Here is a 115343-nt window from a genome sequence, read left to right as displayed (position 1 = left end):
TTCGGCGACGACGCTGGTCGTGCTCGACTCGAGCGCGACGGTGCTCGTCATGCTGCCGTGCAGCAGCTGCGAGAGATCGCCGAAATTCTGCGTCCCAGAAGAGGTCCCGGCGGCGCCCAACCCGTCGCTGCCCGATTTGTTTCCCATCGCGATCGCTCCCCCGGCCGACGCGACGATCACGACCGCAGCGACCGCGGCGTACGGAAGGTGTCTACGCGCATCACCCGTGGTCACGTACTCGGTGACACGACGCCACGTCCGCACAAACGGCGACGCGACCTCCTGATCGGAAGTCGCGTCGTCGTCGCAGGCCTGCTCGTCCAACAGCGCCGACGTGTCCGTGGAATCCACACCAGTGCCGACCTTTTCGCCAGCATCGGGAATGCTGATGACTTCGGTTGCCTCGGGATCCTGGTCGTCGGGTTCTTTGTTGGCGAGCACGAGATGATGCCTTCTTCTCTGAGTATCAGGAGCCGGTCAGCATGCCGCGCAGGAGCCGACCGAGGATGCCCCCGGCGCCTTCCGCGGAACCAGAGCTGCTTCCCGACGACCCGAACGAACCCGACGACCCAGTGGTCGACGACCCCGTTAGTCCTGGGCCGGAGAACGACGATCCGGTACCCAATTGACTGGACTCATCCGTGTTTTGCACGACCGGCTCGACCGACACAGTGCCGGTGACCGGAACAGGCTGTGCGGTCGCGGTAACCGCAGGCAACACGAGAGCCCCCAACATGGCGCCGGCCACAATTCCGGCAGAAATTGCATTGAACTTACGCATAGAACCGAAAACCTTTCATAGCTACACAAACCAGCACTGGGCGACCGGTATCAGGCAGAAGAGTAGCGGTGGGACAAATCAGGTCCAGGTCAAACCATCCGTGGGTGAAGCGGGTCGGGAGATTGCGCGTATCACGTTAGCGGGCAAGAGCTTCCGCACTCAGTTCCCACTCAAGTGGTGACCGTCGCGACGCGCTGTCCGCGAGGTAGAAGCGCACGACAGGCGACTCCTCCTTCCCCGGCAGCCTTCGGCCGATCGTCGGAAACCTGCCCCACCGTACGGCCGGGCTGATCCGGCTACCCACCGTTGATCCCGGTCACCGGAACCGACCGGCGGAAATCGTTGTCGAGTACCGCGGATTCATCGAGGGTGGCTCGCCGCATGAATCATGGTGTGACTATTGGGAACTGGTTCCCACTGTGTTCAAGTGGGATTTTACGAAGGCGTCGAATCCGCTTAATCTCCGACCATCGGGATTCAACCGTCCCTTTGGAGGAGCCGTCATGCCCCGCATTTTCTGCCGCGCCAGAGCCGGCCACGTAATTGCCGCCGCCACTGCGCTACCCGTTGTTTTGTCGCTCGTGTTCGCGGGTTCGGCACACTCGGAACCAAGCGCCGCACCCGAGCGACAATTGGTCGACTCGGTCCAGGTGCCGAACATCAAACGCCACCTCGACAAATTTCAGTCGATCGCCAACGCACACAACGGAACCCGTGCCGCAGGCACGCCGGGCTACGACGCCTCCCGCGACTATGTGGCCGAAAAGCTGCGTGGCGCAGGCTATCAGGTGACGGTGCAGAAGTTCGATTTCCCGTTCTTCAAGGAAAAGTCGACGGGGGTCATGGACCAAATCTCCCCCAACGCCAAGACATACAAGCCGACCCCGCCCGGCAGCAGTACCCTCGGCGACTTTGCGACACTGACCTATTCGGGCTCGGGCGACACCAAGGCCACGGTGCAGGCTGTCGACCTCACGCTGCCGCCGACTCCGGAGCCGAGCTCGACCTCCGGCTGTGAGGCCACCGACTTCGCCGGTTTCAAAGCGGGCAACATCGCGCTGCTGCAGCGCGGCACCTGCCCCTTCGCCGACAAGGCCAAGAATGCCCAGTCCGCAGGGGCATCCGGCGTGATCATCTTCAACGAGGGTCAGCCGGGCCGCACCGACACCTTCGGCGGAACCCTCGGCGGACCTGGCTTCACGCTGCCGGTGGTCGGCGCGAGCTTCGCCGTCGGCCAGGAACTCGCCGCAACGGCCAACGTTGTCGTTCGACTCAAGACCGACACCGAAAGCACCACTCGCGCAACCAGTAACGTCATCGCGGAGACCAAGCGCGGCAACGCGGACAAGGTCGTGATGGCGGGGGCGCACCTGGACTCGGTGCTCGCCGGACCCGGCATCAACGACAACGGCTCCGGTAGCGCGGGCCTGCTCGAGGTCGCGCTGCAGACGGCCATGTTCACGCCGAAGAACAAGGTCCGCTTCGCCTGGTGGGGCGCCGAGGAACTCGGCCTGCTCGGCTCCGAGCACTACGTGGCGAGCCTGTCCGAGGCAGACCGCAAGAAGCTCGGGCTCTACCTCAACTTCGACATGATCGGTTCGCCGAACTACGCGTACAAGATCTATGACGGCAGTGAAGGCGGACCGGCAGGCTCCGCGGAGATCGAGAAGAACTTCGACCGCTACTTCGACGCCCTGCGCCTCCCGCACGTCACCACCCCGTTCGACGGCCGCTCTGACTACGGCCCATTCATCGCGGTCGGGATCCCGGCCGGCGGTCTGTTCACCGGCGCGGAGGGCATCAAGACGCCCGAAGAGGCGAAGATGTTCGGCGGCGAAGCGGGCAAGCCCTACGACGCCTGCTACCACGGAGCCTGCGACAGCACCAAGAACATCAACGAGAAGGCGCTGCGGGTGAACACCGGCGCGATCGCCTTCTCGGTCGCGACCTACGCCTTCAGCGACAACCCGCCCGGCAAGGCGGGCGAGACGAAGACCGCTGCACCGCAGCGCGCAAAGGACGCCCCCTACAAAGGTGGCCTGATCCGGTAACCCGAACCACGAACACCCCATGACAGAACGCCCCCCGGCGCGATCCGCAGCGCACCGGGGGGCGTTCTGCTGTTCCGCGCCGGCCACAAGCCGCACCCACCCTGGGTGCCGGATGCGTCCAGCGGATAGGTTGTGGCCCAGTGTCACAACGAGGCGACCCGAATGCGCCCGTCGTTGGCACCGCACAGTTCCGGTTCACCGGGGGCCGAGACCAGGAAGGCAGCTCAATGGAAGCGACGTTGGACGCGGTCGGGCACATGGAGTCGTTGGTGGGACATCACTACCGAGTCGACGACTACTACGAGGTCGGACGGGAGAAGATCCGCGAGTACGCGCGCGCCGTGCAGGATTTCCATCCGGCGCACTGGAGCGAGGACGCCGCGGACACGCTCGGTTACACCGGACTGGTCACGCCGACCACCTTCGTCTCGATCCCCGCGATGCTGGCCAACCGCAGGCTCTTCGAGACCGTGATCACCGGCTACGACGTGTTCGTGCAGACCGATCAGGTCTTCGAGATGCACAAGCCGGTGGTCACCGGCGACCGGCTGGTCAGCGATGTCGAGCTGGAATCGGTCCGGCGGATCGCGGGCCGGGATCTGCTCACCGTCAAGAACACCTTCACCGACCAGACCGGCGAGGTGGTGCAGGTCATGCACACGACCGTCGTCGGCGTCACCGGCGAGGAAGTCGACGCCGGCATCAGCGACGCCGTCAAACGAGTGGTCATGCACGGCATCGAAGTTCCCTCCCGGACCAAGGTCGCCGAGCCTGCCGCGACGAATGGCGGTAGGGCACCGGACGCCGGGCTGCACCTGTCCCAGGCGACCCGAACGCGGGTGCCCCGCACCGCGATCCGATTCGACGACGCCACCGTCGGTCTCGAGCTTCCGCCTCGGATCGCGACCCTGACGCGCGGTGATCTGGTCAACTACGCGGGCGTGGCCGGTGACGCGAACCCGATCCACTGGGCGGACAGCGTTGCACCGCTCGCCGGGCTCCCGGATGTCATCGCGCACGGGATGCTCACGATGGGGCTCGGCGCGGGCTTCCTCACCGAATGGCTCGGCGACCCGGGCGCCATGACCCGGTACGCGGTTCGTCTGTCGAATTACACTGTCGTCGAATCGAACACCGTCGGCAGCGTCGAATTCACCGGGCGCATCAAATCTCTCGACCCCGAAACGAGGACCGCGGTCATCGTCCTCGTCGCGAAGTCGGCCGGGCGCAAGATCTTCGGCCTCGCCACCGCCGAGGTTCGGCTCCGGTGAGCTGAACCGGTCCGCGATCGATCACGGCCGGTCGAGGTTCTAGGACGGCCAGAGTTCACTCCCGACACGGACCAGGACATCGATCTGGGCCGGGTTGTACAGGTCGAACAAGGCTTCGGTGAGCGTGTTCACGGCGAACTGCTGACCGCGTGGCGAATCGGCGACGGTCAACCCTGCGCCGGAGTCAGGAGGTCAGCGACTTCGTCGGCGAACAGCAGGGCGGGGTCGAACCCCATTCCGGCGAAATGGCCTGCGAGTTCGAGGGAGAGCACGCCGTGCACCCTGGTCCAAAAGGACAGTGCCCGATGGAGAGTCGTGGTCGACGCCGGATGGCCGCCTGCCCATTCTCGGTGGTGGTCCAGGTGCGCGTCGAAAGGCGTTGCCTGCTTGTCGATCGCCTGCGCGGCGTGCGCGTTGATCAGCACCGTCATGATCTCGTTCGAGATCTTCGTTGTGTCGGCGGGTGCGTGGTAGCCGGGTACGGGGGTGCCGTAGACGAGGAAGTACCGGTGCGGGTCTTCGAGCGCCCAGTCTCGGAGGGCGAGGGCCAAACCAGTGATGTCCGAACCGGATTCGGCGACCGCCTGGACGGTGTCGGCCAGGCTGCGGTAGGCGTCGCGGATGAGCTCGGTGAGTAGTTCGTCGCGGCTGGCGAAATACCGGTAGAGCGCGGGGCCGCTCATGCCCATGTGTTTGGCGATCGCGTTGAGCGACAGCGCGGAAACACCCGTGGTCGCCAGCTGCTCCCACGCGTGCTGCTTGATCTCCGCCTGCACCTGGTCCCGGTAGCGCTCGCGCGGCGTCTTCCCACCGGTGTCTGCCATCAGCACTCCCTATCCACGCAACGCCATCGAAGTTTAGTTAGAGCCTATCACTTTCCCTATTGACGCTCACCAACATCGAGTTATAACCTCTAACCAGAGCGAGTGATGCTAACTAAATGCCGAGAACGGCCGTTGAACAGGAGAGAACCATGCTTGATACCCAGCAGGAGCAGACAGTGCCCACCACGATGTCGCACCGCACCCGCCGCCCGGCCACACGGTCGGTCATCATTTCCGCCTGGGTCGTACCGGTCCTGATCATCGGCCAATTCGCCATGGTCGCCATCATCCCGGTCGCACTGGTGCTGATCGGCACGCTGCGCAACGCCCACCTCCACGCCCTGCGCTGGTGGGCCGCCGCCCTCGCGACGGCCTACGGCACCGCCCTCGCCCTCTGGGCCATCGGCCCCGACCGCGCCCCGAGCCTCTCCAAAGACCTCAGCCATGCCCTCGCAGGCATCATCGTCGCCGCAGGCATCGCAGTCGCCCTCCGCTACCACCTCATGCGACGGAAGCAGAGCTGAATCCAGCTGGAGCGCAACACAATCTGCCAACCGGCCGCTAGAGATCAGGCGACCTGAGCAGCGAGACCGACTCGAACCATTCAGCGAAGTCGTTATAAGTTATCGATCATTAAGATCTGCACTTATCAACTGGAGCCTGCAGGCACAGCGTGTACGTCCAACACACCGGCAATGCCGAGCCCATGGATAGCGAGCAAATGTCGAGTTAGACAGAGACAATCGCATCACGTTCAGCCGGGCTAGCGCGAATCAATGCAGTTCTTCCAAAGCCGAGACGCCAGGCCGACAAACCTGTTAAGTTAATCACTATTCTTCTACCACCAAGGCGCGGATCGGCACCTATCGGCCGGGCAGTGCGTCGACATGGTGGTGTCCAGGCTCGGCGAGGAGTAGCGACATGGACAAACTCAGTAGGCGGACCGCGTTGAAGGCAGGCGGGGTGCTTGGGGCGCTCGGCTCAGTGGCGATGGTGGCACCCGGTCGGGCGGAACCGTGGAGCTGGTCGCCGGGCGGGTCGGTGGCAGGGACCGGGTCCGGGGTCGATCCGATGGGAGTGTGGGATGCGGAGGCAGATCCCTTGGTGGCCGGGCTGATCGAGCGCGGCGAGGTACCGAGGGTGAACGAGTTGTTGCGGACGTGGACCCGGAACGGACAACCGTTGCCTGCTGGATTGCCAACGGAGTTAAGGGATTTCATGGAGTACGCGCGGCAGCTGCCGCAGTGGGCCGATCCGGGCAAGCTGGGGACCTCGGTCGAATTCACCAAGAAGCGTGGTCTGTATCTCGGCGTGCTGTACGGATTGGCCAGCGGCATGATGAGCACGGTCATTCCGAAGGAAGCGCGGGCGGTCTACTACTCCAAGGGCGGTCATGATCTGAAGGACCGGATCTCCAAGACCGCGAAGCTCGGCTACGACATCGGCACCGCGAATGCCTATGCGCCCGATGGCGAGATGGTCGTGACGTGCGTGAAGACCCGGCTGGTGCACGCGGCGGTTCGCCATCTCCTTCCACAGTCCCCGCACTGGGTGTACGCAGCCGACGAGGACATTCCGATCAGCCAGAACGACATGATGGTGACCTGGCACAGCTTGCCGACAACTGTCATGAAGCACCTGACAGCGTGGCGGGTGCCCATTCCGGCGCACGAGTCCGACGCATTCCTGCACTCGTGGCAGGTGTGTGCGCACCTGCTCGGCATCCGCGACGAGTACATCCCCAACTCGTGGGGCGCGGCCGATTCCCAAGCGGCCCAGGTCCTCGACCCGATTCTGGCCCCGACTCCCGAGGGTGCCGCGCTGGCCGACCGGCTGTTGCGGCTCGGCGTGAACATCGACCTCACCGTGCTCAGCAAGCCGGTGCTCGGCGCCTTCACCCGCTTCCTGCTCGGCGATCCGATCGCCGACGGGCTGGCCATCCCGCGGGAACCGGTCTGGGATCCGCTGCTCAGAGCGAGCTGGGGTCCTTTCATCGCGGTCCGCGAGGGCCTGCTCCCCCTCGTCCCGCTGGCGCCGGACGCCTACTGGCTCTTCGACGAGTTCCTCCGCCAGGCAGCCCTGCTCTACCTGGCCGAACTCCGCATGCCGATCAGCATCGAACTCCCCCGACACAACCGCGACATGAGCCAACCACCCCGCTGACCTGCCGAGGGCGGTGCGCTCGCTCGCCGGTTTCTATATTCGGCCTTGACTTATATAAGCGCGGCCTTAATTATTGAGTCATGCACGCGTTCGATGTTCTCGGGGATCCGGTGCGACGGCGGCTGCTCGAGCTGCTCGCCGAGGGTGAACGGACCGCAGGTGAGTTGGCCGCGGTCGCACACGAGGAGTTCGGGATCAGCCAGCCCGCAGCATCCCAGCACCTGAAAGTGTTGCGCGAGAACGGCTTCGCCACCGTGCGACCAGAAGGTGCGCGACGGCTCTACGTTGTCGACACCACACCACTGCGTGAGGTGGACCGTTGGCTCGAGCACTTCCGGCACTTCTGGACGTCGCGGATGGCGGCACTGGACACCGAAATCGCCCGCGGCAAGCGCATTCGCGCGCAACACCACGATGAAGGGAATCCGGAATGACCGAGCCGACCATGGACACCGATCAACAGCTCGACGCCCTCGATCGCACGTTGAAGACCGACGAGCACGGCGAAACAGTCAGTGCCACACTCGGATTGAGTCAGGTCTACGCGACAGACATCGACGATCTCTGGGACGCGTGCACCTCCACCGAGCGGCTGGCTCGCTGGTTCGCACCGGTCAGCGGTGAGCTGCGCGTCGGCGGACGGTTCCTGGTGCAGGACAATGCCGGCGGCACCGTCGAAAGCTGCGATCCGCCCCATGGATTCACCACTACCTGGGAGTTCGGCGGCGAAACGTCGCGCATCGAGGTACGGCTCACTGCGGAGTCCCCCGAACGGACCAGGATGACCCTGACGCACAGCGGCGAAATCGACAGTGCGCGTTGGTCGGAGTTCGGCCCCGGCGCGATGGGTGTCGGCTGGGAACTCGGCTTCGCCGGCCTCGGCCACTACCAGAGCACCGGCGCGAGCACGCCGCTGGAGGCCTCCGAGTGGCTCCACACGGCCGACGCCAAACGCTTCATCACCGAAAGCAGCCGCCGATGGGCCGAGCAGGCGCGCGCGGCGGGGATGCCGGACGACGCCGCGCAGGCCGCACACGAACGCACCGCGGCGTTCTACACCGGCACCGAAATGAACTGAGCGGTCGCGTATTCGACTGCCGGTGCGCGTCGGCAATGACCGCTTGATGTGATCATCCGACCACATTCTGTCGGCGGGCCGCACTGTCCGCTCCCCCGGCGGCAGTGCGGAACCGCAAGTTCGACAGCCGGTTTCGATCGGGGGATCGAACCGCGAGAGTGACAGGTTGGCCGCCGGTCGGGCACGGGAAGATTGCCCCATTCGAGCGAAATGCCCGATCGGGGCTTTATCTGGAGGCCGCTAGTGCTCCCTGAAATCTTGGACATCGACCATCGCGAGCTGGCGGCGGGCCATCCGGACGACTATATCCGCGCCCTCATGCAATGGCATTTCAGTGCGGATACCGGGAGCCCATTCTGGCTCAGGCGGGCGAAGACACTGGATTTCGACCCGCGCAAGGACGTGCGAACATTCGACGATCTCCGCCTTTTTCCGAATGTAGTCAATGAATTTCGCGATGTGGCCATCGAAGAGATGATCCCGCGCGGTCTCACCGGTGCCGACCGGACGATTGCCGGGATCTACGAGAGCGGCGGAACCACCGGGGCGCCGAAGCGGTTCGTGATGTTCGACCGGTGGATGGAGTTCGCGCTGAGCTGGGACGAGCACCACTACGCCGACCTGGGCGACGCGAACGTCCTCGCGGTGACGCCGAGCGGTCCGCACATGTTCGGCGAATTCGCCGAGCGTCGGGCCCGCCGACACCGGGGCGTGCGATTCACCGTCGATCTCGACCCGCGCTGGATCAAGCAGATGATCAGCCGGGGCGACGTCGCCGATACCGACCGGTACGCCGCGCACATCGTCGATCAGGCCGCCCATATTCTGACGACCCAAACCGTCGGTATCCTCATCACCACACCGCCGATCCTCGAACGCCTCGCCCAGCGCGACGAATTGGTCGAGCTGGTGCGCAAGAACATCCGGCTCATCTGCTGGAGCGGCGCACACATGGACGCGGATTCGCGCACCGTTTTCCGCGAGGAGATATTCCCCGGCATTCCGCTGAAAGGCCTCTACGGCAGCACCACCATCCTCGGCATGTCGCGGGAACGCGATGAGGAGCGCCCCGACGGGTTGCCGGTATTCGACACACCGAGCCCCTATATCGCGTTCCGCGTGGTGGATCCGGACACCGGAGCGGACGTCGGCTACGGCGAACGCGGGCAGGTCGTCATGAACCATCTCACCAAATACGCACTGCTGCCGAACAATCGGGAACGCGATCTCGCCATGAAGGTCGAACCACCGGACCACATCCTCGGCTGTTCGGTCGCCGACGTCGGACCGGTGCGCTCGTTCGACAACGTCGAGATCATCGAGGGCGTCTACTGATGGGCGAGTTGATGATCGACGCGCTCGGCCCGAACGGCGCGTTCCGTGCGCACGACCGCGCACCGTTGATCTCGGTGTCCGGCAAGCACATCGGCGACATCAGCCAGGTGCCACCACTGTATGTGCGGCGCACGATGACGGCGATGCGGCGCGCCAAGACGCTGCCGCTCGCCGAACGTCTGACGGCGCTCGAGCGCGCGGCCGACCTCTTCCTCTTCGGCGTCGTCGACGGGCTCGACCCCGGCGAGTACGCCCGCCTGGTGTCGACCACCTCCGGGGTGCCGATGACCGTGGTGCTCGAGGCGGTGCACTGGGTCGCGGAGGTGCTGCGCCAGCAGCGTGTCACCGTCGGGCTCGCGATGCCCAAGGGCGCCGTCGAGGACTGGTCCGACCCGCTGACGAGCGAAGGCTCGGCCGTCTGGACCCGCAAGGGTGACGTGTTCGCGGTGCACGCCGCAGGCAATACGCCTGCGGTGCACGGACTTTGGCCGGAAGCGCTGGCGCTCGGCTATCGCGTTGCGGTGCGCCCGTCCACCCGTGAGCCGTTCACCGCTGCCCGGCTGGTCACCGCATTGCGGATGGCAGGCTTCCCGCCTGCGACTGTCACGTTGCTTCCCACCGACCATGCGACCGCGGACGTGATCATCGCCGAAGCGGACTTCGCCATCGTCTACGGCGGCGACGACGTCGTCCAGAAGTACGGCGCGAATCCGCGGGTGCTCACCCAGGGCCCTGGGCGGTCCAAGATCCTGGTCACCTCGGACGTGGACTGGCGCGACCATCTCGCGCTGATCGCCGAGTCGGTGAGCCATCTCGGCGGCACCGCATGCACCTGCGCGACCGCGGTACTCGTCGAGGGTGATCCCGAACCGCTGGCGCGCGCGTTAGCCGAAGTGCTGCAAGACATTCCGAGTCTGCCCGCAGATGACCCGCACGCGATCCTCACCGTGCAGTCGACCGACTCGGTGCGCGCCGTCGACGCCTACCTGCACCGGGTCGCCGACGGCGCCGTCCCCGTGCTCGGCGGTGACACGATCGTCGACGAGCTGGCCACCGGCGGCGCTGTCCTACGCCCCGCAGTGCATCTGGTGTCGAGCAGCACGGCACCGCAACTCAACATCGAGCTGCCCTTCCCCTGCGTCTGGGTCGGGCCATGGTCACCCTCCGACGGCGTTGTCCCGCTGCGAGATTCGCTGGTGCTGACCGCCATGACGCACCGGCACGAGCTGATCGACGCACTCCTCGACGAACCGACGATCACCAACCTCTACCTCGGCGACAACCCGACCACCTGGCTGCGCCCCGGCGTCCCGCACGACAGCTATCTCGCCGAATTCCTCATGCGGACCAAGGGAATGATCCGCTCCGGAGTGTGAGCCCGGTCGCCGCGCGGCAGGCCTGCCGCGCGGCGTATGGCGGGCACCGCGTCCGTTGACTACGCGGTGGTTTGCCGCTTCGGCAACTTCCAGCCGGGGCGCGGGAAGTGGCAGGTGTAGCCGTCGGGGTAGCGGAGCAGGTAGTCCTGGTGTTCCGGCTCTGCCTCCCAGAAGGTGGGGGCCGGAGTCACCGGGGTGACCACCTTGCCTGGCCACAGGCCGGAGGCGTCGACATCGGCGATGGTGTCGATGGCGACGCGCTGCTGATCTTCGTCGGTGTAGAAGATCTCCGAGCGGTAGCTGGTGCCGATGTCGTTGCCCTGCCGGTCCTTCGTCGTCGGATCGTGGATCTGGAAGAAGAACTCGAGCAGCGCCCGGTAGTCGGTCTGCGCGGGGTCGTAGACGATCTCGACGGCCTCCGCGTGGCCGGGATGGTTGCGGTAGGTGGGGTTGTCGTTGCTGCCGCCGGTGTAGCCGACTCGCGTCGAGAGCACACCGGGCTGCTTACGGATCAGATCTTCCATGCCCCAAAAGCATCCGCCGGCCAAAATCGCCTTTCGCGTGTCCGTCACACGTCCTCCTTCGTGAAAAGAGCCTTGTACTGCCCATAGCCTTCCGCCTCCAGCGCGTCGAGGTGGATGAACCGCAGCGCCGCCGAGTTGATGCAGTACCGCAGGCCACCCTCCGCGCGGGGACCGTCGGTGAAGACGTGCCCCAGGTGACTGCCGCCGTGCGCGGAACGCACCTCGGTGCGGATCATCAGATGACTGAAGTCCCGCTTCTGCACCACGTTCTCCGCGTCCACCGGCTTGGTGAAACTCGGCCAGCCCGAACCACTGTCGAACTTGTCGACCGAGGCGAACAACGGCTCACCGGACACCACGTCCACGTAGAGACCAGGCTCGTGATTGTCCCAGTATTCACCGGTGAACGCCCGCTCGGTCCCGTTCTCCTGGGTGACGTGGTACTGCTCGGGCGAGAGTGCGGCGACCGCCGCGGGATTCCTGTTGTACTCGTTGGCCACATGACCTCCTCATATCGGCTCCCCGTACAACGGGTGCGCCGACCCGGAAAATCCCGTCCGGCCTGCGCGTCACACTTCGGTCATTATTCGCTCGGGACGGTCGCCGCGGTAGGTCCGCCTACGCCGGGAGGAGACTGAGTGGGTGGCGAATGACGGGGTTGCGCTGGTGGTGGTCGATGCCGCGAATGTGGTCGGGTCGCGGCCCGATGGGTGGTGGCGGGATCGGGCGGGCGCGGCACGGCGGTTGCTGGTCCAGCTGACCACCGTTGGTCAGCAGCTCGAGCAACCGAGTGAGGTGGTCGTGGTGCTCGAGGGGGCGGCGAGGGCTGCCGTCACGGACGCGGCCGACGCGGATTTCGGCGGGCTGCGGGTGGTGGCGGCGGACGGTTCCGGGGACGACGCGATCGTCGATGTGGTCGCGGCGGCGGTCGGTGCGGATCCGCATCGAGCGATCACCGTGGTGACCGCGGATCGCGGCCTCCGCGATCGCGTCGAAGCGCTCGGCGCAACGACCGTCGGCCCGCGCTGGCTACTCGACCGCATCGAGCCATGAAACGGGCGCCCGAATTCCGCAAGCAACACTGATCAGCGGCACTACCGACTTCGAACGGTCTCCGACCCTTAACAATCGGCTCGGTGGGTAGTCCTGCGATATGAGCGATGCAGTCGAGGACCGTGGCCAGGCACCCCTCGGACGCGCTTCTCCTGAGCTAATGGCAACGCGGGCCGTGATCGAGCAGGCCAAAGGCGCGTTGATGCTGGTCTACGGGATCGACGCCGAGCAGGCGTTCGGCATGCTGCGCAAACGCTCGCAAGCGACGAACGTCAAGCTTCGCGCGCTGGCCGCGCAGTTGATCGCCGAGATCCCGACGCTGAACCTCACGTCCCCCGAACTCCGCACCCAGGTCGACCATCTGCTGCTCATCGCACACACCCTCGCCCAGAATTCCGCGCCGAACCGTCAGCCACCGAACGGGACATGACCGCGGCGGCATGCTGGCCCGCGCCGACGCCTACTGAGCAGCGTCGACCCGTTCGTGCACGGTCAGCAAGAGGTGATCGAATCGAGTGCGGAAACCTGCGGTGTCATTGCTCAGCAACCTGAGCTCGTGCACGAACTGCGCGGCGAGATCGCGCAGTTTCGTGTTGGTCTCCTGCGAACGCCAGCGCAGCACTCGGAACGCCTGCTCCGCGTTCACCCCGTACGCCAGGATCAGCGCGCCCTTGGCCTGCTCGATCACCGCCCTCGACTCGATCACCTCGGGCATGATCTCCTCGAGCACTTCCTGGCGCTGTTCCTCCAGCCGTTCGGTCACGTCCACGTAGTACCCGGACGTGCCGACCACGACCCCGTCCTCATCGGTCATGAGGTCGCCGACGACGACCACCTCACGCACCTCCCCCGCCGTGTCGATGATCCGATGCCTGCCGCAGAACGGCTGCCCGGTTTCGGCCGCCGCGGCGATACAGCCAGCGACATGCTCCCGGTCGTCGGGGTGTTTGTGCGAGAGCAGCAGCTCGGTGGTCGGCGCCACCGCGTCCGACTGGTAGCCGTACATCGCAGCCAGCTCGTCGGACCACTCCCACCGCTGGTCGGCAAACCAGAATCGAAACCAGCCCGGCTCGGCGCAGGCGTCGACGCCGATGGTCTCTTCCATCGCGCTCACCGCCTCGGCGGCGAGCTCTTCGCCCGTACTCACTCGTTCAGTATCCGCCGAAACACTCCCGCTTCATATGGAGACCCCGAACCGGGCGGCGAATCACCATGCGGCGTGTGGGTCCGGCATGCGATCGTTGTGCCGAACTCGTCTCCGCCGCGACCCGGCGAGTGGGCGAAAGTAGTTGAGCCAGAACCTGAATCGCGAGGAGAAACATGACGTTCCGACGATCGTTACGGCGCATCGGCGCACCCGCACTCGCCTGTGTGGTCGCGATGATGGTGACGGCGTGCGGTGACACCGGCGCCGACGCACCGCCGACTGCCACGACGCAGGCGCCACCCGCGGCCGACGAGTCGTCGTTCGTGTCGATCACCGATGTCGATCCGACGATCCTGGTCGAAGCGCGCTATTTCGGGCAGCACAACTTCCTCGGCACCGTGGTGAACGGCTACGAAGCACCGAAATGCCTGTTGAGCAAGCAGGCGGCGGCCAAGCTCGCCGAGGTGCAGCGGGAGCTGCGGCTGATGAACCTCACGCTCAAGACCTACGACTGCTATCGCCCGCAGCGCGCGGTCGACCACTTCGTCGCATGGGCGAAGGACCTCGGCGATGTGAAGATGAAGAAGGAGTTCTACCCGAACGTCGACAAGGCGAATCTGTTCCGCGACGGCTATATCGCCGAGAAGTCCGGGCACAGTCGCGGCAGCACCCTCGACCTCGGCATCGTCGCGCTGCCCGCAGCCGATCCCGAGCCGTATCGGGACGGTGACCCGCTGCGCGAATGCTTCCTGCCCGCTGAGCAGCGCTACCGCGACAACATCCTCGATTTCGGCACCGGCTACGACTGCTTCGACCCGGCATCGCACACCGCGAACCCGGCCGTCGGCGGCACCCAACGCGCGCTGCGCACACTGCTCACCCAGTTGATGGACGAGCACGGTTTCAAGAACCTCACCGAAGAGTGGTGGCACTTCACGCTGCGCGACGAACCGTTCCCCGACACCTATTTCAACTTCCCCGTGCGCTGAATCGAGCAGGCGGCGCCGGTGTACAGGCGCCGCCCAGCTCCATACACTGAGAAAACTGCGGCACGGTCGATCGTCGGAACGCCACGGCGGCTCAGCGGTCGGCAACTCCCGAAGTCCCGATCCCAGGGCGGCGCCAGTCGTCCGTTCATGGAGGAGGCAGGATGCCCGATCCATCGCATCGCAAGGTGTGTCTGCTCGGCCGGGGCTGTGTCTGCCCCACCGTCACGCTGTTTCTCGCGCCGGAACCGTTGATACCCGGCGGCAGCATCCTGCACCTGCTCGAACAGGCCCCGCTCGGCGGCGATACCGCGGGCCCGAGTCGCGATCCCGACTTGATCGCGCTGGTGCAAACCGAATCCGCGATCACCGATCCGCGCCTGCTGCACACCGAGTTCCGCGCGTTCCACACCGGAAGGCCCGACCCCGGCCAGGTCCACACCATCCTGCACGACCACCACATCACCGACACCGCACCCATCGGCCTCGATCTCGACGACCCCGCCGAACTCACTCGCCTGGCGCTGCTCCCCGAACACCCCATCGGCTTCCGCCGCACCGAAGACTTCCAACAGTCGGCCATGCGCGTCGCCATGCTCGCCGTCTACCGCCACTTCGGCGTAGACCACCGAATCCGCCTGATGTACCACGGCTTCGCCGACCCTGCCACCGGCTGGTTCGCCCTCCGCACCGCCACCGCGTGAGTGGTCGGTCTGCGGGTCAGGCCTTGTGGGCGAGGGCGCCGTAGGCGCCGGAGGATTCGGGGTGGTCGCCTACGTCGGCGGGGTTGTCGGGGCGCCAGAGGGGGAGGTGGACGAGGCCGGGGTCGAGGAGGGTCCAGCCGTCGAAGAAGGTGGCGATCTCGGGCTTGGTGCGCAGGACGATTTCGGTGGAAGTGCGGCCGGAAAGCTTTTGCGCCTCCAGGACTTCGGTGGGCTGGCCGTCGAGGGTGGCGTGGGTGATGGCGAGATAGCTGCCCGGGGCGACGGTGTCGCGCAGGCGGGCAACGGCGGCCGCGGGGTCGGCGTCGTCGGGGACGAAATGCAGGACGCCGAGCAGCAGGACGGCGACCGGCTTGTCGAAGTCGAGGAGCTTGGCGACCTGCGGGTCGGCGAGGATGGTGTCGGGGGCGGCGATGTCCGCGTTGACCACCGCGGCGGCCGGATTGCCGTCGAGGATGGCGCGGCTGTGCGCGACCGCGACCGGATCGATGTCGACGTAAACCACACGGGCCGAAGGGTTTCGGGCCTGAGCAACCTCGTGGACATTGCCGACGGTGGGAATGCCGGAGCCGATGTCGAGGAACTGGGTGATGCCCGCGTCGACGAGGAAGCGCACGCAGCGGCGCAGCAGATCCCGGTTGGCACGCATGGTTTCGGCGACATTCGGCGTGAACGCCTCGATCTGGCGCGCCAGCGTCCGGTCGATCTCGAAGTTGTGCATGCCGCCGACGAAATAGTCGTACACGCGGGACGCACTGGGTCGATCCAGATCGATTCCCTCAGGTGCCCAACTCGGTCTGGTCATCGATCCCGAACCCTTCTCGATATCCCACGAAAGCACCGCCATCGTAGCGGGGTTCACAGGTGTCTGCAGTCATGCGAATAGCCGACTGGGACGTGTAGTTTGCGGAACGCAGCGGGTACTTCCGTCCGGATGGACTCTGTCCGGTTGCTCCTATTAAGCAGGGTCCGGAAAACCGGACTACGATCTGAGCTTATGGCGTCGGATGCCGGGAGGGGATCAGATCCTGGCGGACCGCACGCCGAACTGGCCGAACGGTGGGCGGCCGCACTCGGTGGCGGGCCGCGCAACCATGTCGTGCCCATGAGTTCGGCCGAGTCCCGCCTGCTGCTTGCCGCGCTTGCCGAAGAATTCATCGCCGCCGCCGCGTCCACCGAACCGGCCGACCGGGTCGGGGAACTCGGCAGTGAGCTGGCCAGATCGCATTTCGTCGGCGACGAGGTGCTCGGCCGCACCCTCGCCGTGCTGAACGCCTACCTCGTCGACACGGTCCCCGCCGACCGCGCGGCAGAGCTGTTGTCCGCCTTTGCCACCGGTTATCTGCGCGCCTTCCGCAGCTGGTTGCTGGCCGAACAGGAAAGCGTCCGCGCGGCCGAGATCGCGGCCCGCCGCATGGTGGAACAGCAACTGCGCGCCAGCGAAGCGCGGTTGCGCGCGGTGTTCTCGCAAGCAGGCATCGGCACCGGGCTCTCGGATATGACCGGGCGGATCATCGAGGTCAACAACGCGTTCGCGGGCATGCTCGGCTATCAGCCGGAGGAGATGCTCCGGCTGTCGGTCACCGACCTGACGCATCCCGAAGACGGCCCGGACATGTGGCAGAAGTACGCGGGGGTCCTCGCGGGCAAGTACGACAATGTGCAGTTGGAGAAGGCCTACCGGCATCGCGACGGCGGCACCGTGTGGACCAACATCAACGTCTCGCTCATCCGGGACGAGCACGGCAAGCCGCAGTACACGCTGGTGCTGGTGGAAGACGTCTCGGAACGACGGGCATTGCGAGAACGCTTGCAGTACCGCGCACACCACGATCAGCTGACCGGGCTGCCGAACCGATCCCGGTTCTTCGACGCGCTCACCGCCGCGTTCGCGGACAGCACCAGGGTCGGGCTCTGCTACGTCGATCTCGATCATTTCAAGACCGTCAACGACACCTTCGGGCACGCGGTCGGCGACGAACTACTCGCGCAGGTGGCCGCGCGCCTCAGTGCGTGCCCGACCCGGGCCGATCAGCTCGTCGCGCGCATGGGTGGCGACGAATTCGTCTTGCTGGTGCCACATTCCAGCGGTGTCAACGAAATGGCGGGCCTGGCCAGGACGGTCCTGCACGCCTTGGCCAAACCGTTCTATGTTCGCGAACATCAACTGACCGTGTCGGCGTCGATCGGCGTGATGGAGGAACGGGCCGATCGCTGCTCCGCGGGCGAGTTCCTGCAAGCCGCCGATACGTCGATGTACTGGGCCAAAGCGGCGGGCCGCGGGCGCTACGCGATCTTCGATGCCGATCGTGGCCGCCGCGAACACACCAGCGCCGAGCTGTCGGCGGCGATGCCGTCGGCGCTGCGGCAGGGCGAGTTCTTCCTCGACTATCAGCCGATCGTGTCGCTCGCGACCGCGCAAACCGTCGCCGTCGAAGCCTTGGTGCGTTGGCGGCATCCTGATCTCGGCGTGCTCAGCCCCGCCCGGTTCGTCGACCTCGCCGAGGACAACGGCCATATCGGCGCGCTCGGCGCGGTGGTGCTGGAGCGGGCCTGCCACGACAGCAGACAGTGGCACAACCTGTATCCACATACGCCGACCGTCAGCGTCAATGTGTCCGCCGCCGAGGTCGCCGACCCGGCCTGGCTCGACCACGTCCAGCACATCATCGCGGACACCGGCATCAACGCGAACATGCTGCAGCTCGAACTGACCGAGCGTGCGTTCATGCAGACGACCGGCCGCCCGCTGCGGGCGCTGCACACCCTCGCCGACTCCGGAGTCCGCATCGCCATCGACGATTTCGGCACCGGCTACTCGAATCTTGCCTATCTCGGCCAACTTCCGTTGCACGTGGTCAAGCTGGCCGGCCCGTTCATCCAACGCATCCGCACGCCGGACACCGCGAGCCCCACCGATCTGCTGCTGCTCGAAACGATCATCAATCTCACCCATGCCCTCGGCTTCACGGTCACCGCCGAATGCGTCGAGACCCGCCATCAGGCCGATCTGCTCCGGGATCTCGGCTGTGACACCGCCCAGGGCTGGCACTTCCACTACCCCATGCCCGCCGACCAGGTGACCGCCCTGCTCGGCCTCTCGGACCTCCACCTCAGCTGAGCGCCGAACGTGGTTGCGCACCACGCATTCTGATGCCGCTCCACCCCAACGAGCTGGACCGCACGGCATCCCAGAAGTCCGCCAGGTTCGGCAGTATCCGCAGCTGGATGCCCGCGCGCTCATGCAGGCCGAGCAGATCACCGACGGGCTGCGCCGGTCCGAGCGGCTCGACCGGCACGGTCGCCACCATGGCGTGCGGCACCGGCGCACCGAACGGCCGAAACGGAGCCGCAGGCAGTCGATAGGCGTACAGGTCGACCGTCTGCAGTGCGGCCAGCCAGCGGAACTCGATGGCGTGCACCCGATCTCCGCCGCCGGGTCCGATGATCCGCGCGCGATCGTCGGCAGTCGTGGTCGGCGCCACCCACGCCAGCACCCGCGGGCAGTCACGCGGAAACCAGTAGTCGGGTGAGCGCACCCTATCCACCGCCCACACATACGCTTCGGGCTGTTGCGCGGTCCGCGCGACGTGCGGAACGAACCGATCGATGGTCGGATCTTCGGAGAAGTGCAGCACCTCCCCCACACCGGGATACACACCACTTACCTTGGCAGAGTGTCTGGTCCGGCGGGATCACAGACCTCGCCTACTGTTCACAGGGCGGGCAACCTCTGTGAACAGCAGGCAGGGTTTGTGGGGCATCTAGGGCCATCGTGTAGCCGTGAGCGTGGCGGGTTGTCAGTCGCAGACGGCCCCGTACGAGGCGGAGCCGACGAGTCTCGCGTACTTGGCGAGGACGCCGCGGGTATAGCGGGGCGGCAACGGTTTCCAGCCTTCGGCGCGGCGTGTGAGTTCCTCGGGCTCGACGAGCAGGTCGAGGGTGCCCGCGCCGACATCGAGGCGGATCTGGTCGCCGTCGTTGACGAAGGCGATGGGGCCGCCGTCCACCGCTTCCGGCGCGACATGTCCGACACAGAGTCCGGTGGTGCCGCCGGAGAAACGGCCGTCGGTCAGCAGCAGCACGTCTTTGCCGAGGCCTGCGCCCTTGATCGCGGCGGTGATGGCGAGCATCTCGCGCATACCGGGGCCACCCTTGGGGCCCTCGTAGCGGATGACGACGACGTCGCCCGCGGCGATGGTGCCGTCCTCCAGTGCGTCCATTGCGGCGCGCTCGCGGTCGAAAACCCGTGCGGTGCCGGTGAACACGTCGGAGTCGAACCCGGCCGACTTCACCACGGCCCCGCCGGGCGCCAGCGAACCCTCGAGGATGGTGATGCCGCCGGTGGGATGGATCGGCGACGCCATCGCACGGACAACCTTGCCGTCCGGATCCGGCGGTGCGATATCGGCGAGGTTCTCCGCGACGGTCCGGCCGGTCACGGTGAGGCAATCACCGTGCAGCAGACCGGCATCCAGCAACGCCTTCATCATCACCGGCACGCCGCCGATCCGGTCGACGTCGGTCATCACGTGCTTGCCGAACGGTTTGACGTCGGCGAGGTGCGGCACCCGGCGGCCGACGCGCGCGAAATCGGCAAGCGTCAGTTCGACATTCGCCTCGTGCGCGATCGCAAGCAGGTGCAGCACGGCATTGGTGGAACCGCCGAACGCCATCACGACCGCGATCGCGTTCTCGAAGGCCTCGCGGGTCAGGATGTCCGACGTGGTGATGCCGCGCCGGATCAGCTCGACCACCGCTTGCCCGCTACGCCTGGCGTACCCGTCGCGGCGGCGGTCGGTCGCCGGCGGCGCCGCACTGCCCGGCAGCGACATGCCGAGCGCCTCGGCCGCACTGGCCATCGTGTTGGCCGTGTACATCCCGCCGCACGCGCCTTCACCAGGACAGATCGCACGCTCGATGGCATCGACATCCGCGCGGCTCATCAGCCCGCGCGAACAGGCGCCGACCGCCTCGAAGGCGTCGATGATGGTCACCTCGCGCTCGCTGCCGTCGGACATTTTCGCGATGCCGGGCAGAATCGACCCGGCGTAGAGGAACACGCTGGCCAGGTTCAGCCGCGCGGCCGCCATCAGCATCCCTGGCAGCGACTTGTCGCAGCCTGCCAACAGCACCGAGCCGTCGAGCCGCTCGGCCTGCATCACCGTCTCGACGCTGTCGGCGATCACCTCTCGCGACACCAGGGAGAAATGCATCCCCTCGTGCCCCATCGAGATGCCGTCGGACACCGAGATGGTGCCGAACTGCATCGGGAACCCACCGCCCGCGAACACCCCGTCCTTGCAGGCACGGGCGAGCCGCTCGAGCGAGAGGTTGCACGGGGTGATCTCGTTCCAGGACGAGGCGACCCCGATCTGCGGCTTCCCCCAGTCGTCGTCACCCATGCCGACGGCACGCAGCATGCCGCGCGCCGCGGTCTTCTCCAGGCCGTCGGTGACGTCGCGGCTGCGTGGCTTCAGGTCAGGGGCGTTCGAATCGTGGGGCACGGTTGCCCATCATCCTCCGTCCGCATCGGGTCGAGCCGCCGACCACGCCGACGACCTCATGCAACACCAGGCTGACCAGTGCCATGGCTGGTCACCGCGGTCATTCGATGGTCGGGACGACCCAACCACTGCGGTTGATCTGCACTGTCGGATCGAACGCCTGCGTCCCGTTGAACTCTTGCGGCACCGCTGGGAACACCTCCGTCGGTGGCTCCGATGGCGGCTCCGGCTTGTCCTTGCGGCGGCGTCCGGGGAAGAACCGGTTGGTGGTGCGCTGATATTCGGCATAGTCAGGCCGCGATTGCGCGCTGTAGTACTCGGTGGGAGCAGCGCCGGTGTAATAGACCAGCGTGTAGTAGAGGGCCGCGGAGATGCTCAGCAGGCCGATCAGGGTGATCACCCACAGCGCGCCTGCCGTGTCGTCGCGGCGGCTGATCAAGGTCGGCAGCACGAGCAGGATCACCGCGTTCCATTGCATCCAGTGCCCGAAGTAGTTGGGGTGGCGGCAGTATCGCCAGAGCCCGATCTCGCAGGTGCGCCGCTTCGCCTGCCGTTCGACCCGTTCGAGGAACTGCGCCTTCTGCCAGTCCGCCACCGACTCGAAGCCGAAGAACAACGCCCACAGCACCAATGCCACGATCTCGATGACGCCGAGGGACCGCGGATGCGCGGCGGCCAGCAGCGCGGGGATGGCAAGGATGCTCATGTTCGTCATCCCCCGCAGCATGATCTCGACCTGGATCGACAGCCGTTCACTGCGCAAACCGGCAGTCTCCCAATGCAACCGCTGGTATCGATAGCGTGCCGCGTCTCCGGTCAGCGCACCGGTGGTCCCGGCAAGCGTCGCCCAGATCCCCAATCGGAGGCCGATGACCACGTAGATGACGCCGACCGAGACGGTCAGCGACGAGTCGATGCCGCCGAGCGCGAGCGTCAGCACGCCGATCTCGACCAGACCCCAGGACCAGGCCAGGTCGACATAGCTCATGTGCCCGGTGCGATACGCGGGCACACTCGCCAAGACACCGAAGAGCACACCTTGGATCACCAGGTTCGTCACCGCGAACTTCGTCAGATCCGACTGCCACGCCAAAGCGACGAAAATGCCTGCGGCGGCGAGATATTGCGCGATACGAGCCTGGGTCACCGACATGTGTTCTCCTTCGTGCTCACCCGAAAGCGAGCAGCGGTTGGCTGCCGTCGGGAGCAGCATGCTCGGGCATGGCCTTTGTGTCGCGCGCCGCACGGATCCGTGCGTACTGCGCGACGGGGGTTTCGACGCCGTAGTGGGCGCGGGCTTGTTCCGGCGACCAGACCACGGCGTTCTCCGGGGGCACCTCGCACAGGATCGGATCCACCACCGGAACGCTCAGCGGGCTGGCCATGCGGACGACGAATCGTTGGGCCGCAACACTTTGCGCGAGCAGCCGGAACATGGCTCGCATCGCGACGGTGACCACCGCGTCGGTCGCAGGCGATTGCTGCACCCCGCCCATCTTGCGCATCCAGCCGGGCAGGGTGGCGATGGTCGCCTTACGGAAGACGGCCTGGGTCACCTTCGCGACCGGCCACAACATCGGCGAGTCCGGCAACAGCGTCGACGCGCTGTCGAGCAGTTGATCGACATGCTGTTGCGTCGCTTCGGTTGCCGCGAGAATTGGCCGCATCCGCGCGTAGTAGGCGCGCATCTGCTCGCGCGAACGCGGCACGGTGTCGGGGTCGATGGTCTGGAACTGCGCGGCCCGCGCGCACTCCGCCCAGTACTGATCCTCTTCTGCCGGAGTCAGTTTGCCCGGCCCGAACTTCTCGTAGGTGTAGAGCACCGAATGCCAGGCCGTCAGGTGAATCCACAGCTGCGCCTCGGGATCGTTGGCGTCGTAGCGCAATCCGCTGATCGGCTCGGTGCCGGTGATCTTCGAGTGGATCTTCACCAGGATGTCGGAAGCCTTCAACACCGAACGGCTGTCGTGGAATACGACGGTGGCCATGTACTGCAGGGTTCGGTCGTAACGCAGGGAGGGGCGTTTGCTCACCGCGCCGGTATCGTTCACCGACGCCAGCAGGAACGGCTCGTACATCTCGGTGACGACCGTGCGCTGGAACCCGACCGACAGGGTCGTCGGATACCGGAACACCTTCCAGGCCACCGAATCCGGGCCGAAGAAACCGTAGTCCTCGTGCGGGACCACTGCATCGTGGTTGCTCATCGCCTGTCCACCTCTCACTGCTCGGGCAGCATCGAGCTACGTGCTCGGCCCGAAAACCATGGGCACCAACGTGCGTCGCGCGTAAGCACGGATCGACTCGTCGGTGCGCAGATCGATACCCTGCGCGGTCGGCATCAGCACGCAGGCCGCGAACAGCATCGCGATGCTCTGCCCGGCCTCGTCCGGATCCAAATGCGTTGCGTGGCCATCGGATTGCCCCTGCCGGATCAACTCGGCGACGACGCCGCTGCCCAGCTTGAGCAGTGCAGCGTCGTCGGCGAGGCCTGCGGCGACGAGCCGGTCCGGCTCCAGCGCGGCGGTACGCGCGATCACCGGGTGCTCGCGAGCCATCCGCATGCAGGCCACGAAGCCCTCGACCAGCCTGCCTTGGTGATCGTGCACGCTCTCGACCGCACTGAACACGGTGTCGGCCATGCGCCTGCCCTCGCGCATCGTCGTCGCCTCGATCAGACCGTCGAGATCGCCGAAGCGGCGGTAGACCGTCGCCCGGTTCACGCCGGCGCGCCGGGCGATCGCGTCGATCTTCAAGCGCGCTACGCCGGTCGCCGCCGCCTCCGCGACGGTGGCATCGAGGATCCGCTCCACCGTCCGATCGGCGGCCTCCTCCCTACCGCCGAAGAATCCGGCGGCCAGGAGAGCGGCGATGCTCTGCTTCATGAGCTCGACCCTAAGCCCGAAATCCGGCCGATGCAACACTTTGTGTTCATTCTGCTGCATTTGTCGCAAACAGTCGTCGGCGGCGATCTCGGGCGCACTGGCAGCCCGAACGGCACCCGACACGACGACCACCCACCGAGCAGGCACCGCCCGAACCCGCACGTCCGCGGGGTAGATCGCCACCATGCATGCTCCCGAATTGTATGGTACAAATGAGACACTGAGCGTCCGATCGTCTCGAAGGTACTGTTGAGGCCCGGGAGACGACAAGGAGAGCCGTGACGAAAGTGACGAGGGACACGTTGCTGGACAAGCTGGCGGCACCCGATCCCGAGGTGCTTCGCCTGCTCGATGACGCCGACGAAGTCACCGAGCGGATCCTGGCTGCGGCTTTCGAGCAGATGGCCGTCGTCGGCTGGCGGCGTTCGACCGTGGAAGACGTCGCCAAGCGGGCCGGACTCGGCCGCGCGACGGTCTACCGCAAGTTTCCCAGTAAGAACGCGCTCACCGAAGCAGTCCTGCTCGCCGAGCTACGCAAATACCTCGCAGGCAGCACCGCCGCCACCAGCGATCAGCCGACCGTGGCCGATCGAATGGCCGAAAGCTGCGCCTACACCGTCGAATTCCTGCGCGATCATCCGCTGCTGCGTCGACTCCTGGAAACCGAGCCGGATGCCATCCTGCCCTCGCTGACGGTCGGCGCGGGTCCGATCGTCGACATGTTCCGCGAGTTCTGCGTGACCCTGTGGCAACACGAGTTCTACCGCGACACCACGATTTCGGACGAGGAACTGCGGCACCTGCGCACCGTGGCCGAGCTGCACATCCGAATCACCTTGTCGCTCATCCTGACCAAACCCTCGGCCATCGAGCTGGACACCGCCGAACAGGCCAGGATCTTCGCCCGCCACTACCTCGTGCCGATGCTGGACGCCAAATAGCCTGCCGCGCAATCACACTGACGTCTTGTCCGGCACCGTTGCCGCAGGATAGATCATCCGGTCCGGCGGGTTGCTGGTCCGACGAGCCCATGGGTAGTAGATCGCCGCGGTGAACACGATGCCGACGATCCAGGAAATGTCTGCGCCACCGAGCTTTTCGGTGAGCGGGCCGGTATAGAGCTGCTGCGCCAGAAACGGAATCTGCGCCGCGATGCCGAGCGCATAGCAGATCAGCGCGGTGCTGTTCCAGCGCCCGTACCGCCCCTGCGGGTCGTACAGCGCCGGAATGTCGATGCGTTCGCGCGAGATCAGGTAGTAGTCGATCAGGTTGATCGCGCTCCACGGCGTGAACACCATGAGCAGGGTGAGCACGAAATTCTTGAAGTTGCCGAGGAAGTCGGCGCTTGCCCCGATCGCGATGACCATCGACACCGCGGTGAAGCCGACGATGTAGGCGGCACGCGCAATGGGCGTGGCCCGCGACTGCCCGGTGAACGCGCTCACCGACGTCAGCATCGACATGAATCCGCCATAGGCGTTGAGGCAGTTCACCGTCAGCTTGCCGACCACGATCACGAGGTAGATCAGGAAGGCGAGCACCGCAGGGCCCGCGAGCCCGCCGATGAACCCGACTTGGTTGCCGAGGAACGCTTTTCCCGCCACCGCCGCGACCAGCGCACCGAACGTCATCGACCACTGCGAGCCGAGCACGCTGCCCGCGAAGGTCGCCAGGAACGTGGTGCGATCGCTGGTCGAGCGCGGCAGGTAGCGCGAGTAGTCCGCGACGTACGGCCCGAACGTGAGCTGCCAGCCCGCGCTGAGCGAGACCGCGAGCACGAAGGTCACCATGTCGAACGGCTTTACGCCGACAAATGCGCTCACGTCGTACTCGGTGCACAGCCGGATGCCGAGGTAGGTGAAGCCGACAATGCCGACCACGGTGGCGATCCGGCCGATGACGTGGATCAGCCGATAGCCGGTGACCGCGACCACCGCGGTGAGCGCCCCGAAGATCAGGATGCCGACCGTCGTGTTGTCGATGTGCAGAATCTTGTTCACCGCCTGGCCCGCCAACACGGTGCCCGTCGCGGCGAAACCGAGGTACATCACCACAACGAGCAGCAGCGGAACCACCGCGCCGAAGACGCCGAATTGTGCTCGGCTGGAGATCATTTGGGGCAATCCGAGGCGCGGCCCCTGCGCCGAGTGCAGTGCCATCACGATGCCGCCGAGGATGTTCCCGACGAGCAGGCCGATGATCGCCCACAGCGCGTCGGCGCCGAACACCACCGCGAGCGCGCCGTCGATGATCGCGGTGATCTGCATGTTCGCCCCGAACCAGAGGGTGAACTGGCTGCGCGGGGTCCCGTGGCGTTCCGCGTCGGGAATGACCTCGATGGTGCGGCGCTCGATCGGCCCGGCCGCGTCGAACTGCTCATCCTGCGCCATTGGCCCGCCTTCAGTCGTACGAACAGCAGCTACGGACGTCCGGGACCAGACCGTGGAGCCGTCACTGCGTCCGATCAGCAGTATGGCCCACACTGGTCGGTCTTGTAGGGCGATGGCGCAACCAGCTTTGCGGCCGATCGCACCGCTATGTCTGTTGCCCAGCCGCGCGCAATCGGGTGCGACTCGCGGCGAGCTCGGGCCGGATCCGCAGGATGAAGCGAATGACCGGATCGGCGAAGATGCCTGCCAGCCGGGTATAGGGCCAGATCGCGAGGAACGACAGCACCGCGAGCCCGCGAGCCTGATAGATCAACGGGGCGTTGGCCATCGCTTCGGGATTCGGATGCAGCGTGAACAGCGACCGGAACCAGGTGAACAGCGTTTCGGTGGTCAGATTCGCGTCGGCGGAGGAGTTCGGGTCGAACTTGACCGCCACCCAGGACAGCAGGGCGGCCACCATCAGCGGAAAGGTCAAGCGGTCCAACGGCGTCACCGCCTGCCTGGCCGGGGTGCCGATCATGTCCGGCACGAACAGCAGCACGGCACCGACCGACCCGGCCACGAGTGCGCACACCTCGATCACCGCGAGAGCGATGTCGAGCGGCCCGTCGGGATGGTTGTGCGGCCCGGTGAAGAACAGGTCGGTCAGCCGGACGACAACCAGCATCCCGATGCCGATCCGCAGCGCGGGCGCCCCGATCCGTTGCGCCCGGTCGACGTCGGGGCCGGTGATGTACCAACTGAAACGGTCGTGCCGATATCGCCAGACGTGGCCTGCCGCGAAAGATAGAAAGGCACTGTACGGCAGGATGATCCACAGTAGCGACATCATCGCCTCGACTCGCCTTCTCCGTCTCACGATCGGGTGCGAACAACCATGTCAGACATGGCATTGGCAAACAAGGGTCGTTACCGAGGGAAACCCTCGGTAACAAACGCACTTACCCCGGTGATCGTCGTGGCCCCCTCCGGTGTTAACGGGATCACACCTGGCGCCTGCTGATCCACCGCACTCGTCGCACTCGTGACCTCGGCACCGTCCACTGCGGGAACGGGATTCGGCGCTAGGCGGATGCGATGGCCGTGATGAGGGTGCGGGAGGCGAGGGTCCTGGTCGTGATGAGCTGAGTGAAGGTCCGCGGCTGCTCGCCTGGATACTGCTGCGTCAGTTGCACTTCCCAGTGCGCGAGACCGTCGTCGCCGTCGCGGGAGCGACTGATCTGCACGCAGTAGCGGGTGCCGACGGGGATCAGGTTGATGCCGCGCTGGATCTGGTCGGCGGGTGACACGATCGCGTTGTCGGCGACCACTGCGCGGGCGCGATAGCCGGAGCGTTCCACGTAGTAGGCGTATTCGAAGGCGAGGATCGCGTCGGGTCCGTTGGCGGTGCCGCCCGGATCGGTGCCAGAGACGACGTCGGCGGTGCGCTTCTGTTCGCACCCCTGGGTCGCCAGGGCGGAGGCCTGCGCGGGCGGCGGGGCCGACGTCGCCGTGCTTGCGCCGGTCGGGCCAGGCACCGCCGGCGCCGAGGAGGTGGCCGCGGTCGACGGCGTGCTGGAGCCGAATCCGTTGATGGCGGTGGCCAGGATCGAGGCCACCGCGATCCCGACGCCGAGCACGATCAGGATGGCGAGCACCTTGTTGCCGCGCGGCTGCTGATCGCGGCGGCGCGTGGGATGCCGCAGCGGGACGCCGGGATGGATGCCGGACCGGTTGATGATCGCCGGTGGTGGCGCGGCATTGTCGTCGTAGCTCTCGGGCGGTAGCTCCGCGGCGCGCGTCGCGTGCCGATCCGGCTCGTCCAGTGGCTCCGGCGGCTCGCCCGCGACGGGCGGGTCGAGCCATTCCTCCCAGTCCCCGGTGCGCCGCAGCCGATTCGGCGGGTGCTCCGGGATGTGCGGTTCTGGCACGTAGACCTCCGGATCTCGACGCCGCATCGGGTTGCGGCGGGTCGCCGAGCGCCGCCGCTTCCGTGCCTTGCCGGTGGGTACGCGCAGCATGGGCAGCCCGGTGTCGAACGGATTGCCCTGCCCCTCTTGCCGACCCGGATTGTTCGGGTCAGAGGGTGTCATCGTCGTAGTCGCCGAGCACCGGGGTCACGGCAACCACAGCGGTCGGCACGGTCACGCCGAGCTGACCCTCACGCGACTTGTGTTCCTTGTCGTCCGGGGGCGGCCCCGGCGGCAATGCCACACCGCCGGTGGTCCCCGGATGATGCTGCTGGCCGGGATCGGCCGCCCGCGGCGCCGGATCCGAGGGGGCAGGCGCGGGAGCGGGCGCAGGCGCAGGACGTGATTCGGGCTGCGGCGCTTCGGCTCTGGTGGTCGACGGGGATCCGTTGGGCGGGATCACCGTGCCGGGCCCGGTCGGCTGGGCAGGGCTCGACGGCTGTGCGGGCGGCCGCCCGCCGGTTCCCGCACCGAAGTCGAACAGCTTCGGCGAGCCCGCGGAGTTCGGGTTCGCCGAGTTGTCGCCGGTGGTGCTGCCCGGCCGGATCGCCTCGGTGACCGCCTTGTCCGCCCCGGCCGCCACCGTGTCGATGGCGTGGGTGCCGACCTCGGCGACCTTGTCGATGATGTGGGTGCCGATGCCCGCGATCTTGTCGATGATGTTGGTGCCGATATCGACGCCTGCGTTGATCGCGGTGGTCCCGATCTGCACGCCGGCGTTGATCAACTGTTGCTGCAGTTGGAGTTGCGCGGCGAGCGCCGGATCCATCGGTTGTCCGGTGCCAGGCACCGTGGTTCCGGTGCCCTGCCCGAAGGGAACGGTGCCGCCGGTGCCGTTTCCGTACGGGCCGACGGCGTTGTACGGCGAGGTGGTGACGCCGGAGGGTTGGGTGACGGTAAGCGGCCCCATCTGGTCGAGTCGCCTGCTGTGGTCGTCCATCTCGGTTTTCGCGACGTTGACCGTGGTGAGCGCGTCGCGCAGGGCCTGGCTCGCCCGCGCGATCACGGCGTCGGTGTCCGGCGCCGCGGTGGCGTTGCCGAGGATCTCGCGCGCGTCGCGACGGAAGTCCGCGATGATCTGGTCGACCGTCCGCGCCGCGCGGGAGCTGGTGGCGTGCGCGTCGGAGAGCACCCCGAGATAAGCCGGTCCGCGGTCGGAGATTTCGCCGATCTCGGTCTGGGTGGTGCGCAGCGCGGGCACCGCGGCGTCGGCGCCGCGGGAGGTCCATGTCGACTCCAGCGCGTGCAGGCCGTCGCGGTGCGGACCCTCGACGTCGGCAGCTTGGGTGGATGCGGCGGACAGCGCACTGGTGGTGGTCTGGTTCGGCGTCGCGACGCCGGTGCCGAGGCTGGCGCGCAGTTGCAGCAGCGGCTTCACCAGCGCGGCGACGATCGGCGGATCGACGTTCGGATCCAGGTACATCGGCGCAGGTGCGACCGTGTCGGTCGTCGGCGCCTGCGGCCTGCGGCGTAGTCCGGAAAGGCTTCTCATGTCAGCGTCTCCCCTGTTCGGGTGATGACGCCTGCGGTGTCGGTGTCGACACCCTGCATGTCGGCGTTGTAGCCGCGCAGTACCTGGCCGTACGTGCCGACGAGTTGCCCCGCGGTCGACAGCGCCTGCGCGTGCTCGGACACCGCGGTGGCGAACCTGGCCGCGAAATCCGCGCCGACCAGCCCGAGATCGGTGGCCAGCTGGTCCGGATTCACCGCACCGGAAGCGACGGCCGCCGCATCCGCGAGCTGTTGGGATACCGCGTCGGCGATCGCGGTGTAGGCGGCTACCGCCGCCGGGTCGAGCTTCAGCGTGTCCACCGTTCCCCTCCCGGGTTCCCAGTCTTTCGCTACCGCGACATGATTCGATGACCAGCCTACTGCGCTAACCGGACACCTGTGCCCGATCGTCGCCAGTCGTTGCGCCTGAGTATGGCAATCAACCCCGGCCATGTCATGTGCTGGTCACGCCCCGACTATTTTTCCAGCAATTTCGTGGCAGGGACGACGAATCCGTCGGTCAGTGACAGACGGCGCGGACCGCGGCGGTGAGCAGTTCGAGCCCGTGGTCGATTTCGGCGTCGGTGATCGTCAGCGGCGGCATCAGTTTCACCACCTGGCCGGTCGCGCCCGAGGTTTCCACCAGCAGGCCGCGATCGAAGGCGGCCTGGCAGACCTTGCCGGTCAGCGAGGGATCGTCGAACGCGAGCGCCTGCACCAGCCCGCGGCCACGGACCTGGGCGCCGGGCACCGTCGCGGCGAGCTCGGTCAGCTCGCGCGCGATCCGCGCCCCCTTGACCAGCGTCGCCTGCTCGAGCGCCGCATCGGACCAATAGTGCTCCAACGCGATCCGCGCGGTGACGAAGGCCGCGTTGTTGCCGCGGAAGGTGCCGTTGTGCTCGCCGGGCGCCCACTGATCGAGTTCGGGTGCGAAAAGCACCAGCGCCATGGGCAACCCGTAGCCGCCGATCGACTTGGACAGGGTGACGATGTCGGGCCGGATCCCCGCCGTCTCGAAGGAGAAGAACGGGCCGGTCCGGCCGCAGCCCATCTGCACGTCGTCGACGATGAGCAGAATGCCGCGGGCCGAGCACAGTTCGGCGAGCTGACGCAGCCAGTCGACCCGCGCCACGTTGACCCCGCCCTCGCCCTGCACCGTCTCGACGATCACCGCGGCCGGCTTGTCCAGGCCGGAGGACGGGTCGTCGAGCGCGCGCCGCATCCAGCGCAGCTCGTCGGGCTCGCCGAGGTATCCGTCGTAAGGCATCGGGGTCACATGCGCCAGCGGCACCCCGGCGCCCGCGCGCTTGGCCGCGCTTCCGGTGACCGAAAGCGCACCGAGTGACATGCCGTGAAACGCGTTGGTGAAGTTCAGGATCTGCTGACGTCCGGTGACCTTGCGGGCGAGTTTGAGCGCGGCCTCCACCGCGTTGGCCCCGGTCGGGCCGGGAAACTGCACCTTGTAGTCCAGGCAGCGCGGGCCGAACACCCTGTCGCGCAGCGTCTCGAGCAACCTGCGCTTGGCGACGGTCGACATGTCGAGGCCGTGCGTGATGCCGTCCCCGGTGATGTAGTCGAGCAGCGCCTGTTTCAGAATCGGGTTGTTGTGGCCGTAGTTCAGCGCGCCCGCGCCTGCGAAGAAGTCCAGGTACTCCCTGCCGTGTTCATCGCGCAGCCAGGCGCCGCTCGCGGTGTCGAAGACGGTCGGCCAGGACCGGCAGTAGCCGCGCACGTTGGATTCGAGCGCCTCGAACACGGTCATCCCGGCGACGGTCATGGCGATCCTCCGGACAATCTGAAGTGACTGTGTTTCTAACATTGCCGCGATCGTCGTGTGGCACTTTTCCAAAAACCGTGCGGAACGCTTCCGCGTGTCTGCTCACGGACATTAGGCTTGACTCTTTGTGCGCGGCAGAGCAGTGGGGGACGGATGGCTCGCCGCACGAGGGCACCCGCAGCGCGGCCTCGCGGTCTATGTGCACCTCGCCAAAGCGGGTTTCCGACGGCAGTCGCAGTACAAGCTCGCGATGTTCGCCGGGCTGTTCACCAATTGCGTTTTCGGGTTCGTCCGGGCGGCCGTTCTCATCGCCGCGGTGCGCTCAGCGGGTGAATTCGGCGGCTACACCGAGGGATCGGTCGCCGCCTACGTCTGGATCTCCCAGGGCCTGCTCGGCGCGACCCAATTCATGGGACCGCCCCTCGAGCTGGTCGAACGAGTGAAGAACGGCGACATCGCGATCGACTTCCTCCGCCCGGTCGACGTCCAATTCGCTTACCTCGCCGCCGATCTGGGTCGAGCGGTCTGCACCTTCGGGCCGCGTGTGGTGCCGAGTGTGCTGGTCGGCATGCTGACCTTCGGGCTGACCATGCCGACCACGCCCGCCGCCCTCGCCCTCGGGACGGCCAGCGTGGTTCTCGCGGTGATCATCTCGTTCCTGTGCCTGTTTGCGGTCACCCTGATCGGATTCTGGGTTGTCGAGACCAGAGGCCTGCGGGTGCTCTACCAAACCTGCGGCACCTTCCTCGCCGGACTTTTTGTGCCGGTGCACATGTTCCCCGACTGGCTGCACGCCATCGCGCACGCCACCCCGTTCCCGTCGATCCTGCAATCACCGGTCGACATCCTGTCCGGGCGGGTCGGCGGCAGCGGCGCGGTGGCAGTGGTTGTGGTGCAACTGTTCTGGGTGCTCGTGATCGGCGTGCTCGGCCGCGTGTTGCTCGCCGCAGGGCGACACCGGTTGGAGGTGCAAGGTGGTTGACTCGGTCGCAGGACGGGCCGGAACCTGGGCCACCCCGTACGCGGCCGTGCTCCGTTCCCGGATCCGAGCCCAGCAGTCCTACCGTTTGTCCTTCGCCAGTGAGGTATTCAGCGCGTTCCTGATCGGCATCGTCGAATTCGCCGAGGTATGGGTGATCTTCACCAATGTCCAGGCGCTCGGCGGGCTCGACCTGAACGCGGCGCTGCTGCTGTTCGGCTTCGGCCAGACCACCTTCGCATTGGCGCAGGTGGTGTTCGGTCACCTCGACACGCTGCCGACGCTGATCAGGATGGGCCAGCTCGACGCGTATCACCTACGCCCACAACCCTTGCTGCTCCAACTGATCACCAGCGACATCTCGCTGCGCCGCTTCGCCCGCGCAGGCGTCTCGGCGGTGGTGCTCGGCGTCGGGCTGTGGCGCAACGACATCGACTGGGGGCCGACCACATTCGCACTGGTGGCGATCGCGCTACCTAGCAGCATCGCCCTGTTCGGCGGCGTGTTCGTCTGCGCCGCCGGACTGCAGTTCTTCCTGATCGACGGGGCCGAGCTGACCAACAGCTTCACCTACGGCGGCTCCTTCGCCGCGATCCAACCGGCCTCGGTCTTCCCGACACCGCTGAAACTGCTGTTCGGGTTCGCCATTCCGGTGTCGCTGACCGGATACCTCCCCACCATCGCCCTGCTCGGCCTGCCAGGACCGCCGCTGCTGCCCGCGTGGCTGGCATGGCTCGCACCGCTGGCGGCGCTGTGGGTGTGGGGTATCGCGTTGGCCCTGTGGCGGTTCGGTACTCGGCACTATCAGGGAGGTGGCGGATAAGCGTGGCGGATTCCTGTTCTTCGGACGCGATCATCGATATCGAGGATCTGACAAGGCAATTCACGCTGTCACGCAAGGACGGCAGGGGCTGGCGCCGCCGCCGCGAAGTATTGACCGCGGTCGACAAGATGACCTTCCGGATCGAACCGGGTGCGGCGGTCGGGTATATCGGCGCCAACGGTGCGGGCAAGTCGACCACCATCAAGATGCTCACCGGCATCCTGGTGCCGACCGCGGGCCGGGTGCGCACCTGCGGCCTCGAACCGGTCCGGCAGCGGCGCGAACTCGCCGCGCGCATCGGCGTGGTGTTCGGGCAGCGCTCCCAGCTCTGGTGGGATCTGCCGCTGCGCGAGTCGTTTTCGATACTCGCGGCCATCCACCGACTCGAACCCGACGCCGCGCGCAAACGGACGCACGAGCTGATCGAGCAACTGGAGATGGCCGACACCCTCTACACCCCGGTGCGCCAGCTCTCGCTCGGCCAGCGCATGCGCGCCGAAGTTGCTGCAGCACTGCTTCATTCGCCCCAGCTGGTGATCCTGGACGAGCCGACCATCGGGCTCGACGTGCTGTCCAAACAGCGACTGCGCGAATTCCTGCGCGCCGAACGCGCCGAACGCGGCACCACGCTGCTGCTGACCACCCACGACATGGGCGACATCGAAAGGCTTTGCGACCGTGTCCTCGTGGTGGATCACGGCCGCCTTGTCTACGACGGGTCGCTGACCGGACTCGCGGCCACCGTCGGCGCGCGGCGCGTGCTCGTCGTCGACCTGGCCGAGCCGACACCGGATATCGACGACCTACCCTGCGCGCAGCTGCTGGCGTCCGAGGCGGGCGGGATGCGGCAGCGGCTGGCCTTCGACCCCGAACGAACCACCGCCGCGCGCCTTCTCGCGGCCGTTTCCGATCGGGCCGAAGTGCGCGATCTGTCCATCGAGGAGCCCGAGATCGAGGACGTGGTGCGCCGGATATACGAATCCGCCCGCTGAAGCAGCGGGCGGATTCGTTGTTCTCTTCAGTTATGGTGCGGTTCAGTGTGTTCAGGGTTCGCGTGCGCCCTGATCGAGCCGGAACGGTGGGTACTCGTCGCGCATCAGGCTCGCGTACACCTGGACCCGGATGCTCCATCGGGCGATGCCGACGAGGAAGTCGTACAGGCCCTGCGGGTACCGCCCGGTGAACAGCAGGCCGATCACCGCGACGAGCAGCAGAACGGCCATCAGCGGAATGCTCGTGGCACCGGCCCAATCCTCACTGTCGCCCATGGCAAAGGACAGCCCGCTGGTCAGCGCGATGAGGATCAGGTACTGCGGTATGACCAGCAGCCACCACTTCACCAGCACCAGCCCGCGACTCAGCTGCTCCGGGTAGTCGATCTCGAGGTCGGCCGGGTATTCGTCGTTCGCCTTCAGGCTGAACGGCGGATACTTGTCGGTCCCGAGCACGTACAGCGCGTAGAAGCTGACCCGCCAGCTCCAGCGGACTACACCGACATTGAAGTCGAATATCGCCTTCGGGTACTTGCCGGTGAACAAGATCGCGAAGAAAACGACCACCGTCAAAATGAAGTAGGCGATGTGCAAGAAGAACAGCACAATGTAGTGCGGAATGGCCAGAATCCACTTGACCAGCCACATCCACCGCGATAATCCGGGATCCAGATCCCCTCGGACGCGAACGGGATTGACCGGATCGGCCGGCTTGGTGATCGCGACTTCGCTCTCGGGTTCCATGATCGACGCTCCTTTCAGGTGCTTTCGATCCACGCCACAAACCAGGTGCGGAATGTCCTGATTGTCGCGTATTACGAGACCGGCAAGACCACGATCAGGTACCGACACGCCAACAAATAGGGGTGCACGGGTTCGGAGCGGCGCAAACTCCGCCGTAATCGCGACGGAGCCGATCCACGCACCGTCCCCCGAGCCGCGACACGGCGAGCGGATCGGCTCCGCCCAGTTGCTCAGCCGAGCGGCCTGCCCACCGGAAGGTTCACGAAGCTGGGCGCCGCGGGATCGAGCACCAAGTGTTGCGGCGTCAGCGCATTCAGGATCCCGCCGTCGAACAGCATCGGCGGTGCGAGGAAGCCACGCGGGAAGTTACTGGCAAAGACGTTGACGCGCAGGCGATGTCCCGGCTGCAGTACCGCATCGACCGGGTTGACCGCGACGTCGAGCACGGTCGGCTGCCCAGGCACTACGGTCTGCCGGTCGGTGAGCGTCAGCTTGTACACGGTGCGCGTGTAGTCGCCGTCGGCGTCCTTCGCACTCTTGGCGTCGTCGATCGCGCGCAGCGATGCCGCGAGCTGACCGCTGGCCAGCACCGTCGATTGCCCGTTCGGCGCAACATCGTTCACCGTCACCGCCCAGTAGCCCTCGATGTTGTCGTACTTCGTGTTGAGGTGCACGGTGATCGGGCCGGACAGCAGGGTCGGCTCGTCGACCGGCGCACCGGTGAAGGTGAGGCCGCCGAGCTCGTGAATGCGATCATCGCGGCCGCAGAAGTTGGCCAGGCTGATCACGCCGGTGGATTCGACCGCCGCGTCCCTGGAGCACAGCGAGGTGATTCCGGTGACCGGCGAGACCGTCAATTGTGCTGCGTCCCCTGGTGTTTGCGCGCTCAGCGACCCGTCGTAGACGCTGGTCGCGGTGCCACTGCGGGTCGGCGAGAGGTACATCCGCTGGTATTCCATACCGGGACGCGGGAACGCCGAGGTGGTGGTCCACCCGCCGCCCTGTTGCCAGAGCGCGACCGGCCCGTACTGATCGATACCGTTGTCGATCCCCTTGAGCCACTTGTCGAACCAGGCCATCTGCAGCACGTCCAGCCGCGGCGGCCGACCCGGATTGCCAAGGCCGGAACCGGGATTGAAGTGATAGGTGTCGCCCATGACCAGCTTCTTACGTTCCGGCGGCAGCGGAATGTCGGCGAACGAGCGCGCGCTCGACGGGGCGAAGATGTCTTGCCAGCCGCCATAGACGAAGGTCGGCACCTGGATCCGCTCCGGATGACCGTCGGTCCATGCATTGCGCAGCGGACTACCGGGCAGGATCTGCTGTTTGAGTGGTTCCGGGGTCGAATCCACGTTCAGCGACAGTGCCATCAGGATGTAGTCGAAGAATTCCAGGGGTGTCTCGATCCGGTCGAGCAGCCATTTCAGGTCCAGATGACCGAGCGCGATACCGACCGGGTCCGGGAAATTCGAGATGAGGTCGACTCCGATGATGTAGAGCGGCCCGAACAACCCGACGCCACCACCAGGAAAAGCGACGTCGGTCAACACATCGGTACTGCCCTCGACCGGGAATATCGCCTTGAGCGCAGGCGGATTCTGTTCGGCCGCCTTGAACTGATTGATGGCCGAGTACGAGATCCCCGACATTCCAATATTGCCGTCCGACCAGGCCTGCTTACTGGTCCAGTCGATCATTTCCAGGGTGTCGTCGGTCTCCCGTTGCTGGAGGAACTGCCAGGAGCCCTGCGAATACCCGGTACCGCGCACATCGGCGACGACGTAGGTGTAGCCCTGCTGCACCAGCTTCCGATCGGCGGCGAAGGTGCGCGGCGCGCCGCCGCTGATCGCCCTCGTCAGATCGGTGATCGAATCGAAAGGCGTGCCGCCGAAATCGAACCTGTTGGCCAGCTCGATCAATGCGTCGGACAGCACCGGGATGTTCAGGGCGATATCGGCGAGCAGCGACGCGAATTTGGTGTACGGGGTCATGTTGATGACGGTCGGCAGTGGCTCTTCCACGATCCGCCCCGCGGCGTCGACCGGACGATAGATGTTGGCCTTCAGCACCGTTCCGTCGCTCATCGTGACCGGCACGTCGAAGTCGATGTGCACCGGTCCCGGATATTTCGGCGGGCCGTCGTGTGCGGCGGTCCACCCTGCGGCGAGTGCGCCGCCGTCGGGCGGCGTCTGCGCGACCGCCGGGCTCGCAACGATCCACAGCGCGGCCATTGCGGCGGCGAGGGTCAACACACCCGTGTTAATCAACGTGCGGCGAACTGTCTTCATCGACATCGAATCTCCTGGCTGACCCGCTTAAAAACGCTGCCGTACCCATCGGAGATGTGAGAGTAACCGGACTCACATCAATTGGGCAAGTATGGCCTGGGTCACACCGACGCGGTGTCTATCCTCAGGAGATGGGACTTGAAGCCGGCGTAGACCGCGGCCGCCTACCGCGCGGCACACACGGCCTGGCACCGGAGGCGGTCGCCCACTCACAACGCATGCGCATGTACCTCGCCGTGGTCGAGGCGGTGGCCGAACGTGGTTATGCGGCAACAACTGTCAGCGATATCGTGGCCCGCGCGAACGTCTCCCGGCGCACCTTCTACGAACTGTTCCGCGGTCGGGACGACTGCTTCTCCGAGGCCTTCGAGGCGGCCGTCGGGCTGGTGCTCGGCGAACTCGACACCAGCGTCGCGGCCACGCCACGCGCCGAATGGCGTGCCCTCATCCGGACGACGCTGCAGACCTATCTGCAACTCTTGTCCGACAACGGGATCTACGCCCGCGCGCTGCACATCGAATGCCTGGTCGCCGGGCCGATCGTCGCCGAACAACGCCGTCAGATGAAAAGGCTGCTCGCCCACCGGATGCACGCGGCCTTCCGGATCGGCCGCACCGCAGGCGATATCCCGGTGGACATTCCATCCGAGACCTTCGATGCACTCATCGGCGCCGTCGACGATCGCATTCGCGATTGCCTCGACGGGCCTGGGCCACAGGCATTGCCGGACTTGAGTGCACACCTGTACCAGATCACCATGGCGCTGTTCGGCGTTCCGGACTGGCAGGACTAGCGCTTACCCGCCCTCCCCCTAGGCCGGACCGTTCTCCTGCGCGGAATACAGGCTGACTTCCCCGTCCTCGCTGAGGAAGGCGTTGACCAGCATGGTGCCCTGCGCGCGCAGGTCGTCCTGGTCCGGCACCTGCGTGGTGATCGAAATCTGAGGTATGACCGCCCAGTTCACCACGTAGCGCTCCGGTGGGCCGTCGTCGTCGGACAGCCGGGCCAGCCGAAATACCGAAACGGTCTTCCGCAAGATGAGGGTGCGCACGACCTCGCCGATTCGCTCCGGGTCTTCCAGCGCGAACATGAACCCGAAGGTCAGTTCGGGTGAGGACACGTAAGCGGGCACAAAGATCGAGGCTAGCCTATCCAACGTCGGCATGCAGTCGCCGCGCCGAAGCGGTTGCTGCTCATGCGCTATCGCGTTTGCGCCGGAACAGCCGACGGTATGATCTTGTGACCGATCCGTGACGGATCATAACGATTTACAAGCGGCTTTCAGATTTGTACACCATACTATTGCGCGGATTCGGCAACCGCGCTTTCCTGAAAGAGTCCCGATTTCTCGGGCCGTCTTCCTCATCGCATCGTCGCGGATTTCCCGGTTTCTTTGCCGTGCTGGTGGACTGTGGGGGTGACGTCCGAGCACGGGGCTGCGCCGGAGCCGAGGGGTGCCCCTCCCCGAAATCCCCCTCGGCCCTGGCGCATCCAGAATGGATCGTTAGCAGGGGTGCGTGCAACATGCCAACCGAATACGCCGGAGTCCGTATCGGAACCGAAGCGCTGCCGCCACCTGCCGAGCTATTGCGCGCCTTCCGCGACGGCCAGCATCGCAACAAGCACAGTGTGCTCGCGGCCGCGCGCGAACTCGTCGAATGCCATGAGCGGCGGCACCAGGCGATGGAAGCGGCGCACGCGCCCGAGGCGGGCAATCGGCGGGTCGCGGCGTGCAGTCACCTGCTCGAGGACATCGACGGGCATCGGGCCGAGCTCGTCGGACAGATCGACAGCTGGGTGGCAGGCAATGTCGAACATCGCGGCGGCGCCTCGCTGCACACCGAGACGCTCGGCGCGGTCATCGACCGGCTTGCGGCGAAATGGATTGCGGCACAACACGCTTTGCGAAAGACGCCACAGCAGCGGACGCACCCGGTGCAGGTGGACGGGGAAGCCCACCTGCAGTGGTGCAGGCTCGCCGAGCTGACCGACGGGTACCGGGACTTGGTCACCGACGTCACCGAGCACCGGCGCAGGCTGCCGGTGTGGTAAGGCTCAGCGCGTCTCGTCTACCCCAGGCTCGACTATCTCGGCGTCGACGAACGACGCCTCGGTAGCCGCAGGCTCGGTCACAGTCGGCTTCGGCGCCGCCGCGTCTTCGGTGTCCAGATCATCGTCGTGGTCGAGATCGAGCTTCCGCTGCGCTTCGGCATCGCGCCTGGCTGCCGCGGCGGCCTCGTTCATCTCGATCGCGTCGGTGATCCATTCACCGATCTCCCGAGTGACCTCCTGGACGGTGCCAGTGATGATACTGGCAATATTGCCGACCCGCTTGGCACCAGAGGAAGTCAATTCCTGAATGAGATCCTTGTTGCTTTCGAATTTCCCGATCATTCACACGCCCACTTCGCTTGCCTTTCGCTGACGCATCACGATAACACCGGGAGATGGCTCGCTCTTGACCAAGCTCGGCGGCAACGCCAGCTTGAAAATTTTCAGCCACACCGAGCCGATCTGCTTGCTCAGCGAACCCGTGTTGTACGGCAGTCCGTACTTTTCGCACAATGCCCGCACCTCCGGAGCAATCTCCGGATAGCGCGTGGCGGGCAGATCGGGGAACAGGTGATGTTCGATCTGGTGCGACAAATTGCCGGACATGATGTGGAACAGCTTGCTTCCAGTGATGTTGGCCGAGCCGAGCATCTGCCGGATGTACCACTCGCCCCTGGTCTCGTCGGCGGTCTCCTCTTCGGTGAACGTCTGTACGCCGGTGGGGAAATGACCGCAGAAGATGATGGAGAAGGCCCAGACGTTGCGGACCAGGTTGGCGGTGACGTTGCCTGCCAGCGTGCTGAGGAACAGCGGGCCGGTCAGTGCCGGGAAGATCAGGTAGTCCTTGAGCGACTGCTTGCCCGCCTTGCGGAGTTGCCCCTTGATCAGACGCTTGACCTCGGGCCACTTGCGCTTGCCTGCCAGGATGTTCTCGACCTCGAGGTCGTGACCCATCACGCCCCACTCGAACAGCATCATCAGCGCGAAGGCATAGATCGGCTGGCCGAGGCGAAGCACGTTCCACGACTGGGCCTCGTCCATCCGCAGGATGGAGTAGCCGATGTCGCGGTCTTTGTTGTGGATGTTGGTGTAGGTGTGGTGCAGGTAGTTGTGCGAGTGCTTCCACTGGTCCGCCGGGCAGACCGTATCCCATTCGAAGACACGGGAATTCACGCCGGGCTCACGCATCCAGTCGTACTGGCCGTGCATGACGTTGTGGCCGATCTCCATGTTGTCCAGGATCTTCGACACGCTCAGCGCGGCGACGGCGGCCAGCCAGACCGGCGGCAGGAAGCCGAGGTACATCAGGCTGCGCCCGGCGACCTCGAAGCCGCGCTGGGCCTTGATGATCGAGTAGAGGTACTCGCGGTCCCGATCGCCCAGGTCGGCGACGACCTTGGCACGCAGCTCGTCGAGCGCCTTGCCGAGTTCCTCGATCTGCTCCGGCCCCAGTACCAGCGGGCCGTTTTCGGTTTCGGTCAGAAGTGTCATTGGTTTCCCCTTGCTAGTCAGATGTCGATGTCGACGTCGCCCACGGGGGCATTGATGCAGAGCTGGATGGGCTGGTCCGGGTCACTGTCGGTCTCGCCGGTGCGCAGGTTGCGGGTGCAGCCGGTGCGGCGAACCGCCGTGCAGGAGAAGCAGATTCCCATCCGGCAGCCGTAGGCCGGGGTGAGTCCGGCGGCCTCGGCCTGCTCGAGCAGCGAGGAGCCGGTGTTGTCCGCCGTCCGGCCCGCGGCCGAAAAGCTCACCGTGCCATAGGCTTCGTCGGCGTCGACGGGGGTGAGCGACAGCGTGAATTCCTCGGTGTGCAGCCGGGTGTCGAGCTGTTCGGCCTCGTAGATCTTGCGGACCGCGTCCATCAGCGACTGCGGGCCGCAGACGAAGGTTTCCGCGTCGGCGAACCACGGTGCCACCCGCTCCAGTTCGTCGTAGTCGAAGTATCCGCTGGTCTTCGCGGGCGCCACGTCGATCCACGGTGCGCCGTGATCGGCATTGGCGGTGTCCGGCCGCCACGGATGGCGCAGCTCGATGCGGAAGTTCTTGTGCTGCTTGGCAATCGCGTCGAGCTCGGCCCGATGCGGTACCACCTCCGGCGATTTCGCGTAGTGCAGGAAGACGACCTCGCCCGGGTAGCCCTCGGCCGCGAGGGTGCGCAGCATCGAGAGCACCGGCGTGATGCCGCTGCCGCCGCTGATCAGCAGCACCCGGTCCGGGCGCAGGTCGGGCAGCCGGAATACTCCGGCGGCGGGCTCGAGATCGACCACCATGCCAGGGCGCGCGTTGCGGTGCAGGTACTGCGACACCAGGCCCTCGGGATGCGTCTTGACGGTCAGCCGGATATGCCGGTCCCGCGCGCCGGCCGGATCGATCGGGGAGTAGCAGCGCGCGTGGCGGACGCCGTTGATCACCACGCCGATCTGGACGTACTGCCCGGCGGCGTGACCTTTCCACTGCCTGGTCGGCCGCAGGGTGAGCGTCACCGAACCCGGGACCGCACGGTCGACGTGCACGATCTCGGCGCGCAGCTCCCGCGCGGTCAGGGTGGGACGGACGAGTTCCAAGTACCGATCGAGCGGATGCGGTGTGGTCAGGGTCTGCACCAGGTTGATGAGATCCACCATTCGTTCTCCGTGCCTCTTGTCGGGCTGTGCGACTGTTGGACGCTCGCAACGATGCGGTGTCAATTTCAGTGCACGTCTGTACACTCAACTAGTGTGACCGATGGCAGGGGTCCGGTGTCAACCGGCAAAACATGTGACACGAACAACATCTTCCGATAGGGCGAATGGTGAACGGATGTATGCTCACCGTGATGAGCGAGCAGGCAGCAACCCGAGGCGAGCGCAAGGAGCGCACGCGGCAGGCACTTCTGGACGGCACCCTCGCATTGGCGGCCGACCGCGGTTTCGCGGCGCTCAGCCTGCGCGAAATCGCCCGTTCCGCAGGCATTGTGCCGACCGCCTTCTACCGGCACTTCGCGTCGCTCGACGACCTCGGTGCGACGCTCGTCGATGACGGCATCACCGCACTGCGACTCGCCTTGCGCGAGGTGCGCCGGAACCAGGATGCGAACCTGTCCGACACCGTGCGATTCGTGTTCACCCAGGTTGACCCGAAGCGCGAACTCTTCGGCTTCCTCACCCGCGAACGCCACGGCGGCTCGGCCGCACTGCGCAAGTCCATCGCACTGGAACTGCAATTGATCGTCCGCGAGCTCGTCGCCGACCTCTCCCGCATCCGTGCGCTCGACTCCTGGTCGCCACCCGACCTGGAGATCGCCGCCGACCTCCTCGTCGCCACCGTCGCCGACGGCATCGTCGCCTACATCTCGGCGGCGCCGCGCGAAGCAGACGCCATCATCGACCGCACCGTGCAACAGGTCCGCCTGATCACCCTCGGCATGAGCGCGTGGTGGCCGCCGAAGGAGCGGTAGCGACCGCCACCTCGACGTCGATGGCCTGCTGCCTGGTAGCGGCAGCGCGGTCCACCGAATTCCCGGTGCGCAACACGCTGGTTGTGCTAATTTTTTAGCGTGTCTAACATCAGTCGCCGCAAAACATTCGTTTCGGTGGCCGCATTGGGACTTATCGCGGCATTCACCGCAACATCCTGCAGCTCCGATTCGTCGAACACCTCGTCGCCGAGCCCGTCGAGTGTTGGGACGCAAGACAATACGAAGCTTTTCCACGAGATCTACCAGCAATTGGTGGAGACCGACACCACGCATTCGACCGGAAGCACCACGGACGCCGCGAATGTGGTCAAGCGCCGCCTGCTGGACGCGGGATTCGCCGAAGGCGATATCCAGATCTTCGAACCGGTGCAGCGCAAGGGCAACCTCGTCCTCCGCTTCACCGGGTCAGGGCAGCGGAAACCGTTGCTGCTCTTGGGACATCTCGATGTGGTCGAGGCCAAGAAGGAAGACGGCTGGACCACCGACCCGAAGAAGCTCACCGAGGCGGACGGCTTCTACGCCGCCCGAGGCGCGCTCGACGACAAAGCCATGGTGTCCGCCTTCGTTGCGAACCTGATCCAATTGAAGCGTGAAGGCTTCAAGCCGACGCGCGATATCGTCCTTGCGCTGACCGCCGACGAAGAGGCAGGCAAAGACAACGGCGCAAAATGGTTGATGGAGAACAAGGCCGACCTGATGAGCGCCGAGTACGGCCTCAACGAGGGCGGCCGGGCCTTCCTCGTCGACGGCAAGCCCGCCCTGCAGGGCGTGCAGGTTGCCGAAAAGACCTACGCCATCTACGACGTGGAGGCCAAAGCACCCGGCGGGCACAGTTCGGTGCCGAAGCCGGACAATGCCATCTTCGCCTTGACCGGCGGACTGAATCGCCTGTCCACGTATCGCTTTCCCGCGTCACTGAGCGACGCGGTTCGCGACAACTTCGGTGCGCTCGCCGCCTCGAAGACCGGGCACGAGGCCGACGACCTGCGCGCGGCCGCCGCCGGGAATTCGAGTCCTGAAGTGCTGGATCGACTGTCCGCGGTGCCCGAGTACAACGCGCTGCTGCGGACCACCTGCGTGGCAACCATGGTGAGCGCGGGCGAAGCCGAGAACGCGCTGCCGCAGCGCGCCAAGGCGACGGTCAACTGCCGAATCCTCCCCCAGGACAACCCGGCCGACATCGAGCGTCAGGTCAAGGCGGCGCTGGCCGACGACAAGCTCGCCGTCACGCCCAAGGTCGATCCCGCGGGCGGCATCTCCCCCATCAACGGCGATGTGCTGGCCACCGTCACCTCGTTGACCAAGGAAATGTTCCCGACCGCCGCCGTGAGCACCTTCATGTCCACCGGCGCGACCGACAGCAAATACGCACGCAGCAAGGGCATTCCGATGTACGGGGTCAGCGGGCTGTTCATGGAATCCGCCGACGCAAGTCGTATCCACGGCGTGAACGAGCGCGTGCCGATCGCCGGGCTCGACGGCAGCCGCGAATTCCTCTACCGCCTCGTCAAGCAGCTTTCGCAGTAGTACGGGGCCCGGGTGCGGCGCGTGGCCATGCGTCGCACCCGGGCGGCTACTGTCGGTCTGTGCCACAGGATTCCATCGACCGGATGGTCGACGAATGGGCCGCGCGGGACGCGCGGCTCGACGTCAGCGCCTTGCAGGTGATCGGCCGCCTGTTCCGGTGTGCCGCGCACGGGCAGCAGGCCGTCCTCGACGCGCTGGCGCCCCTCGGGCTGAGCTATGCCGACTTCGACGTGCTGAATACGCTGCGGCGGCGCAACGAGCCAGGCGGCACGAACCCGAGGGACCTTGCGCACGCGGCGCTGATCACCTCGGGGGCGATGACGACCCGGCTGGACCGGCTCGACCGGATGGGCTTCATCGAGCGGCAGCCGGACCCGGACGATCGACGGGCCGTGCGGATCCACCTCACCAAGGCAGGCGAGAAGATTGCGGCACGGGCGCTGGCCGCCGTGCTGGCCGCCGACGAAGACTTCCTCGAGCCACTCGGCCCGAAGCAACGCGACGCGCTCGCGGCCTCGCTGAAAGTGCTACTGCTGCACAGCGAAGGGGCCGACCGAACCTCCTGACGGGGCACCTATCCGCAGGCAGTCAGTGCGTTGCGTCGAACTCCGCGTTGAACGCCGCGGCGCGTTGCAGTGAGTCGACGGGCCAGCTGACCAGGCTCACCGGCACCTTGTCGCCGACCGCGTCCCGCACGTCGCGCGCAGCGAGCAGCGAAGCGCCACCGCAGATTTCGATCAGCTCGGCGCCGTCCTCGACCAGTTCGCGCGCCACCGCAACGGCCGCAGCGGAATCCGGAACGGCCACCGCCGTGGTCTTCGCGCCGCCATTGCCACCGCGCACGAATCGGTGGACCGCCGGGTCCGCGCTGGGGTGGCCGACGAAGATGGTCGCCGACTCGCGGATCGGCCCTGCCGTTGTGGTGCCGAATCCGAACCCGGCGACGCCGACCGCGGCACGACCGTCCACCGCCTCGATCACCTGCCCGGCGGATTCGAGATCGAAGCCGCGGTACAGCTCGATCAGCTTCGCCCCTCCGGCCACCGCTTCCGCCGCTGCCTCGGCGGCGGCGGCACCGTCCGGTACCCACACGAGCAGCGACTCGCTCTCGCCGAAATCCTGAATCACCCGGTCTACCTCGGGATTCGCGCCTTCCTCCAGAAAGAGGAACAGCTCACCGGTCTCGCTCATCTCGAACTCCTCATTTAGCTTGTCATCAAACTACTTGATACCAAGCTTAACGAGGGGTGGTACGCGGATATTCCGGCGCACCAAGCCGATTCAGGAGAGCCGATCCTCCGGGCCCGCGGCGGGAGTCCCGACCACTTCGGTCGGCTCCGGCGAGGCAATCGGGAGCAGGGCGACCAGCCCGACGGCAAGGACCAGGATGATGCCGATGATGCCGGCACGGTCACTGTCGAAGAGCACGACGAATAGCGCGAAAAAGGCGGGGGCCAGGAACGACACGGCCCGGCCCGTGGTGGTGTAGAGGCCGAAGAGCTGCCCTTCGCGGCCGGGTGGCGCCAAGCGGGCGAGGAAGGACCGCGCGGCGGATTGCGCAGGCCCGACGAAGATCGTCAGGAGCAGGCCGAAGATCCAGAACATCAACGGACCAGAGACGAAGAGCAGGATCACGCCGCAAATCACCATGGCGACAAGCGACACCACGATGACACGCTTCGGGCCACTGCGGTCGTCGAATCGGCTGGCGACGATGGCGCCGAGCGCGGCAACGACATTGGCCGCGATGCCGAACAGCAGCACGTCGGCATCGGCGATGTCGTACACCCGAACCGCAAGCACCGCACCAAAAGTGAACACCCCGGCCAAGCCGTCCCGGAAGACGGCGCTGGCCACCAGGAACCCGAGGGTGCGCTGGTCGGTCCGCCACAGCTCACGCAGGTCGCGCCACAGGATGGCGTACGACGCGAAGAAGCCCGCTTCCGCCGCACCGGGATCGGCGTCGGTGCGCGGCAATTCGGGCACCGCGAACAGCACGGGCAGCGCGAACGCGGCGAACCACACCGCCGCGACGATGGCGACGAGACGGATATTGAGGCCGTCGTCGGTCGGAATGCCGAGCAGGCCCCGGTTGTCACCATCGCCGGAGATGAAACCGAAGTAGCAGATCAGCAGCAGGAAGATGCCGCCGAAATAGCCCATCGCCCAGCCGAATCCGGAGACCCGGCCGACCGTCGCAGGCGTCGACACCTGACGCAGCATCGCGTTGTAAGGGACGCCGGCCAGTTCGAAGAACGCCGACCCGAAGGCAAGCAGCGCCAGCCCGAGCCACAGATAGTGGTAGTTGTCGTGCACGAAGAACATCAGCGTCATCGACCCGATGCAGAGCGCGGTCAGCACGGCAAGGGCGCGTTTGCGTTTCGCGGCCGCGTCGAACCACTGCCCGGCGACCGGCGCGGTCACCGCAACCACCAGCCCGGCCAGCGCGAGCGCCACGCCGAGCCAGGCGCTCGGCGAAATCCAGCCGGGCAGATTCTCGCCGACCTTCTTCGTCAGATAGACCGAGAACACGAACGTGAGGATCACCGCGTTGAACGCCGAGGATCCCCAATCCCAGAACCCCCACGCCACTACTTGCCCGCGCCCGGCGGCCTGCCCCACAGTCGCCCGCGCGTTCACCTCGGTCATGCCGCGCAGCCTAGTGCGAATTCGCCCCTGACGTGGGCAACGTGCGGTCCGCTTTCCATTGCGTCGGCGCGCCTGCTCGCCCGTATGCAATCAGTTGCATAGTACCGACTGTAACGGCTAATCTGAGCGACATGGCCCTCGAGCATGCGCTGCTGGTATCGCTGACCGAGCGGGCCGGCTCGGGCTACGAGCTGGCGCGCCGCTTCGACAAGTCCATCGGCTACTTCTGGAGCGCCACCCACCAGCAGATCTACCGCGTGCTCAAGCGGATGGAGGAATCCGGCTGGGTCAACAGCGAGTCGGTGGTCCAGGACGGTCGCCCGGACAAGAAGGTGTACGCCGTGAGCGCGGCGGGCCGCGCCGAACTGGCCCGCTGGATCGCCGAACCCAGCGACACCTCCACCCCACGCAACGAACTCGCGATCAAGATCCGCGCCGCCGCCTACGGCGATGTCGAGGCACTCTGCACCGAGGTCGCCCGGCATCGCGCCGAGCACGCCCAACGCCTCGACGTGTACCGCCTCATCGAGAAACGCGACTTCCCGGCACCGGATCAGCTCTCCGGTACCGCCCTGCACCAGTACCTCGTCTTGCGCGCGGGCGTCCGCGTGGAGGCGGGGTTCATCGAATGGTGCGACGAAGTTCTGCACGCCCTCACGCCGCGCGCGACAGCCCCGCCCGCGGATTAACCCGCCAGAAAGTAGAGACTCGCCGATGAGTTCCTTCCCTCACCTGTTCGAGCCACTCGACCTCGGCTTCACCACCCTGCGTAATCGCGTGGTGATGGGGTCGATGCACACCGGCCTCGAGGACCGCGCCTGGGACACCAACAAGCTGGCCGCCTACTTCGCCGAGCGCGCCCGCGGCGGCGTCGGCCTGATCATCACCGGCGGCTACGCGCCCAACCGCACCGGCTGGCTGCTGCCCTTCGGCGCCAAGCTGACCAACAAGTCCGAGGCCTACCGGCACCGGGCGATCACCAAGGCGGTGCACAAGGAGGGCGGCAAGATCGCCATCCAGATCCTGCACGCGGGCCGCTATTCCTATATGCCAGGCAGTGTGTCGGCGTCCTCGATCAAGGCGCCGATCAACCCGTTCCGGCCGCGCAAGCTCTCGGCCAAGGGCGTCGAGCAGACCATCGACGACTTCGCGCGCACCGCGAAGCTCGCCAAGTTCGCCGGGTACGACGGCTGCGAAATCATGGGCGGTGAAGGCTATTTCATCAACCAGTTCCTCGCGCCGCGCACCAACAAGCGCACCGACAAGTGGGGCGGTTCGCCGGAGAACCGGCGCAGGCTCGCGGTGGAGATCGTGCGCCGCACCAGGGCCGCGGTCGGCCCCGACTTCATCATCGTGTTCCGGCTGTCCATGGCCGAGCTGGTCGAGAAGGGCCAGACCTTCGACGAGATCGTCGCGCTGGCAAAGGAACTGGAGGCGGCGGGCGCGAACATCCTGAACACCGACATCGGCTGGCACGAGGCGCGGGTGCCGACCATCGTCACCTCGGTGCCGCGGGCGGCTTTCGTCGAGTTCACCGCGAAAATCACCAAGCAGGTGAACATTCCGGTGTGTGCGTCCAACCGGATCAACATGCCGGAGATCGCCGAGGAGATCCTGACTCGCGGTGACGCGCAGCTGGTTTCGCTGGCGCGCCCGTTCCTCACCGACCCCGAGTGGGTGAACAAGGCCAAGCAGGACCGGGTCGACGAGATCAACACCTGCATCGCATGCAACCAGGCCTGTCTCGATCACGCCTTCCAGCACAAGACGGTGTCCTGCCTGCTCAACCCGCGCGCGGGCCACGAGACCGAGCTCAAGCTGCTGCCGACCCGCCGGACCAAGCGCGTCGCGGTGGTCGGAGCCGGGCCGGCCGGGCTGTCCGCGGCGGTGAGCCTGGCCGAACGCGGCCACCGGGTCGACCTGTTCGAGGCCGACGACAAGATCGGCGGCCAGTTCGACATCGCCCGCCGCATTCCGGGCAAGGAAGAGTTCAACGAGTCGATCCGGTACTACCGCCGCATGCTCGAGATCACCGGCGTGACAGTGCATTTGAACAAGCGGGTGACCGCCGCCGAGCTCATCATCGCCCGTTACGACGAAGTGGTGCTCGCCACCGGCGTGAAGCCGCGCATCCCGAACATCCCTGGCATCGACCATCCGATGGTGCTGTCCTACGCCGAGCTGGTGCGCGAGGAACGGCCGGTCGGCAAGCGCGTCGCGGTGATCGGGGCAGGCGGCATCGGCTACGACGTCAGCGAATTCCTCACCGTCGATGGACATCCCACGCTGAAGCTCGACGAGTGGAAGGAAGAGTGGGGCATCACCGCCGACGACGAACAGGCGCGCGGCCAGCTCACCGAGCCCAAGCCTGCCCCCGCCGCCCGCGAAGTGGTGCTGCTGCAACGCAAGACCACGCCGTTCGGCAAGGACCTCGGCAAGACCTCCGGCTGGGTGCACCGCGCTGCACTGAAGGCCAAGGGCGTCGAGCACATCGGCGGCGTCAACTACGAGCGCATCGACGACAACGGCCTGCACATCAGCTTCGGTGAGAAACGCCAACGCCCGCAACTGATCCCGGTCGACAATGTCATCGTCTGCGCGGGCCAGGAATCGGTCCGCGACCTGGAAGACGAACTGCGTGCGGCCGGGGTGAACCTGTACCTGATCGGCGGCGCCGAACTGGCCGCCGAGCTGGACGCCAAGCGCGCGATCGATCAGGGCACCCGCCTGGCCGCACGGCTCTGAGCTCAGACTCGGTGTCGTTGCCGTCGCCCGGCGGCAACGACACCGAGCGACCTGTGCGGGTGGGCAATTGGGGCGTGCCAAGGGAAATTCGCTGTCGCTTCCGGCCAACGCACCGGATACTCGGTGCATTCGGCGGGGAAGGATGCGCGATGAGCGACTTGCTATTGGAGGGCGTCGTCGGGTCGCACGCCTATGGATTGAACACACCGGCGAGTGATCTCGACTATCTGGGCGTGTATGTGGAGCCGACCAGGACCCTTCTCGGGCTGCATCCACCTACCCGGGATCGAGGGACGCGGCACGGCCGAGACGGCGCTGATGCCACCTATCACGAGGTCGGCAAGGCGATGGGGCTGATCCTGGCCTGCAATCCGACGGTCACCGAGATCCTGTGGCTGGAGAACTACACCGTCAGCAACGATTTCGGCGCTGAGCTGGTGGCGCTGCGGTCGAATTTCCTGTCCGCGCAGCGGGTTCGGCACTCGTATTTCGGCTACGCGATGGCCCAATTCCGGCGGATGCTGCACCGCCGCGAGACACAGGGGCTCGCCGATCCGCGGCTGGCCAAGCACGCCAGGCACACCATGCGGCTGTTGTCGCAGGGGTACGAGCTCTACACGACCGGTGTGCTCGAGGTCCGATTGCCGGATCCGGAGCCATATTTCGAGTTCGGCCGCCAGTTGACGATGGAAACCGGCGAGGCCGCGGCCAAGGCGCTGATCGCGGAGTACGAGCAGAAATTCGACAGCGCGAAGTCTGTGCTGCCTGAGCACGCGAACGAGGCTCCGCTGGAGGACTTCCTGCAGCGGGTGCGGCGCGCGCATCTCGACGACCAGTAGGGATCACCCTGGCGCGCGTCGCCTCGGCGCGCGCACCAGGTGACCTCGTCTGATTTCCGCCAGCATTTCGGCGGGCGACTCGTAGCGTCGACCTGGTGACACCGGATAACAAGACCATCGTGCAGCACGCGTGGAAAGCGTTCGCCGAACACGACTTCGACAAGATCGGCGCGTTCTTCACCGAGGACGCCGAGTGGCTCGCCCAACCGGAGAACGCCACCGCGGCCTTCCTGGGCGGCACGCACCACATGGTGGGTCGCGCCACCATCGCCGACTTCATCGCCAACGGTTTCTCGAAACTGTTCGCGCAGGATGTCGCGATCGACTTCCGCGGGTTCTATGCCGAAGGTGACCGTGTCATCGTGGAAGAGACGATGCGCGCCACCCTGTCGAACGGCAATGCCTACAGCAACGACTACTGCTTCATCTTCGAACTCCGCGACGGCTTGATCCACCGCGTGCGCGAATACATGGACACCGCGCGGGGCCACCGCATGGTCTTTGGGTAGCCCTAGCATCAGTGGGATGACGGTTTCTTATGTCGTGACCGGCGGCGGGCGAGGTATCGGCCGGGCGATCGTGCAGCGGTTGCTCGGCACGGACAACGTCGTCGTTGCTGTCGAACGGGATGCTCGCGCGCTCGAATGGGCTGGCGGGCAGGTGATTCCAGTGATCGGCGACGCCTCCGCCGCGGAGATCGCGGAACAGGCCGCCGATGCGGCGGAGCAGGCGGGAACGTTGACCGGCTGGGTGAACAATGCGGCCGTATTCCGGGATGCCTCAGTCGATTCCGCGGCGGCCGGCGAGATTGTCGGGCTGATCACGGCGAATCTTGCTCCGCCGGTTGTCGGTTGCACCACGGCGGTGCGGCGCTTCCTGCGCGCGGGCACCAACGGGGCGATCGTCAACATCACCTCGCACCAAGCGCAGCGTGCCGTGCCGGGTGCGCTGCCTTACAGCACCGCCAAGGCGGCGATCGAAGGACTCACCCGCGCGCTCGCGGTCGAGTACGGCGCGCGCGGCATTCGCGTGAACGCGGTCGCGCCCGGCTCGGTGGCCACCGAGCGGTACGCCGAATTCCTTGCGAGCCTTGATCCTTCGGTGGCGGCGCGGGTCGAGCAGCAGATGGCGGAGCTGCACCCGATCGGCCGGGTCGCCACCACCGACGAAATCGCCGCGGCCGTCGAGTACCTGCTCTCGCCGAACGCGAGCTTCGTCAACGGCGCGGTGCTGCCCGTCGACGGCGGCCGCTCGGCGCTCGCGCTCGACCCCGAAGCGCGCTAGCAGGCCAGCTCGGCATCCGCCGAAGGACGCCAGAGCGCGGCTCGAAGGCAGCATTTCACCTGGTCCGGAGGACGGGTGCCGGTCGGTGTCTCAGATCGCATAGGCTCCTCGCGTGAGCTTGCCCTCCCCTACTTCCGAGAATCGCGCGGTCGTCACCGGCGCCTCCTCCGGCATCGGCACCGCGCTTGCCGCCGACCTCGCCGCCCGCGGCTACTCGTTGATCCTGGTCGCCCGCCGCGGCGAGGTGCTCACCGAACTCGCGCAGCGGCTGACGCTGGCGCACGGCGTCACCGCCGAGGTCCGCGCGGTCGATCTCGCCGACCGCACCCAGCGCGGCGCGCTCGTCGAGGAGCTGAGCGCGCGCGACATCTCGATCCTGTGCAACAACGCGGGCATCGCGACCTTCGGCGCCGTCGCCGAGCTCGACCTGGCCTACGAGCGCGCGCAGATGGAACTCAACGCGGTCGCGGTGCACGACCTCACCCTCGCGGTGCTGCCTGGCATGATCGCCCGCGGCGCGGGCGGCATCTTGATCAGCGGCTCGGCGGCGGGCAATATGCCGATCCCCAACAACGCCACCTACGCCGCAAGCAAGGCCTTCGCCAACACGTTCTGCGAGTCGCTGCGCGGCGAGCTCAAGGGCTCCGGCGTACACGTCACGCTGCTCGCGCCCGGCCCAGTCCGCACTGAGGCCCCTGATCCGACCGACGCTTCGATCGTCGACCGCCTGGTCCCCGACTTCATGTGGGTCTCCTCCGAGTACACCGCGAAGGTCTCCATCGACGCGCTGGCCCGCAACAAGATGCGGGTGGTTCCCGGCCTGATCAGCAAGGGGATGAGCGTGGCAGGCCAGTACGGGCCACGGGCGATGACCGCGCCGATCGCCGGCGCTTTCTACAAGAAGCTCGGCAGCTGAGACCCCGCTCACTCCCTGGTCAACGATCCGTCAAGATCGGCCTTCCGCTCGTCAAGCACCCGTAAGCTGGACAGTTGACCAGGGAGAATCGGCGTAGTCCTGACAGCGGCCCCGCATACGGAATAGCGGGGGCGCACACAGGAGACACCGTGACGCTGCTCGAAATTTTCCCGTCATTGAAGTCGGGAATGCCATCGCGCCTCGACTCGGCTGTATGGCCGCGGGACACGCACTACGACGACGCGGGCCGCATTACGCTCGGCGGGGTCGCCCTCGCCGACATCGCCGACCAGTACGGCACTCCTACCTATGTCCTCGACGAACGCGAGGTCAGGGAGCGCTGCCAGGCCTATCGCAAGGCCTTCCCTGACGCGGAGATCTTCTACGCGGGCAAGGCCATGATGATCAGGGCGGTCGCCAACTGGGTCACCCAGGAGGGACTGTCGGTCGATGTCTGCTCGTCCGGTGAGCTGGCCATCGCACTCGCGGCCGGCGTCGCCCCGCGCCGAATCATCATGCACGGCAACGGAAAATCCTTCGACGAACTGACCGCCGCGGTCAAGGCCGGTGTCGGCCGGATCGTGGTCGACTCGCTGGCCGAGATCACGCTGCTCTCGGCGTTGGTCACCGATTCGCAGAACGTGCTGCTTCGCCTGTCCCCCGGCATCGACGTGCACGGGCACCCCGCGGTGAAGACCGGGGTCACCGACCAGAAGTTCGGGTTCCCGATCGGCGGACCCGCCGCCTCCGAGGCGGTCGCGCGCATCCTGCGCCAGCCGAAGCTGAACCTGGTCGGCCTGCACTGCCATCTCGGGTCCCAGATCCACGACCCGGACTACTACGGCGAGGCCGTGCGCCGGATGGTCGCCGAGATGGCGCGGATCCGGCTCGAACACAACTACCTGCTGACTGAGCTCGACCTCGGCGGCGGGCACGCGGTCGCCTATCGCACCGGCGACCTGGAGATGAACCTGACCGACCTCGCCGCCATCATCGAGGACGCCCTCGACGCGGCCTGCGCGCGGCAGCACTTCCCGCGCCCGCACATCTCGCTGGAACCCGGCCGGGCCATCGTCGCCCGCGCGGGCGTGACGCTGTACCGAGTGCTGTCGGTCAAGCACATCGACGGCGGGCACACCTACGTCACCGTCGACGGCGGCATGGGCGACAACGCGCGCGTCGCACTGTACGGCGCGCGCTACAGCGTTGTCGTCGCCAACCGGCACCCCACCTGCACGAGCATGACCGCGACCGTCGCCGGACGCTTCTGCGAGGCGGGCGACATCGTGGCGACCGACGTGCAGTTGCCGGTCGACCTGCGACCCGGCGAGGTGCTCGCGGTGCCGTGCACCGGCGCCTACCACCACAGCCTGGCCTCGTCCTACAACAGCGTCGGCCGTCCGCCGATCGTCGCGGTGCGGCACGGGCAGTGCAGGGAGTTGGTGCGCAGGGAGACCACCGCGGATCTGTTGAGCCGCGACGTCGGCTGCTGAGCACCGCGGATCCGCGGCAACGCGCCGCGGATCACGCATAGTCGGCAGATCGGGCATGCCTGCCGCGCGACGAATTCTCCGCGCGCGGCAGGCACCGTCAGCGATCCGTCAAGATCGGAATGCGCGCGGTCAACATCGCGCAAAACCCACTGTCGCCGCCGCATCCGGTGGCGTAAGTCTGGATAGGCCCCGCAGAGAGAGAAAGCGGGGAGCGGATCAGGAGAGCACCCGTGACGTTAGTGGACTTCTTCTCGCCGGTACGGTCGGGAACGACCGCGCACCTGGACTCCGCGATCTGGCCACACGGCGCGAGGTACGACGCCGACGGCCGCATCATGGTCGGTGGCGTCGCGCTCGCCGACATCGCCGAAACCTATGGCACCGCGGCGCGGGTGGTCGATGAGCACGAGGTCAGGCTGCGCTGCCGCGCGTATCGCAAGACCTTCCCCGAGGCCGAGATCGCCTACGCCGCAACGGCGTTGCTGATCGGTGTGGTTGCCGACTGGGTCACCGACGAAGGCCTGTCGATGGCAGTCCACTCGTCCGGCGAGCTGGCCGCCGCGCTAGCGGCCGGAGTCGACCCGAAGCGAATCATCCTGCACGCCACCGGATTATCGCGCGAGGAGCTGGCCACCGCGGTCACGCAGCGGGTCAACCGGATCGTCCTCGGCTCACTCGCCGAGATCGATGTGCTCGCGTCTGTCGCCACCCGGACGCAGCGAGTGCTGCTGCGCCTGGATCCCGGCATCGAGCGGGACACGCGGCAGAGCGCGGCGGGCTTCGCGCTCGGCACGCCTGCCGCGGCGGCCGTCGCGCAGGTGCTGGCCGCGCCGACGCTCGAGCTGATCGGATTCAGCTGTCACCTCGGATCGCAGCTCTACAACCCGGATCACTACGGGGAGGCGATCCGCCGGATGATCGCCGAGATGGCGCAGGTTCGGCACGACCATGATCGGCTGCTCACCGATCTCGACCTCGGCGGCGGGCACGCGATCGCCTACCGCAGCGGTGATGCGGAGATGAATCTTCCTGAGCTGTCCGCGATTATCGAGGATGCGCTCGACGCGGGATGTGCACGTCAGCATTTCCCTCGACCGAACGTCGCGCTGGAACCGGGGCGCGGGATCGTGGCGCGCGCGGGCGTGACCCTGCATCGGGTGATGTCGGTCAAACACAGCGACGGCGGACACGTCTCCGTTGTCATCGACAGCGCGGCCCGCGCTCGGAGCGGTGACGGCGCCGGAATGGTCGTCGCGAATCGCCGAGCGACCGGCCCGCAGGTGACAGCGACCGTCGCCGGGCGCGCGGGTGATGTCATCCTCGCCACCGGTGTTCGGCTCCCGGCCGACCTGCGACCCGGCGAATTGCTCGCCGTCCCATGCACCGGCGCCTACCACCACAGCACCACCCGCACCCGCGTCATTGCGGTGCGCGCTGGCCAGTACGCCCAGCTCGTCCACCGCGAGCCAGACTTCCTGGACCGCGACGCCAGCTGAGCCGGCGGACCCCGCCCCTGCGGATCTCGGAGGGGCGCTCACGCCGAGGGGGTACTGGTGTAGGTGGCTTCTCGGGCGATGCCTACACCAGTACCCAGTGATCAGTCGACCAACTCCAGAACGGCGCTCAGCGCTTCCTGGTGCCGAAGATGCTGCGGCTGATCTCCCGGCCTGCCGCGGTGGCGGCGGAACGCAGGAAGCTTTTCACCGCAGGGTTTTTCATGATCCGCTCCGCGGTCGAATCCTCGGCCTTCGGCGACCGGCCCGGTGCCGGAGCAGGCTCCGAGCTCTGGTCCGCCGCAGCGACTTTCGCCGCGAGAATCTCGTAGGCCGATTCCCGATCGATGGTCTGGCCGTACTTACCGTGCAGTGAGCTGGACAGCGCCCGCGACTTGATCGCGTCGTCGCCGATGGTGTCCATCAGCGAGCGGGGCGGCTGCATCCTGGTCCACGCCACCGGTGTCGGCGCGCCCTTCTCGGAGAGCACCGTCACCACCGCCTCGCCGGTGCCGAGCGAGGTGAGCGCCTTCTCCAGGTCGTAGGTGCTGGTCTTGGGATAGGTGCGCACGGTCTTGGACAGCGCCTTCTGATCGTCCGGGGTGAAGGCGCGCAAGGCGTGCTGGATGCGCGCACCCAGTTGGGACAGCACCGGATTCGGGATGTCGGTGGGCAACTGGGTGCAGAAGAACACGCCGACGCCCTTGGAGCGAATCAGCTTGACGGTCTGCTCCACCTGGTCCAGGAACGCCTTGGACGCATCCGCGAACAGCAGATGCGCCTCGTCGAAGATGAAGACCAGCTTGGGCTTATCGATATCGCCCACCTCGGGCAGCGTCTGGAACAGGTCGGCGAGCACCCACATCAGGAAGGTGGAGAACATCACCGGCCGCGACGCCTGCGCGCCGAGCTCGAACAGCGTGATGACGCCCTGGCCGCCCGTGACGCGCACCAGATCGCTCGGATCCAATTCCGGCTCACCGAAGAACGTGTCGCCGCCGTCGGCCTCCAGATTCACCAGCGACCGCAGGATCACGCCCGCGGTGGCCGCCGAGACGCCGCCGATGCCCTTGAGGTCTTCCTTGCCCTCGGGGCTGGTGAGGTGGGTGATCACCGCGCGCAGGTCCTTCAGGTCGAGCAGCGCGAGGCCGTTCTTGTCCGACCAGTGGAAGATCAGGCCGAGGGTGGATTCCTGAGTCTCGTTGAGCCCGAGCACCTTACTGAGCAAGACCGGACCGAACGAGGTGATGGTGGCGCGGATCGGAACGCCGATGCCGTTGGTGCCGAGCGAGACGAACTCGGTCGGGTAGCCGGTGGGCGTCCAGTCGTCGGCGCCCGTTTCGGCGGCACGGGCGCTCAGCTTGTCGTTGGCTTGACCGGGTTGCGAAAGACCGGAGAGGTCGCCCTTGATATCGGCGAGCACCACGGGAACGCCTGCGCGCGAAAGCTGTTCGGCGATGCCCTGCAGTGTCTTCGTCTTACCGGTGCCGGTCGCACCTGCCACCAGCCCGTGCCTGTTCATGGTGCGCATCGGAATGCGCACGCGCGCAGTGGGATCCACCTCGTCATCGACCACGACGGTGCCGAGTTCCAGTGCCACCCCGTCGAATGCGTAGCCCGCGGCGATCTCCTTGGCGGCCGCCGAGCCCTTGGCGCCGGCCTGCGCCGCCTTGTCTTTGGCGTCGGCTTCCTTCTGGTCCGCCTTGGTGGCCGCTTCGGCGGCAGCAGCAGCGGTCTGGTCGGCCTTGGCCGCCGCGCTCTCGGCCTTCGCGGACGCGTGCGCCCCGCTCTCGCCGTCCTGCTGCGCGGCAAGCTCACGCTCCGCGGCCTCCGCGGCGGCCGCCGCCTCCGCAGCAACCTTCGCCGCATCCTCGGCAGCCTTACGGGCCGCGGCAGCTTTCTCCTGGGGGGTGGTCATCGCACGTCCTCCGTCTGGTCTGACTCGAAACTGCTAACGCAGTGTTTGCTGTCGTACCGAAAACGCTGTGCCGATCAGGACAAACTCTATCGCCGCACGGCACTTTCGTCTGCGATGGACTCCATGCCGGTCGCTGGGCGGCTGCTGTCGGCGAAACGTGCGCGAGATGGGCCTTCCGGACCGCCTGTCGGATGATCGCGCGCCGCGAACACGCGGCGGCGCAGGCGCGCGGTATTCGACACAGCTAATGTTGCTCGCGTGTCGGATAAATACGTGGTGTGGATGGATTGCGAGATGACGGGGCTGCGCCTGGACAGCGACAAGCTGATCGAGGTAGCCGCGCTCGTGACCGACAGCGATCTCAACATCCTCGGCGATGGCGTGGACGTGGTGATCCACGCCGACGACGCGGCGCTGGCCGCCATGCCCGCCGTTGTCGTCGATATGCATGAGCGCTCCGGCCTGACCGAGGAGGTGCGGCGTTCCACCGTCACCATGGCCGAGGCCGAGCAGCAGGTGCTCGACTACATCCGCCAGTACGTGCCGACCCCTGGCACGGTCCCGCTGGCCGGTAACTCGATCGCGACCGACCGCGGCTTCATCGCCCGCGACATGCCGACGCTGGATGCCCACCTGCACTACCGGATGATCGACGTGAGCTCGATCAAGGAGCTGTGCCGTCGCTGGTACCCGCGCATCTACTTCGGCCAGCCGGAGAAGGGCCTGACCCATCGCGCGCTGGCCGATATCAAGGAATCCATCCGCGAGCTGGAGTACTACCGGCGCACCGCGTTCGTCGCGCCGCCCGGCCCGTCGACCACAGAGATCGCGACCGTCGCCGCCGAGATCAGCAGCAACGCGGAAGCCGTCGAATCGGCGCAGGTCAACGGCGTGCCGGAAACCGATTAGGGAGACAAAGGGGTGACACGCTAATATCGACGGCGCCGGTGTTCAACCGGTGATGGTGACCGTAGTTCAGCTGGTAGAGCACCAGGTTGTGATCCTGGGTGTCGCGGGTTCGAGTCCCGTCGGTCACCCCAGCAGCCCGGGCGGATCCGAGAAATCGGACCTCCCGGGCTTTTTATTTCCCACGTCACGATGTGAAACGTTCTTATTCCGATTGCCCGCCGGATCACGTCGCCGCTCCGTAAACTCCGGCGCGTGGGCGGTGTCGCTGGAACACCACCCGGTTGACCAGAAAGACACAGGTCGTGATGCGTTCCGCGGTACTCACAGCGTTCGTCGGCGCCACCCTCCTCACCGGAGCAGGCACAGCCGACGCGGGGATCGGGCTCCCGTCGATGTCGAGCTCCGGCTCGGAATCGACCGGATCGGCGGGCGGCGTCGTCGTCACCGGATCGGCGGGGATTGCCTGCCTGGCGGTGGGCAGCGCAATGGCGCTCATCGGCGACGCGCACCTGGGCTGCACCAAGCTCCCCTGAGCAACGAAACGGGCCACCAGTTCGCACTGGTGGCCCGTTTTCGTTGTGGCTCAACGCGGATCGGCGTTACCCGCCTTCCACTCCGGCCACGGGATGTTCCAGTCACCCAAACCGTCCACGCCGGAAAGGGTTCCGCCGACCGTGTTCTTGACGATGGTGATGTCGCCGCGCTTCGCGTTCTGGTAGACCCACAGCGCGTTGGCCGGGCTCAGGTTCAGGCAGCCGTGGCTGGTGTTGCTGTAGCCCTGCTGACCCACCGACCACGGCGCGGAGTGGAAGAAGATGCCGCTGTAGGAGATTCGGGTCGCGTAGTCGACCGGCGTCTTGTAGCCGTCCGGCGAGTTCACCGCGACGCCGTAGGTCGACGAATCCATGATGATCTTGTCGAACCGGTCGCTGACAATGTAGACGCCGTTGTCGGTCGGCGTGCTGCTCTTGCCCATCGACGTCGGCATCGTGCGCACGACCTGACCGTTCTGCTCGACCACCACCTGCTTGGTGTTGTCGTCGGCGGTGAAGATCGTCGCGTCACCGATGAGGAAATGCGACTGGATGTTGTCCTGGCCGAACAGACCATTGCCGAGATCACGCCCATAGACGTTCACGTTGATGGTGACCTTGGTCCCCGGCGCCCAGAAATGTTCAGGGCGCCACCGGACCTCGCGGTTGTTCACCCAGTAGAACGCGCCCTCCACCGCAGGCTCGGTAGTGATCTTTATCGCATCCTGCGCGGCCCTGCGGTCCGGGATGTTCTCGTCGAACTGGATCGCCACCGGTTGGCCGACGCCGACCACCTCGCCCTCGCCAGGCAACAGATACGGCTTGGTCTGGCTGTTCGGCGAACTGGTGGTGAAGTTCAACACGGTCGAGTTCGCGCCGCCGAGACCGACCGCGTCGGCCTTCAAGCGGTAAGACTTGCCGTAGCCGAGCACCTCGGTGGTCTCCCACGACCGGCCGTCACCGGCCAGCTTGCCGCCGACCGGCTTGTCCTGCGCGTTCACCAGACTCACCGAGGTGAACCGGCCGTCCTCCACGTGGAACGCCAGCGGCACACCCGGCGAAACACCGACCTCGCCGTCCTTGATCGGCGACATCAGCTTCGGCTTGATCAACTCGAGCAGCGGGTTACGGTCGATAGCGACCGTCGACGAGTCCGTCGCACTCGACGACGAGCAGCCAGACACGGCCAGCGCCGCCACCGCGAACACGGCGACCGGTCCGGCGATACGTCGTAGCCAACGCCGTCGACCCTGACCAACACTCATCTCAACCCCGTTTCAAGACTCGGTGCCTGATGCGCACCGATGCTTCGGACCTCAACCGCGTACTACTCACCCCGCTGTGTGCCCGCGGAGCGGCCGAGATCACTTCCGTCATTCTGCCAGTACGAGAACCTCGCACCAACGCGAATGCCGCGTCGACACAGTGGTGTTACACGGGATAGATCGCACAACCACTCGCCTTGTTAACACCGCACCCGATCGGCCCATCGTCCCCGCTCAGGGCGCGATTTCACATCTGCGGCCTCGGCCTGTTAAGGTTTCTCTCGCACCGGAACACGGAGCAAGCGCCATTAGCTCAATTGGCAGAGCAGCTGACTCTTAATCAGCGGGTTCGGGGTTCGAGTCCCTGATGGCGCACAACCAAAAGTCCTCGCAGTCCAACTGCCAGGGCTTTCCTTATTTCACGGTACGTCGGACTGGTCCGTCAATACCGCAGAATCGATGGCATCCCGCACTTGTCCCGCAGTTGGATGCTTGCCTGCGAACAGTTCCAACGCAGGAGACGAGTCAGGCACCAACAGTTCCCGTTCGCAGACCGAAAGCCGAGTCAGCGCCAGAGTCGCCGGTACCGGATAGCCGCGGCGCCGTATCCAGGTAGCCCGCCACCTTCGGATACTCCGCCCGAAGCCGCTGCTCGTCGTCCAAGAGCGTTGCGAGTTCGGTCCGTCGTTCAGTCGTCAGCACGAGACCAGTCAGGTAGCCAATTCTTGCGGGGTACCTGCGCTTCCGCGATCACTTGGTGGATTTCGCCGCACACCGACACCCGGACAACCGCCGATAGGCGGATCCATATCGACGTCAGAACCCTTGGGCTAGCTCTACTCGCCGTCCCACAAGGAGTCGACGATGTCCCGATCGTTGGCCTTCTGCGCGGCAGCGAGAGCCTTCTCTGCAAGCGCTACAGACGTTAGCGCCTCAGCCACCTCCGCAAACTGGTTCCGGTTGTAGAGGTTCTGCGGCAGGATCTTGTCGTACTCGCCTCCCCCAAGGCGGTAGTTCCTCACGATCGCATTGAGACCAGAGGCGTTCGCCGTAGAGGAACTTGAACAGTGCCGAATGAACGTCGTCGTCTCGTACGCGACTGGATCCGGCGTTCGGCGGCCAGTTGATCTGCTCAGTTGCCGCGTCGATCACTGACGCCACCGCGGCTGATGCATCAGCTAGCTCCAGCCGAAGACGCTTGAGTCCCTCCGCACCGAGTTCCTTAGCGACCTCAGGGTGTTGATGCGCCGCCTTCTTCACGAATTCTTCTACCCGCCCAGAAACACCGCGTGCGACGGTTGCAAGACACTCACGCTTGAGGATATCGGCCTCAGCCCTGCGAGCCACCAACTCGGCATTAGCCGCAACCAGTGCTTGCGCAGTCTCATCGCTCATAGCGCGAGGATATGACACGGTCCCGACACCTTGGAAACGGTCGACGAGCCTGTATCCAGTCTGTTGCTGCCGAATTTGGCCATACAGGATCAAGAGCGGCGGCCCTACGAGCCGTCGCCGCCGCGCTACGGGCGCACGGCGGCAACGGGCTCCGCTGCGCTCCGCCCAACAGGAGCGTCGGCGCGTCGGCAGCGACCCGCACGGCCAAACGAGTCGATCCAGTGATGCCGCAACCGGGCACGATCACACGCGGAATCGGCTGGGCGGAGGACGCCGCGGTTACGTCTACAGACCGACGTAGTTGCGCTGGGTGCCCTGCCTCCTCATGGCCCCATGATCTGACTTCGCACCGGGAGAGTAAGGGGCGCTCCTACGTCGCGTCGGCAAAGCCGATAGCCGATGGCCACCCTTGACTATCCCTCCCTCAGCACAGGACGGCCTGTATGAGGAAGCGGGTGGTGTAGGTGGCGGATAGGCGATCTATCCGGGACGGGGTTAACAGACTCGCTGACCGTCTACCAACTGCGACGGCGGCTAATCGATTCGATCGTGTCGTTGTCGTCGGACATCTCCACCGTGATAACGCCCGCCCCTGGATGACTCCACGCGAGGTCCCCCGAAGCGACACGCGCCTTCGCGGTTTGATTTGAACCATTGCACGTGGGCGTGACACGGGCCTTTCCGAATCGAGCGTCCTTTATTCCTCGCTTCTCCTCTGCGGACATCTCGGGCTCATCCTCCAAAACTTTGACAAGCACGTCATCCGCCTCACCACTTGCACAGCTATAGGTAACGCTCACGTCCAGATAGCTTTCGCTGATGTAGGTAACGCTGTCGATCTTCAACGTGGGAGTCGCAGCAGCCTGCACAACCGGGGTACCAGCACCCCAACCCACACCAGTCAACACGCACGCCACGGCCAACGCACCAACACGAGCACGATCAATACGCATAGCGGTTCCCGTCCGTAGTAGGTGGACCAGCCTGTCTGATTCACCGTACGACCACCCATTCGGAACAACCCGCAACCAGGATTGGACACACCGGGCCATCGAGATGATCGGCGCCATGCTGGCCACCGCTCGGTGTCACCACGGTGTCACAAGTCCCGCAAACGACCCCGGATCAAGCTGGACCGAGTCGGACGGATCGCCAGGACGCCGGACCACCACGATCACCCAGGAACCCCGAAAACCAACCCGAGTCTGCCTCCGGAGCAGAAGGCCGGTTCCACCAGCACCGACTCGAACCACCCCCGCATTTGTCCCGCAGTTCGCAACGGAATTCACCGTAATCAGCGGGATTCGCCGGGAACTCTATCGACTCGAAATCGGTTGCAATAGAGACGCTTCCAGCATCAGTGGAAAGCTCCGGGAACCGCCCTCCCCAGAACAGCGGGTTCGGGTTCCCGTGCTGGCACGGATCTACGATGACGCTCGGTTGATTCCCTACTGCCGTCGGCATTCCGGCGTCACCACTCACAACGGGCGTCGGGGAGTCCACCACACCCATTGCGGCGGCGCTCGCATGGTTTTGTGCTGCGGGGGCCTGTCGGTGGTCCTGGATCATACTGCGGCCGAGCTGGATTCGGTTGTGGTCGCGCAAGCAGCTACCCGTCGATGAACACGATCCCGATCTCTGCCATCTGCTTGACAACGTAGGCAGGGTCGAGCAGGGACTCCGGGGTGTGGATACCCGGCGCCACCGGTTCACCGCGAAGTCCGAGCAGCCGCTCGACGCCGAGGGCGACACCGAGGGCGGTGATCGGCCGCTGGCCTTCTGCGTGGACAAAGGTCCGAGTCGTGGTGAGGGCGGCGCCGGCCGGGGTGGTGCCCTCGAGGTCGATCCGAACCTCGACGGAAGCAGGCCCACCGCCGCGCCGGCCCGCCGATTCCCCGATGGCGAAGGCGAAACTGACGTTCGGGGCGGCCGTGGCCAGCGCCATGCTGGTCACGTCGAGGATGGCGATGTACTGGGCGGGCTGGTCGGCACCATCGACAGTGCGCACGGTGGTCTCCATGTCGGAGCCGGCGACCCAGGTGAAGACACCATCGCGGCGGACAAGCCCGGTGGGTGCGGCTTCGGCCCAACGCTCCAGATCCACGAGTGCCGCAGGCCCGCCGGCGTCGGTTTCGTCGAGAATGGCGCCGACTTTGATGGTGTCGATCCGACCGAATGCGCGCGCCGCGTCCAGGGCCGCGAGGGTAACCAGGCCCGCAGCCCAGTGGCTGGCCACCAGAATCGGCGAGGCGGTGGCGCGCTGGGCGCCCGCGACAACCTCCGGGGCGATATCGACCAGTCCGCTGGAGATGCTGAGGTAGGGCAACCCGTGATCCTGTGCGTAGCGCAGTCCGTTCAAGCGAGCGTCCCACAACGTCGCCACAACAGCCGAATACTGTTGTCCTGCAGGCAGTCCGAGATCCTTGCGATTCAGGTCGATGGTCACCGCCGTTGCGCCGCCGAGTTCGTCGGCCACCTGCTGCGCGCGCTCGAGATTGCGCCCCGCGATGGTCAGCGGCAACTCGGGGTGCCATCGGCGCAGCATGGTCGCGGTGTCCGAACCCGCCTGCCCGGATCCACCCAAGATCAGGACCGATGCCTTCTGCTCCATGATTGTTTCCTCTCTCACCATCAAGCTACATTTTGTAACCTACACTTTGTAGCTAAACTGGGACGAGAACGCAAGAGGAGGATGACAGTGACCACGACACCGACCCGGCTGTCCAAATCGGCCCGGCGCGAACAGCTACTCGACGCCGCGCTGACACTGGTGCGCGATTCCGGTGCCGACGGACTGAGCCTGCCCACCCTCGCGGAGGCCGCGGGCGTGAGCAGACCCATCGTGTACGACCACTTCGGCACCCGCCCCGGCCTGCTCCTCGCGCTCTATCGGCGACTCGACGAACGACACCGCGCTGTCACCACGCAGGCGCTGTCGACAGCCGAGCCGAGTGCGGCCGGAATCGCCCGCGTCATCAGCGCCGCCTACTTCGCATGTGCCACCGACATGCCGGAGTTCAACGCTGTTTCCGCCGCGTTGAAGGGCGATCCGGAGATGGAAGCGATTCAGCACGACATGTATGCCAGCTATACAGATTTGATGGCCACCGCGCTGGCGCCCTACTCCAGCCTCACCGCCGACGCGCTGCGGCTGCACTGCGTCGGCGCGCTCGGTGCAGCCGAAGCGATTGCCGCAGAGTTGAACCGGGAGCGAGCCAGCACCGATGACGCGATCACCGCACTGACCGGACTGATCATGGGCAGGCTCGACACGGCGTGAGAACGTCGGTCGAACACGAGACAGCAGGTCCACCCTCGATGAAAGCTGTTGCGCTCCAGCGTGGTGGTGCTACCGCGGTCACCCGACACGGTGGCGGAGACGCCAGACCTCGGGGCTTTTTTCATTTGCACCCCTCATCGACACCGACTGCAGCAGTCAGCTATTCGTTGCGGACAGGGCGCACTGCGAGCTGTTCGGCGATCCAGCTGACATCGGTGCGTTGTGTGGCGACGGTCTCGATGAGTTCGACCACCGCGCCCATCTCGACACCGGGAACCAGTCCGTAGCAGCCGAGCAGCAGTCGCACCGCCACCCAGGCGGTCTGCTTATTGCCTTCGGTGAAAGGTTGGTCGCGAATGACGGATTGGAAAACGGCGGCAGCTTTGAGTTCCGGTGTGGGATAAGCCGCTTCGCCGAGCACGACAGCGTCGGCACGGGTAGCGGCGGCGGCAACGAGCCCGAGATCACGAACACGACCGCGGCCCTCAGTGACGCGCAGATTGCATTTGATGAGTGCTTCGGGCCGCACCTATTCCATGTCCCTGATCATCGCTAGCAGTGCGGCGTCTTCGGTCATGACTCGATCAAGGATGGCGTCTTCGCGCCGCGACAGCGCCCGTGCGGCCACCCAATCGCGCAGCGCGTTGCAGATGGCGGTGTTGAGCGAGAGGTGGGCAGCGGCGGCCTCGACGGTGACTTGCTCGTGCAGGTCGTCGGGTAGCCGAAGGTTGAGATTCGACATAGCACCAATCTAGCACCACTGCGCTCGGCAGAGCAGCTGACTCTTAAATCAGCGGGTTCGGGGTTCGAGTCCCTGATGGCGCACCCTTTCTCTACTTACAAGCAGCGCTCAGTCTCCTAGTGCAGTAGAACACGCCCAGGCCGGTCCTTCGACCGGCGGTTTACCTCCATTTCCCCAGCTCGCGCCTTCCCGCTCGACCGGTCCTGATACCTCGTCATCGGCACAGCCTCGGCGTCTGCGCGGCGGACGGTTGGCGGCGATGCCTTCCACGTCCTACGACCGAACCTCACAACGCTCGAGCCGATCAGCTCAGCGCCCATGCAGCGTGGACAGCAATCTCTCAGATTCGTTTATAAGAGCTGGCAGTAAGGCATATACAGACCTTCATAGAAACTGAGCACATATCAGGTTACTGTTACATGTTGTAGCGCACAGACACAAAGGGGTGTTCCATGCAGGCAACATCGGGTCCTCTGAGAGCAGGTCTCCTGAGTCAGGTTCGTGATCGGCTGCGCGTGCATCGGGCCCACCTGCGGACCCGGGAGTACGCCACGACGGCGCTGAATCCGCCGGCCACACCGGGTGTCGACATCCCGGTCACTGCCGCCGATGGCACCCGGTTGAGTGTGCTTGCCTACGGGCCCGCCGACGGCGAGGTGATCGTCTTCGTCCACGGCTGGACCTGCAGCCTCGAATACTGGAACCCGCAGATCAACGCCTTCGCCGGGTCGTACCGCGTCATCGCCTACCACCTGCGCGGCCACGGCGACAGCGAACTCGGCCGCAGCCCGCTGACCACCGATCTGCTTGCCGACGATCTGAACGTCGTACTCGATGCGACATTGCGGCCGGCGCAACGGGCCGTCCTGGTCGGGCACAGCCTTGGCGGGGCCGCCATCCAGGCGTGGGCCGCGCGCTATCCAGGCCAGGTGCCCAAGCGTGCCGCCGCGGCACTGCTGACCAATACCCCCATCGGCAACATCATCGGCGAGACCACCCTTGTCCCACTGTTCAATCGCCTACTGCCGCTACCGCGTTGGCTCGGCAGGCTCGGGCTGCGCTTTCCGTTCATGTTCCCGCCGATCGCACCGATGACATGGGTGATCCGCCACCGGTTCACCAGCGCGGACGCCACCGCTGACATCGTCAACTTCTCGATGGCGATCATGCGCTCTTGCCCGGCAATGGTGCGAGCGAAATTCGGCGCATTGGTCGCCGATCTCGACCTCGGCCGCGCAGCCGCCGAGCTGACCATCCCGACCACCCTGATCGCCGGCGCACACGACCGTCTGATACCGGTCATCCACGCCGAGCGGATCGCCGAAATACTCACCGAGGCAGGATCTTTGGAAAAACTCGAGATCCTGCCCACCGGACATCTGAGCAGCGTGGAGGCATTCGAGCAGTTCAACGACGAACTCGCCAAGATCCTCACCGCCGTCTACGGCCCCGCACAGCCGGCGCCTAGCTATCCACCGCAGCTGCCATCGGAAACCGGTTCCGGTCGGGCACGGTGATCGTTGTCGGTCGCGCGGGTGACTACGGTCAGCAGCAGTTGAGCGAGTTGGTCGAGTAACTCGTTGGGGCGCAGGAGTTCTGGCTCGAGGTAGGCCTGGGTGAGGCCACCATTGCGGACGGCGAACAGCCAGCGGACGATGATGTCGGCGGGCACGGTGAGCTCTAACCCTGCCTCGCTCAGTACGTCGTCGATGCGCCTGCTGAATTGAGCACGCAGGCGCGTGGTGGCCTGCACGAGGACGGCGGCTGCGGCGGGATCACGCAGGGCATGCAGGGCGAACTCGGCGTTGACCAGATGCCACCGACGATCCTGCGGCAGCGTCTCGAGGAACGCCGGAACAGCATCCTGCACCGTCGCGCTATTCGTCAGCGGTGTCGCGCGAATCGCGTCGACGAGATGGGCGTTTTGCTGCTCGTAGAGCGCAAGGAACAGCTCCTCCTTGGAAGAGAAGTTGCCGTAGAAGCCACCGCGCGTCATGCCCGCCCGCTCGCAGATGTCTTCCACCGAGCTCGCATGGAACCCCCGTTCGGCGAACGCATCCAACGCGGCACCCAACAGCCGCTCCCGAGTTTGGCGTCGCTTGCGCGACAACGGCCGCGCGGGCAGGTCAGTGATGGCCGTCTCATCGTTGGCTGGTTGCGTGCTCACCACCAAAGTGTACAGTCTTGTATTAAATACATGATTGTATATTTCTGGTGACGAGATCCCGCACCACTCGGCACCGAGGTCGACCTCTGCGATCGGCCATCTCCGTTTGCTCCGCTCCGCCACCACCGCATGGAGGAACCACATGTCACGCGACAGGCTTTCGTTCGAGATCAACCGCATCAGCAGCGCACCACCGGAAAAACTGTTCGCGCTCGAGACCGATGGCGCCAACTGGCCGCGGTGGTCGAAACCGGTTCTCATGCAATCGAGCTGGGACCGGCAGGGCTATCCCGAGCCAGGCGGGCTCGGCGCGATCCGCAAAGTCGGCCTGTGGCCGCTGTTTCTCCGTGAAGAGACCATCGAATACGAGCAAGACCGCAGGCACGTCTATCGATTCACCGGCCCCTTCCAGCCGGTACGGGACTACACGGCCGAGGTGACCTTCACACCGACCCGCGACGGCGGCACCTACCTGCACTGGACCGGATCGTTCAAGCGGAGTCCACTGCCCGGCGCAGGCCGATGGCACTGTTCATCAATCGGATGATCATCCGGGCCGTCGCCGAGCGCCTCATCCGCGCGGCCGAACGCGCCGACCTGACGACCACGGACCGACGCTCGCACACCTGACCACGGCGCATCCGAACTCGGCTCACATCAACCCAGCCGAGCTCAGCAGTCCCGTCAAAGCCTTGGACCCCAACGAACACAAGGAGTTTCGATGACCACAGCAAACGAAACCAGCACCGACACCGAACCGACGGAGTCGGACTACGCCGCAGCATGGGCGGCACGCGCGCAGGAGGAATTCGCCAAAACCTTCGCCGAGGACATCGTCTTCGAGGTGCCGATGGTGATGACCCGCCCGGTACACGGCCGCGACGCCGTCTCCTACCTGCTGGGCATTGTCAGCAAGGTGTACGAGTCCCAACGGTTCACCCATCAGGCCACCAATGGCTCTCGCACCTATATGGATTGGGAGTTGACTGTCTTCGGCGGGGAGGTCATGCGCGGGGTCACGGCCTTCACCCGCGGCGACGACGGCAAGATCACCCACCTCGCCGTCTACCACCGACCGATGCTCACCGGCCTGCGGATGTCGCACTACGCCGGTCGAGTACTGGGCGAGAAGTTCGGTCACGACCTGTTCTACTCCCCCGAAGCCGTCCAAGCCGAGATCGACAAAGGCGGCCCCACCGAGCTGCCACAAGTACCAGGACCGCTATCGGCTCGAGGTCCTCGATGATTCGTGGCCGGCGGCTGAGCCGCTGACGGTTCAGTCCCCAGCCCGGCGAGGGCCATTCGGCGGCAGGGCAGGACTCCGCGCCCATTCTGTGCCGCACCCCTTCTCGGCATCCGCACCCCTTCTACAGATCCGCACTCGTTCTAGCAACCCGCAACCAGTGCGGATCCACAGAACCAGTGCGATTGCCGCGACGGTGCCTGCGTTGGCCTTGCAGAACGTCGAGACCGTCGCTACGCAACGCACTGATGTCAGCTGGATCGCCGAACAGCTCGCCGTGCGCCCTGTTCATAACGAATAGCCAACACCGAGGTCTCAACAAGACCGGGCGACTGACTACTTCAGCGGAAGTGCGCCACCCACTCCACCGACGTCGGTGATCTGCCAGCTCGCGTTCTTGTCGAGCGTGACGTTGTAGGTCACCGTCGTCTGTGCACCCTCCGGGCTCTGCGCGTTCGTGGAGCTCACGTTGATGAACACATTCACCCTGTAGAGGCCGTTTTCGGTGGACATCACCTTCGCGGCGATCGGCGTTGCCGTGGAGGTCCACTTCAGCGATACCAGGATCTGTTGTAGCTTGGGCGCTGTCGCATCGAACTTGTTCGCCAATTGTGGTGCGGTGCCGGCTTTCAGCTTGCCGACCCAGGCGTTGATGTCCTGGTAGTTGACCGCGGCCGCGCCGACCGCGTAGTCGGTGGCGACCTGCTCGGCCTTCTTATCGGCTGCGGCCCTGTCGTTGTGGTCGGCGAGATCGCCACGGGCCGACCAGAGGAAACCGCACAATACGCAAACCACGATGACCAGCACCGCGATTGCCGCCGTCTGGATCAGGGTGGCGATGGGGATCGAGACCGCTCCCCCGGTTCCTGATTTCGGCGTCCTCGGCGAGGCCGATTCCGCAGCGCCCGCTGGTCGCGAGCCTTTGCGGATCTCGGCAATACCTACACCTGGTTCTTCAGCCATACCCACTCCACGTTTAGCGCCGCGCCAGGCGGGGTCCGAGTCACTTGAGGTTGATCTGTAGTCGCAGCGAGCCGTCCGGGCCGACCCCGTGCAACGCCTGCGTGATGAGCGCGGAAAGATCGATGCCACCAAAGCTGCTGGCTGCGCGCGCTGCCAGCGGCGCGAACAGTGGGAACAACTGCTGTGCATCAGGACCGATCCGGCCGATGTAGTCGATCAGCTCGCCGAGGAACGGGAGCAAACCGGTTCCGGTGGTGTATGCCTCGGGCACGGGCCTGGCGTTCAGCAGCGTCTCGATCGAGCCGACGACGTCGGTGACCTTGACGCCGAACTCCGCCCATTTCGGACCGGCCGCCGCCATATCCGCACCGGCTTTGGCGACGTCAGGCCCAGGCACTTGGGCGTTGGCCAGGATGGCGCTGAGCTGCGGGGAGCGGCTGAGCAGCGTGGCGGCCAGCAGGTCCGAACCCCTGGCGAGTTCGGGAACCAGCGCATCGGTGCCGTTCAGCGTCGTGGAAAAGGTCTGGATCAGTGACTTGATCGCTTTCGGATCGAACTGCTGCAGCAACGAGGTGACGGTGCTGGCCATCTCCGGGATCGAGACCGGCATGCGGATCGCGTCGGCGCGCACGCGCTGACCATCCACCAGATACGGTCCACCGATCCGTGTTGGCTGGAACTCCAAATATGGCTCGCCGAGGGCGGACAGGTGCTCGACGGTGACGGTGCTGTCGACCGGAATCCGGTAGTCGCGGTCGATGCGCAGGTCGATGCGTACCCCGTTCGGCGCATTCGATACGGCGGTCACCTGCCCGACCCGAATACCGGACAGCAGCACCGGTGACCGCGTCACCAGGTTGGCGGCGTCGGCCATCTCCATCGACACGGTGGTGTATTTCTCGAACCAGTCCACCCGCGCGACCTGAAACGTCAAGTACGCGGTGCCGAGCACGAAGATCGCCGCGATCGCGCCGAGCGAAAGCAGCGAACCGAGACGCACTTTCATCGCACCATTCCGATCATCCGCAGGGTGTCGATCATCTTGTCGACCTGCTGGTCAGCGGGAACCGTTGTGCCAGAGGACTCTTCGATCTCTACACCGCGGATGTCGAGCTTCGGTCCGCGTTCGAAGAACGGAATCAGCTTGTTGCGCAACACATCGACCAGCCGATTCAGGTTGGACGGAGCACTCAGGTTCAGCGGGCGGCCATTGGCCAGCGCCAGCGGCAGGAACGCCTGTGCGGCAGCGTCACCCGCGTGTGCCAGCGGCGCGATCCAGACCAGGGCGTGGGCGACGCCGCCGAGCCCACCGACGACACCGACCACCTGAATGAGCGAGGCCGCGATCCGAGTGATGGTCTCCGTTCCTTCTGGCGTGAGCAGTTCACCGAGCGCGACCCGATTGTCCTGCACAGCAGCGACATTGGCCGAGATCGCATCGAGAAACGCGTCCGCCTTGTCCAGGTGCGTCGACACGTCTATCAGGTCGTCCTTCAGGACCGACGCGATCCGCGCGGTCTCGGCGGGCTCCTTCGGCAGCGCGGCATTGACCTGCTCGACGATGTCCTGCGCCGACCGCAGTGCGCCACCCGAGACGAAGGTCGCCAGCCCCGCGATCACATCCTCGATCTGCAACGCGGGTTCGGTCTGCCCGACCGGAATCGTCGCACCGGGCGCGAGCGTCCTGCCGTCACCGGGCACGGTGGTGTCGAGCGAGATATAGATGTCGCCGAGCACGGTGTCTTGCCGCAGCTGCACCTTGGTGCCCGCAGGCAGCGTAATCGCCTGCTGGATAACGATATCCGCGATGGCATAGCCCTTACCGGTGGTCGACGGATCGTTGACGGAGAGCCGGTCGAGCTGGCCGACCCTGGCGCCGTTGGCCACTACCTTCGCGCGCGACGGCAGATTCAACGCATCGCTGAACTGAATGTGGATCGGATAGATGGGACCCGTCACGCCCGCCCCCGGCAGGGTCAATCGGGCCGGGTCAACGGCGCAACCGGCCACCCCGAGCAACGCTGCCTGTCCGAGCGCAACCGTCGCGAACACTCGCCGCCAGCGGTTCATCACACACCCCCCATTGTCAGAACGAACGACACCAGATCCACCTTCGCCATGCCCGCCGGATCCGGGCAGCGACCAGGAGCGATCGCGTTGATAGCCGCACACACCTGATTCGCATCCGCCTGTGCGAGCGTCACTTTCGGCGGTGCGTAACTGACGGCAAGCCGCTGTGTCGCCGGATCGGTTACCGTGCGGAACAATTCGGCGATCGCAGGCACCATGTCGATGAGTTGCTGCACGCTGCCGACGTTGGCGCTGAGCAGGTGAAGGTAGGGCACCGAATCGTCGAGCAGCCGCAAGAGGGGGCCGCCGTATTTGGTGGTGATGTCGTTGAACCACGGCAGGATCGTCACGATCGAGTTGACGATCTCGACGACCTGCCCCCACACGTCGTTGACGGTCTGCAGGATCGGCGCGAAACCGTCGAGCATCTGCCGCAGATTGCCCCAGCCGTTCGCCACACTGGCCGACAGCTCGTTGAGCCGGTCGATCAGCGATCCGATGTTGCTGATCGCAGCGTCGGGTTGGCGCAGCGCGGCGGCCAGCTGCTGAATGATGTCGTTGAATTTCGGTCCGTTGCCCGCGGTCGCCTTGTCGAACTGGGTGACCGCCTGCTTGATCCGGTCTCGCTGAGCGGGATCGTCACCGCCCTGGAGTTCGTCGGCGACCTTGGACAAGGCGTTGAAGGTCCGGGTGAGGCTCTTCGGCGTGGCGGTCTTGGTGACGCAGACGCCGGAATTCCAGTCCGCGCCACCTTTGGTGCCGAGCACGGCAAGATCTCGGTCGGCGACGATGGTGTCGGACACGGTCGCCGCGCTCGCCGCGCCGCGCAACGGATGTGCCGCGTCGACCTCGAAATCGACTCGCACACCGAGTCCTTCGGGGCGAATGCCGGTCACCGTGCCGATCTTCATGCCGCGCATCGTGACGTCGTTGCCGGTGTAGAGACCGATGGCGTCGGGCATGATCGCGCAGTAGCCGATCGCCTTCTTCGTCGGTTCGAGCAGCACGAAGGCCGCCGCCGCGGCGACAACCGCGGCGAGCACCCCACCGAGAATCGACACGAAACCTCGGGACGCGAGGAACTTTCGCAACATCAGCAGCCCCTGCCCGGCGTCGGCACGCAGATCGTCGGCGCCGAAATCGTCTGGCCTGACTGGTCTATGGTGAGGCCACCTTGTGGGCCCGCCAAACTCATCAGCCGAGTGCCGATCTCATGGATCGAGGTGGCGACCGTGCCCAGCCGGTCACCGAGCCGCTGCAAGTCCGGGTAGGACTCGACCAGCTTGTCCGCCAACGGCTCCAGGTGGGTGCGCCAGGCCGGTTCGATCGCCGCGATCCGCGAGAGCAACTCGGTGACCACCCGCAGCGCTTCGAGCACTTCACCACGGCGGCCGAGGACGGTCGTTTCCATCACGCCGATCTTCGTCAGCATCGCCCCGATGACCTGGCGAGACTGCCCGAGCAGGCGCACGTATTCCTCGGCTACGTCCAACGCGCGATGCACATCCCGGTTCTGCCGGTTGACGACATCGACGAACGAGGCCATGGCATCGGTCAGCTGCTGGATCGAGCCCGGGCTCTTCTCCATCGCCGCGGTGAGGGCAGCGATGTTGCGGCGCAACGTATCTCCGTCGATCGCCGCGAGCGGACGATCGGATTCCTGCAACGCTTTGGTCAGGCTGTAGGGCAGTCGTACCCGGTCCGCGGGGATCGGCGTCGAACCGAGCGGCGCGGTGCCCGCGGAGAAGACGGCGACATAGTGTCCGCCGATCGCGGTGAGCATTCGGATGTCGAGCGTGCTCCGGTCACCGAGGAAGACATTCCGATCGACGGTGAAGGTCATCCGGACCGAATCTTCCTGCAGTTCCAGCGATCGCACCGAACCTACCGAGATACCCGCGATGCGGACGTCGTCGCCCGCTTGGATCGAGCCTGCTTCGGTCAGCTCGGCGGTGTAGGTCGACTTGCCGATCGGCAGGACATAGATGATCGCGCTGACCGCCATCATGAGCACGACAACCACCAGGCCGCCGATGCCGAGCACCAGCTGCCTGCGCCGCGCCGCGCCCTCGTGCCGGTCGTTGCCGAGCGCGAGATCGGTCGCCCGGCGGAGCAAGGTCCTCAGCCGTTGTTGCATATCGAGATCCTTTGTCCTCGAATCAAAACCGCCACCGCAGCAGGAACCTCCGCCTGACCGTGGGTGCAGGTGAGGTCGACGCCGTCGGCCTTGGCTGGGATGTGCGCAGCCAGTGCTTGCAGCAGGCCTGGCAGTTTGCCCAGTGTGTCGAGCGCGACCGCCGGGTCAGGAAACAGCAGGCGCAGGTCGGTGTCCAGGTCCGGGTTGGTGGGATGGGTGAAGCCGAGCGTCCCCAGCAGGCCGTTGATCGCGCCGAGCACCGGCGGTGCGACCTCGACGGCGTCCATCAGTCCGTCGAACTGTTTCTGCAGGTTCACGAAGACGTCGGAGATGCCTTTGATCAAGATGGCGGCTTCCGGTGAGCGGCCGCCGATCTGGTCGGCAATCTGCTCGAAGTTGCGCAGCAGCACCGAGATAACGGCCTGTCGATCGGTCACATGGGCGCTCAGCGTCCCGATCGCCTGCAGGGTCGCGCCGACCCGGCTGCCGTCGCCCTCCAATACCGCGAGCGCGTTCACCGACAGCTGGTTCACCGCCTCGGGGGAGAATTCCTGCAATATCGGTTCCATACCGTTGAACAGGCCGGTGATATCGAAAGACCCTGTGGTGTGGTCGGTTCCGATGGTCTCGCCCGCAGCGACAGGTGTGCCTACCTTGTCCGGTTGCTTGACGTCGAGATAGCGCTGACCGGTCAGGTTCTGATAGCGGATCGCCAATCGGCTCGTGTCGTACACCGGCCGGTCGCTGTGCACCCTGAACCGAACCCGTGCTTGGGTGCCGTCGAGGGAAATCGCGGTCACCTTGCCGACCGCCACCCCGAACATCCGCACATCGTCACCGGTCTTCAGTCCACTGGCGTCGGTGAACAGCGCGTCGAAAGCGCGGTTGTCGCCTGCGACCGGTCGCTGAATCGCTTGTACGACACCTACCAGCAACGCGATCATGGCAGCGCCGAAAATCGCGAAGCGCCAAGCTATCCCGCGGATGGACAACTTGTCTTTCATCGCGGACCTCCCGCCTCGGCGCTCGGCAGTGCGTGCCCGCCGAGTAGCGGCACCGCCAGTCCAGGGATCCCACGCAGCGTGACCGCGAGGCCTAGCTCAGGCCCTTCCGGTGTATCCCGGAAAGCCAGGTTCAGCCGGTTCAGCAGTTCGGTGATGTCCGCGCTGCTCTGCGCCGGGTTCGGAACCATCTGCGCCAGTTGGTTCAACAAGGTGGTGAACGCGTCCGAATAGGCGGTGAGGTGATCCTTCGCGGTCCAACCGAGCTTCGAGATCAACGGAAACAGGTCGTCCACCACCAGGCCGACACCGACGTCGAAACGCGCACGGTCATTGCGCAATACGTTGATGCTGTAGACCTCGTAGACCAGCCGGATGGTGCCGTCGGCGAACTTCGACACCCCGTTGAAGAACGACGCGTACTGCTCGATGAGAAACGACGGCGGGTATCGCTGGGTATCGGCCACCGCGCGACTGACATTCACCACCGCTTGAATCATCGGCGTGAATGCGGTGAGGTCGGCTGAGGCGCGGTTGAGCAGTTCGGTCATCTCCGGGGTGAGCACATCCGAGGCGTTGACCGACAACGCGCGCAACAGATTCCCCATCGTGACGTCATTGACCCGACCCGCTGCGGTGAGGTCGACCAGCGCACCGTTGCGCAATGCTGAACCGCCGCTGCGCCGTTTCAGCGTGATCTCGCTGATGCCGAACAGATTGGACGGTGCGTAGTCGACATCGAAACTGTCGGTGAGGCCGAACAGCTGGGCGGGGTTCAGCGACACCATGATCAGCTGCTGACCGCCGGGCTTGGCCGCGATGTCCGTGACACTGCCCACCGTGACCCCGTTCAACCGCACCTCAGCGCCGTGCACGACACCATCACCGATCCGGTTGGTGCGCAACTGGATTCGCATGTCCTGCGATTCGCGGGCGGTACTGCCCCAGTGCCAGCCGAGCGCAACGACCATGGCCAGCACCGTCGCGATCACGCCGAGAATTCGCGCGGCACGCCGACTGGTGCCGACGCCGGGCATTCCATATGCAGGCATCGCGCTACCCCGTGAACGTGATCGACGAGTTGATACCCCACAACACGACGGTCAACACCATGTCCGCGGTAATGATGGCGATGAAGCTGGCGCGCACCGCGCGACCGGAGGCGACCCCGACCCCTTCGGGGCCGCCGGTCGCGAAAAAGCCCTGATAGCAATGGATCAGGATGACCAGGATGCTGAACACCAGCATCTTGATCACCGCGGCGATCAGGTCCCAGCCACTGACGAACTGGAAGAAGTAGTGGTTGTACACCCCGATCGACTGGCCGTGCAGGATCAGAACCACCGACGAGCAGGACACATAACTCAGCAGCAGCGCGACCAGGAAGGTCGGCACCACGGTGACCGCGCCCGCGATGAGCCGGGTGGTCACCACGAACGGCACCGACTTCAAACCGAGCGCCTCGATGGCGTCGATCTCCTCCGCGATCCGCATGGCACCGATCTCGGCCGTCATCCGGCAACCGGCCTGCGCCGCGAATCCGACGGCGGCGGCGATCGGCGCCAGCTCACGCGTGTTGGCGAACGCGGAGACGACTCCGGTCATCGGCCCCATGCCGAGCAGGTTGAGTGCGGCGAACGACTGGATGCCGACACCCGTGCCCATGGCGATACCGAGTACCACCAGGACCGGCACCGTGCCACCACCGACGATCAATGAGCCTCTGCCCCAAGTCAAGTCGGTGATCTTGCGCATCGTCTCCGCTCGATACCTGCGCAATGTCAACGGAATCGACGACACGACCTGCCACACGAAACTCAAGGTGAAACCGACGGACTCGAACGGCGCGAAGGGCAGGTTCCGCCGATAGACCACGCGGCTCGCCCACCGCAATCCCCGCGGCGTATACGGCGCGGCCATCACGCGATCCTGGTCGGTAGGAACATCGTCACCAGTTGAGTGATCGCCACATTCACCACAGCAATGGCCAGGATCGACAGCACCACAGCCGCATTCACACCATCAGCCACCCCACGCGGGCCGCCCTTGGCTTCCAATCCGCGCTGACAGGCCACGATCACCACGATGAACCCGAACAACGCCGACTTCGCCATCGAGATCCACACATCGGTGACGGTGGCGAACGAGCCGAACGTCGCCCAATAGCTGCCAGGCGTCACGCCTTGCACACCGGTCGCTACCGCGTAACCCGACAGCACTCCCGCGAAAATTATCAGCACATTGAGCAGCGGGCCGACCAGCAGCATCGCCGCCATGCGCGGTATCACCAGGCGGTGCAACGGGTTGATGCCCATCGTGTCCAGCGCGTCGATCTCCTCCCGGATACGCCTGGCCCCCAAGTCCGCGGCTATCGTCGCGGTGCCCGCCCCACCCAGCAGCAGGCCGGTGGCCATCGGCGCACCCTGCTGGATCACCCCGAGCCCGCCCGCAGCGCCGAGCAACGAATCGGCGCCGACCTGATGGATCAGATTGCCGATCTGCACGGAGACCACCACGCCGAACGGCACTGCCATCAGCACCGCCGGAACGGCGGTCACGGTGACGAGATACCATGCCTGGCGCAGCATCTCACGCCACTGGAAGCGACCGGCAACCACATCGGCGACCGCACCGACCATCGATTCGATGGCCATAGCGACCACGCGCCCGAACGTACGCAAGCTGGAGAGAACTGTCTCCGAGACGTTGTCTCCGACGACCCGCATGAGTGGATCCGGGCGCACCGGCGGTGTCGTGGTTTTGTTCAAGATTGTCGCCGTCCTCGGTTCCGATAAGCACGTCATCGTGCTGGCGTCTCAGACAACCTACCTGTGTTAGATGGCGTATACAACACCTCTGAATACTGCCGTAAACAATCTTTCGGTAAAGCCGGGATAATGGGCCTCGACCAGCCCTGACGACCTGCCATCGACTCCTGGTCTCGAACGAAGGCGACGCGACCTGGAAGAATCCCCCTGGTGGCACAACCGACCGTGGTGGACGACATCACCGAGCAGCTCGCCTACCGCATCGCGGCAGGCGTATATCAGCCCGGCGACATGCTCCCCTCGGTGCGTCAGGTCGCCACCGAATTCAACACCAGCACACCCACTGCCAATAGCGCTTTGGGCAGGCTCGCCGCACTCGGCTTCGTCGAAGCCCGACGCGGACTCGGCTATCTCGTCCGTGATCTCAATCTGTACGGCGGAATCGACACCTGGCGCTTCATGTTCCGGTTCGCCCATCGCGTACCCGACCGCGCCGTCAAACTCTTCACCGACCTCATCGACATCGAGCATCAACTGATCACCCAGGCCATGCGAGTCTTCGCCGCCGACCCGCGCCGGTACGACTTTTCCCGCGCGTTCCACGCCGCAGACCGGTTCGAGTTGCTGGCAACCAACGAGAAGGCGGATCGCACCGACCTCATGGCCGCCGAGCTGCACGTGCTCCGATCGATCTTCGCCGCCCTCGGCAAGCCCGGGTTCCTCAGCCTGTTCAACACGGCAGGCGAAATCTTCATCGCCACACCCGAAGCGAGCCAGGCCTTCTATGAACCCTTGCCCCCTGAAGGGCATCTGGTGCTGTACCGCAAACTCCAGGAGATGGCTCTGTCCGAAGGCCCCCTCGAGATCCTGGACCTCGGCCTCATCGAATTGCTGATCCGCGACTACCACGATCAAGTCGTCCAGACCTTCACCGAACTCATCGCCGCCAAGGCCACCACCGCTGCGGCCACTGCCTCCGACGCCAACGCAGGCTGAGGTCGTGCCTGGCTCGCCAGGAGGACCTCATGCTCGTGCTCGGAGTTCCTTGGTGCGGAAGTTGGTTTGCGCGGTGAATATGGGTGCTCTTATCCGAGTGCGAACTGGGTTTCCAGCCAGACGGTTTCGAGGAAGTTCGCCATCGTCGCCACCGCGGCGGCCGGGCGGAGCCGCAAGGTAGCCAATGATGGAGTGCGGCACAGGATGGCGCCGGGGATCTCGTCGACGACGGCGCGGGCGTCGACCACGGGATGGAATGGGTCACCTCGTATGCCGATCACCAGGGCAGGTCCTGGGACGGAATTACGGACGTACCACGGCGGGCCGAATCTGCCGAAGGTCAGGCCGCGGAGGAGGGCTGTCGTTCGTGCGGGGTCGGCGACCAGCACATCGCGAACCATGCCGAGCAGGATCCCGGAATCGACCGGTATCGACCGCGCGAGTAGACCGGCCAGCCGAACCAGCGGGCGGGCCGCGGTGAACAGGAACAGTCCGGGAGACAGGAGATAGCCGATGGCCGTCGAACCCTGTTCCAGACAAGGCGCTTCGAGAATGAGCCCCACTACCCGATCAGGGTGCTGGGCGGCGGCTTCGATACACACGTTGGCGCCGAGCGACGTTCCGGCCAACGTCGCGCGCTCGATACCGAGAGCGTCCAGGATGCCGATGAGCTCGGAGCCAAGCGCATCGCAGCTGTAACGGTCGATCGGCAGGGGCCGCCTGTCGGCGGTCGTGCCGAGCATGTCGACGGTGATGACCCGGTAGCCGTGGCAGGCCAGCGCCTGCGCCCAATTCTGTTGCATCCGTTGCGACATCATGAATGCGGGGGTGATCACGACGACCCGATCACCCGTGCCGTACTCGGTGTAGCCGAGCGTGTGTCCCTGGACGGTGACCGTCGCGATCACTGAATCTTTTGTGCGAGTACTCATGCCGGCCTCGGTCCGTCGGTTGTGGATGCGGCTTGTTCGCGCGCCTCCGGTGTCAGCAAGCGCCGCTTCAACTTTCCGGTGGCGGTACGTGGCAGCGCGTCGAGGTATGTGATGTCGCGTGGCACCTTGTAGCGGGCGAGGTTGGCTTTGACGAATGCCTGCATTTCGGCGAGGGTGAGCGTGGTTTCGGGCTGGAGCACGACGATGGCGGACAGGCGTTTGCCGAATTCTTCGTCCGGAGTTCCGATCACAGCGGCATCCGCGATCGCGGGATGGGTCTGGAGTAGTTCTTCGACCTCTTGCGGGAAGACGTTTTCACCACCGGACACGATCATGTCGTCGTCGCGACCGTCGATGAACAGGCGGCCGGCCTCGTCGAAGTGTCCGACATCGCCGGAGTGCATCAGGTTGCCCCGCATCTCTTTTCGGCCGCCACCGGTGTAGCCGTCGAATTGCACTAGCCCGCCGATATAGATGCTGCCTGAGCTGCCTGCCCGCATTTCACGACCGTGCTCGTCGAGGATCTTGATCGTTGCGCCTGGCGCGGGAAGTCCGACCGTTCCCGGTGCTCGACGCAGGTCTTTGGGCATCGCGATGGTGCCTGCGCCCACCTCGGTGCCCCCGTAGAAGTTGTACAACAGATCGCCGAATTCGTTCATGACGTCGATCGCGAGCTGCGGTGGCAGTGGCGCGGCACCGGAGACGATCGTGCGCAGCGAACGGCAGTCATATTGTCGCCGTATCTCAGGCGGCAGGTCCATGATCCGTTTGAGCATCGTCGGCAGCGCACACACGATGCCGATGCGGTATTCGGCGATTGCCGCCAGCACCTGTTCCGGGTCGAACTTGCGTTGCAGGATCAGCGGCGCGCCGAAAGCGAGTCCGCCGAGGGCCGCGAGGAAACCGTAGCCGTGATACACCGGCGGCGATATCAGCATGGGCTCGCCGCTGCGCGGCAATGGACGCAGTCTGCCGAACCACCGCGTTGCGGGAAATGCCATCGGCAGCAAGGACTTACGCATGGCCGCGACGTCGATCTCGCGTCGTGCCCCCTTGGGGGTCCCGGTAGTGCCTGAGGTCAGGAACACCACGGTTCCGGGCTTTGCCGGAGATTCGACAGTCGGGCCGCCCTCGGCGATCAGTGAGTCCAAGGTCGGCAGCGCGACGGTGCCATCGTGCCAGCCGATCACTCGCTGCCCGCTGTAGGTCGAGTTGTGCAGCAGATCGGAAAACTCGTCGTCGTGCACGATCAGGTCGAGTTTCTCGCGAGCAGCTACCTGATCGAGCTGCGGCCCGGAGAAATCCACATTGAGCGGCACGGTATCCGCGCCGACCCGCGACGCCGCCAGCATCGCCTCCACGAACCCTCGGTGATTGCGACACAGAATTCCCACCTTGCCGCCGGCGTCCAGCCCGAGCTCGCCGACGAATGCACTGGCGAGCGCCTCGACCCTGGCGTCGAGTTCGTGGTGGGTCAGGCTGCCGAGCTCGTCGATCAGTGCAACCCGGTCTCCGTAGAGGGTGGTCGCCATGACGCCAACGGCGGCCGGAGCAGTGCCCCAGCGCAGCGCCCGCCGCGCCGCCCGTGCTACCCGGACGGGATTGTGGCGCACGACGCCGAGCTGCAGGACACCAAGGCCGGCACCGACGACCTCGTCCGCGCCGAAGGCGATCTGCTCGCCCTTGGCATAAAGCGTTCTGAGCCTCGAATTCGGGCTCGTCTCTGACGAATTCGCCGGATCGGCGGCCTTCGCATAGGCGATGAGGGCACGTTCCACCGGCACCTGGAAAGCCAACAGGAGCGGAGTCCCGACCCGGGTGAACCAGGGAATGACAGTGCGAGGCCGCTCGACGAGCGCACGACACACCATGCCCGCCGCCTCCTCGCCGGTCATGCCGGGCAAGTACCGGAAAATACGCGACTCACCGAGCATCCCTGTTCGTACAAGCATCATGTGGATGGTGCTGACGTCGATCCCCGCCGCCCGCACCTCGGGCGCAGCCCCACGCAGCCAGACTTCGAACGCGCTTTTGGTTGCGACGTAGGCCGTCCACTCCGGGGCCGGTAGTTCCACACCGACGGTCGCGACATTGATGATGTGCCCCTGCCCACGGGCGCGCATCGATGGCAACAATCCCGATATGAGTCGAACCGGGCCCAGGAAATTGGTTGCGGCGCTTCGCTCCACGTCGTGGAAGCGCCCCTCGGATTCCGACAACCACCGTCGAATCGACAGTCCGGCGTTGTTGACCACGGTGTCGACGCGACCGTGGTCGTTCAAGACCGTGTCGACCAGCGCGTCGATCGCCGCGGCATCCCGCAGGTCGGTCGGATAGACATACGCCTGCCCGCCCGCCGCCACGATCTCATCCGCGATCTCCCGGAGTTTGCCTGCCGACCGCGCCACCAGCAACGCGATACCGCCTGCCGCGCCGACCCTGCGCGCGGTCGCTTCGCCGATCCCCGACGAAGCACCGGTAATCAACACGATCTTCCCGGACACCGCCCGGTTGAGCCGAGACCGCGAAACTCCGCGCCCTGCCGCCCCGATCGCGACGCGTAGGCCGAGCGGAAGCAGGTCTCTCCCGGTTGAGCGATACCCAAGCGGCGTTGCATAGGTGATCATCGCAATCCTTTGTTGTCGAGGGGTCTGGTGTGTCGAATCTCAGTCGCTCACAACCGTCGAGCTATCCGACCGGCTGACGGTCGCCGGCGCCGCGCTGCTCCCATCGCTCGGCGATGTGGGGGCGGGCCGCCTTCGCGACGCGGGATAGCACCACGCCGATCGCGACCGGCACGGTCGGGGCCAATCGCTGCAGCCACCACAGTGGCCGCATGTACCCGGGCAGGAGTACGAACGCCTGGTCGCGCAACGCCGCCTGCAATACCTTGCGGCCGTGCACTTCCGGACTTGCCACCAGGAATTCGGGAACGAGGTGGAGGTAAGGCTGGACCTTGTCGTATCCGGTCACCGCGATGTCGGCTTCCGTCGTCTCACCGATGGCCGCTTTGACATTCCGGACGATGTTGGTGTTGACCGGACCCGGGCACACACAGGTGACCTTGATCCCGTGCGCGGCAGCCTCGGCTCGCAAAGACACGGTGAGCCCGACGACCGCGTGTTTGGCCATGTCGTAAGGACCCATGAACGCGAGCGGGATCAGGCCCGCTGATGACGCGGTATTGACGATATGGCCGTAGCCCTGTTCGACCATGATCTTGTAGGCGGGTTGCACGCCGTGCACGACGCCCATGATCATGACCTCGGTTGCCTTGCGCCAGTGACCGATTGTCAGCTCTTCGACCGGTCCGACCACGCCCATTCCGGCATTGTTGAAGATCATGTCCAGTCGGCCGTGCTCGTCCTTGACCCGATGCACCGCCGCGGCAACGGCATCGACGTCGGTGACATCCACCCGCAACGCCTCCGCCTTACCCGGGCCCATCGCATTGAGTTCCGCGGCAACATGTTCGGCACCGAGCTCGTCGATATCGGTGACAAGAACGTAGAAGCCCTTCTCGACCAAAGCGAGCGCATAACCCCTGCCGATGCCGGATGCCGCACCGGTCACTATTGCTGTCTTCATCTGAGAATCTCCATCACTATCGCCGATGATCCGGCACGGCAACGCCGTCGACGAGCACATCGAGGTGCTCGGCGCTGCGCGAATTGTTCTGTACTGGTTGGGAATTTGCTGCCAGAATCACCATCGAGTCAGCGATGTCGTCGAGCGTGTTCTCCAAATGCTCGAGACGCTGCGACAGCCCACGGACCTGCCGGAGGATCCGGTCGACGTTGTCGGCGGTCGGCAGGTTGAGAAAGCCGAGTGCCGCGTCCTGGCCATGTAGCGCGGAATCTCGGGCTTGGGTCGCCAGCACGATCGCGCTCTTGGCGAGTGGAGAGCTGAGTACGTCGTTGACGATCCGGAAGAGTGACACGAGGAATGCTCCTGGTATTCAGTGTGATTCGAGGAACTACCGCGCGGAAACCCGCGCAACCGCAGTGCCGGGGTGCCAGCCGGAGGCCGCCTCCTCGCGGCCGAGTGCGGTGCGCGGTGCTTCGCCGTACTGCCATTCCCGCGCGATGTGGTGCCAGTTGTTGGTAGCCCCGAGCTGACCGAGCACCGCCATGACCATCGCCACCGTGCGGATGGTCACCAACTGCTCACGCGGGACCGTCTGTTGCCGGAGCAGATCGAAGTTCTCCCCCGACAGGAACGACTGCATCATCACCTCATTCGTCATTTCGGGGGTGATCTGCACGACCTCGTCGGTGGTCATCCAACCGAGCAAGGTGCGAACGATCGGCACCGCCTCATCGCTGGTGACTGCCGTGGGGTCGGGCAGGAATCCAGCGTCGGCGAGTGCACGAAGTAGACCGGCCGGATCGTCTTCGGCCATCGCGCGCTGGATGGCGAGTTGATGTTCGACGTGTTCGACACTGATGAACTTGTAGAGACCGAAGTCCAAGAACGCCACCCGCCCATCCGCTCCGACCAGGAAGTTGCCGGGGTGCGGGTCGCCGGAGAACTGCCGATCGCGCAACATTCCGCTGCCGAAGAAGCGGAAGATGATCTCCCCCACCCGGTCTCGGGTCGCCTGGTCGGCTTGCTTCACCTCTTCGAATCCGATGCCCTGGAAGTACTCGGTGACCAGGACATGCTGCCCCGACAGCTCGGTGATCACACTCGGCACGACGATGAACGGATGTTTGCGGTAGAGCCGCGCGGCCTTGCGCTGATTCTGGGCCTCCAGCTCGTAATCGAGCTCTTCCTCGACCCGTTCCACTATCTCCGCCGCGACCGCCTTGATATCCACAGCCGGAGCAAGGCCCTGCATGGCACGCAGCAACAGCGCCAGGTTCTTCATGTCGGCACGCACCGCTTTGTCGATGCCGGGGTATTGCACTTTCACCACGACATCGCGACCGTCGTGCAGGCGAGCGCGATACACCTGACCGATCGATGCGGCCGCAATGGGGACCTGCTCGAATTCGGTGAAATGCAGGCTCAATCGGCCGCCGAGCTCGGCTTCGATAACGGCGCGCATTTTGTCGAAGGCCACCGTCGGCGCGGAATCACGCAACTTGGCCAACCCCCGCTGAAACTCCTGACGCGACTCCGGGGGCAGGATCCCGAGATCCATGATCGACAGTGCCTGCCCGATCTTCATCGCCGCGCCGCGCATCGTCCCGAGGCTGTTGACCAGCGCCGTGACCAGCTCGGCCTGGCGGCGATCCAGCACTGCGCGCTTCTTCTCCTCACTGCGACCGACCATCGCGACCTTGGCACCGGCGTGCCGCAATGCCTGGCCTGCCGCGACACGTCCCAACGCGGCAGATCGCGCGGCGCGGGAGGTCGGTAGCTTCTGATCCTTCGAGTTATCGCCCATCACACCGACGCCTTCGCCGCGCGGACTGCCTGACGGCGGGCTCCGGACACCAGCGTCGAGATCGCGAGCCGCAACCCGAGCACGAGCAGTGGGCGTGGCATCGGCAGGCTGGGGGTGGAGTCCATCGTGTAGGCGACCCTGGTGCCGTTCGGGTGATCGGAGAACAGAATCGTGCCGAAATGGCGATCGACCGGGAGACCTTTGGTCAGCAGTTCGTAGTCGATGCGCTCATCGGCCACCAGATCGGTGATCCGCTCCTTGACGCCTATCGGACCGCGCCCGAGGAAATGGACCGCGCCGATGCCTTGTCGCTCGGTCGATCCCGCAACCTGCAAACGCGTGTGGATCGGCAGGAATTCACCGTAGCGTTCTCGATCGGCGAAGATGCCGTACACGATCTTTCGTGGTGCGGGGATCACCGTGTCGAGTGTGTAGCTGCCGGTTGTCATGCAGGGACCTCCGATGATTCGTTGGCCGGTGCCGATCCGGTGGATGTTGCGGCGCCGAGGGTGTCGTAGCGGTAGTCGTCGAGTGGGAAGCGTTGATTGCCGCGCCGCGCTTCGAAGAAGCCGGAGGGACGAATGTAGGTCGTGTCACCCTGAGAGTTTCGGTAGTAGGTCGGCACGTGGCCGTTGAGATCCGCGAGATAAAACCGCAGCGCCTCAGCCTTGCGGTAGACCTTTGCGTGGTAGGCCTCGGCAGGTTCCCTGCGGATCTCGACGAAAGTGGCTTTCCGGTCCTCTGCGGTTCTGATGGCGCGTACGGCGTGGTCCGCGGTCATCTCGACAAAGGCGTGCCAGCCGCTGCCGGTCCATGAATATGGCCCGACCAGTGTCCAGCGGTTAGGCAGCTTGGGCACCGAAACGCTCTGGTAGGCCTGCAAGCCCTCTTCGTTGTAGAACTTGCCGAGGTCGAACCCGTCGCGGCCGAGCACCGACCCCTCCCGGTAGGTCTCCGGGTCCGAGAACACCTCATAGCCGGTGGCCAGCACGAGCACGTCGATGCTGTGCGTGACGCCGTCGCGGGTCTTGATGCCTTTGGCGGTGATCTTCTCGATCGGCTCGGTGATCAGCTCGACGTTGTCCCGGTTGAATGTGGTCGTGTAGCGAGACATGGTGGGCCGCTTGGCAACCGGTCCATAGTTCGGGGCGAGTTTGCGCGCGGTGGCCGGGTCCTCGACCGCCCACCGAAGGTATCGGCTGTAGGCCGCGATCGCCGCGCGGTCGAAGGTCCGCATCGCCGGCTTCGCGGCCGTGACCGGGGCCGCGATCGCTCCGCGCAGCAGCAGGTCGACGACCATCAGCACCGCACCGTGGGTCAGTGCCACCACTCCAGGGACGGCGAACACCTTCTGGAGCAAGGCAGGAACGGCGAAGTCCGGCTTGGGTATGCACCAGACCGGTGTGCGTTGAAATACCTTCAGCGCCGCGACTTTTCCGGCGATGGCCGGAACAATCTGTACCGCGCTGGCGCCGGTGCCGATGACCGCGACAGTCTTGCCGATGAGGTCGTAGTCGTGATCCCAATCGGTCGGCCGCTGCACCTTGCCCTTGAACGACTTGTAGCCCGGAATTCCCGCGTCCTGCTTCGGGCGAACGAACGCGCCTACCGCGCTGATGACGAAACGCGCCGTGACCACACCGCGGTCCGCGGTATGCAGCTTCCAGAAATGCCCGGCTTCGTCCCACTCCTCCCGCACGATGTCGGTGTTGAACCGTGCATGCGGGTAGAGATCGAAGCGACGGGCCACTCCGACGTGGTAGCGCTTGACTTCCGCGCCGAAGGGAAAGAAACGGCTCCAGTTCGGGTTTCGGGCAAACGAGAACTGATAAGCCAACGCAGGGACATCGACAGCGATTCCGGGGTAATGGTTCTCGTGCCAGGATCCACCGAAATCATCGGCACGTTCGAGGATCACGAAGTCGGTGATACCTGCCTGCGTCAGCTTCACCCCGGCGGCAATACCGCCCGGTCCTGCACCTATTATTGCGACCTGATAGTCCGGCCGCACAACCGAATTGGACAATGCGTGCTCCTCGACAAGTGTGGTGAATCAACGCGGGTCATCACGACCGGCGCCGCGGGTTCGGCACGATCAGCGGTCACCGACCAGCCTCGGCATGTAGCCCCTTCAGCGGCGCGCTGATCGACTTGGGCCGCTCGTAGTCGTAGTCGTCGAGCGAGAAGGTCTTGCTCGCCTTGGTTGCCTGATAGGCGGTGGTCGGCCGCAGGAAGGAGAAGTCGCCATGGTGATCGATGTAGTAGGAGTTGGCGTTGGCACACGCACGACCGTGCATGAGCGTGTCGGTGGCCTTCGGGAGAATGAAGTTGTAGAACCGCTCGTTGGCTTCAGGCTTGACCGATACCGCCGTCGCACCACGGCGTTTGGCCTCGGTGATCACCCGAACGGTATGCCGTGCGACGTTCTCGACCATGACGTGCCACGAGCTACCGCTCCATGCGTACGGCCCGAAAACCATGAAGGTGTTGGGCAATTCCGGCATGCTGATGCCCTCGTACGCCTTGGCTCGTTCCTTCTCGTAGAAGTCGGCGAGGTCGAACCCGTCCCGTCCGGTGACGGGGCGTTCGCGAAATACCTTGGGGCTCTGTGACATCTCGAATCCAGTAGCCAGCACCAATGTGTCGATCTCTCGATGGTTGCCGTCGCGGTCGGTGATGCCGGTGGGCGTGATCTCGGCGATCCCATCGGTGATCAGCTCGACGTTCGGCCGAGTGAAGGTCTTGTAGTAGACATTCGACACGCTGGGACGTTTACACCCGAAGCCGTAGTCAGGTGTCAGCTTCTCGCGCAGGATCGGGTCTTTGATCTGGCTGTTGAGGTACTTCTTGACAGCCCATGCCGGGAGCTTGGTGAGCGGCGCGAGCTGCTTGCCGTACACCGTGACAGCGACCAAACCCACCTCGACCACACCTGCTGCCATGGCGCGGATACCGGACTGCAAACCGGGTACATACTTCAGCGCAAGCTGCACGCCCCGGGGAATCTCGAAGTCCGGTTTCGCGTACACCCAGATCGGCCGCCGCTGGTACACGTCCAGGTGTCCGGCCACCTCGGCTACCTTCGGAATCATCTGCACCGAGGTGGCGCCGGTGCCGATCACCGCGACGCGCTTTCCGGTCAAGTCATAGTCGTGATCCCACTTCTGGGTTTGAATCACTTTGCCCGCGAACGACTCCAGCCCCGCGATGTCGAGCTTCTTCGGCTCGACGAACGCACCGAGCGCGGTGACCACATAGCGCGCGGTGATGATGTCGCCGGTGGCAGTGGTCAACCGCCACAGGTGATTGTCTTCGTCCCATACCCGGGACATGATCTCGGTCTTCAGGCGCAGATGCGGCCGGATGCCGTACTTGTCGGCACAGTGATCGATGTAGGCCTTGACCTCAGCGCCCTTCGGGAAGGTACGCGACCAATGCGGGTTCTGCTCGAAGGAGAACTGGTACACGATGCCCGGAACATCCACCGCCACATCGGGATACTGATTGTTGTACCAGGTACCACCAATATCGTCGGCGCGTTCGATGATCACGAAGTCGTCGATACCCGCACGGCGCAAGGCGATTCCGACACCCAACCCACCGAAACCACCGCCGATGATGACCACCTGATGCTGCGGCTCTACCGCTTCGCCGCCAGTTGTCTTGTGGCCGTTGATCTTATCCAGTGTCGTCATAACAATCCTCACAGATGGGTGTGCGCATTTCGCTTCGCACGCGCCTGCGGTGCGATGTCGGCTCGTCGTGCAGCGGTCTCGAATCGGTAAGCGTCGAAGGGGAAGCGGCGGCTCTGCCACCACATCGTGGCGTGTGATTCAGGCCGGATCAGCGCGACGTCGCCCTGGTAGTTGATGTAGTAGGTGTTGGAGCCCGCACACATGTCGACGTACTCCATCCGGTCGATCCTGGCCCGCATCTTCGCGGTGTAACGGTCGTGCGGTTCCTGACGGACCTCGCAGACGGTGGCACCGCGCCGACGCGCCTCCGCGATTGCCCGGGCGGTATGCGCGGCAGTCGCTTCGACGAAGGAGTGGTAGGAGCTGGGGGCATATCCGTACGGACCGACGAGCATGAACAAGTTCGGGAACTTCGGTACCGAGACTCCCTGGTAGGAGGAGTACCGGTTTTCGTGCCAGTACTTGCCGAGTTCGAGACCGTCGCGGCCGTACGCGGGGAACGGTGGGGTGGTGCCCTTACCCATCACCGCGAATCCGGTGGCGCAGACGATGACATCGAATGCGTGCGCAGTCCCCTCCGCAGTCACGATTCCGGTGTCGGTGCCGCGCGCGATCGGCTCGGTGACCAGGTCGACATCGGGACGCATGAATGTCTTGAGGTAGACGTTCGACAACGACGGCCGCTTGCAGCCGAAGGTGTAGTTCGGGGTGAGCTTCTCGCGCAGTTTCCGATCGGGCACCTGGGTGCGCATCCACAGTTTCAGCCCGACTTCTACCGCTTTCAGGACGAAACGGATTGGCTTGCCGACAATGAACGCCCCGCCGGTACCCGCCGACACCGCGACACCGACTGCAGCACGCACCGGCGTGCGAAACAGCGCCTGATTCAACAGAAATCGGGTGGCAGGCCCGGCCTGCCAGTCAGGTTTGGGCGCTATCCAGATCGCCCGGCGTTGAAAGATGGTGAGATGTTCGACGGTATCGGCGATCGCCGGAATCAGTTGTAGCGCCGATGCTCCGGTGCCGATCACCGCGACCCGTTTGCCGGTGAGGTCGTAATCATGGTCCCAGTCGGCGGTGTGCATGATTTTGCCGCGAAAGGATTCGAAGTCTTCGATATCGGGTAGTTTCGGCACCTCCAGTCCGCCGAGCGCAGGGACGACGAACCGGGCCGTATAGACAGTGCCGCTCTCGGTCTGTACGCGCCAATAGTGGTGTTGCTCATCCCATTCAGCGCCGGTCACCATGGTGTTGAGCCGCAACTTCGGGCGTAGGCCGTGCCGGTCGACGACGTCCTCCGCGTAGCGCTGCAAGTCCCTGCCCGGGGCGAATACCCGCGACCAGTCCGAGCGCTGGGCGAAGGAGAAGCTGTACACCATCGACGGAATATCGACCTGCACACCGGGATAGGTGTTGGCATACCAGGTTCCGCCGACGCCGTCCCATTTGTCGAGGATCACGAAGTCGGTGACGCCCACCTGCTGCAAGGCCACCGCCGCGGCGATGCCACCGAACCCCGCACCCACGATCAACACCTCGTGGTCCGGTGCCGCGCCCGGCGAGGGCACGGTCTCGTCGGCATTCACTTCAGACATGTCGGTCCTCCAGATACCTCATGAAACCTTCTTGGCCGCGGTGGAATCCCGATCGATGAGTCCGCGCACAAAGTCGCTGATCTCAGCTATTGCCGCGCGTCCTTCCGGGAGGATGTCGGCACCCGCCTGGAAGACATGCACCTGCCCCGGCCAGATCTGCAGGCGCACCGGCACGCCCGCGAGGTCGAGTCGTTCGGCCATCAACTCGGCATCAACACGCAGCACCTCGGCGGCACCGACCTGAATCAAAGCCGTTGGCAGTCCTGCCAATTCGCCGTTCACCGGCGACCAGGACGGATCGATCGGGCCCAGTGCCGCCATACCGATCTCGACAATCGTTCGAATCGAGTGCGCACTCAGCAGCGAGTCCGTTCGGTCGTAGGCGTGCCCGACCAGCGCGGTGTAGTCCAGGTTCAACAGCGGACTCAGTCCGACCGTCCCGGCAGGCATCGGAAGGCCGCGACGTCGAGCCATCGGAGCGAGGGCAAAAGCGAGCAATCCACCCGCCGAATCCCCCGCAACTACAATGTCTTCGGGGTCGAAGCCATGATCGAGCAGATAGTGATACGCGCCGATGGCATCGTCGATCGAGTCTCCGACACTATGTTTCGGCAACTGGCGGTAAGCGACATTGAACACCGGCACGTGCGCCGCGGCCGAAATCTGTGCCACGAGTCTGCGGTGTGAGCGGTAGCCGCCCGCCAGGAAACCGCCGCCATGGAAATACAGAATCGCCTTGCCACCTGCGGCGGGCAGCGGTGCGGTCGCGGCGCTCACCCATTCCGCGCGATACCCGTCCAGTTCCACTATGTTTCGGCGGGTGCCGCGCGGCGTGGGGATGACGGCAGCCAGGTAGTCCAGCACGCTCGGCAGCCCGATATTCCAGGGGCGCGCGATCGACGCGACGGCATCCAGCCCCGGCCGGAGCACCCACCGCATGCAACGCGTCACGCACCGCGCTTGCCACGACGGTCCACCGCGGTAGTCCACGAACTCCATCGCCCCGCTCACTTCCGTCGCCCCGCCCCGGCGAGTGCCGACCGAGCCTTGTCCACCGTCGACAGCAGGGATTCGCCGAGCTCGATGCCGCCTAAACTCAAGACGTATCTGGTCAGTCCGGGCGAGACGCGCCGGGCGGCGGCGATGAAATACGCCTCCGGATTCACCGGAACAACGGCCAAGTTGCGGTTGACCGCACGCTCGACCGCACGGGCCGCCACCCGTGGTGCGGCGTAGGAGAATCGCTGCTGCGCGTCGGCGAGCTGAGTCTGGAATCTGGCGGCTTCCTCGTCGCTGACACCGGCTCGGCTGCCATGCGCCATCAGATTCGTCCGAATAACACCCGGGCAAATCGCCGAGACCCCGATGCCGTTGCGAGACAAGTCGATACGCATCGACTCGCTCAGCATCAACACCGCGGCCTTCGACACCACATACGACGCGGCCACCCGATTCGGTACCCACGCGCCCGCGGAGGCGATATTGACGATGTGACCGCTGCCGCGCTGCACCATGGCCTCCCCGACGATCCGGCTGCCGTAGAAGACGCCGTCGAGGTTCACCGCCATCAAACGATCCCAGTCCGCGATGGACTGCTCCATGAACGAGCCCGTTATCGCGATCCCGGCATTGTTGACCAGCACATCCGGCACGCCATGGGTACCGGCGATCTCGTCGGACAGCTCCTGCCAGCCGGTCGCGTCGGTGACGTCCTGCCGGTACCAGGCACCGCGGCCGCCTACCGCGTTGACCAGCTCGATCGTTTCCTTGGCCGCCGCTTCGTCGATGTCGGTGACCAACACCAGACCACCACGCTGGGCGAAGCGCAGTGCGGTGGCCCTGCCGATGCCACTACCGCCGCCGGTGATCAGTACCAGTCGCCGTGACTGCTCGTCATTTGTCATGATTTGTTCCTCATCGTTGAAGACCGGCGAGTGGCCCGAGCCGACCACTGCGCCACCGGATCAGTCGGCATCCGCGCCATGAGCTGGGCGGCGAGAGTGATCTCGCTAAGACGAAAAGCATCCATAGCTGTATTGTCTGAGACAATAATAGCGGGAGTGCATAGTCGGCCGCCGCCGACTGGGATGACTGCTCCGAAATCTGCGTTCGAGTCGATATCTGACACTCGCACTACATATTTCGCAAGTCCGCGCGCGGCCGGCGGCCCGATCGAGCCGCACGCATCAGCCGCGACCGACAACGAGTTCGCGAACTCCGCCATTCGAACCTCAGCTCCATCAAGCACTCCCTCGTGCTATCGTCCCAGACAGGATACACTGTCTAACACAGCGCATACAACAGCGCAACTCCCTACCGAGGAGACAACGATGTCAACCGAGCCGTCAGCACCGCGCATGACGATCGAAGATCCGTACCGAGCCAGCCGTGTGCTGAACTCATCGCCGGATTCCAGAACCGGCACCGGAGGCCCTCAGCCGATCGTCGAGGGCACCCGGCGCGGATTCAATCGCGGCGTCGCGGCGTTCTTCGACGTGGCAGCGCGCGCCTACGATCTGGGCAGCCTCCAGCGCGTGGTGTATCAGCCGCCGCAGGACGAGATGATCGACTTTCTCCGCGCCAACGGCGCTCGCCGAATCGTCGATATCGGTTGCGGCACCGGCATTCTCACTACTCGAATCGCGCGAGACCTTCGACCCGAAGCCGTGTACGGGATCGATATGTCGCCAGGGATGCTCGCGCGGGCGCGTCGACGCAGCGCGGAAGTGCAGTGGCGCAACGAGCCCGCCGAGCAGTTGGGACTGGCTGCCGAATCCGTCGATGCCGTCGTCACCACTACCGCCTTCCACTTCTTCAACCAGCCCGCCGCGCTCGCCGAGTTCCATCGAGTGCTGACACCCGGTGGCCTGCTGGCGATTTCGGCCCTGAATCTGCGGTCCCGCTGGTCCGCACCGGTACAGCGACTCAGCGGCACCCGACTCAGCCCGGCCGCGACACCGTCGCCACAGCAGATGCGAGATCTCATCGCCACCGCCGGTTTCGAGCTCATCGCGCAACGTCCGGTGCGCCGACCTTGGTACAGCCGGACCGTCCCGGACGTCATCACGATGGCCCAGCGCCGATGACCCGCGCTCCGCGACTCGTGGTCGAAAGGCAGGGCTCGCTATGACGGATGCGGCGATGTCCCGGGACGAATCGGGCGCGTTAGCGCGCCTGTTCGAGCTGGCCGGTGCTCGAGCTGCCGAGCCAAGAGCCGACAGCTCGGAGAATCACGCGGAGAGGCAGCCGACAGTAGTGGACGGCATCACCGAACAACTGGCCTACCGCATTGCGGCAGGTATCCACCAGCCTGGTGAGCTCCTGCCGTCGGTGCGTCAGGTCGCGGCCGAATTCGGTACCAGCGCACCGACGGCCAACAGCGCGCTGGGCAGGCTGGCCGCGCTCGGTTTCGTCGAACCACGCCGCGGTCTCGGCTACCTCGTGCGCGACATCCACCTGTACGGCGGCATCGACACATGGCGCTACTTGTTTCGTTTCGCACGTCAGCTTCCCGACCGCGCCGCGATGCTCTTCGCCGACGTCATCGATATCGATCACATGCTGGTCATGGAGGCCTTCACGACCTTCCTTGCCGACCCTCACCGCTACGATCTGACCCTTGCAATACAAGCATTGGATCGATTCGAACTGCTGGTCGCCGACGAGAACGCCCGCCACGCAGACCTCTTGGCGGCCGAATTGCACATGCTGCGCTGCGTTTTCGCCGCCCTCGACAAGCCCGGATCGCTGAGCCTGTTCAATACGATCGGTGAAGTGCTCATCCTGCTTCCCGAGGTAGGCGAAGCATTCTATGAGCCGGCGGGACCCGCGGCGCATCTATTTCTCGGGCGCCTGCTCCAAGAGATCTGGCAGTCGCATGACGAGCTCGAACTACCCGACACCAGCATGCTCGAAACAATAGTGCGCGACTACCACGACCAGGTGGTAGTGACCTTTCGCAGACTCATTGGCGCGAGCGCCTAATGCTCCGTCCAGATGCATTGCTCCGGTATCCCTGCCGCCACAGCCGCACACCTTTTGACATCCGCACGCGTGTCAGCGCGGCGAGTCGGTGTGCGGGAAGTCAGAAGGTGTGCGGCTGTTACTCCAACGAGCTGCCAGGGCGCGGCGGGCGCCTGACTGAAGACCGACTGAATATCAAGTGATAGAGGAGTTTTCGATGAAGACAGCAGTGGTGACCGGCGCCGCGTCCGGGATTGGTATGGGTTACGCGCTCGCGTTGGTGGAACAGGGCTACCACGTCCTGGTTACCGACATCGACATGGTCGGCGCCGAGCGGGTGACGGCCGAACTGAATGGGATAGGCCCCGGTAAGGCAGAGGCCCGTTTTCTCGATGTCGCCGACTCCGACGCGGTCGCCGCGCTCGTACAACAGGTCAAAGACGAACACGGCCGACTCGACATGATCTTCAACAACGCCGGACTCGCGATCGGCGGTCCCGTCCACGAATTGACGGTGGCGCACTGGAAGAAAGTCAACGACGTCAACGTGATGGGCGTCGTGCACGGCGTGGATGCCGCGTACAAGATCATGGTCGAACAGGGCTACGGACACATTGTCAACACCGCATCGGTCGCAGGCTTGGTGCCGCTCGCCTTCATGGGCCCCTACAACATGTCCAAGCACGCTGTCGTCGGCCTGACCCTGTCCTTGCGCGGGGAAGCAGCGGTCCACGGGGTCAAAGTCACCTGCGTGTGCCCCATCGCTGTGCACACCGATCTCCCCCGCCGTCTCAACCCCGGCCTCGGGAAGCGAGCGGACACCGAGATCGCCATCTCGCTCTACGACCGAATCTACCCGCTGCTGCAGGCACTGCCCGAATTCATCGTGGCAAGCCCGGAAGGCCACGGCCGCAAAGTATTACGAGCAGTCGACCGCAACCGGGCCTTCGTGATCGAACCATGGTTCGGCCGTCCCGTCTGGTGGCTGCAACGTTCGTTCCCCACGCTGCCGGTGATGCTCGGCGTCGGGATGACCTTGGCATGGAAGGCCGCGCAACCGTATCTCGATCGAACCGCGCAACGTTTGACCCGCACTGAGCCTTCCGCGCTGGCGTCGACCGCGGTGGTGACGTATCCGGGCGCGGCACAAGCATCGATACCTGCCGATGCGCCGATCAACGTTGAATGACCGAACGCACGAAGGAGTCACGGTGAGCCGCACAGCAGCGAACAAGCAGTCGAGAAACGGCAAGGCCCGGCGTTCGGTGGCCGTCCCGACCATGAGGTCGTGATCATCGGGGCCGGTGCCTGCGGCATCGCCGTCGGCATCAAAACTCCGGCATGCCCGGAATCGAGCACTTCGTGACCCTCGATCGGGCCGAAACACCCGGCGGGAGACATGGCGAGCCACCGCTACCCCGGGGTCGGCGTCGATGTGCCCATTCTGGTGTACGAGTTCTCCTTCGCCCGCAACACGGTTCGCCGAGGCATCTCGGCCGCTGCGCATCAAAATGTTCGCCGCCCTGCCGATCCTGAATGAGTTTCCTTCTCACACCATCGCCGTCGATCGTGCGCGGTGCCGACTCGTCGACGAGCCAGCCGTCGGCAGTGCGTCGACCATCAGACACCGCCTGTGTGACAACTCTGAGTCGGCTCGACAGCTCAGCTGCCGACGATCCGAACAAGTTGGGCAGGAAGATAACTCAACTCGCGTTGTGCCCCGGTGGTGGTATCAGTCGTCCGAACCACGACCTTGGCCGCGGCATGCTTGCCAGGCTTGACGGTTTCAACGGCGTCGACCCGCAGCCGCTTGCTCTCGTCGGTAATGATGATGTCGCCCACGCTCAACGCCTCGGCCACCTTCGAGGTCGACGACTCCTCGGCGGCTGGCGATCCGTCCGATGCTTCGGTCACGGATCCTCCTCCACATCCATGCGCCGACCCGAGTCCGCGCTGCGCTCAGATTACTTGGGCCGACCGATCGTCACACCACATCGGCCTATGTTGCTTCGGTGTTGCGCATGCACTGGTATCCGGGCACGACTATCGTCCGAGTCGGACGACGACACCATCACCGCTGTTCAAGACGCATCAGCAAACCTGAGCGCTTGTATGAGCAGGGTTGCTACACTTGGTTCGCTCGTCCCGCTTCTCCCGAATTTCCTGCGACGCTTCAGGATCGGTGATGTCTGATGTGGACTGGTTTCGAACTATTTGATCGGGTGATCATTGGCGGCCTGCTCTTGGTCGCTGGACTCGCAAAGCTCTCGGCAACCGCTCAATGGCGGCAGGCCTGGTTGATGTCCTACCGGATCGTTCCCGCCGTGCTGGTGCGGTCGACTGCGTTGGCGGGGTAAATCGCATGGCAGCGAACCGACGCACTTTCGTTCGCCGCGCAGGTCTCGGAATCGTTGGAGGCGTTGTCGTTTCCACGTTTACCGCGATATTCCCCGAGTTCAACGCCGCCGCTCAAACCTGCACCGGGAACCTGTGCACGGATCCGAGATGCTGCACAGCTCGCTGCAAATGCAACAACTACAAGTACGGAAAATGCCAGAGCCTCGGCGGTGGCGCGGTGGCTTGTTGGTGCAGCAACAACAACGCCCAGTGGAACACCACACCCGCAACATGCCCAGGCTGACCGAACTACGAAACCGCGGTCGATGGAATCAGCATGGTCCGTGAGAAGCTCGCGGTGTCGCCGATATGCGCCTCATCACGGTCCCTGACCATCCGATCGGCAGAGGGCTGACGTACCGCGCATAAACCTCTGCAGTCAGGTTCTAGGTGGAGAAATGGGTCGCAGTCCCTGATGGCGCGCAACAAGCCCAGCACTCCGCTGCCGGGCTTCATCATTTGCACGGGCCGCTGGCATGATCATGCGGCGGCTGCGCGCCGAGACCAGGACCTGGCACACCACGCTGGGGCCACCGATTCAGCGTCGAACTGCTCAGTAGGACACACTGAGCCGGTATGTGGGGCAACTGATCGCCTACCGCATCATCCTCGACACCAGCCGCCACGCGGACGCGCGTCTACTCGCGGCGCCCGACGACGGCTATCGGGAAATCGTGGAAGCCCTTGCGGCACTGGCGCTGCCGAACATCCGGTAAGGCCTGACCCAGATTCCCGCCACTGGGAACCGAAAACACTTCTTGACAACTACTCTCCAACGCGGCCCACGCCACCCAGCCGGAGGGTGACACCGCCACCAAGGCCACTCGGATACGCAGGGCCCGGTCGCCTGAATGCGCTTCAAACAGGATTCCACATGAGTTTCGGTAGGGCAGCCAGCGAGGCGTGGAAGAAGGTTTGCGATCTTCTGTCGGGGGAGATCAGTCGAGGCGGTGCGGCTGCATCTGACATATCCCGAGAGGCCGGCAGCAACCCAGCACGTGCCGCGGTCAATACGCTCGGACCCAAAGACGGAGATATCGGTAAGCCAATCGCCGCAATCGGGCAAGGGGACCACGAACCTGCGACGCCGCCGAAAACACCGGGCGATCGTCATGATCCGCCGACCGCCGACGCGGAACCGGGGTTACCCACCGCGGCGCTGCGCGGGTCCGGAGTCGAGCCGGTCGATGACCTGCCCGAGCTGGCCGCCGCACGGGGTTTCGGTAGCAGCAGTGCCAGCGATCCGCGACGACCTCTCCGGGTCGGGACCTGGAATGTTGCTGGGCTCCAACCCATCCGGTCGCACGGGATGTGGGACTACGATCCGCGCGACATCGACTACTTCGCCAGGGTGCTCAACAGCGTGCACCCCGCGCCCGACGTCCTCCTTTTCCAGGAAGGGCAAGTCGGTCGGGCCTTCTACGACATGTCGGTAGGTCGAGCCGGGTCGGATCTACGACAGTTGGCCAAGTTGGTCGGCTACCCGCATAACCACGAGACCGTGATATCCATCTCGCACATGTCCGCTGACAAGGACTTGTCCATGGCGATCATGAGCAAATTGCCGTTCGAGCAAACATGGGCGCGACGGATTCCGGATCCCGACCTGCCCCTCACCTTGCAGGGCAATCCGGTCGATCCGCTCGTCCGTTACACGCAAAGTGCCAAGGTCGCCGGTATCACCGTCGTCAATGCGTTTCCGATACCGCTTGGCGTGCTCGGACACAGCTACGAGACAGGCGGCGGTGTGCAGCACGCCGCTGATGTCGTCGAGACACTGAGGTCAACGGCCCAGGGACCCCAGGTGGTCGGTGGCGACATCAATACCCCGCGCCCCGACCTGGTGTACACGGAACACTTCGACCGAATGGGCCTGAGCCCCGTCCTGGAACCCGGTACGAAAACCGTGCCTGGATGGGACGGCTCACCCGATCAGATGTACTCCACACCCGAATTCACAGTAGTGGACAGCCTTGTCGTACCCACCAACACCGACCACCACCTGGTCTTGACCGACCTCGCCGTCAACGACCCCGCCTTGCTGGACGCCCTCAGCCGAGCACGACAAATGCACCCGTAGCGCGCCCACGCATCAGACTGCGGCGGTTGCCGGCATGAACCGTCGCGCGGTGACTCGAACCCGCACCCGAAACCAGACGTGACCGAGCCGGGCAGCGAAAAGCAACCCGACGACAGCCAGCTCGTCTGAGCCGCGTCCGGCGACGCTACTCCCCCGAACCACCGTGGGAAGTTGGGGACGAGCGGCGTGTCTTCGACGGCGGTGAATGGCTGGGATGGTCGAATCGTTTCGCTGCCGACTCCGCTGGCCCGGGTCACCTGTCGCGGTCGATTGCCAGACTCGGGCAGCGAGCTTCTGTGCTGATGAGGGGACTGTTTTCAACAAGATGCGTCGATGCGGCGCGCCCAAATCGGACAAGGTGGTCGAGTTCATTGCCGGCTAGGTCAGTGCCAGTAGGTCTGCTTGCTATTGCTGTGTTCCTCGGAATCGGTTGTGCGCCTGCCCATGCCGTTCCGGACGGCCGAGAACTGCCTGCGGCGATGGCCGCGGCGATCGCGCGAGATCTCGGGCTGACGCCAGCGCAGTTCCTCGACCGCGCCGATCGCGCTCAGCAGTTGAGCCACTTCGTCAGTAGTGCACGCGACCGTTACCCGGCGGCCTTCGCCGATGCCTGGCTCGACGACTCCGGCCGACCCGTCGTGGCCGTTCGCGCCGGTGCGCAGGAAACCGGGCTGCGTAATGCGGCCGGAGCCGCCGGATTCATCATCACCACCGACGCCCGGCCAGCGAAATACGGTCAACCACGCGCTGTTTCCGACAGCTTCGACATGGCGGCGCGGTCTCCCGCCGCCGTCGGCGATCGACCGATCATGGGCGGGGACCGCTACATCATCCGCAACACGGCGCGGATCGAATTCTGCTCGATGGGTTTCAACGCGACAGACGCGCAAGGCAACACCGTCAACATCACCGCAGGACACTGCGATATCAACGGTCCGGCCGAAGGGGCAGCCGTGGAGTCGACACTGTCGATGTATGTGCACAGCAGCACAGACCAGCCCTTGGGGGGCGCCACCGACCAGCCGCTCGCCGAAACACTGCTCGACATGCTGACCCGCCGCCCGACCGAAAAGGTGGCGGTCTTCACCAAATCGGTCAACACCGGCCACGACTACGCGATCGCCCGCGCACTCCCTCCGGCCATCCACCGATTCGACAACAACCTCGTCCGCGGCCCCCGCTTCACGACCGTCGCGATCGACGGCGTCGCCGACCCGATCGTCGGAGCTCCGGTCTGCAAATCCGGGGCCACCACCGGATTCACCTGCGGCACCATCTCCGCCATCGATCAGACCATCGACGTCGAAGGTGTCCAGAACCACGACCAGTTCACCACAACCATCTTCGGCATCCCCGGCGACAGCGGCGGACCGGTCTTCAGCGGCACCAAAGCCATTGGCGTACTGACCGGCGCTTCTATCGCCACCTCGCCGTTCGAACCATCCTTCACCTACGGCCTGCCGGTCCGCACGATCCTCGACGAGAACCCCGGCCTGCGCATCCGAACCCGGTAGCGGCCGCCCTCCGAACCCGTTCTGCCCATAGGTATTTCGTCGCAGAGAGGGCTACGCTTCGTCGGCCTTCTCGGCGATGTCCTCCATTACTTTCTGGAACTCCGGCGATACGTAGAGTTCGAGGGCTTCGAGGGATTGGTTGACGGCGGCGGCCAGGTCGATTGTCCCGTCGTGCCACCAGTAGACCGAAGAGCTCACCGGTGCGGGGCGTTCGGCATGCGCCGCCACCGCCAGCTTTGCCAGCGTGCCGACGGTGACGTAGGCGTCCGCGCCGTTGAGCGGGTGAACGTAGACGGAACCTTCGCACGGCACTATGAAAGCCGAACCCCATTGTCCGGCAACGGGATATGCGTCCAGCCAGCAGACGTGGGCGCTGGCATAGTCCGGCAAGTACAGTCCGACGATGTTCTCTTCGGACTCGTTCGCGAGATCGGTGACCTCGACGAGTCCGTCGCCGCGGGTGTTGGCTTCGGCGAGCTCGAACAGCGCCGATTCCGGTATCGGCCAATGGGACAGCTGGTCATAGGTGACCGGGATGATCGTGTTCACCTGGTCGAGCACCACCCGCTGAACCAGGCCCGGCGCGAGAGTTCGGGACACGATCGGATAACCGGCGTCCTCCATGTTCTCCGGGTACATCCGCGTCCGGATCAACGACCGCATCCGGTCGAAGTCGTCGAACTCGAGCGGTGCTTCCTCCGCAAGGTCGATCCCGGCCAGCAGGGTGCTCAGATGATCGGCGATCATGGCAGGCCATTGCTCCGGTGGCTCCTGATCCACGGTGCGGCGCAGGTTCGCCAGGTTCAGTACCCAGTCGGGTTTACCGTTGCCCGCGAGCTCCAGCTGGTCGTCGGCGGTGAAAGTGCAGGTGTAGCCATAGTTCTGCACTACCTCGACAACCAGTGCGGTCAACCGGTCCGAGCCGTCACCGGTGCGGTGTGCGGCCTTCGCCGCGTGGATCTCGGAACGGAGCCGCGCGAACTGCTGCCCGTCCCGGATCTGGACCGCCTCGATGACCCGCTGCAGCGGCGCCAGCGGCGGCAGACCCAGTTCGACACCGAATGCGACACAAGGCATCCCGGCGAGCTGCCCCGTACCCCACACCCAGCCGCCACCGCCCGCCCGTCGCAACGTCTCGCCCAGGTACCCGATGGCGGCCTTGACGAAAGGCAGAGCGGCGCGATCCATCATGCTGTTCTGGTCGGGTAGCTGCACGAGGATCAGTTCTTCCAACGCTCCCAGCGAGGCAGGCGAGTAGTCGCCGTCGAAATCCGCCGCACGGGTGGCGAACACCTCCGCTGTCACGAAGGGAAATTGCTGCCGCCAGAGCTCGATTCGTTGTTCGTCGGTCTCGGCAGGTCCATCGATCCAGAAGCTCACATCATCACCCCGATACACAAGGCGCGAAGTCGCACGCGCCGCCCCGCTGTTTCTACCGCCTCACCCCGAGCCGGACAACCGGCCCAGCGCATGCGGCAAGCCCGACTTTCGCACCTTGTGCCGCACAGGCGGGCTGGTGGCGGCAGCGATTGCGCGACTATCGGCCGAAACGTGCATTTACCCAGGCGAGGACGTCGGGATATGAGGTAGCGAGCGCGTACAAGCCGAAACCATGCATCCGGCGGTCGGGTGGGCGCGACTCGGCGGAAAGCGAGCCAACCGGCGTGTCATCGGCGGCGGCGGATGGCGGAGATGGTCGAATCGGTTCAGCTGCCGGTTCCGCAGGCCTGGATCGCCTGGTCCCGGAGTCGGCCGACGAGCATCTGTGCTGATGAGGGGACTGTATTCGACAAGCTGCGTCGATACGGCGCGCCCAAACCGGACAAGGTGGTCGAGTTCATTGTCGGCTAGGTCAATGCCAATAAGCCTGCTTGCTGTCGCCACGTTTCTCGGCATCGGTGGTGCGCCCGCCCAAGCTGTCCCTGACGGCACAGAGCTGTCACCTGCGCTGGCTGCAGCCATTGTTCGGGATCTCGGGATCAGTCCCGCACAGTTCCTCGATCGAGCTGATCGCGCTCAGCAGTTGAGCGTCTTCGCCAATACTGCACGCGACCATTTTCCGGCGGCTTTCGCCGACGTCTGGCTCGACGACTCCGGCAGACCGGTCGTGGCAGTTCGGCCCGGTGTACAGGAGACCGGGCTGCGCGACGCGGCCAGAGCTGCCGGGTTCACCGCTACCATCACGACCGACACCCGTCCTGCGAAACAGACACGGCCACAGTCCATTTCCGGCGCATTCGGCGTGCCTGCGCGATCGCCTGCCGCCGTCGGTGATCGACCGATAATGGGCGGAGACCGCTACATCGTCCGCAAACGGTCGATGTTCGAATTCTGCTCGATGGGTTTCAACGCGACAGACGCGCAAGGCAACGCCGTCAACATCACCGCTGGGCACTGTGAAATCAACGGTCCTGCCGACGTATCGGCGGCGGAGTCGACGTTGTTGATGCACGTGCATGCCAGCGCAGACCAGTATCCCTTCGAAGGTTCGACCGACCAGCCGCTCGCCGAGACGCTGCTCGACACACTCACCCAGCGGCCGATCGAAAACGTCGCGGTCTTTGCGAAACCGGTTGATACCGACCATGATTACGCGATCGTCCGCCCAACCCACACCGTCACGCACCGATTCGAGAACAATCTCATCGGTGTCGCAGGCGCCGCAGCCGTCTCGATCGACGGCATCGCCGACCCGATCATCGGAGCACCGGTCTGCAAATCCGGCGCCACCACCGGATTCACCTGCGGCACCATCTCCACCGCCGACCAGAAAATGGACGTCGAGGTAATCCAGAACCACAACCTGTTCGCCACCACCCTTTTCGGACTCCCCGGAGACAGCGGAGGCCCAATCTTCAGCGGCACCAAAGCCATTGGAGTACTGACGGGCGCCTCGATAGCCACCTCCCCCTCCGAATCGTCACTCGTCTACGGCCTACCTGTCCGCATCGTCCTCGACGAGAACCCCGGCCTGCGCATCCGAACGCAGTAGGCGACCACCTGGACGGGCCGTCGGCGGATCCTCAGCGTTGAAGTTCGGCCAGCTGCCGTTCGGCGTCAGCCAGCTTCGGTCCGTAGGTCACGTGGTCGGTGTGATCGAGCACGGTGTAGATGTCGACGGCCTGCTGCGCCAACGGGATCGCCCTGGCCTTCTGCCCGGTGGCGACCAAGAACGGGACCGTGGGCGAGCTGATCCAGTCGGCCAGCGCCGGGCGGTAGGACGGGATCGTCGCAGCAAGCAGGCGCAGGTTCTCCACGGCGTCCACAGCGAGGGCGGCAGCCTTCTGTTGGAGTTCCTTCTTGCTCCAGAGCGCCTGCGCCACCACAATTTCCGACCAGGAGATCCGGAAAACGAGCTCGCTGTCACTCGGCGTCTCCGCAGCCAGTCGGCGATAGAGGGCGATGGCTTCGTCGCCGATGGCTTCGGCTCTGTCGAATCTCCCAACGGCCGCAACGAACGCGGTGGCTGGCCAGGTCGCGGTATCGGCGAAGACGCGCCGGTACGACGGTGCGCGCGCCACGAGCTGACGTAACCGGTCAGTACTGTCGACGGTCAGATCGGCGGCCTTCTCACGCAAGCCCTTGCTGGCCCACAAAGACTGCGCAACAACACTTTCCGACCACGCCACGCGGTACGCGAGTTCGTCGTCTTTCGGGCTCTCCGCGGCAAGTTGGCCGAACAGCCCGATGGCTTCGTCGCCGACCGCTTCCGCCTCCTGGAATCTGCCGACTTCCGCGAGAAATGGGGTAGTCGGCCAGGTATCCCAGTCGGCGAGCGTACGCCGGTAGCGCGGTGTCCGCGCGGCAAGGACACGCAGATCCGCCCTACCACCCATAGTTAGGTCCGCGGCTTTGCCACGGAGCCCTGGACTCGCCCAGAGTTGTTGCGCAAGAACGATTTGTGCCCAAGACACCTGGTAGGCCAGATTGTCATCGGCCGGTTTCTCGGCGGCGAGTCGTCGGAACACCGAAACACCCTCGTTGCCGATGGATTCCGCCTGCTCAAAGTGGCTCATGATGGCGAGAAATGCAGAGGCGGGCCACACGGCCCATTCGGCGAACGCGCCGCGGTAGAGCGAAGTCCGCGCGGCGAGACACCGGAGGTTGTCGAGGCCGTCAACTATGCAGGCGATCGCCTTCGCCCGCAGCTCCGGCTTGCCCCAGAGCCGCTGCGCGATGACGATGTGCGCCCACGAGACCTGGTAGGTCGCCGCAGCGTCGCCGGGACTCTCCGAGGCGAGGGCTCGGTAGATCGTGACAGCCTCGGCCCCAACGGTTTCCACCTGATCGTACCGGTCGACTTCGGTGAGGAGGAACGAGGCAGGGACGACGCACACGTCGGCGAGTTCTCTGCGGTACGACGGACTCCACGCCGCCAAGACGCGCAGATCGGCGAGTGCGGCGAGGACGAGATCGACGGCCTTCGGGCGCAACGCCGGCTTGATCCAGAAGGCATTCGCGATAACCCTTTCCGCCCAGGAGATCCCGAAGGCCAGGCCATCGTCATCCGGCCGCTCCGCCGCGAGCCGGCGGAACAGCGCGACGGATTCCGCGGCGAACGCCTGCGCCTGCTCCAGACGATCGGCGTCCACCAGGTAGTTCACCACCGGAGTCGCGCACCACTCCGCGAGTTGCCGCCGGTACGAAGGATTTTCGGTGCTGAGCTGACGGACGATGCCGATCGCTTCGAGTGCGCGATCGGCCGCCTCGTCCCTGGCCGGATTCGGCAGCGCGGCCAGCCGCGCCGCCTCATCGAATAGCGCCATGGCCTGCGCCATCCACTCCTCAGGTGTATGCCCAGTGGCGGTCATAACGTATCCACGGGCATCAGCTGCCCTGTTTGTCCCGTGCTGGATACGCTCGTTGCCTTACATGGTGACATTGGTCGGTCCTTCGTTCGAGGAGGCGGGCCTGCGGCGATCAACTGTCGGCAATGGTCACCCGCAGTGCTGAGACTCGAACGATCTCGCCAGTCGCGGAGCGGTTCCCTTCAGCCAGAACTACATAGGTGGAGTTGGGGTCGATCTGGACACGGTCGATCGACGCGGCAACAGTGATCACGTCATCGGTCGCGGCACCGTTGATATAGAGCTGGGCGAGTTTATCCGGCAAGGTCTTGGTTGGATCGACGCGGAAAAATTCGAAGCGCACGAATCCTGTCCCCTTGAAGCGGCCGACAGCCGTGAACGAGGTAATCAATCCGGCGGTAGGCATCGGTATATCGACAATGCCTTTCGACTGGGTCTCAGGGAATGGGATGTGCGAAGATCCGTCCCCGCCGATCCACCATTGCTTCTCGTTGCCGATCGGGCGGAGTATCGGACTCACCGACACTTGACTCGGCACGGGAGTGGCCACCTTGTTCAATGCGGCATTGACATCCTTGAACCGCTCACGAAGGGTATCGAGGTCTGCCTCCAATGCCTTGAATCGGACGTTGAATCCGTCTGGACCGTCGGCCTTCACCCGATCCTTCCGATCCCGCCAGGACCGATGCTCGAAGGTGCGTTTGAATTCGATGTTGAAAGCCATCGGTTAGTCCTTCTTGGTCAGTCGTGCGAGGTGACGTCCACGCAGGCGGTAAGTCGGGTAGGTGTAGTCGGGATATAGTTCGGATTGGTCGGGTTTGAGGTCGGGGACGTGGTTCCGGATATCGGCGACCTCGAATTCCACACCGATAGGGTGTAATTCGTTGAGCACGTTCATGATCAGCTCGTACTGCGTGCGCCCTACGATGACATTCGGGTCGGCGAGCAGCCGTGGGTCCAGGCTGACGTGCACCGTGTACGGCGCGTTGCCGTCGACGTGGGCACGAACTTGAATGTCAACGATGCCTGCCTTTTCCGCGGTGAGGACCGTGAGATCACCACCGTTACCGTCGAGGCGGGCAGCGGCTTTGTCGGCCACGCGCAGTGACCAGTCCCGCCGAATGCCACCCGGCGACAACAGCGGTGACAACAGCGGCCACAACGTTGTCACTGTGTGCCTGGCGTTGGAAATGACAGCAACGGCATCGGATTGGTCGTGCTCGACCCGGCCGCGTAGCGCCACCAAGATCTCCTGGCCCGACGGGACCGAGAGGGAAACCGGTATGCCCGGCACGGTCGTGGTGTTGACCAACTCACCAAGGATGGTCCTGCGCTCGATTCGCCGATTGGCGCCGCCCGCCAGGTACAACGCGCCGATCTTCTCGTCCAGGGAGATTCGGGTCGGCGACGCGTCGGTGTCCTTGGAGTTGCGGATCATGGTGCCGTTGGCCGAATCGACGATCGTCAGCTGGGTACCGCCTGCCATGTAGACATTCGAGCTGCCTGCGGCCAACGCTGTCGGCGGGAAGTCCAGCGCTACCGTCGACCGCCATGCATTGGTTTGTAGATCAACGCATCTCAGCACGCGATCCGCGCAGGCTACCCAGACGAGGTTCCCGGATGGGTTGACCGCCACCAGCTTTCCGGTATTCGGAGCCGGGATCTGTATCTGCTTGTCGATGGCGAGCAGACCGTTGGTCGCGATGGTGAATACCTTGGTCGGCATCAACACCACTACGCGCGGCTGGTTCAGGTGGCTGGCGATCGCAACCGGCGCCTCCGGCAACAGCACCGAACTCGTGACCGTTGCTCCGGTGGACACCGTGATCGCGGTGATCGTCCGGTTGGTCTCGCTGGCCGTGAACACCGTTTGGCCGTCGGCACTTACAGCAATACCGACCGGGTTCGGCCCCACCGACACGGTGGCGCGCAGGGCGCCCGTGTATTGATTGAGCAGCGAAACGGTCGAGGTGCCCTGGTTCACGACGCAGATGGTGTCGCGTGCCAGCACCGCATCGACCGGGTTGTCGAACCGAGGAAGTCCGATCGATGCCGTGGTGCCGACTGTCGCTTCGGCCGGTCCACTGACCGCCATGTGCGCGCCGGCCCGCTGTGCCACCCGCACGACCGCCCCGGTGTTCTGGACGTAGTCGAAGCCCGCGCAATGCGCTGCTGCGGCAAGCCTTTCCGCGGTCAGCTTGCTCCCCGCTGCGGGCGCGAGGGTGAACGCTCTGCCGATGCCGTCGAGGCCCGTGCCACCCTGGCTCCAGCCCGACACCAACCGGACCATCGCCGACTCCCGCCCGTACCGGAAGAGTGCGCTCAGCAGCCGTCCGAAGCACACAGCCATATTCGCCTGCATCCGGTTCGATCCCGGCACCGCGACCTGCAACATGGGATCGTTAATCGTGACCAGGTTGTCCAGCGAGAAGGCACTGTCCGCCGTGGCGCCCGCGATGGATTCGGTGACACCATAGGTCCCGTCCGCCGCGATCGTCTGCCCCGCCTGCACATCCAGCGGTCCGATGGTGAATCTGCGTGTCGCCGAGAAGGTTTTGTCCCCGAGGCGAGCCTCGAGTTTCACGGTGACCGCACCGGGCTGCGATCCCTTCAAAGCGACAGTTGTGGGATCAGCTGGGTCACTGATCAGCTCCGCCCGTCCCGGGCCTGCCTGCAATACCGACCAGCGCAACAGGCTGTCTTTCGGTGGCACCGGCGCGAGTCGCAGCGGCACCTGCTGGATCTCGGACAGATCCTTTCCATACCACTCCCCTTGCGGCCCAATAATTTCTATGGTCGACCGGTCTGCGATCGACACGTAGACGCCGACGTCGGCAACGTGGTGCACCCAGGAGAATCCCGCTCGATGCGCGAGTGCGGCCAACCGGTCCGCCGCTATTTGCCGATGGGTGACCAGCACCGCGCGGCCGACCGCACGAAGGTTCTTCGCCCTCGGGTCGTACATCGCAATATTCAGCCTGGCGTCGTCGAAACCCGGCTCCTGTCCGACGAGTTCGATCAGCTTGTCGAGGTATCGCACCATCGACTGTCGGATCCGCCGTTCGCCACCGACCGCGTCGACCGACGCGTTGACATAGCCGACCAGCAACCGCGGGTCGAACTGGTCGTCGGCGGGCGTGCCGCAGATCTGCTCTTCGGTGGTGTTGCTGCGGCCGCGCGCATCGACCTTTTCGCCGACCGGCAGTGTGGCAGGCCGAATCGTCAGCGTGTGCGCGCCGACCGGGGTGCGCACGAAGGCATCCGAGAGCGTGATCGGACGATCAATGCCCCCGATCTCACCGACGATGGAGTTCACCGCCTCGGCGATATTGGCGGGTGTCGGCAGATTCCAGCTCCGAAACAGCGTGAGCCGCTTGCGATACGACTCGTCGTCCTCGCCGAGGACCGGAGCGAACGATGGCTGCGCGTTCCCGGAGATCCGAACCTCGTCGAGGCTTCCGTAGAAGCCGATGCGGCTGTCGCCCGCCGGGCCGGTCGATCCGATACGCAGCGGCGAAGTACTGGTCAGCGCACCGAGATCGGCGGCGGTGCTTGCGACAAGTGTGCCGTCGACATAGAGCCGAGCCCGCTTGCGATAGCGATCGAATACCGCGGCGACATGCTGGTATCGGTCGGTGTCCAGCGAGACGCCCGCGTCCACCGTGACCGTCTTCGAGCCGTCGGACAGCAGCAGTCGGATATCGCGATCGCGTCCGCGGAAGTTCCCGATGGACAGCGACCATCCGGGCCCGGCGGGAGCGGTGATCTTGGACAGCACCGCGCCGGTCCACGGGCCGGGCGCGGGCCGGACGAAGCATTCCGCGGTGAAACTTGCGGAAAGGACAACGGGCAGCGCGAACACCGGGTCATCGTCGACGAGGATCTCGGATTGGCCGTCGGTGAATCCCATGCCGGAACCGAAGCGCCCATCGACGCCGGGCTCGCAGTTGGTCCTGGTGCCCGAGTGCCCCTTGCCCGCGTATGCCTTCGTCGCGTCCGCGACGGTCGTGGTGGTCGCGTCGTCATTGAGGTGATAGAGCGCGACGGTGTCCGGCGTGTACCCGTAAGGCAGCGGCGGAAAGCGCGGGATGTCGAGATCCGAACCGATCAGGTCCAACGACAGGCCGATCGCCTGGGCGACGGACTTCTGGCGTCGCGTCTGTTGCAGATGGGCTCCTAGAGTGTCTCGCTCACCACCGAGCACCCAGAGCAGCGCGGCAAGGTCGCCGAGCAGCGCGGTGAAGCGGAAGGTTTCACGCACCGAGGGCAGACCGTCGCCCTGAGTCGCGTGCAGGACGACGCGCTGCAGCACCGCCGCTGCCGCGTCTGCACCGAGCGGCACCAGCACCGAGGTACCTGCGAGGGTGCCTGATCGGAAGAAGCAAGTGGCGGAGGCTTGTTCACGACTGCCTGGCACGGAGTAATGCACCGTCATCGTGATATCGGTGTCGATGTTCTCCAACACTCTGACGATGTAGCGTGGGCGCGGTTCGGCACCGAAACGCGCACGGTGCTCGGCGAAGTCGTAGTCGACGAAGTAGCTGTAGGTACCCGCTTCGCCGCCAACGTATTCCAGGTCGAGGCGATCGGCGCCGGCGGCGAACGGCTGGGTGAGCGTGCCCGCCATTCGATCAACGGCAGCCGGATATGGCGGCAGTGGAAGGTCTTTCATCGATCGACCACCTGGATATCGATCAGGCGGCTGTTCTGCCGGAACTGCCCGATCTCCGCAGGGCCGAGCACCAGGTTCTCCCCGAACCCGATCTCGAGCGGTGCGGCGGAGGTCGCCGTGTCGGTCGCGTCCGCCGGGTAACGGCGTAGTCGCACGTCGCGGACGTCCACCACGCTGGTCTGTTCGACCAAGAGCCGCATGACTTGGGAGAACACCACGTCGCTGCCGAGCCGCAACGTGTCGAGGCTGTTGGACAACCGATCGAGAGCCGCCGCCCGCACCGAGTTCGGGTCCTGCCCGCGCTCGACGACGAGGGTGGCGCGCACACCGACGTCGACGTGGTTGGCCCTGATGATGTTCGGGTAGATGCCGATCGGGCGAACCCGATCTATCTGAGCCTTCACCTGTTCGTAGATGCCGGTGACGGTGCCGGTGGTCCGCCACGGCCTAGCCAGTTCGTGCGCGACGACCACATCGAAGAAATACGGTTCGCCGAAGCGACGGTCGGCGCTGAATGACCGGTCGCCGAAGTTGAAGGTGTCGAAAATGCTTTGCGTGGTGTCGACGCCGCCGAGCGGATCCGACAGCAGCACATCGGTCACCCCGCGGACACGAAGCACGGCAGCGCGGGCGCTCTGCAGCGTCCACATATCCCGGGGGAAGCCGAGTTGCCTTGCGCGGTAAGCGTTGTCGTCCTCCCGCAGTTCACCGCCGCTGAATGCGTTCCGGTTGGTCGCGGTGACCGTGACGGCCGGTCCGAATTTCGGTAGGGTGTGCAGGAATTCAGGGTCGACCTGTGCGAGACGGTCCGGCCCGATATCGGACTCATGTCCGGGGACGAAAGCGCGCAGCCGCACGGTCGCGGTCGGTGCCTCGAAGGTCAGTACCACCGGAGCCGTCGTATGGAAGGCCGTCGTATACGGCGCGGGGTACTTGTCGAGCACCACTGTGCCCTCCGGTAGGAGATACTCGACGCCCGGCTCAGCGCAGACGATTTTCAGCTCCGCGTCGCCTTCAGCGAACAGGTAACGCCGTGGCAGGCCGATATCTTCGCCGAGCCGATTCAGTGCTTCACCCGATGCGGTGGAAGCGAATTGGCTGTAGTAGACATCCTCCAACCGCTGCCAGAGCATGGCGTCCTCGTCGGCGGTGGCCTGGAGAAGTTTGGTGAGCACGCTGGTGCCTGCGAGATCGATATCGGGGCCGAATGCGTCGAGTGCCCGCTGCTGCGCGGACTTCAGGATTTCGGTGAAACCCTTGAGGACGAATCCGTCCTTGGTGACGCCGTATTGAGTCATGACGGTGCTCCTACGGTGGTGGTCAGCACCGCGGGGGTGCCGTCGCTGGTCGTGATGGACACGTCGACCCGCCAAGTTCGGTGACGCGGGTCGGTGCCCGCGTCGACGATCTCGATGTCGCGGATGTCCTGGACCCGCGGATCGGTGCCGATGGTGCGGACAAGGTTGAGGCGCACTAGATCTCGCATTTCCTGGGCGGAGACCGGCGCGGTGAAGACGGCGCCGTAGTCGAAGCCGTAGCGGGTGTCGTAGCGGTCGGTGCCGAGCGGGGTCAGCACGCGGATCTGTAGGGCCTGGGCGAGATTGGGCAGTCCGGTGACGAGCTCGAGTTCACCCTTGGTCAACACGAGATCGCCGTGCTCCAGCCGAATTCCCTTGGCGTTTGCCGATGGCATGAATATCCCCTCCTTACTCTCTGACGTGGAGAATGGACTGGCCCGCGTCCACCTTGATCAAGGTGCCCGCAAGCGTGATCGTCGCGGCGATAGTCGCGAGAACGACAGGTTCGTTGTTGACCTTCAACACCGTCGATGCTCCGGCGGTGAGAATGAACTTCGTGCATAGTCCGCCTGCCGAGTCCGGGTTCGCGCACTGGAAACCCGGTGACAGAAAGCTGGACTCCAACAAGACCGGCTTACCTTTTACCTTCAGCACCGCTTCAGATGTCACACCGATCGCGGCGTGGCCGGGCAAGGGAGGTGCCGCAGCTGGGCCACACCGCAGTTTCGCTGCGGTGGTGAGTACGTCCTCCATCAGCCCACATCCACCGATTTGGCCGTCAGATTGATCTTGTCTGCCTTCATCGTGATCTCACTACCGCTGAGGACAATCGACGCCGCCCCGTTGTCGAGCTTGATGTCCTTACCCGCGGTGTTCACGCCGACCGAACCGTCCTCAGCGATGGTGATCGTTGTGCCCTTGCCGTGCTTGATGGTCAGGGTCTGAGCCCCTGCCGGCTTCGGCCGGACACCGACCTCGGGCAGCACTTCCGTGCCGACCTGGATGTCGAGCCCCATCGCCTGGATAACCCGGTGCCCGGCCGCATCCGTGAGGTCGTTGACCGTCTTGCCGGCAGGACGACCGTCGGACACCTTGGTGGGCAGACACAACCAGTAATCGCCGGGTTCGTTCGGTGGCGGTTCATGATTCGCGTGCCGGGACCACAGAAAACCGCCCGCAACGGCGTCGTTGATCTGGCCTGTGTTGTGCAGCAACAGGGCGCGCATCCCCGGATACACCGGGACCATCAATCCCGTTCTGTCCCAGGCGAATATCGAGGACACCGGCTTGTCGTGCAGCTGCAGATCGCTGCCGACCGGATCGTCGACGCTGGAGGCCGCGCGGCGCTGCCCGTAGTGCATGGTGGCACGGTGTCCGCCGTTCTCGCCCGTACCGGACTTGCGGTAGGAGGTGACTTCACCGATGTCGACCGACGGATGATCCTCGAGCAGTGCGCGTGTCATCGCATGCATGCCGTCTGCGACGGCGGGCGCACCCGTCTGCGCTTCCGCTGGAATCGGCCCGCTGGTGTCGAACACGGTCACGTCGCACGTGTAACCGCTGTGCAGGCTGAACGAATGGTGCACGGATTCGATCCGCAGCGTGCGGGATTCGTTGCCCTCGAGCTCGACCTTCGCGCCGATTTGCAGTGCGGGATCGCCGAGCACCGTCATCTCGTACCGGGTCGTTGTGCCTGATCCGGCCTGCGGATCAGGGGCTGCGCTGTCCCTGCGGCGCTTGCTGACGATGTTGGTGTCCGCCCGGAACCTGATCGGCGGTGCGGAATCGGCGGCCATCCCGAGTGTCGCGATCCCTGCTCGGACCGCCAGTGGCAGCTTCGCGCGGGTCGCCAGCTCGCCAAGCGCGCCGAGCGCCGTGCCGGCGGCGATGGTGAGATCCTTCTCGGCACCGGGGATTTCCGGATGCTTGATGGGGACCGTCACCGATTCTTTTATCTTCTCGATGACATCCTTGAAAGTGGATTCGCCCGATTTGTGATAGCGAAACTTCTTTTGCCGCAGCAGAAATCCTGCACGTTCGGTACCGGTGAGCAAAGTCTGCATACTGCCGTTCGCGGCCACCTCGTTGTGGATCTCGGTGACGGCCCCGAGTAGCACCGAGGCTTGTTGAGACGCTGGTTGATCGAAATAGCCCAGCTGGATCCGGACCAACAGCGGGGTGTCCGACCCGGCCCGCGACCGCGATTGCTCGGCCAGGCCGCGCGCTGCCTCCAACGGCAGATCCAACAGCCTGATCTGGAACGTGGACGGGTGCGGACCGAGGTTGCTCCTGGTCTCGATCTCCGCGTCGAGCAGTAGTTCGCCCTGCAACGCATCGTTGGAAACCCGCAGCAGCGCAGGCCCGTCCAGTGCCGTACGGAATTCGAGTCGGTACCAGATCACGAAGCCCATCGCAGCGCCACACCTCCCACCAGCTTCGACCCGAAGGCACCTGAGCCGTTGATATTCCGCGGATGCACCAGCAATTCGGTGAACTTCAGCGACAGTTCGTGCGCGTGATACTCCAGATTCGGCACGATCTTGCGGCGGAACAGGATTCGCGTCCCAGCAGACTCCTCGGCGGCGACCTCCAGCGCCAGGAAGGCTCCCGGTTTCGGTAATTCCAGTGGCTTCGTCGACCGCAACAGGCTCTCGTCGGTCACGTTGACGTAGGTCGACAGCACGTAGATGCGCTCGCCGAGCGCGATCCGGATGGCCTGCGGGAACCCTTGATCGGCGTCTATCGGGATGCGCAGGTATTGCGACGTGTTCATAGCTGTTGCCTCACAAGCAGTTTTGTTGTTGGTCCGGTCACAGCGGCACCGAGGGGACGGCAGGCAGCGCCGACGGCGAGGCGGCACCACCGAACATCGCGGTGCCCGCGGCGAGCGCGAGATCGGCGATCTCGCCCGCCAGCGCCGACGCCTTGCCACGCGGCACATGTTCGAGGCTGATGGAGACATCGATTGCGTTCCGCTTCTGCACGTTCTGGGTGAACCGCAAGTCCGTGATCTGCATGTCCAAGCTGATGGTCAGCCCACACACCACCGGAATACCGGTCACCGCAAGAGTTCTCGCAGTCGCGGCGACCAGCAGGCGGGAATTCAGTGCGAGCACCTCCAGCGACTTCTTCAACAACAGCCGTTCCCGTCCGAGCAGCATCGCCTCGATCGAGATGGCTTTGCGGGTCGGCGCGAGCGCCTGCGAAAACTTGCTGTCCGCGATCCGCTGGATCTGATAGCCCTCGGTCATCGTCAGGTTCTGCACGTACAGCAGGGGGACCGGACCGATCAGTACCGGTTGTGCCGTCATATGTCCGGCTCCTTTCTTGGTCGACATTGCTTGTGTTGCCGCGTAGTTCGATCACGGCCGATAGCTGATCCAGCGCGCGCGGGCCAGCACGTCCGGATCGAGGAACCCGTCGAGCACCCAGTCCAGGGCGGTCCGCTGCTCGACCGGCCAACCGCCGATCTCCAGCGCTTGGTCGGTGACATGGAAGGAACCTCGGCCGCGCGCACCCTCGACGTTGCGGCTATCCCATTGATTGGTGTGACGGGAGCCGAGGACCATGTCGGTGCCGCCCGACTTCGCGCTCGTGAGATGGGATATCTCCAGCTGCTTGGAGTTTTCGTTCCACACCACGGCATCGCCGAATTTTGCGTGCAGCCTTCCGGTCTCTTCGTCGAGCAGGAAGCGCAGCGGATGGTCCGGATTGTCGCGAAGAAACGTTTCGAATCTCCTGCGGAAGACCTGTGTATCGGTGATCTTCGCAATATCACCGAGCGCCGACGCGGGAATCGTCTCGCGCGGCTCGACGTACAGCGCGTGCTTCGCCGCGGCCTTGGCGCGTTCCAGCATGTCGGAATCGCCGAAGTCGAACGGATCATCCTTCGTCAACCGTTCCCAGAGTTGGTACTCCTTTTGCGGCCCATGGGATTTCCGCGCCTCCGCGACACGAGCGAGGAAGTGCTCGTATCGGGCGGTAGTCGTGCCGAACCGGTGCGCGGTAATGCGCACCA

108 protein-coding genes, 3 tRNA genes and 1 pseudogene (2 of these 112 only partly in view) are annotated in these 115343 nt (G+C 65.2%); 48 read left to right on the top strand and 64 right to left on the bottom strand.

All coding sequences use genetic code 11. The features are described 5' to 3' along the window. From NA11_RS01710 to NA11_RS01700, 3 genes are all read left to right on the top strand, one after another. Positions 1–286: the final stretch of a hypothetical protein gene (locus NA11_RS01710; RefSeq protein ID WP_069159894.1), read on the top strand. The gene continues 593 nt to the left of window position 1, outside the view; 286 of the gene's 879 nt are visible here — the last part of the coding sequence; its start codon lies off the left edge, out of view; it ends in the stop codon at positions 284–286. Positions 287–1284: 998 nt separating this feature from the next. Continuing rightward, a complete protein-coding gene (locus NA11_RS01705) occupies positions 1285–2832 on the top strand; it encodes a M28 family metallopeptidase (protein ID WP_069159893.1) in 1548 nt (515 codons plus the stop codon). A gap of 227 nt (positions 2833–3059) precedes the next feature. After that, a complete protein-coding gene (locus NA11_RS01700) occupies positions 3060–4103 on the top strand; it encodes a fused (3R)-hydroxyacyl-ACP dehydratase subunits HadA/HadB (protein ID WP_069159892.1) in 1044 nt (347 codons plus the stop codon). 167 nt (positions 4104–4270) lie between these two features. On the opposite strand, the gene NA11_RS01695 is transcribed toward NA11_RS01700, so the two are convergent. Next, the gene (locus tag NA11_RS01695) at positions 4271–4927 is read right to left on the bottom strand and encodes a TetR/AcrR family transcriptional regulator (protein ID WP_069159932.1); all 657 of its coding nucleotides are present in this window, start codon (positions 4925–4927) and stop codon (positions 4271–4273) included. A gap of 149 nt (positions 4928–5076) precedes the next feature. Between NA11_RS01695 and NA11_RS01690 the strand changes: the two genes are divergently transcribed. The 6 genes from NA11_RS01690 (at position 5077) to NA11_RS01665 (ending at position 10879) form a co-directional block, all read left to right on the top strand. Beyond that, a complete protein-coding gene (locus NA11_RS01690; protein ID WP_218023217.1) occupies positions 5077–5451 on the top strand; it encodes a hypothetical protein in 375 nt (124 codons plus the stop codon). A 397-nt stretch (positions 5452–5848) separates the two neighbouring features. Continuing rightward, entirely contained in the window at positions 5849–7090 is a 1242-nt protein-coding gene (locus tag NA11_RS01685; protein ID WP_069159891.1) for an oxygenase MpaB family protein, read from the top strand. Positions 7091–7170: 80 nt separating this feature from the next. Then, positions 7171–7524 (top strand): ArsR/SmtB family transcription factor, encoded by a 354-nt coding sequence (locus tag NA11_RS01680; protein WP_069159890.1) that lies wholly within the window; start codon positions 7171–7173, stop codon positions 7522–7524. Then, on the top strand, positions 7521–8168 hold the full coding sequence (locus tag NA11_RS01675) for an SRPBCC family protein (protein WP_069159889.1): 648 nt from the start codon (positions 7521–7523) through the stop codon (positions 8166–8168). The genes NA11_RS01680 and NA11_RS01675 overlap by 4 nt, the downstream gene beginning before the upstream one ends. A 243-nt stretch (positions 8169–8411) precedes the next feature. Continuing rightward, positions 8412–9503, top strand: a complete 1092-nt coding sequence (locus NA11_RS01670) for an AMP-binding protein (protein ID WP_141717326.1) — start codon at positions 8412–8414, stop codon at positions 9501–9503. Continuing rightward, positions 9503–10879 (top strand): aldehyde dehydrogenase family protein, encoded by a 1377-nt coding sequence (locus NA11_RS01665; protein WP_069159887.1) that lies wholly within the window; start codon positions 9503–9505, stop codon positions 10877–10879. Before NA11_RS01670 ends, NA11_RS01665 begins: the two co-directional genes overlap by 1 nt. A 59-nt stretch (positions 10880–10938) precedes the next feature. Here the strand turns inward: NA11_RS01665 and msrA are convergent, their stop codons facing one another. Continuing rightward, a complete protein-coding gene (msrA, locus tag NA11_RS01660; RefSeq protein WP_141717331.1) occupies positions 10939–11403 on the bottom strand; it encodes a peptide-methionine (S)-S-oxide reductase MsrA in 465 nt (154 codons plus the stop codon). Positions 11404–11447: 44 nt separating this feature from the next. Beyond that, positions 11448–11903, bottom strand: a complete 456-nt coding sequence (msrB, locus tag NA11_RS01655; RefSeq protein WP_069159885.1) for a peptide-methionine (R)-S-oxide reductase MsrB — start codon at positions 11901–11903, stop codon at positions 11448–11450. 142 nt (positions 11904–12045) lie between these two features. Between msrB and NA11_RS01650 the strand changes: the two genes are divergently transcribed. Continuing rightward, positions 12046–12456 carry an NYN domain-containing protein gene (locus NA11_RS01650; RefSeq protein WP_069159884.1) on the top strand — a complete coding sequence of 137 codons (411 nt, stop codon included), beginning with the start codon at positions 12046–12048 and terminating at the stop codon, positions 12454–12456. A gap of 160 nt (positions 12457–12616) precedes the next feature. After that, entirely contained in the window at positions 12617–12886 is a 270-nt protein-coding gene (locus NA11_RS01645; protein WP_069159883.1) for an ANTAR domain-containing protein, read from the top strand. Positions 12887–12916: 30 nt separating this feature from the next. Here NA11_RS01645 and NA11_RS01640 read toward each other — a convergent pair whose 3' ends face one another. After that, positions 12917–13561: a PAS and ANTAR domain-containing protein gene (locus NA11_RS01640; protein ID WP_069159930.1), complete on the bottom strand. Its 645-nt coding sequence runs from the start codon at positions 13559–13561 to the stop codon at positions 12917–12919. A gap of 215 nt (positions 13562–13776) precedes the next feature. On the opposite strand from NA11_RS01640, the gene NA11_RS01635 reads away from it, so the two are divergent. Continuing rightward, a complete protein-coding gene (locus tag NA11_RS01635) occupies positions 13777–14592 on the top strand; it encodes a M15 family metallopeptidase (RefSeq protein WP_069159882.1) in 816 nt (271 codons plus the stop codon). 161 nt (positions 14593–14753) lie between these two features. Further along, entirely contained in the window at positions 14754–15293 is a 540-nt protein-coding gene (locus NA11_RS01630; RefSeq protein ID WP_069159881.1) for a hypothetical protein, read from the top strand. Between the two features lie 16 nt (positions 15294–15309). Here the strand turns inward: NA11_RS01630 and NA11_RS01625 are convergent, their stop codons facing one another. After that, positions 15310–16116, bottom strand: a complete 807-nt coding sequence (locus tag NA11_RS01625; protein ID WP_069159929.1) for an SAM-dependent methyltransferase — start codon at positions 16114–16116, stop codon at positions 15310–15312. Between the two features lie 192 nt (positions 16117–16308). Between NA11_RS01625 and NA11_RS01620 the strand changes: the two genes are divergently transcribed. Then, positions 16309–18432 carry a putative bifunctional diguanylate cyclase/phosphodiesterase gene (locus NA11_RS01620; RefSeq protein ID WP_069159880.1) on the top strand — a complete coding sequence of 708 codons (2124 nt, stop codon included), beginning with the start codon at positions 16309–16311 and terminating at the stop codon, positions 18430–18432. Here the strand turns inward: NA11_RS01620 and NA11_RS01615 are convergent. The 5 genes from NA11_RS01615 to NA11_RS01595 all read right to left on the bottom strand — a co-directional run bounded on the left by NA11_RS01615 (position 18425) and on the right by NA11_RS01595 (position 23889). Continuing rightward, positions 18425–18970 carry a DUF6886 family protein gene (locus NA11_RS01615; protein ID WP_069159879.1) on the bottom strand — a complete coding sequence of 182 codons (546 nt, stop codon included), beginning with the start codon at positions 18968–18970 and terminating at the stop codon, positions 18425–18427. The genes NA11_RS01620 and NA11_RS01615 overlap by 8 nt on opposite strands. Positions 18971–19111: 141 nt before the next feature. Further along, positions 19112–20818, bottom strand: coding sequence for a dihydroxy-acid dehydratase (gene ilvD / locus NA11_RS01610; RefSeq protein ID WP_069159878.1), 1707 nt, complete (start codon positions 20816–20818; stop codon positions 19112–19114). 100 nt (positions 20819–20918) lie between these two features. Beyond that, positions 20919–21971 carry a DUF1295 domain-containing protein gene (locus NA11_RS01605; protein WP_069159877.1) on the bottom strand — a complete coding sequence of 351 codons (1053 nt, stop codon included), beginning with the start codon at positions 21969–21971 and terminating at the stop codon, positions 20919–20921. A gap of 16 nt (positions 21972–21987) precedes the next feature. Next, positions 21988–23025, bottom strand: a complete 1038-nt coding sequence (locus NA11_RS01600) for an oxygenase MpaB family protein (protein ID WP_069159876.1) — start codon at positions 23023–23025, stop codon at positions 21988–21990. Between the two features lie 36 nt (positions 23026–23061). Then, the gene (locus tag NA11_RS01595) at positions 23062–23889 is read right to left on the bottom strand and encodes a TetR/AcrR family transcriptional regulator (RefSeq protein WP_069159875.1); all 828 of its coding nucleotides are present in this window, start codon (positions 23887–23889) and stop codon (positions 23062–23064) included. A gap of 92 nt (positions 23890–23981) precedes the next feature. Here NA11_RS01595 and NA11_RS01590 point away from each other — a divergent pair, with 92 nt between their 5' ends. Beyond that, positions 23982–24644: a TetR/AcrR family transcriptional regulator gene (locus NA11_RS01590; protein ID WP_069159874.1), complete on the top strand. Its 663-nt coding sequence runs from the start codon at positions 23982–23984 to the stop codon at positions 24642–24644. Between the two features lie 12 nt (positions 24645–24656). Here NA11_RS01590 and NA11_RS01585 read toward each other — a convergent pair whose 3' ends face one another. From NA11_RS01585 to ectB, 6 genes are all read right to left on the bottom strand, one after another. Beyond that, positions 24657–26093, bottom strand: a complete 1437-nt coding sequence (locus tag NA11_RS01585; RefSeq protein ID WP_069159873.1) for a purine-cytosine permease family protein — start codon at positions 26091–26093, stop codon at positions 24657–24659. A gap of 145 nt (positions 26094–26238) precedes the next feature. Next, entirely contained in the window at positions 26239–26925 is a 687-nt protein-coding gene (locus tag NA11_RS01580) for a respiratory nitrate reductase subunit gamma (RefSeq protein ID WP_069159872.1), read from the bottom strand. Positions 26926–27157: 232 nt separating this feature from the next. Further along, a complete protein-coding gene (locus NA11_RS01575; protein ID WP_141717325.1) occupies positions 27158–28165 on the bottom strand; it encodes a DUF8176 domain-containing protein in 1008 nt (335 codons plus the stop codon). Next, the gene (locus NA11_RS01570) at positions 28152–29534 is read right to left on the bottom strand and encodes a hypothetical protein (RefSeq protein ID WP_069159870.1); all 1383 of its coding nucleotides are present in this window, start codon (positions 29532–29534) and stop codon (positions 28152–28154) included. Before NA11_RS01570 ends, NA11_RS01575 begins: the two co-directional genes overlap by 14 nt. After that, complete coding sequence (locus NA11_RS01565) at positions 29531–29854, bottom strand: hypothetical protein (RefSeq protein WP_069159869.1); 324 nt, start codon at positions 29852–29854, stop codon at positions 29531–29533. The genes NA11_RS01570 and NA11_RS01565 overlap by 4 nt, the downstream gene beginning before the upstream one ends. A gap of 199 nt (positions 29855–30053) precedes the next feature. Beyond that, the gene (gene ectB, locus NA11_RS01560; RefSeq protein WP_069159868.1) at positions 30054–31310 is read right to left on the bottom strand and encodes a diaminobutyrate--2-oxoglutarate transaminase; all 1257 of its coding nucleotides are present in this window, start codon (positions 31308–31310) and stop codon (positions 30054–30056) included. Positions 31311–31452: 142 nt separating this feature from the next. Between ectB and NA11_RS01555 the strand changes: the two genes are divergently transcribed. From NA11_RS01555 to NA11_RS01545, 3 genes are all read left to right on the top strand, one after another. Beyond that, positions 31453–32292 (top strand): ABC transporter permease, encoded by an 840-nt coding sequence (locus NA11_RS01555; RefSeq protein WP_245745653.1) that lies wholly within the window; start codon positions 31453–31455, stop codon positions 32290–32292. Next, complete coding sequence (locus NA11_RS01550) at positions 32285–33112, top strand: ABC transporter permease (RefSeq protein WP_069159867.1); 828 nt, start codon at positions 32285–32287, stop codon at positions 33110–33112. Before NA11_RS01555 ends, NA11_RS01550 begins: the two co-directional genes overlap by 8 nt. Positions 33113–33240: 128 nt before the next feature. Beyond that, entirely contained in the window at positions 33241–34104 is an 864-nt protein-coding gene (locus tag NA11_RS01545; protein WP_439957034.1) for an ABC transporter ATP-binding protein, read from the top strand. 51 nt (positions 34105–34155) lie between these two features. On the opposite strand, the gene NA11_RS01540 is transcribed toward NA11_RS01545, so the two are convergent. Beyond that, complete coding sequence (locus tag NA11_RS01540; RefSeq protein WP_069159865.1) at positions 34156–34848, bottom strand: DUF4389 domain-containing protein; 693 nt, start codon at positions 34846–34848, stop codon at positions 34156–34158. A 230-nt stretch (positions 34849–35078) separates the two neighbouring features. Continuing rightward, positions 35079–37142, bottom strand: a complete 2064-nt coding sequence (locus NA11_RS01535; RefSeq protein ID WP_245745651.1) for a CocE/NonD family hydrolase — start codon at positions 37140–37142, stop codon at positions 35079–35081. Between the two features lie 125 nt (positions 37143–37267). On the opposite strand from NA11_RS01535, the gene NA11_RS01530 reads away from it, so the two are divergent. Further along, positions 37268–37930, top strand: a complete 663-nt coding sequence (locus NA11_RS01530) for a TetR/AcrR family transcriptional regulator (RefSeq protein WP_069159863.1) — start codon at positions 37268–37270, stop codon at positions 37928–37930. A gap of 18 nt (positions 37931–37948) precedes the next feature. Here the strand turns inward: NA11_RS01530 and NA11_RS01525 are convergent, their stop codons facing one another. After that, positions 37949–38269, bottom strand: coding sequence for a hypothetical protein (locus tag NA11_RS01525; RefSeq protein WP_167837530.1), 321 nt, complete (start codon positions 38267–38269; stop codon positions 37949–37951). Positions 38270–38661: 392 nt separating this feature from the next. Here NA11_RS01525 and NA11_RS01520 point away from each other — a divergent pair, with 392 nt between their 5' ends. Beyond that, positions 38662–39189, top strand: a complete 528-nt coding sequence (locus NA11_RS01520) for a DUF4254 domain-containing protein (RefSeq protein WP_069159861.1) — start codon at positions 38662–38664, stop codon at positions 39187–39189. A gap of 3 nt (positions 39190–39192) precedes the next feature. On the opposite strand, the gene NA11_RS01515 is transcribed toward NA11_RS01520, so the two are convergent. From NA11_RS01515 to NA11_RS01505, 3 genes are read right to left on the bottom strand one after another with little or no spacing between them, the layout of a single operon-like run. Next, a complete protein-coding gene (locus NA11_RS01515; RefSeq protein ID WP_245745649.1) occupies positions 39193–39489 on the bottom strand; it encodes a hypothetical protein in 297 nt (98 codons plus the stop codon). A gap of 42 nt (positions 39490–39531) precedes the next feature. Continuing rightward, positions 39532–40680, bottom strand: a complete 1149-nt coding sequence (locus NA11_RS01510; RefSeq protein ID WP_069159859.1) for a fatty acid desaturase family protein — start codon at positions 40678–40680, stop codon at positions 39532–39534. Positions 40681–40697: 17 nt separating this feature from the next. Continuing rightward, complete coding sequence (locus NA11_RS01505) at positions 40698–41813, bottom strand: ferredoxin reductase (RefSeq protein WP_084653897.1); 1116 nt, start codon at positions 41811–41813, stop codon at positions 40698–40700. A 191-nt stretch (positions 41814–42004) separates the two neighbouring features. Between NA11_RS01505 and NA11_RS01500 the strand changes: the two genes are divergently transcribed. The 3 genes from NA11_RS01500 (at position 42005) to NA11_RS01490 (ending at position 44739) form a co-directional block, all read left to right on the top strand. After that, entirely contained in the window at positions 42005–42625 is a 621-nt protein-coding gene (locus tag NA11_RS01500; protein WP_069159927.1) for a TetR family transcriptional regulator, read from the top strand. 99 nt (positions 42626–42724) lie between these two features. Beyond that, positions 42725–44173, top strand: coding sequence for a M20/M25/M40 family metallo-hydrolase (locus tag NA11_RS01495; protein WP_245745647.1), 1449 nt, complete (start codon positions 42725–42727; stop codon positions 44171–44173). A 59-nt stretch (positions 44174–44232) separates the two neighbouring features. After that, positions 44233–44739 carry a MarR family winged helix-turn-helix transcriptional regulator gene (locus NA11_RS01490; protein ID WP_084653893.1) on the top strand — a complete coding sequence of 169 codons (507 nt, stop codon included), beginning with the start codon at positions 44233–44235 and terminating at the stop codon, positions 44737–44739. A gap of 22 nt (positions 44740–44761) precedes the next feature. On the opposite strand, the gene NA11_RS43690 is transcribed toward NA11_RS01490, so the two are convergent. Further along, positions 44762–45364 carry a DUF6506 family protein gene (locus NA11_RS43690; RefSeq protein WP_084653891.1) on the bottom strand — a complete coding sequence of 201 codons (603 nt, stop codon included), beginning with the start codon at positions 45362–45364 and terminating at the stop codon, positions 44762–44764. A 90-nt stretch (positions 45365–45454) separates the two neighbouring features. Next, complete coding sequence (locus tag NA11_RS01480; RefSeq protein WP_069159855.1) at positions 45455–46822, bottom strand: MFS transporter; 1368 nt, start codon at positions 46820–46822, stop codon at positions 45455–45457. Between the two features lie 131 nt (positions 46823–46953). Between NA11_RS01480 and NA11_RS01475 the strand changes: the two genes are divergently transcribed. The 8 genes from NA11_RS01475 to NA11_RS01440 all read left to right on the top strand — a co-directional run bounded on the left by NA11_RS01475 (position 46954) and on the right by NA11_RS01440 (position 55595). Next, positions 46954–47511 (top strand): PadR family transcriptional regulator, encoded by a 558-nt coding sequence (locus NA11_RS01475; protein WP_069159854.1) that lies wholly within the window; start codon positions 46954–46956, stop codon positions 47509–47511. A 25-nt stretch (positions 47512–47536) separates the two neighbouring features. Continuing rightward, positions 47537–49567 (top strand): NADPH-dependent 2,4-dienoyl-CoA reductase, encoded by a 2031-nt coding sequence (locus NA11_RS01470; protein WP_069159853.1) that lies wholly within the window; start codon positions 47537–47539, stop codon positions 49565–49567. Between the two features lie 149 nt (positions 49568–49716). Next, complete coding sequence (locus NA11_RS01465) at positions 49717–50406, top strand: nucleotidyltransferase domain-containing protein (RefSeq protein ID WP_069159852.1); 690 nt, start codon at positions 49717–49719, stop codon at positions 50404–50406. Between the two features lie 95 nt (positions 50407–50501). Continuing rightward, a complete protein-coding gene (locus NA11_RS01460; protein WP_141717324.1) occupies positions 50502–50915 on the top strand; it encodes a nuclear transport factor 2 family protein in 414 nt (137 codons plus the stop codon). Positions 50916–50931: 16 nt separating this feature from the next. Next, positions 50932–51690 (top strand): SDR family NAD(P)-dependent oxidoreductase, encoded by a 759-nt coding sequence (locus NA11_RS01455; protein WP_069159850.1) that lies wholly within the window; start codon positions 50932–50934, stop codon positions 51688–51690. A 112-nt stretch (positions 51691–51802) separates the two neighbouring features. Beyond that, positions 51803–52606 (top strand): mycolate reductase, encoded by an 804-nt coding sequence (gene cmrA / locus NA11_RS01450; protein WP_069159849.1) that lies wholly within the window; start codon positions 51803–51805, stop codon positions 52604–52606. A gap of 149 nt (positions 52607–52755) precedes the next feature. Continuing rightward, positions 52756–54099, top strand: a complete 1344-nt coding sequence (gene lysA, locus NA11_RS01445; RefSeq protein ID WP_069159848.1) for a diaminopimelate decarboxylase — start codon at positions 52756–52758, stop codon at positions 54097–54099. 230 nt (positions 54100–54329) lie between these two features. Further along, complete coding sequence (locus tag NA11_RS01440; protein ID WP_069159847.1) at positions 54330–55595, top strand: diaminopimelate decarboxylase family protein; 1266 nt, start codon at positions 54330–54332, stop codon at positions 55593–55595. Positions 55596–55722: 127 nt separating this feature from the next. On the opposite strand, the gene NA11_RS01435 is transcribed toward NA11_RS01440, so the two are convergent. After that, positions 55723–57510: a helicase HerA-like domain-containing protein gene (locus tag NA11_RS01435; protein WP_069159846.1), complete on the bottom strand. Its 1788-nt coding sequence runs from the start codon at positions 57508–57510 to the stop codon at positions 55723–55725. A 258-nt stretch (positions 57511–57768) separates the two neighbouring features. Here NA11_RS01435 and orn point away from each other — a divergent pair, with 258 nt between their 5' ends. From orn to NA11_RS01420, 3 genes are all read left to right on the top strand, one after another. Next, a complete protein-coding gene (gene orn / locus NA11_RS01430) occupies positions 57769–58419 on the top strand; it encodes an oligoribonuclease (protein WP_069159845.1) in 651 nt (216 codons plus the stop codon). A gap of 55 nt (positions 58420–58474) precedes the next feature. After that, positions 58475–58550, top strand: a tRNA-His gene (locus tag NA11_RS01425). Between the two features lie 150 nt (positions 58551–58700). Continuing rightward, on the top strand, positions 58701–58952 hold the full coding sequence (locus NA11_RS01420) for a hypothetical protein (RefSeq protein ID WP_141717323.1): 252 nt from the start codon (positions 58701–58703) through the stop codon (positions 58950–58952). Between the two features lie 50 nt (positions 58953–59002). On the opposite strand, the gene NA11_RS01415 is transcribed toward NA11_RS01420, so the two are convergent. Beyond that, positions 59003–60217, bottom strand: a complete 1215-nt coding sequence (locus NA11_RS01415) for a L,D-transpeptidase (RefSeq protein ID WP_069159843.1) — start codon at positions 60215–60217, stop codon at positions 59003–59005. A gap of 302 nt (positions 60218–60519) precedes the next feature. Here NA11_RS01415 and NA11_RS01410 point away from each other — a divergent pair. Then, positions 60520–60592 (top strand) — tRNA-Lys (locus tag NA11_RS01410). 558 nt (positions 60593–61150) lie between these two features. Here NA11_RS01410 and NA11_RS44555 read toward each other — a convergent pair. The 3 genes from NA11_RS44555 to NA11_RS01395 form a co-directional block, all read right to left on the bottom strand. After that, positions 61151–61612: a hypothetical protein gene (locus NA11_RS44555; protein ID WP_141717322.1), complete on the bottom strand. Its 462-nt coding sequence runs from the start codon at positions 61610–61612 to the stop codon at positions 61151–61153. A 515-nt stretch (positions 61613–62127) separates the two neighbouring features. Beyond that, on the bottom strand, positions 62128–62565 hold the full coding sequence (locus NA11_RS01400; protein ID WP_141717321.1) for a hypothetical protein: 438 nt from the start codon (positions 62563–62565) through the stop codon (positions 62128–62130). A gap of 656 nt (positions 62566–63221) precedes the next feature. Further along, positions 63222–64223 carry a saccharopine dehydrogenase family protein gene (locus NA11_RS01395; RefSeq protein ID WP_069159840.1) on the bottom strand — a complete coding sequence of 334 codons (1002 nt, stop codon included), beginning with the start codon at positions 64221–64223 and terminating at the stop codon, positions 63222–63224. A gap of 87 nt (positions 64224–64310) precedes the next feature. On the opposite strand from NA11_RS01395, the gene NA11_RS01390 reads away from it, so the two are divergent. Next, complete coding sequence (locus NA11_RS01390; RefSeq protein ID WP_069159925.1) at positions 64311–64892, top strand: TetR/AcrR family transcriptional regulator; 582 nt, start codon at positions 64311–64313, stop codon at positions 64890–64892. Positions 64893–65052: 160 nt separating this feature from the next. Here the strand turns inward: NA11_RS01390 and NA11_RS01385 are convergent, their stop codons facing one another. Both NA11_RS01385 and NA11_RS01380 read right to left on the bottom strand, forming a co-directional pair. Continuing rightward, positions 65053–65421: a Fic family protein gene (locus NA11_RS01385; RefSeq protein ID WP_069159839.1), complete on the bottom strand. Its 369-nt coding sequence runs from the start codon at positions 65419–65421 to the stop codon at positions 65053–65055. Beyond that, the gene (locus NA11_RS01380; protein WP_069159838.1) at positions 65422–65634 is read right to left on the bottom strand and encodes a toxin-antitoxin system HicB family antitoxin; all 213 of its coding nucleotides are present in this window, start codon (positions 65632–65634) and stop codon (positions 65422–65424) included. 12 nt (positions 65635–65646) lie between these two features. Between NA11_RS01380 and NA11_RS01375 the strand changes: the two genes are divergently transcribed. Together NA11_RS01375 and NA11_RS01370 are read left to right on the top strand one after the other, a co-directional pair. Then, a tRNA-OTHER gene (locus tag NA11_RS01375) sits at positions 65647–65717 on the top strand. A gap of 369 nt (positions 65718–66086) precedes the next feature. After that, positions 66087–67151, top strand: coding sequence for an alpha/beta fold hydrolase (locus NA11_RS01370; RefSeq protein WP_069159837.1), 1065 nt, complete (start codon positions 66087–66089; stop codon positions 67149–67151). Here the strand turns inward: NA11_RS01370 and NA11_RS01365 are convergent. Continuing rightward, positions 67103–68062 carry a TetR/AcrR family transcriptional regulator gene (locus NA11_RS01365; protein ID WP_084653889.1) on the bottom strand — a complete coding sequence of 320 codons (960 nt, stop codon included), beginning with the start codon at positions 68060–68062 and terminating at the stop codon, positions 67103–67105. The two genes, NA11_RS01370 and NA11_RS01365, sit on opposite strands and share 49 nt — an antisense overlap. Here NA11_RS01365 and NA11_RS01360 point away from each other — a divergent pair. Both NA11_RS01360 and NA11_RS01355 read left to right on the top strand, forming a co-directional pair. Further along, positions 67944–68431 (top strand): annotated as a pseudogene (locus NA11_RS01360) (SRPBCC family protein). The gene NA11_RS01365 and the pseudogene NA11_RS01360 sit on opposite strands and share 119 nt — an antisense overlap. 91 nt (positions 68432–68522) lie before the next feature. Further along, positions 68523–69047 (top strand): nuclear transport factor 2 family protein, encoded by a 525-nt coding sequence (locus tag NA11_RS01355; RefSeq protein ID WP_069159836.1) that lies wholly within the window; start codon positions 68523–68525, stop codon positions 69045–69047. Positions 69048–69380: 333 nt separating this feature from the next. Here NA11_RS01355 and NA11_RS01350 read toward each other — a convergent pair whose 3' ends face one another. Genes NA11_RS01350 through NA11_RS01310 form a run of 9 tightly spaced genes read right to left on the bottom strand, consistent with a single transcriptional unit; the run spans position 69381 to position 77941 of the window. After that, on the bottom strand, positions 69381–70007 hold the full coding sequence (locus NA11_RS01350; protein ID WP_069159835.1) for a hypothetical protein: 627 nt from the start codon (positions 70005–70007) through the stop codon (positions 69381–69383). A gap of 40 nt (positions 70008–70047) precedes the next feature. Beyond that, positions 70048–71013 carry an MlaD family protein gene (locus NA11_RS01345; RefSeq protein ID WP_069159834.1) on the bottom strand — a complete coding sequence of 322 codons (966 nt, stop codon included), beginning with the start codon at positions 71011–71013 and terminating at the stop codon, positions 70048–70050. Then, positions 71010–72077: an MlaD family protein gene (locus NA11_RS01340; RefSeq protein WP_141717319.1), complete on the bottom strand. Its 1068-nt coding sequence runs from the start codon at positions 72075–72077 to the stop codon at positions 71010–71012. The genes NA11_RS01345 and NA11_RS01340 overlap by 4 nt, the downstream gene beginning before the upstream one ends. Then, the gene (locus NA11_RS01335; protein ID WP_069159833.1) at positions 72077–73171 is read right to left on the bottom strand and encodes an MlaD family protein; all 1095 of its coding nucleotides are present in this window, start codon (positions 73169–73171) and stop codon (positions 72077–72079) included. Before NA11_RS01335 ends, NA11_RS01340 begins: the two co-directional genes overlap by 1 nt. Beyond that, positions 73171–74214 (bottom strand): MlaD family protein, encoded by a 1044-nt coding sequence (locus tag NA11_RS01330; RefSeq protein ID WP_084653885.1) that lies wholly within the window; start codon positions 74212–74214, stop codon positions 73171–73173. The genes NA11_RS01335 and NA11_RS01330 overlap by 1 nt, the downstream gene beginning before the upstream one ends. Further along, positions 74199–75218 (bottom strand): MlaD family protein, encoded by a 1020-nt coding sequence (locus NA11_RS01325; protein WP_245745645.1) that lies wholly within the window; start codon positions 75216–75218, stop codon positions 74199–74201. The genes NA11_RS01330 and NA11_RS01325 overlap by 16 nt, the downstream gene beginning before the upstream one ends. Further along, positions 75215–76267, bottom strand: coding sequence for an MlaD family protein (locus tag NA11_RS01320; RefSeq protein WP_174567642.1), 1053 nt, complete (start codon positions 76265–76267; stop codon positions 75215–75217). The genes NA11_RS01325 and NA11_RS01320 overlap by 4 nt, the downstream gene beginning before the upstream one ends. 4 nt (positions 76268–76271) lie before the next feature. Further along, a complete protein-coding gene (locus NA11_RS01315; protein ID WP_069159832.1) occupies positions 76272–77135 on the bottom strand; it encodes an ABC transporter permease in 864 nt (287 codons plus the stop codon). Further along, positions 77135–77941, bottom strand: coding sequence for an MlaE family ABC transporter permease (locus NA11_RS01310; protein WP_069159831.1), 807 nt, complete (start codon positions 77939–77941; stop codon positions 77135–77137). Before NA11_RS01310 ends, NA11_RS01315 begins: the two co-directional genes overlap by 1 nt. A 252-nt stretch (positions 77942–78193) precedes the next feature. On the opposite strand from NA11_RS01310, the gene NA11_RS01305 reads away from it, so the two are divergent. Next, positions 78194–78979, top strand: a complete 786-nt coding sequence (locus NA11_RS01305) for a GntR family transcriptional regulator (protein WP_069159830.1) — start codon at positions 78194–78196, stop codon at positions 78977–78979. 89 nt (positions 78980–79068) lie between these two features. On the opposite strand, the gene NA11_RS01300 is transcribed toward NA11_RS01305, so the two are convergent. From NA11_RS01300 to NA11_RS01250, 11 genes are all read right to left on the bottom strand, one after another. Next, positions 79069–79911, bottom strand: coding sequence for an alpha/beta fold hydrolase (locus tag NA11_RS01300; protein ID WP_069159829.1), 843 nt, complete (start codon positions 79909–79911; stop codon positions 79069–79071). Further along, positions 79908–82538, bottom strand: coding sequence for an SDR family NAD(P)-dependent oxidoreductase (locus NA11_RS43685; protein WP_084653879.1), 2631 nt, complete (start codon positions 82536–82538; stop codon positions 79908–79910). Before NA11_RS43685 ends, NA11_RS01300 begins: the two co-directional genes overlap by 4 nt. Before the next feature lie 61 nt (positions 82539–82599). Further along, a complete protein-coding gene (locus tag NA11_RS01290) occupies positions 82600–83499 on the bottom strand; it encodes an SDR family NAD(P)-dependent oxidoreductase (RefSeq protein ID WP_167837528.1) in 900 nt (299 codons plus the stop codon). 16 nt (positions 83500–83515) lie between these two features. Beyond that, positions 83516–83851: a hypothetical protein gene (locus tag NA11_RS01285; RefSeq protein WP_069159828.1), complete on the bottom strand. Its 336-nt coding sequence runs from the start codon at positions 83849–83851 to the stop codon at positions 83516–83518. 36 nt (positions 83852–83887) lie between these two features. Then, positions 83888–85303 (bottom strand): ABC1 kinase family protein, encoded by a 1416-nt coding sequence (locus tag NA11_RS01280; RefSeq protein ID WP_069159827.1) that lies wholly within the window; start codon positions 85301–85303, stop codon positions 83888–83890. Beyond that, positions 85303–85752, bottom strand: a complete 450-nt coding sequence (locus NA11_RS01275) for an SRPBCC family protein (RefSeq protein ID WP_069159826.1) — start codon at positions 85750–85752, stop codon at positions 85303–85305. The genes NA11_RS01280 and NA11_RS01275 overlap by 1 nt, the downstream gene beginning before the upstream one ends. Beyond that, positions 85749–87329, bottom strand: coding sequence for a flavin-containing monooxygenase (locus tag NA11_RS01270; RefSeq protein ID WP_084653875.1), 1581 nt, complete (start codon positions 87327–87329; stop codon positions 85749–85751). The genes NA11_RS01275 and NA11_RS01270 overlap by 4 nt, the downstream gene beginning before the upstream one ends. A 76-nt stretch (positions 87330–87405) precedes the next feature. Further along, positions 87406–88998, bottom strand: coding sequence for a flavin-containing monooxygenase (locus tag NA11_RS01265; RefSeq protein WP_069159825.1), 1593 nt, complete (start codon positions 88996–88998; stop codon positions 87406–87408). Between the two features lie 8 nt (positions 88999–89006). After that, the gene (locus NA11_RS01260; protein ID WP_069159824.1) at positions 89007–90593 is read right to left on the bottom strand and encodes a flavin-containing monooxygenase; all 1587 of its coding nucleotides are present in this window, start codon (positions 90591–90593) and stop codon (positions 89007–89009) included. An 18-nt stretch (positions 90594–90611) separates the two neighbouring features. Then, entirely contained in the window at positions 90612–91532 is a 921-nt protein-coding gene (locus tag NA11_RS01255) for an alpha/beta hydrolase (RefSeq protein WP_167837527.1), read from the bottom strand. A 68-nt stretch (positions 91533–91600) separates the two neighbouring features. Continuing rightward, positions 91601–92497 carry an SDR family NAD(P)-dependent oxidoreductase gene (locus NA11_RS01250; protein ID WP_069159916.1) on the bottom strand — a complete coding sequence of 299 codons (897 nt, stop codon included), beginning with the start codon at positions 92495–92497 and terminating at the stop codon, positions 91601–91603. Positions 92498–92923: 426 nt separating this feature from the next. Between NA11_RS01250 and NA11_RS01245 the strand changes: the two genes are divergently transcribed. The 3 genes from NA11_RS01245 (at position 92924) to NA11_RS01235 (ending at position 95745) form a co-directional block, all read left to right on the top strand. Then, positions 92924–93679, top strand: a complete 756-nt coding sequence (locus NA11_RS01245; protein ID WP_084653869.1) for a class I SAM-dependent methyltransferase — start codon at positions 92924–92926, stop codon at positions 93677–93679. Positions 93680–93719: 40 nt separating this feature from the next. Next, positions 93720–94577 (top strand): GntR family transcriptional regulator, encoded by an 858-nt coding sequence (locus tag NA11_RS01240; protein WP_069159823.1) that lies wholly within the window; start codon positions 93720–93722, stop codon positions 94575–94577. A 196-nt stretch (positions 94578–94773) separates the two neighbouring features. Next, a complete protein-coding gene (locus NA11_RS01235) occupies positions 94774–95745 on the top strand; it encodes an SDR family NAD(P)-dependent oxidoreductase (protein WP_084653868.1) in 972 nt (323 codons plus the stop codon). 473 nt (positions 95746–96218) lie between these two features. Here the strand turns inward: NA11_RS01235 and NA11_RS01230 are convergent, their stop codons facing one another. Then, the gene (locus tag NA11_RS01230) at positions 96219–96470 is read right to left on the bottom strand and encodes a hypothetical protein (RefSeq protein WP_069159821.1); all 252 of its coding nucleotides are present in this window, start codon (positions 96468–96470) and stop codon (positions 96219–96221) included. A 1061-nt stretch (positions 96471–97531) separates the two neighbouring features. Here NA11_RS01230 and NA11_RS45430 point away from each other — a divergent pair. The 3 genes from NA11_RS45430 to NA11_RS01215 all read left to right on the top strand — a co-directional run bounded on the left by NA11_RS45430 (position 97532) and on the right by NA11_RS01215 (position 100547). Further along, complete coding sequence (locus tag NA11_RS45430) at positions 97532–97669, top strand: hypothetical protein (RefSeq protein ID WP_167837526.1); 138 nt, start codon at positions 97532–97534, stop codon at positions 97667–97669. 593 nt (positions 97670–98262) lie between these two features. Continuing rightward, the gene (locus tag NA11_RS47130) at positions 98263–99033 is read left to right on the top strand and encodes an endonuclease/exonuclease/phosphatase family protein (RefSeq protein WP_069159820.1); all 771 of its coding nucleotides are present in this window, start codon (positions 98263–98265) and stop codon (positions 99031–99033) included. 386 nt (positions 99034–99419) lie between these two features. Then, the gene (locus NA11_RS01215) at positions 99420–100547 is read left to right on the top strand and encodes a S1 family peptidase (RefSeq protein ID WP_141717318.1); all 1128 of its coding nucleotides are present in this window, start codon (positions 99420–99422) and stop codon (positions 100545–100547) included. Positions 100548–100598: 51 nt separating this feature from the next. Here the strand turns inward: NA11_RS01215 and NA11_RS01210 are convergent, their stop codons facing one another. Beyond that, positions 100599–101927, bottom strand: a complete 1329-nt coding sequence (locus NA11_RS01210) for a hypothetical protein (protein ID WP_069159817.1) — start codon at positions 101925–101927, stop codon at positions 100599–100601. Positions 101928–102402: 475 nt separating this feature from the next. Between NA11_RS01210 and NA11_RS01205 the strand changes: the two genes are divergently transcribed. Further along, positions 102403–103539 carry a S1 family peptidase gene (locus NA11_RS01205; protein WP_141717317.1) on the top strand — a complete coding sequence of 379 codons (1137 nt, stop codon included), beginning with the start codon at positions 102403–102405 and terminating at the stop codon, positions 103537–103539. A 31-nt stretch (positions 103540–103570) separates the two neighbouring features. Here NA11_RS01205 and NA11_RS01200 read toward each other — a convergent pair whose 3' ends face one another. From NA11_RS01200 to NA11_RS01155, 10 genes are all read right to left on the bottom strand, one after another. After that, the gene (locus NA11_RS01200) at positions 103571–105358 is read right to left on the bottom strand and encodes a hypothetical protein (protein WP_141717316.1); all 1788 of its coding nucleotides are present in this window, start codon (positions 105356–105358) and stop codon (positions 103571–103573) included. 109 nt (positions 105359–105467) lie between these two features. Next, the gene (locus NA11_RS01195) at positions 105468–106079 is read right to left on the bottom strand and encodes a hypothetical protein (RefSeq protein WP_069159814.1); all 612 of its coding nucleotides are present in this window, start codon (positions 106077–106079) and stop codon (positions 105468–105470) included. Between the two features lie 3 nt (positions 106080–106082). Beyond that, positions 106083–110027, bottom strand: a complete 3945-nt coding sequence (locus NA11_RS01190; RefSeq protein ID WP_069159813.1) for a LamG-like jellyroll fold domain-containing protein — start codon at positions 110025–110027, stop codon at positions 106083–106085. Beyond that, positions 110024–111325 carry a baseplate J/gp47 family protein gene (locus NA11_RS01185; RefSeq protein WP_069159812.1) on the bottom strand — a complete coding sequence of 434 codons (1302 nt, stop codon included), beginning with the start codon at positions 111323–111325 and terminating at the stop codon, positions 110024–110026. The genes NA11_RS01190 and NA11_RS01185 overlap by 4 nt, the downstream gene beginning before the upstream one ends. After that, positions 111322–111720, bottom strand: coding sequence for a contractile injection system sheath initiator (locus NA11_RS01180; RefSeq protein ID WP_141717315.1), 399 nt, complete (start codon positions 111718–111720; stop codon positions 111322–111324). Before NA11_RS01180 ends, NA11_RS01185 begins: the two co-directional genes overlap by 4 nt. A 13-nt stretch (positions 111721–111733) precedes the next feature. After that, positions 111734–112078 (bottom strand): hypothetical protein, encoded by a 345-nt coding sequence (locus tag NA11_RS01175; protein WP_069159810.1) that lies wholly within the window; start codon positions 112076–112078, stop codon positions 111734–111736. Continuing rightward, positions 112078–113736 (bottom strand): hypothetical protein, encoded by a 1659-nt coding sequence (locus tag NA11_RS01170; RefSeq protein ID WP_069159809.1) that lies wholly within the window; start codon positions 113734–113736, stop codon positions 112078–112080. Before NA11_RS01170 ends, NA11_RS01175 begins: the two co-directional genes overlap by 1 nt. Next, a complete protein-coding gene (locus NA11_RS01165; protein WP_069159808.1) occupies positions 113724–114098 on the bottom strand; it encodes a hypothetical protein in 375 nt (124 codons plus the stop codon). The genes NA11_RS01170 and NA11_RS01165 overlap by 13 nt, the downstream gene beginning before the upstream one ends. Before the next feature lie 37 nt (positions 114099–114135). Beyond that, the gene (locus NA11_RS01160) at positions 114136–114636 is read right to left on the bottom strand and encodes a hypothetical protein (protein ID WP_069159914.1); all 501 of its coding nucleotides are present in this window, start codon (positions 114634–114636) and stop codon (positions 114136–114138) included. Between the two features lie 51 nt (positions 114637–114687). Then, a protein-coding gene (locus NA11_RS01155) for a hypothetical protein (RefSeq protein ID WP_069159807.1) crosses the window boundary here: on the bottom strand, positions 114688–115343 show its end. Its footprint extends 2041 nt past the window's final position; only the last 656 of its 2697 coding nucleotides appear in the window; its start codon lies off the right edge, out of view; its stop codon occupies positions 114688–114690.

Source organism: Nocardia altamirensis NBRC 108246 (assembly GCF_001612685.1).
In the GTDB taxonomy this organism is placed as follows: domain Bacteria; phylum Actinomycetota; class Actinomycetes; order Mycobacteriales; family Mycobacteriaceae; genus Nocardia; species Nocardia altamirensis.
The sequence above is the reverse complement of the archived record's forward strand: the minus strand, read 5'-3'. Positions and strand labels throughout refer to the sequence as shown.

Coding starts and splice junctions, on each gene's coding strand:
- NA11_RS01705 (WP_069159893.1), top strand. CDS start 1,285: ATGCCCCGCATTTTCTGCCGCGCCAGAGCCGGCCACGTAATTGCCGCC.
- NA11_RS01700 (WP_069159892.1), top strand. CDS start 3,060: ATGGAAGCGACGTTGGACGCGGTCGGGCACATGGAGTCGTTGGTGGGA.
- NA11_RS01695 (WP_069159932.1), bottom strand. CDS start 4,927: ATGGCAGACACCGGTGGGAAGACGCCGCGCGAGCGCTACCGGGACCAG.
- NA11_RS01690 (WP_218023217.1), top strand. CDS start 5,077: ATGCTTGATACCCAGCAGGAGCAGACAGTGCCCACCACGATGTCGCAC.
- NA11_RS01685 (WP_069159891.1), top strand. CDS start 5,849: ATGGACAAACTCAGTAGGCGGACCGCGTTGAAGGCAGGCGGGGTGCTT.
- NA11_RS01680 (WP_069159890.1), top strand. CDS start 7,171: ATGCACGCGTTCGATGTTCTCGGGGATCCGGTGCGACGGCGGCTGCTC.
- NA11_RS01675 (WP_069159889.1), top strand. CDS start 7,521: ATGACCGAGCCGACCATGGACACCGATCAACAGCTCGACGCCCTCGAT.
- NA11_RS01665 (WP_069159887.1), top strand. CDS start 9,503: ATGGGCGAGTTGATGATCGACGCGCTCGGCCCGAACGGCGCGTTCCGT.
- msrA (WP_141717331.1), bottom strand. CDS start 11,403: ATGGAAGATCTGATCCGTAAGCAGCCCGGTGTGCTCTCGACGCGAGTC.
- NA11_RS01645 (WP_069159883.1), top strand. CDS start 12,617: ATGGCAACGCGGGCCGTGATCGAGCAGGCCAAAGGCGCGTTGATGCTG.
- NA11_RS01640 (WP_069159930.1), bottom strand. CDS start 13,561: ATGGAAGAGACCATCGGCGTCGACGCCTGCGCCGAGCCGGGCTGGTTT.
- NA11_RS01635 (WP_069159882.1), top strand. CDS start 13,777: ATGACGTTCCGACGATCGTTACGGCGCATCGGCGCACCCGCACTCGCC.
- NA11_RS01630 (WP_069159881.1), top strand. CDS start 14,754: ATGCCCGATCCATCGCATCGCAAGGTGTGTCTGCTCGGCCGGGGCTGT.
- NA11_RS01625 (WP_069159929.1), bottom strand. CDS start 16,116: ATGACCAGACCGAGTTGGGCACCTGAGGGAATCGATCTGGATCGACCC.
- NA11_RS01620 (WP_069159880.1), top strand. CDS start 16,309: ATGGCGTCGGATGCCGGGAGGGGATCAGATCCTGGCGGACCGCACGCC.
- NA11_RS01605 (WP_069159877.1), bottom strand. CDS start 21,971: ATGTCGGTGACCCAGGCTCGTATCGCGCAATATCTCGCCGCCGCAGGC.
- NA11_RS01600 (WP_069159876.1), bottom strand. CDS start 23,025: ATGAGCAACCACGATGCAGTGGTCCCGCACGAGGACTACGGTTTCTTC.
- NA11_RS01595 (WP_069159875.1), bottom strand. CDS start 23,889: ATGGTGGCGATCTACCCCGCGGACGTGCGGGTTCGGGCGGTGCCTGCT.
- NA11_RS01585 (WP_069159873.1), bottom strand. CDS start 26,093: ATGGCGCAGGATGAGCAGTTCGACGCGGCCGGGCCGATCGAGCGCCGC.
- NA11_RS01580 (WP_069159872.1), bottom strand. CDS start 26,925: ATGATGTCGCTACTGTGGATCATCCTGCCGTACAGTGCCTTTCTATCT.
- NA11_RS01575 (WP_141717325.1), bottom strand. CDS start 28,165: ATGACACCCTCTGACCCGAACAATCCGGGTCGGCAAGAGGGGCAGGGC.
- NA11_RS01570 (WP_069159870.1), bottom strand. CDS start 29,534: ATGAGAAGCCTTTCCGGACTACGCCGCAGGCCGCAGGCGCCGACGACC.
- ectB (WP_069159868.1), bottom strand. CDS start 31,310: ATGACCGTCGCCGGGATGACCGTGTTCGAGGCGCTCGAATCCAACGTG.
- NA11_RS01545 (WP_439957034.1), top strand. CDS start 33,241: ATGACCTTCCGGATCGAACCGGGTGCGGCGGTCGGGTATATCGGCGCC.
- NA11_RS01540 (WP_069159865.1), bottom strand. CDS start 34,848: ATGGAACCCGAGAGCGAAGTCGCGATCACCAAGCCGGCCGATCCGGTC.
- NA11_RS01535 (WP_245745651.1), bottom strand. CDS start 37,142: ATGTCGATGAAGACAGTTCGCCGCACGTTGATTAACACGGGTGTGTTG.
- NA11_RS01530 (WP_069159863.1), top strand. CDS start 37,268: ATGGGACTTGAAGCCGGCGTAGACCGCGGCCGCCTACCGCGCGGCACA.
- NA11_RS01520 (WP_069159861.1), top strand. CDS start 38,662: ATGCCAACCGAATACGCCGGAGTCCGTATCGGAACCGAAGCGCTGCCG.
- NA11_RS01510 (WP_069159859.1), bottom strand. CDS start 40,680: ATGACACTTCTGACCGAAACCGAAAACGGCCCGCTGGTACTGGGGCCG.
- NA11_RS01505 (WP_084653897.1), bottom strand. CDS start 41,813: ATGGTGGATCTCATCAACCTGGTGCAGACCCTGACCACACCGCATCCG.
- NA11_RS01500 (WP_069159927.1), top strand. CDS start 42,005: ATGAGCGAGCAGGCAGCAACCCGAGGCGAGCGCAAGGAGCGCACGCGG.
- NA11_RS43690 (WP_084653891.1), bottom strand. CDS start 45,364: ATGAGCGAGACCGGTGAGCTGTTCCTCTTTCTGGAGGAAGGCGCGAAT.
- NA11_RS01480 (WP_069159855.1), bottom strand. CDS start 46,822: ATGACCGAGGTGAACGCGCGGGCGACTGTGGGGCAGGCCGCCGGGCGC.
- NA11_RS01475 (WP_069159854.1), top strand. CDS start 46,954: ATGGCCCTCGAGCATGCGCTGCTGGTATCGCTGACCGAGCGGGCCGGC.
- NA11_RS01470 (WP_069159853.1), top strand. CDS start 47,537: ATGAGTTCCTTCCCTCACCTGTTCGAGCCACTCGACCTCGGCTTCACC.
- NA11_RS01465 (WP_069159852.1), top strand. CDS start 49,717: ATGAGCGACTTGCTATTGGAGGGCGTCGTCGGGTCGCACGCCTATGGA.
- NA11_RS01455 (WP_069159850.1), top strand. CDS start 50,932: ATGACGGTTTCTTATGTCGTGACCGGCGGCGGGCGAGGTATCGGCCGG.
- NA11_RS01435 (WP_069159846.1), bottom strand. CDS start 57,510: ATGACCACCCCCCAGGAGAAAGCTGCCGCGGCCCGTAAGGCTGCCGAG.
- NA11_RS01415 (WP_069159843.1), bottom strand. CDS start 60,217: ATGAGTGTTGGTCAGGGTCGACGGCGTTGGCTACGACGTATCGCCGGA.
- NA11_RS44555 (WP_141717322.1), bottom strand. CDS start 61,612: ATGAGCGATGAGACTGCGCAAGCACTGGTTGCGGCTAATGCCGAGTTG.
- NA11_RS01400 (WP_141717321.1), bottom strand. CDS start 62,565: ATGCGTATTGATCGTGCTCGTGTTGGTGCGTTGGCCGTGGCGTGCGTG.
- NA11_RS01395 (WP_069159840.1), bottom strand. CDS start 64,223: ATGGAGCAGAAGGCATCGGTCCTGATCTTGGGTGGATCCGGGCAGGCG.
- NA11_RS01380 (WP_069159838.1), bottom strand. CDS start 65,634: ATGTCGAATCTCAACCTTCGGCTACCCGACGACCTGCACGAGCAAGTC.
- NA11_RS01370 (WP_069159837.1), top strand. CDS start 66,087: ATGCAGGCAACATCGGGTCCTCTGAGAGCAGGTCTCCTGAGTCAGGTT.
- NA11_RS01365 (WP_084653889.1), bottom strand. CDS start 68,062: ATGAGAACCGGTTTCGACCACCGCGGCCAGTTGGCGCCATCGGTCTCG.
- NA11_RS01355 (WP_069159836.1), top strand. CDS start 68,523: ATGACCACAGCAAACGAAACCAGCACCGACACCGAACCGACGGAGTCG.
- NA11_RS01350 (WP_069159835.1), bottom strand. CDS start 70,007: ATGGCTGAAGAACCAGGTGTAGGTATTGCCGAGATCCGCAAAGGCTCG.
- NA11_RS01345 (WP_069159834.1), bottom strand. CDS start 71,013: ATGAAAGTGCGTCTCGGTTCGCTGCTTTCGCTCGGCGCGATCGCGGCG.
- NA11_RS01340 (WP_141717319.1), bottom strand. CDS start 72,077: ATGAACCGCTGGCGGCGAGTGTTCGCGACGGTTGCGCTCGGACAGGCA.
- NA11_RS01335 (WP_069159833.1), bottom strand. CDS start 73,171: ATGTTGCGAAAGTTCCTCGCGTCCCGAGGTTTCGTGTCGATTCTCGGT.
- NA11_RS01330 (WP_084653885.1), bottom strand. CDS start 74,214: ATGCAACAACGGCTGAGGACCTTGCTCCGCCGGGCGACCGATCTCGCG.
- NA11_RS01325 (WP_245745645.1), bottom strand. CDS start 75,218: ATGAAAGACAAGTTGTCCATCCGCGGGATAGCTTGGCGCTTCGCGATT.
- NA11_RS01320 (WP_174567642.1), bottom strand. CDS start 76,267: ATGCCTGCATATGGAATGCCCGGCGTCGGCACCAGTCGGCGTGCCGCG.
- NA11_RS01315 (WP_069159832.1), bottom strand. CDS start 77,135: ATGGCCGCGCCGTATACGCCGCGGGGATTGCGGTGGGCGAGCCGCGTG.
- NA11_RS01310 (WP_069159831.1), bottom strand. CDS start 77,941: ATGCGGGTCGTCGGAGACAACGTCTCGGAGACAGTTCTCTCCAGCTTG.
- NA11_RS01300 (WP_069159829.1), bottom strand. CDS start 79,911: ATGAGTACTCGCACAAAAGATTCAGTGATCGCGACGGTCACCGTCCAG.
- NA11_RS43685 (WP_084653879.1), bottom strand. CDS start 82,538: ATGATCACCTATGCAACGCCGCTTGGGTATCGCTCAACCGGGAGAGAC.
- NA11_RS01290 (WP_167837528.1), bottom strand. CDS start 83,499: ATGAAGACAGCAATAGTGACCGGTGCGGCATCCGGCATCGGCAGGGGT.
- NA11_RS01280 (WP_069159827.1), bottom strand. CDS start 85,303: ATGGGCGATAACTCGAAGGATCAGAAGCTACCGACCTCCCGCGCCGCG.
- NA11_RS01275 (WP_069159826.1), bottom strand. CDS start 85,752: ATGACAACCGGCAGCTACACACTCGACACGGTGATCCCCGCACCACGA.
- NA11_RS01265 (WP_069159825.1), bottom strand. CDS start 88,998: ATGACGACACTGGATAAGATCAACGGCCACAAGACAACTGGCGGCGAA.
- NA11_RS01260 (WP_069159824.1), bottom strand. CDS start 90,593: ATGTCTGAAGTGAATGCCGACGAGACCGTGCCCTCGCCGGGCGCGGCA.
- NA11_RS01255 (WP_167837527.1), bottom strand. CDS start 91,532: ATGCGGTGGGTGCTCCGGCCGGGGCTGGATGCCGTCGCGTCGATCGCG.
- NA11_RS01250 (WP_069159916.1), bottom strand. CDS start 92,497: ATGACAAATGACGAGCAGTCACGGCGACTGGTACTGATCACCGGCGGC.
- NA11_RS01245 (WP_084653869.1), top strand. CDS start 92,924: ATGTCAACCGAGCCGTCAGCACCGCGCATGACGATCGAAGATCCGTAC.
- NA11_RS01240 (WP_069159823.1), top strand. CDS start 93,720: ATGACGGATGCGGCGATGTCCCGGGACGAATCGGGCGCGTTAGCGCGC.
- NA11_RS01235 (WP_084653868.1), top strand. CDS start 94,774: ATGAAGACAGCAGTGGTGACCGGCGCCGCGTCCGGGATTGGTATGGGT.
- NA11_RS47130 (WP_069159820.1), top strand. CDS start 98,263: ATGTGGGACTACGATCCGCGCGACATCGACTACTTCGCCAGGGTGCTC.
- NA11_RS01205 (WP_141717317.1), top strand. CDS start 102,403: ATGCCAATAAGCCTGCTTGCTGTCGCCACGTTTCTCGGCATCGGTGGT.
- NA11_RS01200 (WP_141717316.1), bottom strand. CDS start 105,358: ATGACCGCCACTGGGCATACACCTGAGGAGTGGATGGCGCAGGCCATG.
- NA11_RS01195 (WP_069159814.1), bottom strand. CDS start 106,079: ATGGCTTTCAACATCGAATTCAAACGCACCTTCGAGCATCGGTCCTGG.
- NA11_RS01190 (WP_069159813.1), bottom strand. CDS start 110,027: ATGAAAGACCTTCCACTGCCGCCATATCCGGCTGCCGTTGATCGAATG.
- NA11_RS01185 (WP_069159812.1), bottom strand. CDS start 111,325: ATGACTCAATACGGCGTCACCAAGGACGGATTCGTCCTCAAGGGTTTC.
- NA11_RS01180 (WP_141717315.1), bottom strand. CDS start 111,720: ATGCCATCGGCAAACGCCAAGGGAATTCGGCTGGAGCACGGCGATCTC.
- NA11_RS01175 (WP_069159810.1), bottom strand. CDS start 112,078: ATGGAGGACGTACTCACCACCGCAGCGAAACTGCGGTGTGGCCCAGCT.
- NA11_RS01170 (WP_069159809.1), bottom strand. CDS start 113,736: ATGGGCTTCGTGATCTGGTACCGACTCGAATTCCGTACGGCACTGGAC.
- NA11_RS01165 (WP_069159808.1), bottom strand. CDS start 114,098: ATGAACACGTCGCAATACCTGCGCATCCCGATAGACGCCGATCAAGGG.
- NA11_RS01160 (WP_069159914.1), bottom strand. CDS start 114,636: ATGACGGCACAACCGGTACTGATCGGTCCGGTCCCCCTGCTGTACGTG.